This window comes from Streptomyces sp. NPDC046759 (genome assembly GCF_040645475.1).
GTDB lineage: Bacteria > Actinomycetota > Actinomycetes > Streptomycetales > Streptomycetaceae > Streptomyces.
Genome location: NZ_JBEYYJ010000001.1, coordinates 114,165 through 227,782 on the forward strand (window position 1 = coordinate 114,165; position 113,618 = coordinate 227,782).

Consider the following 113,618-nt stretch of genomic DNA (forward strand, 5'->3'; position numbering starts at 1 on the left):
CGAGCCCACCACGGCTCCGGTCGCGTCCTCGGCGACGTAGACGCGTTTGGCCGGGCCCATCCACAGTGCGCGGGCGTCCTGCTCCGAGGTCTGCGGGTCCCAGGCGTAGGTTTCGGCGGCGGCCACGATGCGGTGCCAGAAGGGCCAGATCCGCGGCCAGTCCTCGGCCACGGCTTCTCTGATCAGCATGGGCGCGAGTCTGTCAGGTCGCGCCCATGCGTGCGTGCGGCGATCGCGAACGGCCGACCCGGGAGTCAGTCCACGCTGGGCAGGATGTGAGGTTCGGCGAGGTCGTCCTCGTACCCCGCGAGGCGGATCGGGGCGGAGCGCGCCCACACGTCGAGGCTGCCGAGTTCTCCGGGCCGCCGGCTCCCGTGCTCCGTGCGTTCCTTGGGGCGCTGTTCGCGATTCGTCTTCTCCGGTGTCACCGCGCACTCCTTATGTGTCGGTCACCCTCGGGGGCCTGCCGGTCAGTCTGCGCTCCGGCACTCGACGCCCGCTCGGGTCTGGATGGAAGGCCAGTTCGGACGCGGTGGCGCCGGTCTTCGTGCGGAGCAGGTCGTTGTCGACCGGCTCGCCCCGGGACGGACGATGGGTGTGGGTGGCTCCCCTTGTTGCTGCCCGTCCCCTCCAGATTAACCAAATGAGCGGCTTGCCGCTCGATAGGGAGTGCAAACAAGGCGTAACTATCGTGCGTCGCTTCGCCCCTCAATAAGCCCCAATATGCCGCCATTTGAAACAAAGCGCATCACGCGCCCAGCGCGAGAATCACCCACTCGACCTACCAATGCGAACACAGTTTCGATCCATGTTCGCCGTCCGGTCCGCTCGCGGTGCAGTTCAAGTGCCGTTGGCCGCGGCGCAAGCTCGCCGTGATGTGCTGATGAGTGGCAACGGCTGTCTCGCGGAAGGACTGACGCATGGAGCTGCGCAGCGTCGAGGAGCTGATGGATCTGCTGTACGCCGGCCGGCACCAGCACGCGCTGAAAACCGCCGCTCTGCTGCGCCGCAGCCGCCCCGCCGACAAGGAGCTCCAGGTGGCGGGGCTGGTCCACGGCATCGGCCCGGTGCTGGGGCCGGGCGACGAGGCGGGCGGGGCACTCCGGGCGGCCGAGGCGGTCCGCTCGCTGCTCGGCGAGCGGGTGTTCCGGCTGGTGCGCGGGGACGCCGGTGCCGCCGACGACGATGTGCTGCGGCTGCGCCAGGCCGACGAGGAGAGCCGTACGGCGGGGTTGGACGCGGGGGTCCTGGAGGACTGGCGCACCGTGCTGGAGCTGGTGGCGGCCCGCAATTCCCGGCTCGGCGCCGTCGACTGACCCGCACCGGGCCCTCGGTGCGGCGCCCTCCCGTGACCAGCGGTGCCTGCGCGGAGTGCCCGAGAACACATCGGCTGCGCGCCGGCCAAGGGCCCGCGCTCTGGCGGGGTCAGCCGATGGATCACCACCACGAAGAACGCGTCACCTGCGCACCGGGCACCCCGACGCAACCGTCGCCCCGGCACGGGGACGGTCGCGCCGGCCACCGCGTTCCCAGCCGGTCACCACTTGCCGGGCGCGTAGTCCTTCAGGAAGACGCCGTACAGGTCCTCACCCGTCTCACCGCGGACGATCGGGTCGTAGACGCGGGCGGCGCCGTCGACCAGGTCGAGGGGCGCGTGGAAGCCCGCCTCGGCCAGGCGCAGCTTGTCGTAGTGCGGACGCTCGTCCGTGATCCAGCCGGTGTCGACGGAGGTCATCAGGATGCCGTCCGTGTCGAACATCTCCTGGGCGCTGGTCCGCGTGACCATGTTCATGGCCGCCTTCGCGGCGTTGGTGTTCGGGTGCCCGGCGCCCTTGTAGCCGCGACTGAAGACGCCTTCCATCGCGGAGACGTTGACGACGTACGCGCGGCCGCTGGAGGCCTTCTTCGCCGCGTCCGCCATCGCCGGGCGCAGGGCGCTGATCAGGATGAACGGGGAGGTGTAGTTGCACAGCTGGGTCTCCAGCAGCTCGACCGGCGAGATCTGGTCGATGGTCTGCACCCAGGTGTTGGTGTCGACGACGTCGGGGACGAGGCCGCCGGCGTCGATGGCGGTGCCTTCGAGGTGCCGGGCGACGCTGGCGTTGCCCGCTACCAGCGCGAGGTCGGCGACCTTCTGCGCGTCCAGGCCGCCGACGCCGACGGGGAGCGCTGCGATGCCGTCCACGGCGCCGGAATTGAAGGCGCCGATCACGTGGTGGGCGGGGAGTTCACCGGCGGGCAGCGGGGCGCTCTCGCCCTCGACCAGGGCGGCGTACGCGGAAGGCAGGCGGCGCACGGTCTGCGTCGCGTTGTTGATCAGGATGTCGAGCGGGCCCGCCTCGGTGACCTGCTCCGCGAGGGCCACGGCCTGCGCGGGGTCGCGCAGGTCGATGCCGACGACCTCCAGCCGGTGCAGCCAGTCCGCCGAGTCGTCCATCGCCTTGAACCGGCGGATGGCGTCCTTGGGGAAGCGCGTGGTGATCGTCGTGTGGGCACCGTCGCGCAGCAGCCGCAGCGCGATGTACATGCCGATCTTGGCGCGGCCGCCGGTGAGCAGGGCGCGCTTGCCCGTGAGGTCGGCGCGGGCGTCGCGCTTGGCCCGGTTCGTGCGGGCGCAGTCCGGGCAGAGCTGGTGGTAGAAGTAGTCGACCTCGACGTAGCGGCTCTTGCAGGTGTAGCAGGAGCGGGGGCGCTGGAGTATCCCCGCGATCCTGCCCTCCTCGACCTTGGACGAGGGCAGGAGGCCCTCGGTCTCGTCGTCGATGCGCTCGGCGGAGCCGGTGGCGGTGGCCTCGGTGACGGCGCGGTCGTGCGCAGTCTTCGCGGCTCGGCGCTCCTGGCGGCGGCGCTGCTTGACCGTGCGGTAGATGTGCGAGGTGGCCCGGCGGACCTTGATCGCGTCCGGGTGGTCGACCTCGATCCGCTCGAGCTCCTCGAGCACGCCGAGGCAGACGGCCAGCCGCTCGGGGTCGATGCCCGGCCCGTAGACCACCTCGTCCGTGGCCGTGAAACCGTCCTCTGTCACCGTCATCGCGCTGCCGCTTCCCTGATCACCCGCGCAGCGCTCCGACTCGCGCCCGCTTTCGAACGCGGAATTTTACGGAGCGCACGGGCCAGCCGCCAAACCCGATCGCCCGGCCCCCGGCCGCACTCGCCCACCCGGCCGCTCCCGCCCTGCGGCACCGGCCCCTCCCACAACCGAAAACGACGTCACCCGCCCACCAGGAGCCACCGGCACCCGACGCCGAAACTCGCGCGCAAGCGCGCCTGGTCGCCCCTTTCCCCTCCCCGGCACCCAACCGGCATCCGGCCCGCATCCGGGCCCGGCGGGGCCACCCGTAGGCACCTCTCTCCCGCTGTGGCGCCCACCCGCGTCGCCCTCCCGGGACCACCCGCACCACGGTGCAAGCCGCACCGTGGTGCGGGTGGGACCCACTCCGGCCGGAGGCCGGATCAGAGCTCGCAGGCCGACAGCAGTGTCTGGACCTCGGCCGAGACCGCGTGAGCGAACCGGTCCAGGTCCGGCACGGCCTGCGCGTCGGCGACCAGCCCGTAGTGCACACGCCCGCGGTACGTCGAGATCGCCACCGCCAGCGACTGTCCCGGCGCGAGCGGGGCCAGCGGGTACACCTCGCTCAGCTCGTGACCGCCGAGCCGCAGCCCCAGACCCGGCAGCGGCACGCTGGTGACCAGGATGTCGAACCACAGCCGGGCCGCCTGCCCGACGAGCGGCCCGCCGAGCCGGTGGCCGAGGGCCGGGACGTGGTCGGCGAGCAGCGCCACGGCCCCGGCGCCCCGGTTCGGCCCCGCGTCCTTGTTGCGGACCATCGCGGTGCGCACGGTGCCCAGACGGCCGAGCGGATCCGGTTCGTCGACCGGAAGCCGTATCAGATAGCCGGAGAGCCGGTTGCCCTGTGGGTGCGCGGTGCGCGGGCGGCGCCGGGAGACGGGGATGAGGGCGCGCGGCGCCACCCCCTTGCTGCCGTCGCCACGCTCGTCCAGCCAGCTGCGCAGGGCGCCGGCGACGACGGCGATGAGCACGTCGTTGACGGTGCCGCCGGCGGTCTTGCGCACCCGGTGCACGTCGTCGATGTCGAACACGACCCCGGCGGTGCGGCGGGTGCCGCTCGGAGCGGAGGTGAGCGCGGAGGTGGGCCGCATGCCGAGGGTGGAGCGGGCGAGGGAGGCCCCGATGTCGAGCGCCCGGCCCACGTCGGACAGGGCGCCCTTGACCAGGCCGGGGACCAGCCCGGGCAGCTTGCGCACATCGGGCAGCAGACCGCGCGGCGGCTCGACGGCACGGGGCGCCCGCTCGGGCAGGTCCACCGGGTCGAGCACGCCGGCGGCGAGTTTCAGCGCGCGCAGCCCGTCGGCGAGGGCGTGGTGGAACTTGAACAGCACGGCGAAGGACACCCCGTCCTCGCCGGGCAGCACGTGCGCCTCCCACGGCGGCCGGCCGCGCTCCAGCGGGCGTTCCATGAGCCGGCCGGCGTCCGCGTGGAAGTCGTCGGTCGGGGCGTGCAGCCGTACGTGGTTCAGCGGGTCGAACTCCGGGTCGGGCTCCCGGGCGGCGCCGCCGAAGGCGAACGGCTGCCACACGTCACGGATCCGCAGACGCAACCCCGGCACGGCGGCGGCCCGGGCGGCCAGCAGATCGGCGGCATGGGCACCGGCGGTGGGCGAGTGAGCGCCGAAGACGCCGAGCGCGCCGAGGTGCATCGGGTGCCGGTCGGACTCGATGTTCCAGAACGCCAGATCCAGGGGAGCGAGCAGGTCGGAAGTCAAGGGATGCCTCACGCGTCGACGACGGGTTGATCTGAAGTCACTCGCAGTCAATCTCTGTCAGCTGATTACGGTCAAGTACGATCAGGCTACGCTCAGTTAACAGCAGATTAAGTCCCGCCTCCTCCGAAAGAGGCGGGAGCCAAGTGATACGCGAGGTCACTTCAGGACCGGTTGTGCCGCCCCGGGTGACGTACCCCACTCGGACGGGCGCGGGCCGACCGTGAACGCGAGCGAGTGCAGGGAGCGCAGCGCACCGGTCGTCAGATACGTCTGCCCGTGCGGTGTTCCGTCGGTGCGGACGGTCTGGATGTAGCGGTCGCCGGCGGAGGTGCCGGGCGCGGTGATCGTCAGCCGGCCGCCGGGCCAGTACCGGCGGTCCAGGCCGAGCTCGACGCGGTCGAACACAGGGGTGGACAGGCCCCAGGTGCCGTAGCCCGGCTGGATCGGGAACAGGCCGATGGACGACAGCACGTTCCAGGCGGACATCGTGCCCAGGTCGTCGTTCCCGGTCATGCCGGTGGGTCCGTCGGTGAAGAGGGTCAGGGCGGCGTGCACCACGTCGGTGGTCTTCCACGGCTGACCGGTGGCCAGGTAGGTGTACGGCGCGATGAGGTCGGGCTCGTTCATCGGGTTGTACTTGTCGGCGTTGTAGTACGCGTAGGCGTCGCCGTGCACCCACACCTCGCGGGCGGTCCGCGCGGGGTCGGCCAGCAGCCGGTCGTAGGCGAAGAACGAGTCCAGCCGCTCGTTGGCCGCGCGCTCGCCGCCGATGAGCCGCACCATGCCGGGCACGTCCTGCGGCACGAGCCACTGGTACTGCCAGGCGGTGCCCTCGTGGAAGCCGGTGCCGCGCGCCGGGTCGGCCTCGCCGGTGAAGGCACCGGAGGCGTCGCGGGCCCGGAAGAAGCGGGTCGTGGGGTCGAAGATGGTCCGGTAGTTCTGCGCCCGGGCGGCATAGCGGGCGGCGTCGGCGTGGTGGCCGAGCCCGCGCGCCATCTGGGCCAGCATGGCATCGGCGAGGGCGTACTCCAGGGTGACGGAGGCGCCGTGGTGGTAGTCCGAGTCGCCCATCTTGGCGTACGGCCGGTTCTGGTCGTAGGGGGCGAAGCCGTGCGCGAGGTACTCGGCGTTGGCCTCCCGGCCGATGCCGGGGTAGACGGCGGGAGGGACGCCGTCGGCGTTCTTCTTCAGCGCGCGGTAGGCCCGGTCCTCGAAGCCCTTCAGCAGACCCATCTGGTAGGCCGTGGTCAGGAACGGGGTGACCGGGTCGCCGCTCATGATGTTCGTCTCGACCGGGCCGTAACCCCACTTGGGCAGCCAGCCGCCGTCCTCGTCGATCGCCACGACCGACCGGGCCATGTCCCGTGCCTCGCGCGGCGCGAGCAGCGCGAGGAGCTGGGCCTGGGTACGGTAGGTGTCCCAGAGCGACCAGTTCTGGTAGTACGTGAAGCCCTTGGCGTGGTGAACGTTGCGGTCCCAGCCGAAGTACCGGCCGTCGGCGTCACTGCCGACGTTCGGCGCGAGGAACGACCGGTACAGCGAGGAGTAGAAGGTCCGGTGCAGCGTGCCGGTGCCGCCCCGGACGCGAACGGCGGCGAGCCGCCTCTCCCACTCCTCGCGGGCCCGCTCGCGCACCGCGTCGAAGGACCGCCCGCCCTCGGCGGCCAGATTGCCGGCCGCGCCGCGCGCGTCGACGTACGACAGGGCGGTGGTCGCCTCGACCGTACGGTCGCCAGTGGTGTCGAAGCGGACGTAGGCGCCGCCGGATCCCCTGCGGGAGCCCGGGGTGACCGTCTGGCCGTCCCAGGTGCCGTACGCACTGAAGGGCCGGCTGAACCGGGTGATCGTGTAGACGGTGTAGGGGCCGGTGTCCCGGCAGAAGCCGTGGCCGGTGATCTCGGTGCGCACGGTGTGGTCGTCGAGGATCTCGACGGTGCTGGAGACCGGCTTGTGCAGCGACTGGGCCGCGTTCAGCAGGACGTCGGCCTTGTCGGTGGCGGGGAAGGTGTACCGCTGGACGCCGGTGCGCTCGGTCGCGGTCAGCTCGGCGCGGATGCCGGAGGACAGGCCGACCCGGTAGTAGCCGGGGCTCGCCGTCTCGTCCTGGTGCGAGAACCCGGCCGCGTAGCGGGTGTAGTCCGTCTGCGTGACGTCCCCGGTGGTGGGCAGCACCGGCAGGTCGCCGCCGATGCGGCAGCCGACGCCCGAGAGATGGACCAGCGAGAAGCCCCGGACACGGCTCTGGGTGTAGTCGTAGCCCGTGCTGTGCCCGGTGTCCGGGGAGAGCTGCACCATGCCGAAGGGCACGGCCGCGCCGGGGAAGGTGTTGCCCTCGTCCTGGCTCCCGATGAACGGGTTGACCAGATCGGTGAGGTGGCCGTCGGTCCGCTCGGCGGCCCGTGCGGCGGGGGTGGCGATCAGCGTGGACGCTGCCAGCACCCCGGCCAGGCACAGCCGCGTGCGCCGGGTCCCTCTCATGTCGGATGACCTCCGCAGGTTCGACATCGTTCCCTGCATCCTGAGGGGCGAACGATGCGAACCCGGGCATTCCACCGGGTTGCGCAGGACGCGTCGCACAAGGTCATACGTGCGAAGGCGTCCTGACGGGCGGTCAGCGGGCCCGCCTGAATCCCTCGTGGCTGCCGGCGAAACCGAGCGACGTGCAGAAACGGTGTGCGTCCGCCCGGCTCTTGTCGCTGGTCAGCTGAACCGGTGCGCAGCCGCGCGCGTGCCCGCTCGACGGCCCGCTGCATCAGGGTCCGGCCGACTCCGCCGCCGCGCCGGTCCGGCCGGTTCGGCACCGCCTCGGTCAACGCCCGCTCGGCACCGCCCTTGCCGAGTCCCGGGATGTACGTCGCCTGCAGACAGCCCACGACCCTGCCGGTGCGCGCGTCGCCGAGGACCGCGTCTCCTTCCGCGGGTCCTCCTCGATCGCCGCGGCGGCGCGTTCGTACGCCTCGGTCACCTCCACGGCCGCCGGGTCCACCACCACCTCCTCGTCGGCGAGCGGGGCGAGGACGGCGGGCAGGTCGGCGCGGGTGGCTGGCCGGAACACCGGTGCGGCCGCAGCGGACATGCGCCGGCCCTGACCGGCGGGCGGTCCCAGGGGGGGTGGCGCCGGGCCGGCCCTCCTCGACCTCGATGAGCTCATCGGCCACCGCGTCCAGTTCCCGCCGGCCGTACTCGGTGAGGAAGGGGACAAGGGCCCCGCCGTCGCGGCACGCACGCGCGCGCGAGGCCTCGGCCCCCGGCCGGGGCGTGAAGAGTCCCGGACGCCGGAACCTCAGCCGCAGCCGCTCGAGCGACCGCTCCCCCGAGGTGAGCTCACCGACCGGGCTCAGGCGGGCGGAACCGCACATCGCACAGTGCATGCGCGGGACCCTGTCTCCGGGGACGTCGCGCCCCGCCCCCCGGGTCCCTAGGGCACCCGCTGTCCCTTCCCCAGCGCGATCACCCCGCCCTTGGAGACGGTGTACAGCTCGGCGTCCCGCTCCGGGTTGACGCCGATCGTCGCGCCGGGCGGGACCTCCACGTTCTTGTCCAGGACGGCGCCGCGCACCACCGAGCCCCGCCCTACGTGGACGTTGTCGTGCAGCACCGAGCCCTGGACCACCGCGCCCGGGTCCACGCGTACGCCCGGCGAGAGGACCGACCGGGTGACCTGACCGCGGATCAGGCAGCCCGCGCTGACGATGGACTCGCTCGCGATGCCGCCCGCGCTGAAGCGGGCCGGGGAGAGCTGGCCCGAGTGGGTGTAGATGGGCCACTGCCGGTTGTAGAGGTTGAACGCGGGGCGCTCGGCGATGAGGTCCATGTGTGCCTCGTAGTAGGCGTCCAGGGTGCCCACGTCCCGCCAGTAGCCCTGGTCGCGGGTGGTCTCGCCGGGCACGTGGTTGTCGCCGAAGTCGTACAGCTGGGCCTCGCCGCGCGCGGTGAGCTGGGGCAGGATCGAGCCGCCCATGTCGTGCACGGACTGCGCGTCCTCGGCGTCCCGGTGCAGCGCCTCGACCAAGGCCTTGGTGGTGAAGACGTAGTTGCCCATGGAGGCGAGGACGGTCTCCGGGTCGTCGGGCAGCCCGGGCGGGTCCACGGGCTTCTCCAGGAAGCGTTCCACCGTGCGGCCGTCCGAGCCGGGCGTGATCACACCGAACGACGAGGACTCCCCGCGCGGCACCCGGATGCCCGCGACCGTCACACTGGCGCCGCCCTCGATGTGCTGCGCGACCATCTGCCGCGGATCCATGCGGTAGACGTGATCGGCGCCGAACACGGCCACGTACTCGGGCTGTTCGTCGTGGACCAGGTTCAGGCTCTGCAGGATCGCGTCGGCGCTGCCCAGGTACCAGCGCGGGCCGAGCCGCTGCTGCGCCGGGACCGGCGTGACGTAGTTGCCGAGCAGGCTGGACATCCGCCAGGTGGTGGTGATGTGCCGGTCCAGCGAGTGCGACTTGTACTGGGTCAGCACGCAGATGCGCAGTACGTCGGCGTTGACGAGGTTGGACAGGACGAAGTCGACGAGACGGTAGGTGCCGCCGAAGGTGACGGCAGGCTTGGCACGGTCGGCGGTCAGCGGCATCAGGCGTTTGCCCTCCCCGCCCGCCAGTACGATCCCGAGAACGGAAGGCCCTCCACGACGCATGGCCGCTCCCCTCACCCTGGTTGCACCATGACTGCCCCGAGCGGACGGGACTAAGCCTGCTTGAGGATCTGCTCGTACAGCGCGGCCGTGCGCCGGGCCACCGCGTCCCAGCCGAACTCCCCGACCGCGCGCTCCCGTCCGGCCTCCCCCATCCGCCGCGCCGCCTCCGGGTCGCCGAGGACGCTGTCCAGCGCGCGGGCGAGCCCCGCCTCGAAGTCGTCGTCCACCGCGACGAGGAGACCCGTCCGGCCGTCGTCCACGACCTCCGGGATGCCGCCGACCCGGGAGCCCACGACCGGGGTGCCGCACGCCATCGCCTCCAGGTTCACGATGCCGAGGGGCTCGTACACCGAGGGGCAGACGAACACCGCGGCGCGCGTGAGGAGCTGGATCACTTCCTGGCGCGGCAGCATCTGCGGGATCCAGAACACGCCCGCCCGGACCCGGCTCAGCTCCTCGAACAGGTCACGGAACTCGCGGTCGATCTCCGGGGTGTCGGGGGCGCCCGCGCACAGCACGACCTGGGCACCGGGGTCGATGTCCCTAACGGCGCGCAGCAGACGGGGCACGCCCTTCTGGCGGGTGATCCGGCCGACGAACAGCACGTACGGGCGGCCGGGGTCGATGCCGTGCCGGACGAGGGCGTCGGTGCCGTGGGCGGGCCGGTACAGGCGGGTGTCGATGCCGTTGTGCACCACGTGCACGGCGGCCGGGTCGAGTGCCGGGTAGCAGGCGAGGATGTCCTCGCGCATGGCGCCGGACACGGCGATCACCGCGTCGGCGGCCTCGACGGCGGCGCGTTCGGCCCAGCTCGACAGTGCGTATCCGCCGCCCAGTTGCTCGGCCTTCCAGGGCCGCAGCGGCTCCAGCGAGTGGGCGGTGACCACGTGCGGGATGCCGTACAGCAGCTTGGCCACGTGGCCGGCCAGGTTCGCGTACCAGGTGTGGGAGTGGACGAGTTCACGGCCTTCGAGCGCGGCGGCGACGGACAGGTCCACGGAGAAGGTGCGCAGCGCGTCGTTGGCGCCGTCGAGCGCGGGCCAGGGCCGGTGTCGTACGACCCCCACCCCGCGTCCCTCGCCCCAGCAGTGCACCTCGAGGTCCACCAGGGAGGCCAACTCCCGTGCCAGGAACTCGACATGGACGCCGGCACCACCGTACACGTCCGGGGGGTACTCCCGGGTCAGCAGTCCCACTCGCACCCGACAACCCCCTGGTTTCGGCGGCAGGTCCCCTTCATGGTCACCCAGATGCGGCGCGTGGGGAAGAGCGCGGCGGCCGGGTGAAGCAGCAGTCGCCGCAGACACCGCCGCCGGGCACCCGGTAGTACAGGCAGCAGCTGCGGCGGCGGAAGGCGGCGCCGGTGCGGGTGCCGGTGGTGCGCAGCAGGGGGTGGGCGAAGATCTGGTCCGTCAGCGTGCGGGCCAGGGCCGCCAGGTCGGTACGGCCGTGCGCGCGGGCCCAGCGGTCGAGTTCCCGGGCCGCCCCGGCGAGCGCGGAACCCGCGTTGCCCCGCAGCAGGCCGGGCGCGATGCCGTACCGGGTCCTCAGGGCCTCCCCGAGGGGTTCCAGATGCCCGTCCAGCACCGCGCCGGCGAGCGCGGCCGCATCCGCCGGGCCCGGGCGCACCTCGGTGAGCCACAGGTCGTCGGGGGCGGACGCGGCGGCGTCCCACCGCAAAAGGCGCGCATCGAGGCCGGGCAGCCGGCCGTACAGGACGGCGCAGCCGAGGGCCGCCGCCCACAGCCGGGCGGCCAGCCCCTGCTGGGCGAGGGACGCCGCGACGCGCGGCTCGGCGGTGCCGAGGCGGTCTGCGACCAGGGTCACCCGTGCCGTCAGGGCATCGGGGTGAGCGTTCCGGCTCTCCGCTGCGTAGGTCTCGGCGAGGGTCGGCAGCCGCCCCGGGTCCGGTCCGCCGGCGGCTCCCGCTGCGCCCGGGGCCGTACGCAGGACGAAGAAGCCGCCGAGCGGGCGGAGGGCGGCGAGAGCGGGGTCGAGGTCCACGACCAGTACTGGTACCAGGTGCGTTGCCCGCCGCCGGCACGAGGTCCCGGCCGTGTGTCACCCGTCGCGAGGATGATCGCACGGCTGGTGTACTCCATCGGCAGTAGGAGGCATTGCGTGCTCAGGGACGACGACGGGAAGATCCCGGTCGGGCAGAGTGTTGGCCATGCAAGCCGACCGTCCGTCGCGCCGGCCCCAGGGCCCCCGTCGTTCGCAGAGGAGACGCCGATGAGCGCCCTCGCGCTGTCCGTGCTGCTGTCGTTCGTGTCCGCGCTCGCCTATGCGGCCGGTGCGATCGTGCAGGAGCAGGTGGCGGTGTCCTCCTCCGGCAGCGCGTACCTGCCGCTGCGCCGGCCGGGCTGGTGGGGGTCGCTGGCGCTCAACGGTCTCGGCGGCGTGCTGCACGCGGTGGCGCTCGCCTTCGGCCCGCTCAGCCTGGTTCAGCCGCTCGGCGCGCTGACCATCGTCTTCGCGCTGCCGATGGCGGCGCTGTTCGTCGGCCGCAGGGCCGGGGCGACCGCCTGGCGCGGCGCGGTGATGGCCACGGCGGGCCTTGCCGGTCTGCTGGCCCTGGTGGGTTCCTCCGACACGCACACCCTCGACGCGGCCCAGCGGGTCGCGGTCGGTCTGGTCACCGGCGGCGCGGTCGTGGCGCTGATGTGCGCGGGCCGGGCCGCGCGCCGTCACCCGGCGGTGCGCAGCGTGCTGCTCGCCACCGCCTCCGGCATGGCGTTCGGCATGTCGTCGGTGTTCACGAAGACCGTCGCCGTCGACTGGACGCACGGCATCGGCCCGGGCGACCTGGTCTCCCTCGCGGTGATCGGCCTGTTCGCCGTCGCCGGCGTCCTGCTGTCCCAGGCCTCCTACCGGGGCGGTGGCCTCGCCGCCCCGCTGGCCACGCTGACCGTGGTCAATCCGGTGCTGGCGGCCGCCGTCGGCATCCTGATGTTCGGCGAGACGTTCCGCCACGGCGGCGCCGGCACCGCGCTCGCCGTGAGCTGCGGGGCGGTGGCGGCGGGCGGGCTGATCATGCTGACGACCGAGCGGATCGAGCGCACGGGGCGGACCGCCCTGCCGGACGGCGGCCCGGAACCGGTTCCCGCCGCCGTTTCGATCACCGTCTCCGCGACCGCCGCCACCGACGCGGAAGGTTTCCCCGGCGTGCCGCAGCAGCGAGGGTCGGCGCAGGCGGAGCGGGCCGGGCGGGACGTGTCCGCCGAGGCCGGCGGCGCGCTCGACGAGCCGGCGATGCGGGACCTGCTCGTGCCGGGACCGGGACGCGGTCCCCTTCCGGGGCCGGCCGGGAGTTCCGTTGCGGGGCCGGCCGGCGGCGAGGAGGGCGGCCACGCCGGCGACGCGCCGGACGAACGGGCGCTCCCCGCCTCCTTCATCACGCTGCCGGCGGGCGTCGGGCTGCCGCTGCCGGTCCTGGAGGGGCCCGGTACGCGCGTCAGATCGTGAGGCCGCCGGCCCGCAGATAGGCGAGCGGGTCGATGTCCGTGCCGAAGCCGGGTCCGGTCCGCACCTCGAAGTGCAGATGCGGGCCGGTGACGTTGCCGGTGGCTCCCGACCGGCCGATGCGCTGGCCCGTGCCGACGTCCTGCCCGATCCGCACCGAGATCGCCGAGAGGTGGCCGTACTGGGTGTAGCGGCCGTCCGCGTGCCGGATCACCACCTGGTAGCCGTACGCGTCACCCCACCCCGCCGCCACCACGTGCCCGGCCTCCGCCGCTTTGACGGAGGTGCCGGTCGGAACGAGGAAGTCGACGCCGGTGTGGTATCCCTTCGACCAGTGCGAGCCGGCCACCCGGTAGCCGGTGCCGATGGGCGCGTCGACCGGGGCGACGAGCGTGCGGCCGGTGCTTCTGGTGCTCCTGGTGTGGTGGGGCGCGATCCGGTGTTCCGCGGGAGCCTTCCTCTTCGGGGACCTGGTGGGGGCGTTCGCCGTGCCGTGCAGGTCGAGCCGCTGGCCGGGAAGGATGAGGTCCGGATCGGCGCCGATCGTCCCGCGGTTGTCGGTGTAGAGCTCGCGCCAGCCGCCGCGGACGTGGTGCTGGTCGGCGATCCCGGAAAGCGTGTCGCCGTGCACCACCGTGTACATCTCGGCCCGGCCCGCACGCGACTGCGGGGTGGTCTGCGGCCGTACGTCCCGTACGGAACTCTTCTTCCCGGTCTGCACGGGACGGGTCGCGGCGCCGTCCGCGTGCACGCCGGGGTCGGCGTCCCCGCGGGTCAGCCCGGCCCGCACCGAGCAGACCGGCCAGGCACCCGGCCCCTGCCCGTCGAGGACCCTCTCCGCCACGGCGATCTGCTGGTCCCTGGTCGCCCCGTCGGCACGCGGGGCGTACCGGGCGCCGCCGTACGCCTCCCACGTGGACTGGGTGAACTGCAGCCCGCCGTAGTAGCCGTTGCCCGTGTTGATGCTCCAGTTTCCGCTGGACTCGCAGGCGGCGACCTTGTTCCAGGTTGCCGCGTCGGCCGCGTCGGCGGTGCCGGCGGCGACCAGCGGGATCGCGAGGCCGGCGCCGCCCGCCGTGACGGTGAGTGAGGCGCGGTTGATCCTGTTCGGCTGGTACCGGCGGTGCCGGCCGCGTACGGCCATGTCCGAATTCCCCTCGGCATGCGTCAGGAGGGGCAAAAGTAAGCGCCCCGAACAGGCCATGACAAGACGGAAAACCGGCCTCTCGCGCAGCCCAAGTGGCCGGGAAACGGCGCCGCTTGGCATGTATCGCCGGAGACTGAGGCCGAAGGCGCCTTTGCCGCGTACACAAGCGTGGCGGGTCGGATGTGCGCCCGCCGTAGCGGCACGTCAGGATGGGCGAGGACCCGTACTGACGGAGCCGTAGTCACGAGGCAACCAGGGAGCAGGCGGTATGAGCACTTCAGCGCAGATCGGCGTCACGGGCCTCGCGGTCATGGGCCGCAACCTCGCCAGGAACTTCGCGCGCAACGGCTACACGGTTGCCGTGCACAACCGTACGTCGTCGCGGACGAAGGCGCTGGTGGAGGAGTTCGGACAGGAGGGCGACTTCATCGGCACCGAGACCGCCGAGGAGTTCGTGGCGGCCCTGGAACGCCCGCGGCGCCTGGTGATCATGGTGAAGGCGGGCGAGCCGACGGATGCGGTGATCCAGGAGTTCGCGCCGCTCCTCGAACCGGGTGACATGATCATCGACGGGGGCAACGCACACTTCGCGGACACCCGGCGCCGGGAGCGGGAGCTGCGCGAGCGGGGCATCCACTTCGTCGGCACGGGCATCTCCGGCGGCGAGGAGGGCGCCCTGCACGGACCGAGCATCATGCCGGGCGGCTCGACGGAGTCGTACGCCTCCCTGGGCCCGATGCTGGAGAAGATCTCCGCGAAGGCGAAGGACGGCGCGCCGTGCGTGACGCACTGCGGCCCCGACGGCGCCGGTCACTTCGTGAAGATGGTCCACAACGGCATCGAGTACGCCGACATGCAGTTGATCGGTGAGGCCTACCAGCTGCTGCGCGACGTCGCCGGATACTCCCCCGCCGAGATCGCGGAGATCTTCCGCACCTGGAACTCGGGCCGTCTGGACTCGTACCTGATCGAGATCACCGCCGAAGTGCTGTCGCACGTGGACGCGGCGACCGGCAAGCCGTTCGTGGACGTCGTCGTGGACCAGGCCGAGCAGAAGGGCACCGGCCGCTGGACGGTGCAGATCGCACTGGATCTGGGCGTGCCGGTGTCCGGGATCGCCGAGGCCGTGTTCGCCCGTTCGCTGTCCGGACACGCGGAGCTCCGTGAGGCCTCGCGGGGACTGGCGGGCCCGACGGCCGCGCCGCTGGGCAAGGAGGAGGCGGCGGCCTTCGCGGACCGGGTGGAGCAGGCGCTGTACGCGTCCAAGATCGTGTCGTACACGCAGGGGTTCCACGAGATCGCGGCGGGCAGCGAGGAGTACGGCTGGGACATCGACCTCGGCAAGGTCGCCTCGATCTGGCGGGGCGGCTGCATCATCCGGGCCGCGTTCCTGGACCGGATCCGCGCCGCGTACGACGCCCGGCCCGATCTGCCGAGCCTGCTGTCGGACGAGACCTTCGCGCGGGAGATCGCCGAGGCGCAGGACGACTGGCGCGAGGTGCTGATCGCCGCGACGCGCCAGGGTGTTCCCGCGCCGGGCTTCGCGGCGGCGCTGGCGTACTACGACGCGCTGCGGGCACCGCGGTTGCCTGCGGCGCTCACGCAGGGCCAGCGGGACTTCTTCGGAGCGCACACGTACCGGCGGGTGGGCCAGGAGGGATCCTTCCACACGCTGTGGGGTGGGGACCGGTCGGAGGTCTCCGCGTAGTTCGTGCGCCTGGCGCAGTTCGTGCGCCTGCGCCTGCGGGAGCGATTCGTGCGCCTGGGGGGCGCGGTACGGACGCGTGAGCGGCGTCGCACGGACGCATGAGCGGCGTCGCACGGACGCCTGAGAGGCGGGACACGGGCACCTGAGGGGGCGGGGATGCGCGGCCGGCGTGTGCAGCTGCGTCGCGGCCGGTCGCGCCGTTCCCCGCGCCCTGTCGGGGGCGCCGTCCCTCTCGGCGTCCCTCAGGTGAGAGGTGGGCCCGGCTCGGGGTTCGGTACGGGTTCCGGGCCCGGCGGGATCGGAGACGGGGAGGGTTCCGGTGGCCCCGGGGCCGGGGGTGCCGGCGGTGGAGTCGGGTCGGGACCCGGCGGGGGCGGGGTGGGCTGGGGGCCGGGCTCCGGCGGCGGGACGGGACTCGGGTACGGATCCGGCGGGGTGGGACCCGGCGGCTGCGGCGCCGGGCCCGGCGGTACGGGGTCGGGATGCGGACTGGTCATGAGTGTCCTCCGGGCAGTCGCTGGACGTCGCCTCTGGACTACTCCCCCGCCTACCCGACCCCCGCGCGGCCACTCACCCGACAGGGCGAGCCCCGTTCGCTCAGAACCGCCCGGGGTGTGCCCTGAGCCAGTCCTTCGCCGCCGCCAGCAGCTCGGGGTCGGCCGGCGGGGCGGCCTCCGGGTGACGTTCGGCCCACTTGACGACGTACGGGCACAGCGGCGCCACGGGGACGGCCTCACGTTCGGCCAGGGCGTACAGCTCGCGGGCGAGGGATCCGGCGATCCCCCGGCCCTCGTGCGCGGGATCGACGATCGTGTGGACCGGGACCAGGGCACGCGCGGGCGACTCCAGGACGAAGTACTCGACACGGCCGACGACTTCACCCTCGGCGACGGCCTCCAGGCGGCCCGTCGCCCGGTCGTCGCGGATCTCGATCTCGCTCATGGGCTCGGCACACTCCTGGTCCGGTCCGGTGCAGCCCCTCGGTCAGGCCCGGACGGCCTGCGGGCTGCGCTGCTGGTCCGAGCCGGGCACCGGCTCGGACGGATCGGCCCCGAGGGAGACGATCCGGTTACTGCCGTCGACATGGACGACCCGCGGCTTCAGCTCCCGCGCCTCGGCGTCGGTCACCTGAGCGTAGCTGATGATGATCACCAGGTCACCGGGGTGCACGAGATGGGCGGCGGCCCCGTTGATCCCGATCACCCCGGAACCGCGCTCACCCTCGATGACGTACGTCTCCAGCCGGGCGCCGTTGGTGATGTCGACGATGTGCACGAGCTCACCCGGCAGCAGGTCGGCGGCGTCGAGGAGGTCGGCGTCGATGGTCACCGATCCCACGTAGTGCAGGTCGGCCTGGGTGACGGTGGCCCGGTGGATCTTGGACTTGAACATGGTACGAAGCACTTTGGACTCCTGGAAGACGGCTCCCTGCCTGCTTTCTGCAGGTCAGGGGCAGTTCTCACTGTACATCGACATGCCTTTGACTCGAAGACCTTGAGGAAAATCGCGCGTTACTGTGACCAGCCTTCTCACCTGCGCGTTTCCGCGCCAGCGCACTGTCGTGAAGCCGCCGACCAGGCGCACGCGCGAGGAACCGTACGGCCCTGATGCCGAGTAGAAACTGACTTACCTGGCAGGTCATCAGGAATGTCTGGGATCCGTGGCATCCGAGCGGCTCTGAGGCAATTCGATCCCTCCACCGGGAGATCGACCAGAGCGTGCGGGACAAGAACAGAGGAGTGGTGTGCCCCAACTCCTGGAAGCCATACGACAACAAGGTGGCGGTCGGGACCAGTTTTCTGCTCCGGACCGCCTCAGTGCTTCATGCCCACATCACGTGTGCATCATGACCTGCGCCGCTCACGCTTGGCGTCTGTGGCTCGGCATAGTCGGCAAGCCGCATGGGAGCTTCCTCCGTGAGAGCTCCCAGAAGCTGCTGGAACATCTGATGAAGACTGTCCCAAACCTTCACCGGCGCGTCCGTGTCACCGGTCTGCAGGCCGTGTAGCACGTTCCCGAACCCGTTTCCGGCACGGTGATCAACGATGAGCTTCCCGCCCGTGAGATCAGAGGCGATCGGAACCCACCGTACGTGGAACGAGAACCCATACACACCGTCGTAAATGTCACGTAGGTCAGGGTCTTCCGACTCGTTCGCATCGATCCACTCAGCGATGCCTTCCTCCATCCACCGCTGACCGTCACGCATTCCAGCCGAGGTGAGCAGGATGAAACCCCCAGGAAGGATGACCCCTGAGCCCGCATGGCTGGTGGCGGACGACCCGTCATGACGCCGCAACCACGTCACGAGATCGGGATGCAGGTCGAACCGTCGGTCAGTAATGGCGTCGATATCATCCTGCGTGGCCGGAGGATTCAACGCAGCATAATCCGCCGGCACGTTAGCCCCCAGCCATGCATCGAGGTGGCCCAGTACGTCATCGAGTGAATCAGGCATGCGATGACCCTAACAACTGCCAATCCATCACACTCCATTTCCGGCAGGCGCCCGAGCAAGCGACCGCGCTGCTCAGCAAGGGCATCCCGGAACCGAATTGTGTATAGGTGAGGGCAACACGTCAGCCTGGAGCAACCGCACGCCTTGAAGAACGGACCTATCCCACGGGCGAGCTGTCGAGCCACGCATCAAGCCTTTTGAGCAGGGCGATGGGCGGGGCAGGAGGCCCCTGCCGCGGGTGCAGGTCAGCAAGCCGGACACCGTCCGGGCTGATACTGACCTTCTGCTGACCCGGACGCGGCGATCACGGCTCTGACCTGCAGAAACATCCAAACGCTAGATCTTGGACTTGAACAGAGTACGCAGCGCTTTGGACTCCTGGAAGACGGCTCCCCGCCAGCTTTCTGCAGGTCAGGGGCGTCGTTCACGGTACATCGGCATACCTTCGCCCCGAAGACTTTTCCGGACATCGTGCGCCGCGCCGAACAGGCTTCTCATCTGCGCGATCTGCGCGAAGCGAGCTGCCGCGAAGTCGTCGCCCCTTGGTCTGGGCACACGCCCTCCCGCTGAGCACCGCCCGGGCCGCGTTCTGGGTGTCGAGCGGGTCCGAATCACAGTTCTCAAGGGTGGGCCTACCGATTCTCCCCACGCTCAGATATTTCAGCGGCTGTGAGCGCATGTATGGGTCGTCGGTTTCGCCCCGCTCCTACTGTGTGATCGCGCGCGGGGTGCTCACCGCTCGCGCGACCCGCGAAGCCACCCCGGCATCCGCGGCGGTCGCTGCGGTTGCCGCCGCCCTCTGTCTTGGGGCCGGGGCAGCGGGCAGATGAGACGGATGCCGGCCTGAGCGCCAGTATGTCGTCGGCCGCGGGGGGTGCGCTCGTCGGATCCACAGGCAATGGATCACTCTGTCCCGCTCTCCGGGTACCGTCAGGGTATGAGTCATCCGCACCCCGAACTGAAAGCCGCCCCGCCCCTTCCCGAAGGAGGGCTGCGGGTCATCGCCCTGGGCGGCCTGGGTGAGATCGGCCGCAACATGACCGTCTTCGAGCACGCGGGCAAGCTGCTCATCGTCGACTGCGGCGTGCTGTTCCCCGAGGAGACCCAGCCCGGCGTGGACGTGATCCTGCCGGACTTCACCTCGATCCGGGACCGGCTGGACGACATCGTGGCCGTCGTCCTCACCCACGGCCACGAGGACCACATCGGCGGCGTGCCGTACCTGCTGCGCGAGCGGTCCGACATTCCCGTCGTCGGCTCCAAGCTGACGCTGGCGTTCCTGGAGGCCAAGCTCAAGGAACACGGCATCCGGCCGCGCACGGTGCGGGTGCGGGAGGGCGACCGGCGTGGCTTCGGGCCCTTCGACTGCGAGTTCGTAGCGGTCAACCACTCCATCCCCGACAGCCTCGCGGTCGCGATCCGCACCCGGGCCGGGATGGTGCTGCACACCGGCGACTTCAAGATGGACCAGTTCCCCCTCGACGACCGCATCACCGATCTGCGTGCCTTCGCCCGCCTCGGCGAGGAGGGCGTGGACCTGTTCCTCACCGACTCCACCAACGCCGAAGTACCCGGTTTCACCACCTCCGAGCGAGAGCTGAACCCGGCGATCGAGCAGGTGATGCGCACCGCGCCGCGCCGGGTCATCGTCTCCAGCTTCGCCAGCCATGTGCACCGCATCCAGCAGGTCCTGGACGCCGCCCACCAGCACGGCCGCAAGGTCGCCTTCGTCGGCCGGTCGATGGTCCGCAACATGGGCATCGCCCGTGACCTGGGCTATCTGAAGGTCCCCTCCGGTCTGGTCGTGAGCACGAAGGAGCTGGAGAAGCTCCCGGACCACAAGATCACTCTGGTGTGCACCGGCTCCCAGGGCGAACCGATGGCCGCACTGTCACGGATGGCCAACCGCGACCACATGATCCGCATCGGCAAGGACGACACCGTCCTGCTCGCCAGCTCCCTCATCCCCGGCAACGAGAACGCCATCTACCGGGTGATCAACGGACTCACCCGGTGGGGCGCCCACGTGGTCCACAAGGGCAACGCCAAGGTGCACGTCTCCGGGCACGCCAGCGCCGGCGAACTCGTCTACTGCTACAACATCGTCAAGCCTCGCAACGTCATGCCCGTGCACGGCGAATGGCGCCACCTGCGGGCCAACGCCGACCTCGCCATCCGTACCGGGGTCGACCCCGACCGGGTCGTCATCGCCGAGGACGGCGTCGTCGTCGACCTGGTCGACGGACGCGCGTCCATCACCGGCAAGGTCCCCGCCGGCAACGTCTACGTCGACGGCATGGAAGTCGGCGGCGCCACCGAAGCGTCCCTCAAGGACCGCCTCACCCTCGCCGCCGAAGGCGTGGTCACGGTGGTGGCGATCGTCGACGCGGACACCGGTGCCCTCGCCGAGGCCCCCGACTTCCTGGCCCGCGGCTTCGTCCACGACGACACCACCTTCGAGCCGGTCATCCCCGTCATCGAGAAGACCCTGGCCACCGCAGCCGAGGAAGGCGTCGGGGACGCCCGTCAACTCGAACAACTGCTCGCCCGCGCCGTGGCGAACTGGGCGTTCCGCACCCACCGCCGCAAGCCCCTCATCATCCCCGTCATCGTCGATGCCTGAGCCACAGCCCGGCAGCACGGTCCCGGTTCCGGCACCGACGGGCTGATCGAGCGCCGTCGCGAGGACCTCGCCATGGGGATGGAACGGCTGACCGAGCTCGCCCGCTCCACCAGCGGCCTGGACATCGCCGGGCTCTGCGACCGGTTCCTGCTCCATCAGCCCGAGCGGCATTCCCAGACGACCGGGCCCTGCTCGCAGTCCGCTCCCGCCCCCACCGGCCTGACCGGCTCTCCGCTCAGCACAGCAGGCCGCACAGGCACCGAGAACGGCGGCGGGCCCTTGCCCTCGACAGGCCGGACGCCTGGCAGGACAAGGGCGCTGCGCCTACGGCGGCACAGGGGTACCAGCCGCTGCGGCGGATGAATCGGGATGCCGTTCGCCAGTGCCGTCGAGGATCCGGCTGCGAGCTGGGCCTGGGAGCGTACGTCCGTTGCGTCCGCCCAGTGCGTTGACGCCTTCTGCGACCGCGGCGCCCTGTCCGCCGGGAGCCAGGGCGGAACCGGCCCACATGCAGTGAAGGCCCGGTGGACACCGGGCCTTCACATTTGAGTAGCGGGGACAGGATTTGAACCTGCGACCTCTGGGTTATGAGCCCAGCGAGCTACCGAGCTGCTCCACCCCGCGTCGGTACGGTGAACTGTACGGCACCGAGCGGGATCGGCCCAATCGACTTTCGAACCGGTCCGGATTCTGGATTCCCGCAGGCCCCACTGGGCACGGAATTCGGGACCTTCCACCTCGGGGGTAGCCCGCTGATCTCCCGCAAGAAGTTCAGCCCCGGCTCATGCCGTCCCTTCGAGGGTGACCGATATGGTGCCCTGTCCGTCATGCCCCGGGCAGAGCGTGCAGCATCCTCTGCGGGAACTGGACGTCGGTGCCCGTCAGCTCCATGACGCGCCGAACCGGCGGCTGTATGCCGCGTGCTTCCACCGTGCCGCCGCCCGCGAGGACCTTCTGGCGCACGCTTTGCACCAGGTTCAGACCGCCGGCGTCCATGAAGGTCACTCGCACAGCAGTACCCCTGCACCAGGGTGCCGCAGGGAGCGGGCGGTGGCAGCCGGCACCGCCGTGAAGGTGAACGCGGCGAGCCTGCGGTAGCCGCCTAGGGTTTGTGGCGGGTGCCGGCCGGGCCGGAGGCGAGGGCGATGCGGGCGGTGACGCGTTTGCCGACCGACTCGCGCCGGGCTTCCACGCCCTGAGCGACGGCCATCACGATCTCCAGACCGTGCTGCCCGATGCGGTCGGCGTCCGAGGCACGCGCCACCGGCAGTACCGGGTCGGAGTCCCAGACGACGACCTCCACCACGTCGCACATGATCCGCAGTTCCATCAGTACGGGTCCGGGCGCGTACTTGCAGGCGTTGGTGACCAGTTCGCTGACCACCAACTGGGTCAGGTCCACGGCACGCTGAGAGACCGTCACACCGTGCGCGCTCTGAGCTCGGGTGAGGAATCCTGCGGCCAGTTGGCGGGCCTGGGCGATGCAGGTCCCATCCCCCTCCAGCGCTACAACGGTCTGCAGAATTTGGGCGGCAGGCGCAGTGTCGTCCTCCCCTTCCGGGTCTGACCCCATCACAGCCCGCCATTCATTCCCCGTTCACGATGCCCGGCGCGTACCCCCGCAGCCGGGGTTCACGCCTTGCCCGCCTTGTTGGCTGTGCCACGCAGTGCCGCCCGTACCGTGCCGGGCGGCACTGCGTGCGAGGGTGTGGCTATGCGAGGATCACCAGCATGGCCGAGGCGGCTATGACCACTCCATGACCCGCTGAGCAGCCAGACCCGCTGTCGGTCGTGTCCACGACCGTCGACGGCATCCGCGTTGATCACCGCCCCCTCGGCGAAGCCGGCGGCTGGCTGCGCCGGGCGCACGCCGCTGCCCGAGCGACCGGAGTACCACCCGGACCACCTCCCGTTCGGGGCGGGTTCAACGCTGCCCGGGGTCCTCCGGTTACCTTGGGTGCGCGGCCGGCCGGGGCGGCGAGAGGGGGACCAGGCGGTGCGAGGGGTGAGTCAGGCTCGTAGGCTGCCGCCCCTGACGACCCAGACCCAGCCTTTGACGCCCCGTGAAGCCTTCGAGCTGCTGCTTGCCGGGAACCAGCGCTTCACCGCGGGCGCCCCTGAGCACCCGAACCAGGACGCCGCCCTTCGCGCTGAGACCGCGCTCGTCCAGCACCCCTTCGCCGTGCTGTTCGGGTGCTCGGATTCGCGGCTGGCCGCCGAGATCATCTTCGACCGGGGCCTGGGCGACCTGTTCGTGGTCCGCACCGCCGGGCACGTCATGGGTGCCGAGACGCTGGGCAGTATCGAGTACGGGGTGGATCTGCTGGACTGCCCGCTGGTGGTGGTCCTGGGCCACGACTCGTGTGGCACGGTCGCCGCCGCATGCGCCACGCTGGAGCACGGCAAGGCGCCCGCCGGGTACATCCGGGACGTCGTCGAACGCGTCGCCTCCAGCGTGCTCGCGGCCAGGGCCGCGGGCCGCTTCGACGCGGACGAGGTCCTCGCCGAGCACATAAGGACCACCGTCGACCTGCTGCTGGACCGCTCCCGTGAGCTGGCCGAGCGGGTCGCCGAGGGCCGGGTCGTCGTGGTCGGCCTGCGCTACCGGCTCACCGACGGCAGCGCCCAGCTCGTCGCCGCCCGGGGCCTGACCGCCGAGGTGTCCACCGCGGTCTGACCGGCCCCGGCTCACTCCATGGCGGTTCCTCAGCGGGTGGGACCGGGCCATTGCGCCAGGCCGTCGAGAGCCGGCGACTGGCAGGTGGCCTCCTGCGGCGAGTCGTAGAACTCGTAGGCGTCGGCCAGGCCGCCGTGCGCGAAGACGGTGCGCATCCGAGCCGAGGGGCACGTGATCCGCAGCGAGCCCTCGCGTTCCCGGATGCGTTTGGTGAGCGTCACGACAGTGCCCAGGAACATCGAGTCCAGGAAGGGCACGAAGCACAGGTCGAGGACGAAGTGGCGGTGCCCCTCATCCAGCAGCCGGATGACTGCCTGGCGGATCAAGGCGTGGGTGTGGATGTCCACCTCGCCGTCGACCTCGACAACGGTCCAGCCGTTGACGACGTCGCAAGCGACGGTGATCTCCTCGGTGCGGACGATGCTCCAGCGCATGGCCCGTCCCTTCTCGCGGCTCTGCACGAAACGCCAGGCCCCCTGCGACGCGTTGCACGCCTGGTCAGCGAGAGTCAGCGAGGGTTTGCGTGCAGATGCCGCCTGACTCCATCCAAGGCGTTTCCCGGTTGATCGCAAGCCGGGCAAGGCGCCGGCGCCACGGTGAAGGACGAGGGCCCTGAGACGGACCCCGTCACGGCACACGACGCAGCTGGTGTGCTGGTCCGATGCGGGCTCAAGCGGAAGCGGGTACGGGCCCTCCGTACGCCCCCTGCACGGCCCGCCTCACGTCCGCTTCCGCCTGCCGCGTGACCGACACAGCCGGTGGTCGTTGGTTACGGCATCGCGCCGTGAACATCCGCCCCCGGCGGATGCGCGAGCCTCGTGCGGGCCCGGACCCGTCGGCGCCCCGCCTGGTCCGGACCCGCACCCCGCTCCCCTTGTGCATGAGCATCCCGGCTCGGGTTCCCCGCGCGGGAGCGGGAGGTTCGGAACCAAGCCCCCGCGTGCGTCCTCCGGGCTGTGGTCCGGGGGCGCGTTTTTGCTGTGTCTGGTGCGGCGAAGTGGGTGCCGAAGACGATGTTCGGGCAGGCGACAAGGGTGACCGCGACCCGTTGCTTCCCTGGATGAACACAGGGCTTCCCCCACCCGCCCCGCTGCGACACCCGCCACCACGGACCGCGGCTGCGCGCCGAGGTGGAGCGGTTGCGCCGTCGGCCACGTGACCGTACGCGGCCGTGGGGAGCGAGCTGTGGTGCTTGATCAGCGCACTGGACCCTACCCGTCTTCGCGCCGCGGACCGTGCCAGTCCAGGATGAGGACAGTGGCGTCGTCCCTGAGGTTTCCCCGACAGGCATCCAGTACCGCGGTGGTCAGGCTGCGCACGGCTTCCCTCGGATGTGAGGTGCGGGTGTGCCACACGAGGGATGCCAGATCGACGGCTCCGGCGCCGCGTTCCTGCATGCCGTCAGTGAGCAGGATCAGACGGTCGCCGGGGAGAAGATGGAGTTCCTGGACATGGTAGGAGGTAGGGGCTGCCACGCCGAAGGGGAGGTTGACTGCGAGCTGGACCTCTTCGACCTCGGTGGCGCCTTTGCGTAGGCGCAGGGGCCGGGGATGCCCTGCGTTGACCAGCTCGCAGGTCCCCGTTGTGAGGTCGATGCACAGCAATTGGCCAGTGGCCAGGCCGCGGCTGTGGGTCAGCAGGGCGTCGTGGGCGTGTTGCGCCTGCTGGAGTGCGTCACAGCCGCTGCGGCGGGCGCCGCGCATGGCGCCGACCAGGAGTGTGGCGAGCAGCGCGGAGTTGGTGTCGTGGCCCATGGCGTCGGTGATGGACAGGTGCAGTGTGTCGCGATCGAGTGTGTAGTCATAGGTGTCGCCGCCGATGTCGTCGGCCGGCACCAGCCCTGCCGCGAGGGTGAACTGGGGAGCCTCGCAGCAGGAGGCCGAGGGAAGCAGTTGGTGCTGGATCTCGGCGGCCAGGCTGGTCCGGGTGGTGCGCCGGCCCGCGTGGTACAGGTCGGTGAAGCGGCGGTCCGTGACGATGATGTAGGCCAGCGCGTGCGCCGCGTCTTCGATCTGCGCGAGCACGGTGTCGTCGGCGTTCTGCAGCGTAGCCTCCAGCAGACCGATGCAGTCGCCGCGGTTGGTGACCGGCGAGATCACGCGCCGCCCGCCCTGGCCGTCCGGTTCCACGCGCTGGCACTGGGTGCGCAGGACTGCGTCGTAGACGCTGCCCTCCAGGTCGATCCGCTCGGCAGCGCCCCCCATGTCATCCTCGGCCTGTGTGGTCAGGCGCAGCAGCCGCCGACCCACGAGGTCGACGAACAGGAACGACACACGTTCCGCCCCGAAGCGCTTGCGCAGGTCGTTCGCAAGTACCTCGACGGACTCCCCGGGCGGCGCCGCCTCAGCGGCGGCCAGAAGCTGCCCCAGTTCCAGATCCCCGCCGTCCATGGCAACCTCCTATCGGTTGCCGGTCCTTCTTCCCCGGGTTCGCCCCTCGTCACCCACTACATGCATCGCGCCGACTCGCGGTTCTCTCTTCCGGCGGAGTTCGGTTGACGCGTCGAGCCCGTCTGAGCTGCCGAACGGCGGTGCGGTCCCTCAGCGGCCTCGTCCGCCGGCAGTGCAGCGGTCCCCTCAGGTTCCGGCGTTCTGATCAGGCTGATGTCTTCGGCTGAGGCTTGCCGCCCTCGGCGCGCAGTTGCTCATTGATGCGCTGTGCCTCTTCAAGCTGGTCTTCGAGGATGACGATGCGGCAGGCGGCCTCTATGGCGGTGCCCTGGTCGACGAGTTCGCGGGCTCGGGCGGCGATGCGCAGCTGGTACCGGGAGTAGCGGCGATGGCCGCCGTCGGAGCGCAGCGGGGTGATCAGGCGGTGTTCACCGAGGGCACGGAGGAAGGCAGGGGTGGTGCCGAGCATCTCGGCGGCCCGGCCCATGGTGTATGCGGGGTAGTCGTCATCGTCGAGAGGGCCGAGGGGACGGGAACCGGCAGGCGGCATAGACCTCTTCTTTCGGGGACGCGTCGGGGGGCCCGGGTGCCAGTACGGCACCCGGGCCCCGAGCTTTCAACACCATCTACCGGCGCTCCGCGCCGGCCTACTTTTTCCGCAGGTACCGCCTGGGAGGGCGGGGTTGCGGGGATCGCGAATGCGTGACCGGGGACCACCTTCCAATCCGGGGCCTTGCGTCGTACCCGGGCGGACTGCTTCGTCGCCCGGGCGATCCTGATGGCGTTCGCTCCTTACCTTTCGATTGCGCGGATACCGCGGGTCCTGCTCACAGCCCCGCTGGGGCCGTGTCCTTCTGGTCTACCTGCACAGCAGTTCGTGCCTGCTGTGCCTACTTCGGACTTCTGGGTACGGAGACAACGCTAACCCCCCAGCGGCGGAATGTCTACTGTCTCCATGGCAGTTTTTCTCCATGGAGGGTGCGTACGCTTCTAGCGCAGGTCCACCAGAAAAAGTGGGCACTCGAATGGCGGTCCCCCTTCCTGCGCAGCAGTCCTGGGTGAGACCGGCCCGGTGCTCGGCCACGCTGAACGGCCTCCCATGCTCTGAACGTGGCTCAGGCCGCTCTCCGACGGGCCCGGTCCCGTACTTGCGAGCATCGGTGACCAGCTCGCTGATCACCAGCCGGGTCAGGCGCACGATCCGCTCAGAGACCCCAACCCGGGGGCCGGCCGCACCCTGAAGGAAAGCGGCGCGGCTCGGTGGCGGGCTTCGGCGATGCTCACTCCGTCATCGGCCAAGGCGATCGTCATCCCCATCGCGGCGCCCGGGGCACTGCAACGCTCGCCTTCGGTGCCCTCCGCCCGGTCCGCCACCTTTCCGTTCCGGTGCACCGTCGCGCCGGGGCAGGTACCAGGCCTCGGGGCCGTGGCGCCAGACAACACCTGATGCCCGCCACGGTCGTGGCGGGCATCAGGCGGGGTGCGGACGGCCGGCTGTCAGCCGGTGGTGAGCAGGCCCTCGCGCAGGCGAGCGAGGCAGCGGGACAGGAGCCGGGAGACGTGCATCTGGGAGACGCCCAGGCGCTCGCCGATCTGGGCCTGGGTGAGTTCTTCCACGAAGCGCATGTGGATGATCTGCCGGTCGCGCTCATCCAGGTCAGCGATCAGCGGGGCCAGGGAGTGGAAGTCCTCCACCAACTCCAGGTCGGTGTCTTCGACGCCGATGAAGTCCTGGAGGACGCTCTCGCCGTCCTCGCTGCCGCCGATGGCGGCGTCCAGGGAGGAGGAGTTGTAGCCGTTCGCGGCCAGACGGGCCTCCATCACCTCGTCCTCGGGCAGGCTCATCAGCTCCGACAGTTCCTTGACCGTCGGCGTGCGGCCCAACCGGCTTCGCAGTTCTTCCGTGGCCCGGGCGAGCTGGACGCGGGCCTCCTGCAGCCGCCGGGGCACGTGCACGGCCCAGGTGGTGTCGCGGAAGAACCGCTTGATCTCCCCGACGACGTAGGGGATCGCGAAGGAGGTGAACTCCACCTCGCGGGACAGCTCGAACCGGTCGATCGCCTTGATCAGGCCGATCATGCCGACCTGGACGATGTCCTCCATCTCCTCCGGCCCCCGGCTGCGGAACCGGCCGGCCGCGTAGCGCACCAAGGACATATTCATCTCGATCAGCGTGTTGCGCGCGTAGCTGTACTCGGGCGTGCCCTCTTCCAGCACCGCCAGCTGCTCGAAGAACAACCGGGAGAGTTCGCGGGCATCCTTGGGCGCCACCCGGGTGGGGTCGGCGACTTCGGGCAGCTCGGTGGTCTGCGTGTCCAGCGTGCTCATGAGCGCCATGTAGGTCCCCTCCCGGATGCGAACTCGTGCCGCGGCCTGCTGTGAAACGGCCGACGACGCTTCGGCTACCCCTTCATTCTCCACCCATGCCTGCCACCAAGCGATCGAGGGGCAGGGCTGTGAGCTGGCACGTCTCCCCGCTGAGAGGCCACCCGCCCGGTTCGGCCAGGAATCCGCCTGTGTTCCGGATATGGCCTGGCGGCCCTCGTGCTGCGGTGGAGCAGGGGTTGCGGCCGGAACCGGGGTGGCGCCGTGTCGGCACAGGCCAGTAAGCGGGTCACGGGCGCAGTGGCGTCGGGGTCCTCGGATTGGGCCCCGGCAGGGGGCGTCAGGGGGCGTACCGGTAGTCGCTCGTCGGCGGCCGACGACCGACTCAGGAATGTCAGAGAGATGCCGTCACACGAACGCCAGGGCCCGCCTCGCGCTGATGGCTTCCTCCGGCTGTCGGCCGTCGAGCCTGGCGGTCGCTCACCTGCTGGTCCAGGCGCTGACGCCGAGCGGATCGTCCGTCAAGGCCAAGCGGGCGGTGATGCGCTTGCCCACCGGCTCCCGCGTGGCTTCAAAGGCCTGGCAGACTGCCATGACGATCTCCAGACCATGCTGCCCCACCCGGCCCACATCGGCGGCCCGAGCCACCGGCAGCACTGGGTCGGAGTCCCACACCTGGACCTCCACCAGATCACCGGCGATCCGCAGATCCAGCAGGATCGGGCCGACGGCATACTTCTGCGCGTTGGTGACCAGTTCGCTCACCACCAACTGCGTCACCTCCACAGCTCGCTGGGAGACCGCGATACCGTGCTCGGCGCGCATCCGCGTCAGGAAACCGGCAGCCGTGCGGCGGGCCTCGGCGATGCAGGGGCCCTGCCCCTCCAGAGCCACCGCGACGCTCAGGAGAGCGCCATCTGAGTGGGGCTTCATCCTGTCCTCGCCTGCCAAGGCCCGTTTCATCCGCACCGCCTCCACTACCTCATATCTCCAGGCGCAGGTACCCGTGATCAGGCCGGACAACCCAGGGCGATTGGACTGTTGGTTAGGCCACACAGCGGCGTCGCCTCATACGATGCCGGGCATCGCTCAGGACACAATGCACCCGTAACCGAGATCGAGGATGCTGAGTAGACCGTGGTGGAAGCCGAGAACGGGCACCGGCCCGAACCGCTGGAAGTCGTGTCCACCGCCACCGACGGCGTCACCGTCGTGACCGTGGCCGGCGAGATCGACCACACCAGCACCGGCCCTCTCATCCAGGCTCTGGACCTCGGCGCTCTCGGCGCCAGGCCCCACGCCGTCGTCGACATGCGGCACGTGACCTTTATGGACTCCAGCGGTATCAACGTCCTGCTCGCCGCCCGCCTCGACCTCGCCTCGGCAGGCGGCTGGCTGCGGTTGGCCGGCGCACAGGACTCCGTGATGCGCACACTGGAGATCGTCGGCGTCAACACCGTCATCCCCTGCTACCCCAGCCTCCGCGAGGCCCTCGCCGCCTGACCGAACCGGCCGCACGCTGCCCCAGCGGGATGCGCCACGGAATCACGGAGTGCGGCAAGCTCGAGTGCCTCCTGACACCGTCGCCGAGGCCGTCATCACCTGGGCCCACCGCCACCAACCCCTGCCGGCACCGGTCATGCAAGCACTGGATGCCCTACGCCTGCATCCACGCCCGAGCCACCCGGAAAGCTGATCCCTCTGGGACAGCGGCGGCTGGCTGGTGGTGTCCGTGCTCCTCATGCGACACACGCGGCGGCGCGGTCGTCGCTGCCGTACGCCGCGGGACCAGCAATACACCGGCGCCGCGCGTACCCCCCGACTGCCGATCAACCCGCCTTGTCCAGGCAGGGCCCTGACTCGGCAGGAAGGGTCGGGGAATTCCGCCCACAGCATGTGAAGTGGCGCCGGGAGCGGCAGCGCGTCGCGGGCGCTGAGGTCGCCCTCCTCCATCCGGAGGCGTGGCAGTTGCCCCAGCAATGCCACGCAGATGACGGCAGCGTCGGGGGCGCGGGGTGCTCCTGGTCGACGCCCTCTCCGACGGCTGGCAGGTCCGCCGTTGCCCCCGCGGCAAAGACGTCACCGCCCGCTTCCAACCGCCCACAGCACAGGCGACGTAAGCGGAGGCAGGAATAGCCAGGGGCCGCGCAAGTTTCTTCAGCGCGTACCCATCCTGTCTCCACCGCACCACATTCTCCATTACCCCTTCAGACTCTTCTGGCGCTCTTTCATTGTGGGCAATCGTCAGCTAAGCCCGTAGGGCCTGGCCGGTATCGGCCAGGCCCTACGAGGGGTGAGTACCGGTCAGGTCACCATCGGTACCAGCGGCCGCGGCCACCCCCGGCGCTCGTGGAGCGCATGACGAAGCCGAGCAGCCACAGCACCAGGACGGCGAGGGCCACCCACCAAAGGATCTTGACGGCGAAACCGGCACCGAAAAGGACGAGTGCGAGAAGCAGAACGAGCAGCAAGGGAACCATGGTTATCGACCTCCTGAGCCGTCGTGTGCCCCGCGACTGCTCCTTCATTCCGCAGCTCTGCCTCGTTTGTGCAAGGAGAGCCGGGGCACGGGTGAGCTGCAGCGAAAACAGCACCGAAGCAATGAGGAGGCGCATTCCATGACTGCCGGCGAAAAGGCCAAGGCGAAGACCGAGCAGGCCGAGGGCAAGGCCAAGGAGGCCGTGGGAAGCGCCATCGGGAATGACCGCATGGCCGCCGAAGGACAGGCAGAAAAGAGCACGGGCGATGCCCGTGGGGCCAAGGAGAAGGCCAAGGACGCCTTCGGGCACTGACGACATCTCTTTTCTCCGAAGGGCCTTCCCGTACACGTCTCGTAAGGCCCTTCCGGGTACTTCGGCGCGTTTGCAACCGCTGTCACTCGGCCCACCTGGGCTGCGCTGCCGCGTGGTGGGCGAGAGCCCCAGCGGTCCGGGCGCGCTGACCCACGGCGACACCTGTGAAGGGCCATGCACGGCCCGCCAGGACCCCATGCCCGCCTAGATGGTCGATTCCAAGGGGTGTCGGTGACTGTCTGCTGATGTTCCCGCGGTTCGAGTTGGTCAGGCTGGTCCGTAGATGGCACTGTCAGCCTTGCTGATCAGTGCCCAGTACCGGTCGCCGTAAGACCAGTGCCACCACTCGGTGGGGTAGTTGACGAAGCCAGCGTCGCCCATGGCTCGGGCCAGGATGTCGCGATTGCGACGTGCTTGGTCTGATAGCCCCGAGGCGTCCAGCGGACAGTACTTCTCGTCTCCGGTGCGGTGGCCGTTCACAGCACCGCCCATGTCCAGCTCGACGCCATCGGCATCAACGAGCGTCAGATCGAGGGCTGCGCCGGCACAGTGTGGCGCCACCTCGACCGGGGAGACGAATGCGCTGGCCTGGCGCCGCAGGTCGACGGGGTCGGTGATGCCGGAGCGGCGTAGGCGGTCCTCGTAGAGGGCAAACCGCCGCGCCTGATCGGTGCTGCTGCGATGCCCTTCTATGACGAGGAACTTGACGCCGTCGGGCAGCATCTCCGATGCCGAGCACAAACGCTCAAGCACGCCTATCCGGACCCGCCCGTATGCCCCTGCCTCGTCTCGCTCGCGGGGGTCCAGCACAATCACCGGGACCGAGGCGATCTCTGCAAGAGGTTCGCCGCACTCCTGCACCGGGATATCGATCACCTTGGGATCACTCAGCAAGATCATGGATCCTGAGCCTAAACGTCGCGGGCCCGCGACGTATCCCGCCCCACGTGCTGAACCCACCAGCCTCCGACCGTCGGGCCGACAGTTCCGGCCGTCGGGCCTACAGGCCAGGACCTGCCGTCGATCACGGAAAGCGACCGTGAACCGACAACCGTCTGCGGCTCCCCACGCAGAGGCCATGAAGTCCAGCAGCGGTGGGTGAAGACGGAGTTGGAGTCCCTCGCGACCGCACTCTATGTGAAGACCGACGACCTGTTGAGGGCATCACCGCATCTGGCGCCCTGGCGTCCGATGGTCGGGATCGCTCCGCAACTGACCGATGCCGAGCTGGTCACGCTCGCGATGATGCAGGCCGTGCTGGGCTTCACCTCCGAGGCCAAGTGGCTTCGCTACGCCCGCTCCCACCTGCGGCGTCTCTTCCCGTACCTGCCGAAGCAGCCCGGATACAACAAGCGGCTGCGCAAGGCTGCCGACCTGCTGCGGCGGGTGACCCGGCTGCTGGCCACCGACACCTCTGTATGGAGCGACGACGTGTGGATCGTGGACTCCACGCCGGTGGAGTGCGGACGCTCCCGCGAGACCGTCAACCGCTCCGACCTGGCCGGATGGGCCGAGTACGGGTACTGCGCCAGCCACAGTCGCTTCTTCTGGGGCCTGCGCCTGCACCTGGTGTGCACCCTGCAGGGCCTGCCGATCGCCTTCGCCCTGACCGGGGCCAAGGCCGACGAACGCGAGACCCTGCTGGACCTGCTCGCCGCCGAACCGCACCTCGTCGCCGCCCGGCCCGGACAGACGCTGATCGGCGATAAGAACTACTTCGGCCGCGACTTCGAGCACCAGATGGCCGAGCAGAACATCCGGCTGCTGCGGCCAGCCCGCAGGGGTGAGTCGGAACGGCCCGGCGCCCCGCTCTTCAAACCGTTGCGGCAGGTCATCGAGTCGGTCAACGAGACCTACAAGGGCCAGCTCAACCTCGAACAGCACCGAGGCCGCACACCGGCCGGCGTGATCGCCCGCGTCATGCAGCGCATCCTCGCGCTGACCGCCGCGATCTGGCGCAACGACCACACCGGCCAGCCCGTCCTCCGCTCACTGACCGCCTACGACCACTAACCCCTTGGAATAGATCATCTAGGATTCCGAAGACCATAGGCGCACGAGGTGAGCGCCGGCGTACAGGCGGCCCAGGGGCATCCCCACGTCGTGGACGGGGTCAAGAGGCTCAGCGAGAAGTACCACTTCAGGTCATCGACTGCCTAGGGCCAGGTCGAAGCCCATTTCCCGAGCGTCGTCAGTTCTCCCTCGGCTCTCCGTGGCTGCGCACGACTTCCTTCACCTTGGCCACCGCGAACCCCCAGCCCTGCTCTACCGTCGGCTTGGCCGGGACGGCGACCTCGTCGGGGTTGGTGAGGACGTCGAGCAGGACCGGGCCCGGACTGCCGAAGGCGCGTCGCACGGCGCTCTCCACCTCTGCCGGGTCCGTCACGCGGATGCCGGTGATGCCCATGGCCTCGGCAACGGCGGCGAAGTCGGGATTGTCGAGCACGGTGCCGAACTCGGGCAGGCCGGCCTGCTCCTGTTCGAGTTTCACCATGCCCAGCCGCCGGTTGTCGAAGACGACCAGCTTGACGGGCAGGCAGTACGTCTTGAGGGTCATGAGGTCGCCCAGGAGCATGCTCAGGCCGCCGTCGCCGCAGAAGGCGACGACCTGCCGCTCGCGGTCCAGGCTCTGGGCGCCCAGGGCCTGGGGCATGGCGTTGGCCATCGAGCCGAGGTTGTAGGAGCCGATGAGACGCCGTTCGCCGCGCATCTCGACGAAGCGCGAGAGCCACACCGTGGCCATGCCCGTGTCGGAGGTGAAGACGGCGTCCTCGGCCGCGACACGGTCGACGGCCGCGGCCAGCGCCTCCGGGCGTATGTCATGGGAGCGGTTGTCCAACGCGGAGCGGATGCGGCCCACGAGGCCCTTGTCGTGCGCGGGGTCGGCGAGCCGGGCCTGTCCGGCGCGCCACTGGTCGAAGTGCTCGCGCGCCTTCTCCAGGTGCGAGCGGTCGCGTGCGCCCTCGGTACCCGCGGGGGCGGCGCTGAGGTGGTCCAGCAGGTCGCGGACAGTGGCGCCGGCGTCCCCCACGAGTCCGACGTCGACCGGCACCCGGCGTCCGATGTGGGTGGCCTCGGTGTCGACCTGGATCACGGTCCGTCCCTCGGGATACCAGTCCCGGTAGGGGAAGTCCGTGCCGAGCAGCAGAAGAGTGTCCGCGTCCTGGAGGGCCGCCGCGGCGGCGGGGTTGCCGATCAGGCCCGTCTGGCCGACCTGGAAGGGGTTGGTGTCCCCCTCGAAGCCCGCCTTGGCCTTGAGTGTGAGCACCATCGGTGCGGCCAGGCGGTCGGCGAGGGTGAGCACGTCGTCGCGGGCGGCGCGGGCGCCCTCGCCGACGAGCAGCGTGGCCCGTTCGGACCGGTCGAGGAGTTCCGCGGCGCGGCGGAGGGCGGCCCCGTCCGGCCGGCTCACCGGAGGGTTCAGGGAGAACCGGGCGGGAAGGTCGGCGGTCAGCTCCCGGTCGCCCAGGTCGCCCGGCACGGTGAGGACGGCGACGCCCTTGCGGCCCAGTGCGTGGCGCACCGCCGTCTCCAGCATCTGCGGCAGCTGGTCGGGCGAGGTGATGGTCGCGCGGAAGACGGCCACGTCGCTGAAGAGGGCGTCGTTGTCGACCTCCTGGAAGTAGTCGCTGCCGATTTCGGCGAGGGGTACCTGGCCGGCGATGGCCAGGACGGGGGCGTGGCTCTTGGCCGCGTCGTACAGTCCGTTCAGGAGGTGGACGGAACCGGGCCCGACGGTGCCCATGCACACGCCGAGGGTTCCGGTGAGCTGCGACTGGGCGCTCGCGGCGAACGCGGCCGCCTCCTCGTGCCGGCAGCCCACCCACTCAAGGTTCTCGGTGGTGCGGATGGCGTCGGTCAGGGGATTGAGGGCGTCTCCCACGACGCCGAACACCTGGCGCACGCCGAGCTCGCTCAGCGCGTCCACGATGACGCGGGCAACAGTACGGGCCACGTGAGTCCTCCGGTTCAGACGGTGAAGTGGTCGGGGTCGGCGGCGTTCCAGTCGGCCGCCCAAGAGGCCGGTGGTTCGGCGAGCAACTGCCCGGGCTGGAGCCACTCGTACAGCTCCTCGTAGGAGCGCTCGGTGAAGGGGTCGACGCGCCGGCGGAGCATGTGCGGACGCAGCTGCGCGGGGTCGGTGACGCCCATGGACGCCATGATCTGCAACGCGCTGGCCACGGTCGCCTCCTGGAAGCGCTGGACGCGCGCGGTCTTGTCCGGGACGTGGAGGGCGCGGGCGCGGCGGGGGTCCTGGGTGGTGACGCCGGTGGGGCAGGTGTTCGTGTGGCACCGCTGCGCCTGGATACAGCCGACAGCGAACATCATCGCCCGCGCGGCGTTGCCGTAGTCGGCACCCTGCACCATGCGCTTGACCAGGTCGGTCCCGGTGGCGATCTTGCCGCTCGCGCCGATCCTGATCCGGTCGCGCAGGCCGGTTCCCACGAGGGCGTTGTGCACGGTGAGAAGACCCTCGGTGAGCGGGGTACCCACGTGGTCCGCGAACTCCAGCGGCGCCGCACCGGTCCCGCCCTCGGCGCCGTCCACGACGATGAAGTCGGGCGCCGTGCCCTCCTCCAGCATGGCCTTGCACACGGCCAGGAACTGCCGCCGCGAGCCCACGCACAGCTTGAACCCGGCAGGCTTGCCACCGGACAACTCACGCATGCGGGCGATGAAGCGGACGAGTTCCCGCGGGGTGGAGAAGACCCGGTGGTACGGCGGCGAGACGACCGTCCGCCCCTCGGGCACGTCGCGGACCCGGGCGATCTCGGCGTTCACCTTGGCACCCGGCAGGACACCTCCGATGCCGGGCTTGGCGCCCTGCGACAGCTTCAGGGACACGCACTTGACGTGATCGTGTGCGGCCTTGTCGGAGAACTCGGCGGGGTCGAAGTCGCCGTCGGGCGTGCGGCAGCCGAAGTACCCGGTGCCGATCTCCCAGACGAGGTCACCACCCGGGCGGAGGTGATACTCGGACAGTCCGCCCTCACCGGTGTCCTGGGCGAACCCCCCTGCCGCCGCGCCCCCGTTGAGGGCGAGGACGGCGTTGGCGGAGAGCGATCCGAAGCTCATCGCGGAGACGTTCAGCAATGCCATGTCGTAGGGCCGGCCGCAGTCCGGACCGCCGATCCGCACGCGCGGCCGTTCCTTCGGCACCGGTCGCGGGGCCATCGAGGGGACCAGGAACTCGTAGCCGGGCTGGTACACGTCGCGTTCGGTGCCGTAGGGCTCCTCCGCGTCCGTGCCCTTGGCGCGCTCGTAGACGATGCTGCGCACGTCCCGGTCGAAGGGACGTCCGTCGTAGTTCCGCTCGATGAAGTACTGCTGCAACTCCGGACGTATCCGCTCCATGAGGAAGCGGGCATGGCCGAGCACCGGATAGTTGCGCAGCACCGAATGCCGGCGTTGCAGCAGATCCCACGCGCCCAGCAGAGCCGGCAGCATCACCGGTACGGCGACGAGCAACCACCAGGGGGAGAACAAGGCCGCCGCCAGGGACGCCAGTACACCTGCGACGAGAGTCAGTACGACGATTGCGATGCGTGTCACCCCTTGCTCATTGCCGGGCGATCGCTCTCCAGTCCTGGGAGACGTGCTCAGCTCGATCAGCGTCGGCGCGGGAGGCGTCCACCGGTGAGAGCGGCTCATGTTGCCGCCGGCTGCGAATCCTGCTTCGGCGTTCGACTCCGGGCAGCTGTCCGCGCCGAGCGGTGACCATCTCCGCCCCATGTCTTCCCCGGTCAACCATCCTTCGAGCCGACCGGGGCTTCCGCGGATGGGCGGGTCTGTGGGTGAATGCCGCGCCTGCGACCGCTCAGCTAGTTCTCCGGCTGCTGGGCGGGTGCGTCGCCAACGTGCTCCGCTGCAGCGCCGAGGCGGCTACCAAAACGGCAGCCGCCTCGTCCTGCCATGTTCGCCCGGTCAGACGTCGGGCCCTCCGCCGTCCTGCGAGATCGGGCAGGGGCCGAAGGTCCGACCGCGCGATGTCTTCCGTCACGGCGTATGACGCCACGTCCTCGGAGCGGCATCCCTGGGGTCGGGGAGCCCCGGAGGATCACCATCCGGCAGCAACAGCTCAGGCGGTCGTCGTGCGTAGCGCTTCCTCGGCCTGGCGGGCGCGCCACTCCTCGATCGTTTCCTGCTGCTGTCGAGCTCGTTCGAGCAGTGTGTCGAGCTGGGCAGGGTCCAAGCCCTGGTCCGTCGCACTGAGCCGACGCAGGGTCTGCCATCCGGCCGTCTTGCCCTCGACCCCCAGCCGCAGCCCTTCCAGATCCCACACGATGCCCAGCGGGGAGCGCCGTACCAGGCGGCCGTTGCGCTTCAGCCGTCCCAGCTTCTCGCCCGTCCAGCCTGCGCACACCTTGTAGCGGCGAACGGGAACGCCGAGATCCCGCATGATGCCGATCAGCGCTGTCCGGTCCTGGGCGATCTCCGCGGCAACAGGCTCAAGCGCGCGTCCGAGCGCGGAACCCCGGGCGGTGCGCACCAGACGGGCAGCGCGTTCCGTCCCGGCCATCGCACCCGCGAGGTGGTCGTTGAGATAGATGCCGAGGAGCTTCATGTCGACACCTCGTCCGGTGGAGCCGCGCTGGATCGCACCGGGATTCGCAGGGGCGTTCATCTGCAGACTCCCTTGGTTGCGGTGGTTGCGAAGTGCGAGCGGCGGATTTATGGGTGCAGGGGAGAGCAGTCCCCGCTGCCGTAGCCGGTGCGCTCGGCCGCGCCTCACGGGCCCGAACGCGATCCGCTGCCGCTGGGGCACTGCGGCCTTCAGGCCGTTCACCCGCAGACGCGTCACGGTCCGCTCCGGACAGCTGAGCGCGGACTGCACCAGCAGCACCCCTGCCGCCCGCAGCAGGTGGGGCGCCTCCTCGCAGATCCGGTCCAGGTCCATGCGTCCGTCGCGGCCAACATTCCCACGCCCGGACGGCACCACGCGGAGGACGGGGACCACCCGGTGCCGGCACGTACGGCGGATTGGCCAGGATCAGGTCGTAGGACTCACCGCGCACCGGATCGAAGAGATGGCCGCGCCCTGCTCGGACCCGCAGCCCGCCCCGCGCGGCGTTGAGCCGGGCGGTCCACACTGCGTGCCGAGACACATCCACGCCGGTCACCCGGCTGCCCCGACACGCCGCCGCAAGGGCCGGAGCGCCCGTACCAGTGCCCACGTCGAGAACGGCCGCGCCCGGCGGGAGCGGCTCCTCGGACAGAGCTCCAGCCGGCAGGGCCGTGTCCTCCTGGGGGGCGTAGACCCCCGGGGGCACCACGTGATCCACGGACCCCGCGTACCCCAGCTGTCACGATCTATGAAAACGGAAAGCGCCAGGCGCGGTGATGGACTGCCGACTGGCACTCGGCTCCATGAGCCCGTGGGGTCGGCGTGGCAGAAGCGAGCACCGGGCTCGATCACTCGCCGCGCGATGGTCCGAGTCCCGCGTGTCCTGTCAGCCTGGCGAGCCGTGTGTTGCCGCCGGGGAGGGGGTGCCGGAGGTGAGGGAGTCGCCGGGAGAGATCGCCGGCGCAGGCCCCCCGCCAGGGCAGAGGCGACGGCACACACGGAGCGCGCGGCGTCCAGCGGTTCCTGCGTGCCGGTCATCGTGCAGGCGAAGCCGGCGCCCTGCGAACCGGCACACCGCGTCATTCCGAAGGAATGTGAAACTCGAATTCGGGACGGTCCCACGGCACGGCGGGCGGGTTCGCGAGCGCGGTCCCGATCCGCACTGCGCCGGCGCGGTGGTAGAACTCCTCGGCGGGAAGATGCGACACGACCTTGACGCGGTCGAGCCCGGCGGCACGGGCCTCGGACTGCATGTGCGCGACGAGCAGTCGTCCAATGCCCCGTCCTTGCGCTTCGTCAGCGACGAACAGCAAGTCGAGCTCCGGTGGAGCGAGGACGAGCGAGTAGAACCCGAGGACCCGGCCTTGGGGCTCGTCGGTGCCGACGGCCACGAAGGTGCGGTGGGCCTCGATGTAATCGGGACCGACGCGGTAGCCCGCGACTGCGGCTGCGTACTTACCCTCGTAGGCGCGTGAGCCACGCACGAGCCGCGTGAGCCGTTTGGCATCCCGCGCGACGGCCCTCCGTATCGTGATCGGCCGGCTCATCGGGGAAGTGCGTGCATTCATCGGAGGAGTATGTCGCACCGGAGAGTGCCGTCGTGCGGCGGGTCGGCTGGTCGGGCAGGCGATCCTGCACCGCTCCCGGGGACGACTCGCCCAGGTCCCGATCGACCGCGGCACTGGAGCGGGCCGGGTTCGTGGCAGGCCCGGAGGAATGATCGAGAAGCCCGGCTTCGCCGTGTGCGCGCCGGCGGGCATACCACTTGGCCAGGCGAACGGCGGGACATCCCCGCCTCCGCCGCGACCTGCGCGTCCGGACACCCGGCATCCACGCGCTCGCACAACCGGCGACGCCCTTCCGGCGTCAGCGGGGCGTTGGGATGTCCCGCCATATCAGCCCGTCGAGGTATCGGCTCCGAGCGTCCGTCAGAGGCGTCATGAGGTGTGCTGTGACGCGGTGTGTACGGCGAGCGTGCACAGTCTCTTGGTTGCACGCGTGAGGGCGACATACAGGTCGCGCTCGCCGCCGGGGCGGGCTGCGGCGATCTCCTCCGGGGCGACGACGACGATCGCGTCGAACTCCAGGCCGCGGGCTTCGGAAGCCGGCACGAGACGGGCCCACCGCGCTACATCCGGACGCCAACTCCTCGACCCGGGCGTCCGCGCAGATAACGGCCAGCAGGTCGTCCGGGTGCGATGCCGCCTGCGCCCGAAGCTCCTCGGCCACGGTGGTGGCGACGGAGTGCGGGCAGGCGGTGAGGCGGCGGGGGTGATCGCCGTTGCGGATCGACCGGCTCGGCGTCTGACCGGGGGCGATCCGCGCCAGCAGGCCGTGGGTGGTCGCAAGGATCTCCTGCGTGGTGCGGTAGCTCACGGTCAACGTGTGCAGGAAGAACCGGTTGCCGAGATGCGGACCCAGCGCCTGGGACCAGTCGCTCGCCGCCGTCGCAGGGCCCGCCTGGGCGAAGTCACCCACCAGCGTCATCGACCTGGCCGGACACCGGCGCATCACCATCCGCCACTGCATCGCGGTCAGTTCCTGGGCCTCATCGACCACGACGTGCCCGAACGACCGCTCCGGCAGCCCGTCCACCAGGGCCGTCGCCTCATCCAGCAGTGGTACATCGGCATCCGTCCACGGGGCATCGGGCGAACGCACCAGCCGGGACCGTTCGTCGTCGGCGAGCGAGGGCAGGTGCCTCTCCAACGTGCGAGCGTCTGCCAGCAGGGCCCGTACGACCGCTTCGGGCGTCAGCCGCGGCCAGAGGGACTCCACCGCACGGTCGACGTGGGTGTCGCCCGAGAGCTCCGCACGGACGGCGTCCGCGTCGAACACCTCAGCCGGATCCGCGGCCGGCGCGTCGTCGAAGCCGAGAGCCCGCAGATCGGCCTCGGCCGCGGCATCGAGATCCATGCCCGTGCTCTCGGCGATCTCGGCGTCGATATGTTCGAGGGCCTCGACGGCGCCGCGCTCCAGGGCATCCGTGACCGCGGCGATCAGGTGCTCCTTGAACACCTCCCGCGCACGGTTGTGCGCCAGACCGCTCGCCACCGCGGCCTCCCGCGCCGCCGCGACATCCACGCTCTCCAGCCGGACCGACTGCTGCCCCACCCGGACCACGAAGCTGCCGGCAGGTGCCTGCAGGGAGTGCACCAGGTCCGCGAGCGCCTCGGCCAGCGCGGAACTCCCCTTGAGGCGCGCGACATCGAACGACTCCACAGCTGCGGGCTCCGCCCCGGCCAGCTCCGCGCACGTCGCCAGGAGCACATCGTTCTCCCCCAGCGAGGGGAGCACCTGGGAAACGTAGTCGAGGAACCGCGCGTTCGGCCCGAGCACCAGCACACCGCGCGCGGCCGCTCCAGGGAACGCGTACAGCACGTACGCCGCCCGATGCAGCGCAACCACGGTCTTGCCTGTACCGGGGCCGCCCTGCACCACGGTCACCCCCCGATGCGGGGACCGGACGATCGCGTCCTGCTCCACCTGGAGTGTCGCCACCGCCGCACGCATCCGCCCCGTGCGCTGCGCCTCCAGCGCTTCCGTCAGCGGACCGTCGCCGACGATGTCGCCGACTGCGGCCGACGACCCGTCCAGTAGCTCGTCGCTCACCGCACGTACCGCACGGCCCTCGACCCGTAGATGACGCCGGCGCCGCAGCCCCATGGGGTGGACGGTCGTCGCCTCGTAGAAAGGCCGCGCCGCGTCCGCTCGCCAGTCGACGAGCAGTGGCAGGTCCCGGTCACCCACGTGCAGGCCGAGCCGTCCGATGTGCAGGACGGTTCCGTCCGCGCCATCGACCCGGCCGAACGCCAACCCCTCCTCGGCCCCCTCCAGCCCATGAATCCGACGTGCCAGACGCTCTGCGGCGACATCGCGCGCGTACACCTCGCCCGCGCTGTCGGCCGACGACCTCAGCACATCCTCCAGCTGGGCCCGTGCTTCCGCCAATCGCTCATCGAGCAGCCGGTACATAGCGGCCACATGGGCCTGCTCCACCTCGACCTGCTCTGCGACATCCCTATTGAACTGCGGCAACAGCAGCCCTCCTCTCGACTCGGCCTCCCACTATGCAGCCAAATTTCTATGAAAGTAAGGCTTGACTTACTTGTCCGAGTCAGCCGCCGCGGCCGGTCCGCCGTGACGGTTCAGGTCTGGGCGGCCTTCATCGGCGCGTCGTTAGGGCCTCGATGCAGTTGAGCCAGGAACTGTTGGTCGGGGTGCAGGCGAATTCGACGTCGTTGGCCTCGGCCCAGTCGCCGACTTGGGTGGCCTTCTGCGTGGTCAGGTGGGCGCCTGACCCCGTGCGGGCGGGAGTGGGTCGCCCGCCTGCGGGGGCGGGGTTGGCGGTCGGGGTCCTTGTGCCGTCCGCTGTGCTCGGTCCATTGCCGCCCGAGGTGGGCCGGAGGTCGAGCGGGCCGAACTCGCTCAGGCACAAGACGACTTGGGGTTCGCCGTCCTCCGGTATGACCTCGCCGTCGGCGATCGCGTAGGGGTGCTCGACGCGGGCCTTCTTGGCGGCGTAGTCGGGGTCGCGGGAGGTCTTCCAGGTCTCCATGCGTTGAAAGGACACACCCTCCTCTCGGAGCAGGATCCGTAGGCCCTCGTGTCTGATGTCGTCGACCACCCCCTCAGCGACCAGAAAGCCGGCCGGCGTGGCCAGGCTCCAGGTCAGGGAGGGCAGGCCGTGCTCGGCCGGCTTGGATTTGGCGATCTTCTTGATTTCGGCTCAGGCAGGGTGAACGTTCTGGGCCGGCCCCCTGGTACTTCGGGTAGAGGGCCGCGAAGCCATCGGCGCTGAAGTTGTGGGTTACATCCCGCATGCGGTCCGCGCTGGTGAACGTGACTTCGGCGATCTTCCCCACGGGCATGCCCTGAACGGACAGCAGCACCATCTGGGCTCGCCGCCAGGTCACCACCGATCCTGTGCCCCCGCGGATGATCCGCAGCGGGCGCCTGCCTTCGTCGTCCTCGATCTCGCGGAGGCGTACTCGTTCTGATACCCGAGCAGCCTGGCGACACCGCGCCGTCCGGGCCGGCATGCAAGCGGCGCGTCATGTCACAACAGGGGTATCAGCGCTTGCATGACTATGTGTTGGCCTCACGGAGGCCGACTGCGTCATGCCGCCAGAACGGCTCTGCGTAGACCAGCGTCCCCGTCATCCATGGCTCATACTCTGGGAGCCTGAGGGCCTGGAAGGCGCAATCCGGGATACGCAGGGATGGCTTTCGGAAGCCCAGGCCACCACCGGGCGAGAAGCCGAAACGCGAGTAATAGCCCGGATCGCCCTCCAGAAAGACGAGGGGAACAGCTCGCTCGGTGAGGATCCCAAGTCCGTGTCGCACCAGGGCCGAGCCGACGCCCCGCTTATGGAGCTCAGGCATCACGGCCAACGGACTGAGGACTTGCACTTCAACCAGCTGCCGAGGGGCATCGAGCAGACTGCGGGTGAACATGACATGGCCAATGACCTGCCTGTCGCGCTCGGCGACCAACGAGAGACCGTTCTCGGGCGTGATGGTGTCCCGCAGGGTATCGACCAGGTCGGCCACGACAGGGCCATGGTCGCCGAACGCCTGCAGGTGAACATCCCGCACGGCCTGTCTGTCGCTCGGATGTTCTTCACGAAGGTCCATGCCCGGAGAGTAGAGACCCCTTCGGGTGGCTCGCACACAGTTTTCGAACCGGAAGGAAAATCCGCCGCCGATGCCGGAGCGGGACGTGCTGGGCCCCCTCCCCTGCCGGCAGTCGCCCCGCTGCCCCGCCTGCCGGAGTCATCAGATCCACGTTGTGCGGCGATGGCGGATCCGCCCGCCGGGCTGGTGCTGCCACGGAAATGTTCACCGGTTCGCGACGCCCGGCACGGCACTAGCCGATCGCGTCAGCCGCAATGACCTGCTCCGTCCAGATGATCTTGCCGGTCTTCGTGTACCGAGTGCCCCACCGGCGGGCCATCTGGGCAACGATCAGCAGGCCCCGTCCTCCCTCGTCGGTGGTCCGCGCGTGACGCAGCCGTGGCGCGGTGCTGCTGGCGTCGGAGACCTCGCAGATCAGGCCGCGATCCCGGATCAAGCGCAGGCAGACCGGTCCGGCCGCATGGCGGATCGCGTTGGTCACCAGTTCACTGACGATGAGTTCCGTGGTGAAGATGAGACCGGGGATGCCCCACTCCGTCAGCTTCTGAGCCGCGAGGTCGCGGGCGTGCGCGACGGCAGCCGGGTCGGTGGGCAGGTCCCAGGAGGCGACGCGGTCCGGGGCCAGGACACGGGTCCGGGCGAGGAGCAGGGCCGCGTCGTCGGCAGGCGGACCCGTCAGCAGGCTGTCGATCACTCGTCGGCCGGTCTCCGCCAGGGTCGGCAGCGGCGTCGCGAGGGCATCGCCCAGCCGGGAGAGCCCGACGTCGATGTCCCGGTCGACGGACTCGATGAGGCCGTCGGTGTAGAGGGCGATGAGGCTGCCGTCTTCCAGCTCGGTCTCGATGGACTCGAAGGGGAGGTAGCCGAGGCCGAGTGGTGGTCCGGCGGGCAGGTCCAGAATGTCGGCGGCGCCGTCGGGAGCGACGATCATCGGTGGGAGGTGACCTGCTCGGGCCATGGTGCACCGCCTGCTGACCGGGTCGTAGATGGCGTACAGGCAGGTGGCGCCCAGGAACGCGGTGCCCGTCGCCTCGCCCTCGGCCGCCAGCGGTGTATCGATGTCGTGCGCCCCCATGAGGCCGATGACCAGGTCGTCCAGATGGGCCAGCAGTTCGTCCGGGGAGAGGTCGAGGTTGGCGAGCGTGCGTACGGCGACGCGCAGGCGCCCCATGGTCGCCGCCGCGTTGATGCCGTGTCCGGCCACGTCTCCGACGACCAGGGCGACGCGTGCTCCAGAGAGCGGGATCACGTCGAACCAGTCGCCGCCCACACCGCTGGGGGCATCCGCCGGGAGGTACCACGAGGCCACGGCGAGAGCGGACCCTCCCGTCAGGTCCTGCGGCAGCAGGTAGCGCTGCATGGATCGGGCAGCGGTGCGTTCGCGGGTGAAACGGCGTGCGTTGTCGATGCACACCGCCGCACGGGAGACGAGTTCCTCGGCGAGGCGGACGTCGTCGTCCTCGAAGGGGCCCAGCCGCCGGGACCGGGCGAACGTCGCCACGCCCAGGGTGACACCGCGCGCCCGCACGGGGACCACCATCATCGAGCGGGCGTCGTAGTGGAGGAGCGAGGCGCCGAGCGCCTCGTCCACGGTCACCCACGGGCTGTCGGTACGGTTCAGGACCCGTTCGACCAGGGTCCTGCTCTCCAGCAGACAGCGGGTCACGGGGGACGAGGGGGCACGCTGGACTGTCTCCCCCACGGCCAGTGACGCCTCGGGACAGCCCTCACGGACCGACTGCTGGGCCGCTCGGCGGATGACGGGCGACATCCCGACCGGCCCGGGTGCCGGCTCCTCGCCCCTCATCACCGAGTCCAGCAGATCGACGGCGACGAAGTCGGCGACGGCCGGTACCGCGTCGTCGGCGAGTTCCTGCGCGGTCCGGGTCACGTCCAGGGTGCTGCCGATGCGGGCAGCGGCGTCGTTGAGGAGGGCCAGGCGTTCCTGCGCCCGCCATCGCTCGGTGACGTCGATGATCATGTACCACACGCCCACGGTCCGCCCGTGGCGGTCCTTCATCGCGAAGAAGGAGGCGGAGATCGCGCGGCTTCGGTCGTGCACCGTGTAGCCGGCGCCGCGGTACTCGAAGTCCATCACCGGCGCGCCGGTTCGAAGAACCTCGCGCATCTTCTCCTCGAAGGCGTCGGCCTCGGCTTGCGGCAGGATCTCCGCCATCCGCCGCCCCAGCCGCCGCTTCAGCGAGATCTGGCAGTCCAGCGGCTCGTTCACCCAGACGTACCGCAGATCCGTGTCGAGAACGGCGATGCCGACCGGAGCGTGGCTGAGGAAGGGGGTGAGCATCAGCTGGCTCACGCCGCCGCCGGGCATCCGCCAGAAGGCCCGTTTCGGAGGCCGGCCGACGAACCTGCCGAAGATCAGTGCCGCGAGCGTGGCGACCAGGACGCCCGGAATCATCTCGTAGATGCCCGACCAGAAGGGGCCGTGCAGCGGCTTGACCACACGCCACAGGAGCACCGTGACTGCGCCGGACACGATCCCGGCCATGGCCCCCGCCCAGGTCATGCGCGGCCAGTACAGCGAGAGCAGGACCACTGGGCCGAAAGCGGCCCCGAAGCCCGCCCAGGCGTAGCCCACGATCCCCAGTAGCCCGCCGCCCCTCAGCGCGATCACGGAGGCCACGAGGGTCACGGCGACGACGGCGGCGCGGCCCACCCACACCAGTGCCTGGTCCGAGGCGCGCCGCTTGAGGAACGCGTGGTAGAAGTCCTCCGTGAGTGCGACGGACGACACGAGGAGCTGGCTGTCCGCGGTCGAGATGATCGCGGCGAGCACCGCGATCAGCATCACGCCGGCCCCCCACGGACTGAACAGGGTCCGGCTCAGAGCGATGTAGACCGTCTGCGGGTCATGGAGCGGTGTGCCGAACTGCGCGATGCCCAGCAGGCCGACCACTGTGGCACCGGCCAGCACCACGACCACCCACCCGGTCTCGATACGGCGGGCAGCGGGTACGGCACTGGTGCTGCGGATGCCCATGAAGCGGGCCAGGATGTGCGGCTGCCCGAAATAGCCGAGGCCCCAGGAGAGCAACGAGATGATCGAGACGGCGCCGAGCGACCCGCCGCCTCCCAGCCACCGTCCGTTCAGGAAGTCGACCTTGGCACCCATGTCCAGCAGGCTGGGCGTCTTGCTGTTGAGAGAGTCACTGAGCGCACCGAAGCCGCCGAGCGTCGCGATACCTACCACGGGCAGGACGAGCAGGGCGAGGAACATCAGCGTGGCCTGCATGACGTGGGTCAGGCTCACGGCCAGGAAGCCGCCCAGGCATGAGTAGACGACGATCACCAGGGCGGTCAGGGCCACCCCGAGCCGGAAACCGGCGCCGAAGATGTGCCCGAAAAGCAGCCCGCCGGCCACCAGTCCACTGGCGACGTACACGGTGAAGAACACGAGGGTCACCGCCGCCGAGACCATCCGGAGCATCCGTGTGCGGTCCTCGAACCGCTCCTCCAGGTAGGCCGACAGGCTCACCGCGTTCCCGGCGCGCTCCGTGTAGGTGCGCAGCCTCGGCGCCACGAACAACCAGTTGAGGTACGTACCGAGCACCAGGCCGACCGCGATCCAGCTGGCGCCGACACCGGCCGCGTACACCGCTCCGGGGAAGGCGAGGAACAGCCAGCCGGACATGTCGCTGGCCCCTGCGGAAAGGGCGGCGACGAACGCGGGGAGCCTGCGGCCGCCCAGGGCGAAGTCGGCGAAGGTGTGCGTACGGCGGTAGGCCCATACACCTGTTCCGATCATGACGGCCACGTACACGAGGAACGTGGCAACGATCGGCGCACTCAAGTCGGACATACTGCCTCGCCTGCGAGGTTCATGAGCACGGGCCTACAACCGCACGACTGACAGTCGTGATCCCTACTACACAAATGTACAGATTCCGGTCGCCCTCGGCGGCCGGTGCCGCCCGCGCCGGTCCCGGCACGGGTTGGTACACCTTTCGGCGCCAAGTCGGGCGGGCCCGTCGGGGGCGGGGCGATGACCGGGAGGTGTCCCGCCACGGATGGCGCCGTTGTCCTCTTCTCCGCTTCTCCGCGTAGATCTGCACGAGGCGCTCGATCGCGTGGTCCTGCGTGTCGTAGCCGGCCTCTTCTCGCTGCTTGCCGAGAGCCCCCGGAGCCGAATCGCTGCGCCGGGCGGCGCAGCGGCGCCCTGCCACGGGTGCAGGTCAGCAAGCCGGACACCGTCCGGCCCGATGCTGACCGTTTGCTGACCTGGAAGCGGCGATCCCGCGGGTCCACCGTAAGACTGTCAGAAGGGCTCCAGAACTGGCCTACGGACTGTTCGAAAACCCTTTTGGGGAGGTGAGACGGAAGCGATTTCAAGGAGGATCGTCAGCCGGAACGCCTTCGGTCGGCGTGTGCAGAACGGTTCAAGAGATGTCCGATTCCCGACCGTCCTCAGCCGCTCGCGTCGTGGTGGGAGTGAGCGGCTCGCTGGGTCTCACCACCCTGAGCCGGGCAGTGGAGGAGGCCCCGCGTCGAGAGGCCGAGCTTTGACCTCCTGGTGATCGGCGCCGGTGGGCGCGGCCGGCTGCACCGCACGCTCGCGCCGTCGGCCGGCCGCTACTGCCTCGCCCACGCCCGCTGCCCCGTTCCCGCGGTGCCGCCGCCCCCCTCTGCAGGCTGCCCTGGCAGCCGTGCACCGCCGGAACATCTGGCGGCTACGGCTGGACACCGGTGACCTGCGCAAGGAGTTCGAGACCGTGCCGTTCGACGCCTGAGGTGTCCTCAGGACGTGGCAGCCGCGGACAGATCCGCCTGCTCCGGCCGCCTGCTCCCCGGTGCCGTCGGTACGGCGAGCACCATGGTGAGCCCCCCGCCGGGGGTGTCCTCGGCGTGCAGGGTGCCACCGATGGCCTCGGCGAAGCTGCGCGCGACCGCGAGGCCGAGCCCGACGCCGACCCCGCGGGGCGAGTCGCCGTACCGCTGGAAGGGTTCGAAGATGCGGTCCTTGGCCTCGTCCGGAACACCCGGGCCCCGGTCCACGACACGCACCTCGACACGGTCGGCGAGAGCGCTCGCGCAGACCAGGACCCGCTCCCCCGGCGGGCTGTATTTCACGGCGTTCTCCACGACGTTCGCGACCGCCCGCTCCAGCAGCCCCCCGTCGACGTACACCATGGGCAGGGTCTCGGGGATGTCCAGCCCCACGCTGTCCTCGGGCACCCCGCCGAGCGCCATGGGCACCACTTCATCCAGGTCGCTCTCGCGGATGATGGGCGTGACGGTGCCGGTCTGCAGGCGGGACATGTCCAGCAGGTTGCCGACCAGGTGGTCGAGGCGGTCGGCGCCCTGCTCGATGGCCTCCAGCAGGTCCGCCTGGTCCTGTTCGGACCACGCGACGTCGTCCGACCTGAGCGAGGTGACGGCGGCCTTGATGCCGGCGAGCGGGGTGCGCAGGTCGTGGCTGACGGCGGCGAGCAGCGCGGTCCGTATGCGGTTGCCCTCGGCGAGTTCCTTCGCGCGGTCGGCCTGGCTCTGCAGGCGCTGGCGGTCCAGGACGACGGCGGCCTGCGCGGCGAAGGCGGCCAGCACGCGGCGGTCGGCGGCGGGCAGCACCCGGCCGCGCAGGGACAGCGCCATGTGGTCGCCGACGGGGACGTCGACGTCCGCGTCCTCCGGGATCTCGGCCGGCCTCGGCCCCACGCTGCCGGCACAGGTCCAGGGAGCCGTCTCACCGGCTCGCTCCCGCAGGGCCACCGACTCCATGCCGAAGGTCTCGCGGACCCGTTCGAGGAGCGCCTCCAGGCTCGTCTCGCCGCGCAGCACGTTCCCGGCGAGAAACGACAGGATCTCCGACTCGGAACGCAGCCGGGCGGCCTGATGGGTGCGCCGGGCCGCCAGGTCCACCACCGACGCCACGGACACGGCGACCCCGACGAAGATCGCGATGGCGACGATGTTCTTCGGGTCGGCGATCGTCAGGGTGTGGATCGGTGGGGTGAAGTACCAGTTGAGCAGCAGGGATCCGACCACGGCCGACGCCAGCGCCGGGAAGAGGCCGCCCAGCAGGGCCGCCGCCACCGTCAGGGTGAGGTACAGCAGCATGTCGTTGGCCAGGCCGACGTCCGGGGTGGCGCTGGTGAGGAACCAGGTGAGGAGGGCCGGGCCGATGACTCCCACGGCCCAGCCCCAGATGACCCGGGAGCGTCCGAGGCGGGCGCCGCGAGCCACGGGCAGTCCGCGGCCCTTGCCCGCCTCGTCGTGCGTGATGAGGTGCACGTCGAGGTCGGGCCCGGACTCCACGGCCACCGTGGCGCCGACGCCGGGCCCGAAGACGTACTGCCAGCTGCGGCGGCGGGAGACACCGAGCACGATCTGGGTGGCATTGACGCCCCGCGCGAAGTCCAGCAGGGAGGCCGGTATGTCGTCGCCGACCACGTGGTGGAAGGTGCCGCCCAGGTCTTCCACGAGCGTGCGCTGGACGGCCAGTTCCTTCGGGGAGGCGGCGGTCAGCCCGTCGCTGCGGGCTATGTAGACGGCCAGCACCTCGCCGCCGGCGCCCTTCTCCGCCAAGCGCGCCGCCCGCCGTATCAGGGTGCGCCCCTCGGGACCGCCGGTCAGGCCGACGACGATCCGTTCGCGGGAGCCCCAGATCGCCGACACCCGGTGCTCACGGCGGTACTCGTTCAGGTACTCGTCGACCCGGTCGGCCACCCACAGCAGCGCCAGCTCGCGCAGAGCGGTGAGGTTGCCCGGGCGGAAGTAGTTGGACAGGGCCGCGTCGACCTTGTCCGGCTTGTAGATGTTGCCGTGCGCCATCCGGCGGCGCAGCGCCTGCGGGGACATGTCGACCAGCTCGATCTGGTCGGCCCGCCGTACCACCTCGTCGGGGACGGTCTCCTGCTGTCTGACACCGGTGATCGACTCGACGACGTCGCCGAGTGATTCCAGGTGCTGGATGTTGACGGTCGAGATCACGTCGATCCCGGCCGCGAGCAGTTCCTCGATGTCCTGCCAGCGCTTGGCGTTGCGCGAGCCGGGGATGTTGGTGTGCGGGAGTTCGTCCACGAGCGCCACCTGGGGGCGGCGCGCGAGGACGGCGTCCACGTCCATCTCGGTGAAGACGCCGCCCCGGTATGCGAGTTCCTTGCGCGGCACCTGTTCCAGCCCGTGCAGCATCACCTCGGTACGGGGCCGGTGATGGTGCTCGACGAAGGCGACCACGCAGTCGGTGCCCCGCTCGATCCGGCGGTGCGCCTCGGACAGCATCGCGTAGGTCTTGCCGACGCCGGGTGCCGCACCGAGGTAGATCCGTAGCTTGCCGCGTGCCATGTCATTCCTCGAAGCGGTAGCCCATGCCGGGCTCGGTGATCAGATAGCGGGGGTGGGACGGGTCGGTTTCCAGTTTGCGGCGGAGTTGGGCCATGTAGACCCGCAGGTAGTTGGTCTTGTTGCTCTGCGTGACCCCCCACACCTCCTGGAGCAGTTGCCGCTGTGTGATCAGCCGGCCGGGGTTGGTCACCAGGACCTCCAGCAGGTGCCACTCGGTCGGAGTCAGCCTTACGTCCTTGCCGCCACGGGCGACCTTCTTGGCGAGCAGGTCGATGCTGAAGTGCTCCGTCTCGACCAGGGTCAGTTCCGGGAGGAGCGGGGTGTCCTCGGTGCGGCGCACGGCGGCCCGCAGCCGGGCCAGGAGCTCGTCCATGCTGAACGGCTTGGTGACGTAGTCGTCCGCGCCGGCGTCGAGCGCGGCGACCTTCTCGTCGGAGGCCTGCCGGGCGGACAGGACCAGGATCGGCACGCGGCTCCAGCCCCTCAGGCCCTTGATGACCTCGACGCCGTCCATGTCGGGCAGACCGAGGTCGAGCAGCACGACGTCGGGCTGGCGAGAAGCCGCCAGGCGCAGCGCGGTGGCGCCGTCGGGGGCGGCGTCCACGCCGTAGTGACGTGCCTGCAAGTTGATGACGAGGGCCCGTACGAGCTGCGGGTCGTCCTCCACCACGAGCACCCGGGTCATGGGGGTGTGCCTCTCCTGTCATGTGTCGGGCCGTGGCCGGTGGTCGTCGCAAGCGCGGCGGCCGGCTTCACGGCTGCGGGAGCCGGCGGTCCGGGATGCCACCCGGACCGCCGGCTCCTGTGCGGGTCGCGCAAGGCCATCACTGCTTCGCTGCGAGGTCCTTGAGCGCGATGTTGAGTTCCAGGACGTTCACCTGCGGCTCGCCGATGAAGCCGAGGGTGCGGCCGGTGGTGTGGTCCTCGACCAGCTTTTCGACCTGGGCGACGGACAAGCCGTTCTTCGCGGCGACCCGGTGGACCTGGAGTTCGGCGTACTGCGGGGAGATGGCCGGGTCCAGGCCGGAACCGGAGGAGGTCACCGCGTCGGCGGGGACGTCGGACGGCTTGACGGTGTAGCCGGGGACGGAGTCGTCCTTGACCACGGCGTCCTTGGCGGCGAGGACCTGGGCGCAGAGCGTCTTGTCCGCGGGCCTGTCCGGGCACTTGCCGTTGACCGCGCCGCTGTCCGCGGAGAGGTTGGTGGCGCCGGACAGGATCAGGGTGTAGCGGGTATTGACGCTGTTGGTGCCGAGGCCGTTGGCCGGGCGGCCCTGGAACCACTTCAGGTCCGGGTCCGGGCTGGTCTGGCCCTTCTTCAGCGGCAGGTTGTACGACTGCCCGATCAGGGACGAGCCGACGACCTTGCCGTCCGCCTTGATCTCGGAGCCGTTCGCCTTGTTGCTGAACAGTCCCTGGGCGATGCCGGTGACGACCAGCGGGTAGATGACGCCCGTCACCAGGGTCAGTACGAGCAGGGCCCGCAGGCCCGCCCCGAGCAACCGGACGGTGTTGGTCACGGAGTTGTTCATGGCGATCAGCCGATTCCGGGGATGAGGGAGATGAGCATGTCGATGATCTTGATGCCGATGAAGGGGGCGATCAGGCCGCCGATGCCGTAGATCCCGAGGTTCCTGCGGAGCATCTTGTCCGCGCTCATCGGCCGGTAGCGCACGCCCTTCAGGGACAGCGGCACCAACGCGATGATGATCAGCGCGTTGAAGATCACCGCCGACAGGATCGCGGAGTCGGGCGAGGCCAGACGCATGATGTTCAGCTTGTCCAGGCCCGGGTAGACCGCCGCGAACAGCGCCGGGATGATCGCGAAGTACTTCGCGACGTCGTTGGCGATGGAGAACGTGGTCAGCGCGCCACGCGTGATCAGCAGCTGCTTGCCGATCTCGACGATCTCGATCAGCTTGGTCGGGTTGGAGTCGAGGTCGACCATGTTGCCGGCCTCCTTGGCGGCCGACGTACCGGTGTTCATCGCCACGCCGACGTCCGCCTGCGCGAGCGCGGGGGCGTCGTTGGTGCCGTCACCGGTCATCGCGACCAGCTTGCCGCCGGCCTGCTCCCGCTTGATGAGGGCCATCTTGTCCTCGGGAGTGGCCTCCGCGAGGAAGTCGTCGACGCCCGCCTCCTCGGCGATCGCCTTCGCGGTCAGCGGGTTGTCACCCGTGATCATGACCGTCTTGATGCCCATGCGGCGCAGCTCCTCGAACCGCTCCCGCATGCCCTCCTTGACGACGTCCTTCAGATGGATCACGCCCAGCACGCGGGCGCCCCTGTCGTCGTGGACGGCGACGAGCAGCGGGGTGCCACCGGCCTCGGAGATCCGGCTCGCGACGGTGTCCGCGTCCTTGGCGACCGCGCCGCCCTGCGCCTCGACCCAGGCGATGACCGAGGCGGTCGCGCCCTTGCGGATCCTGCGGCCGTCGACGTCCACACCCGACATGCGGGTCTGGGCGGTGAACTCGATCCACTCCGCGCCCACCAGCTCGCCCTGGTGCCGCTCGCGCAGCCCGTACTTCTCCTTGGCGAGGACGACGATCGAGCGGCCCTCGGGGGTCTCGTCCGCGAGGGAGGACAGCTGGGCCGCGTCCGCGACCTCCGCCTCCGTCGTACCGCTCACCGGCAGGAACTCCGCCGCCTGGCGGTTGCCGAGGGTGATGGTGCCGGTCTTGTCCAGCAGCAGGGTGGAGACGTCACCGGCGGCCTCGACCGCACGCCCGGACATGGCGAGCACGTTGCGCTGCACGAGGCGGTCCATGCCCGCGATACCGATCGCGGACAGCAGGGCACCGATGGTGGTCGGGATCAGACAGACCAGCAACGCCACCAGCACGACCATGGTCAGGTGCGTGCCCGCGAAGGTGGCGAACGGCGGCAGGGTGGCACACGCGAGCAGGAAGACGATGGTCAGGGAGGCGAGCAGGATGTTCAGCGCGATCTCGTTGGGCGTCTTCTGCCGGGCGGCACCCTCGACCAGACTGATCATCCGGTCGATGAAGGTCTCGCCGGGCTTCGTCGTGATCTTGATGACGATCCGGTCGGACAGCACCTTCGTACCGCCCGTCACCGCGGAGCGGTCGCCGCCGGACTCGCGGATGACCGGGGCGGACTCGCCGGTGATCGCCGACTCGTCCACCGACGCGACGCCCTCGACGACGTCCCCGTCACCGGGGATGATGTCGCCGGCCTCGCAGACCACCAGGTCACCGATGGTCAGTGCGGTGCCCGGCACCTGCTCCTCCAAGGTGCCGTCCGCGAGGAGCCGGCGGGCGACGGTGTCGGTCTTGGCCTTGCGCAGGGTGTCGGCCTGGGCCTTGCCCCGGCCCTCGGCGACCGCCTCCGCGAGGTTGGCGAAGATCACCGTCAGCCACAGCCAGGCGCTGATCGTCCAGCCGAACCAGTCGCCCGGGTGCTGGAAGGAGAAGACGGTGGTCAGCACCGAGCCGATCCACACCACGAACATCACGGGGGACTTGACCATCACCCGCGGGTCGAGCTTGCGGAACGCGTCCGGCAGCGACTTGACCAGTGCCTTGGCATCGAAGAGGCCCGCTCCTACACGGCCCTCGGCGGGCTTGTGCCCGGTCGGCGCGTCCTGGTGGGGCGCAAGGGTGGGAGTGGACATCGCGTCCTCGTGGTTTTCCGTTCGGGTGGTCATGACGCCAGCCCCTCGGCCAGCGGACCCAGCGCGAGCGCCGGGAAGTACGTCAGACCGGTGATGATCAGGATCGCGCCCACCAGCAGGCCGGTGAACAGCGGCTTCTCGGTGCGCAGGGTGCCCGCGGTGACCGGGACCGGCTTCTGCTCGGCGAGCGAGCCGGCCAGCGCCAGCACGAAGATCATCGGCAGGAAGCGGCCCAGCAGCATCGCCAGCCCGGTCATGGTGTTGTACCAGTCGGTGTTCGCGTTCAGGCCGGCGAAGGCCGAGCCGTTGTTGTTCGCCGCCGACGTGAAGGCGTAGAGGACCTCGGAGAAGCCGTGCGCGCCGGAGTTGAGCATCGAGTGCGGCGGGGTCGGCAGTGCCATCGAGGCCGCCGTGAACACCAGCACCAGGGCGGGGGTGATCAGGATGTAGGCCGCGGCGAGCTTCATCTCGCGGCCACCGATCTTCTTGCCCAGGTACTCCGGCGTACGGCCCACCATCAGGCCGGCGATGAACACCGCGATGACCGCCATGATCAGGATGCCGTACAGGCCGGAACCGGTACCGCCGGGCGCGATCTCGCCCAGCATCATGCTCAGCATCGTGATGCCGCCGCCCAGGCCCGTGAAGGAGGAGTGGAAGGAGTCCACCGCACCGGTCGAGGTCAGCGTGGTCGCCACCGCGAAGATCGACGAGCCGCCGACGCCGAAACGGACTTCCTTGCCCTCCATCGCCCCACCGGCGGCCTGCAGCGCCGGGCCGTGGTGGGCGAACTCGGTCCACATCATCAGCGCGGTGAAGCCCAGCCAGATGGTGAACATCGTCGCGAGGATCGCGTAACCCTGCTTCACGCTGCCGACCATCACACCGAACGTGCGGGTCAGCGCGAACGGGATCACCAGGAGCAGGAAGATCTCGAAGAGGTTGGTGATCGGGGTGGGGTTCTCGAAGGGGTGGGCGGAGTTGGCGTTGAAGTAGCCGCCGCCGTTGGTGCCGAACTCCTTGATGGCCTCCTGCGAGGCGACCGCGCCGCCGTTCCACTCTTGCGAGCCGCCCATGAACTGGCCGACCTCGTGGATGCCGGAGAAGTTCTGGATCGCACCGCAGGCCACCAGGACGATCGCGGCGATTGCCGCGCCCGGCACCAGGATGCGCAGCGTGCCGCGCACCAGGTCGGCCCAGAAGTTGCCCAGTTCACCGGTGCGCGAGCGGGCGAAGCCGCGCACGAGCGCCACCGCGACCGCGATGCCCACCGCGGCGGAGACGAAGTTCTGCACGGTCAGACCGACGGTCTGCACGACGTGACCCATGGTCTGCTCGCCGTAGTACGACTGCCAGTTGGTGTTCGTCACGAACGAGACAGCCGTGTTGAACGACTGCGCCGGGTTGACCGAGGAGAAGTGCATCGAGCCGGGCAGGACGCCCTGCAGCCGCTGCAACAGGTAGAGGAACAGGACGCTGACCGCCGAGAAGGCCAGCACACCGCGCAGGTACGCGGGCCAGGTCATCTCGGTGTCAGGGTTGGCACCGATGGCCTTGTAGATCCACTTCTCCACCCGCAGGTGCTTGCGCGAGGAGTAGACCTTGGCCATGTAGTTGCCGAGGGGGACGTAGGCGAGCGCCAGGGCGCCTATCAGGGCGAGCAACTGGAGCACGCCTGCGAGTACGGGACCCATGTCGTGTCTCAGAACCTCTCCGGGAAGATCAAGGCGAGGACGAGATAGCCGAGCAGGGCGACGGCCACGACCAGGCCGACGATGTTCTCGACGGTCACAGCTTCGTCACCCCCTTGGCGACGAGAGCCACCAGCGCGAAACCCGCGAGCACGGTGACGACGAAGGCCAGATCGGCCATCGCAAACTCCTGGAGTGAGGTTCGGTTGAAATGGACGCTTACGAGGAAAGCGCCTCTCTGGCCGGATCCGGTCACCCGTTGACGGCTCCCATACGACCGTGCTCACGGCTTTGACGGGACTCTTACGACCCCTGGGCCGTACCGGTGAGGAGGCCGTCGTGACCCTCGGTGACCCAGCTCACAGCCGGAACCGCAGCCGGCAGATCACCGCGTCCGTCTCCCGCCGTACGGCGTGTGCGACGACCGCGCCCCGCTGGTTCTGCAGCAGCCGCTGCCACAGCCGCTCCGGCTCCGCCTCCGGGATCAGCACGGTGACCCGCGTGGCCGGCTCGGCGGCGGCCACCTCACGCACGTAGGCGGCGATGGGACGCCCGAGGCTGCGCCGCTCGCAGGACAGACGCACCAGCTCCACCCCCGGGTCCCATTCCGCCCAGGACCGCTCCAGGGCGTGCAGCTGGGCCCGGTCCTCGGGGTCCGGGTAGCACACGGTCACCGCCCGGACCTCGTCGCCCAGGGAGGCGGCCGCCGTCAGCGCCTCGGAGGTCAGCCGGGACAGGGACGAGACGGGGACGACCACCAGCGAGCGGTCGCGGTGCGGGGCCGCCGGGATACGCCCCAGACCCAGCCGCTCACCGATCCGTCCATAAGCGCGGCGCACGGCCCCGAAAACGACAACCGACAGCGGCAGGGCGATCACGATCAGCCAGGCGCCCTCGGTGAACTTGCTTGCCGTGACCACGACGGTCGCGACGCCGGTGAGAACCGCGCCGAAGCCGTTCAGCAGCGCCTTCCCGCGCCAGCCGGGGCTCCGCTCCAGCCGCCAGTGCCGGACCATCCCCACCTGGGCGATCGTGAAGCCGACGAACACCCCGACGGCGAACATCGGCACCAGCGTGTCGGTGTCTCCCCCGGAGAACACCAGCAGCCCGGCCGAGACCACGGCGAGCGCGAGAACGCCGTGCCGGTGCACCTGACGGTCGGCTCTCAGGGCGAAGACGTGCGGCGCGTAGTTGTCCCGGGCGAGCAGCTTCAGCAGCACCGGCAGCCCGCCGAAGGAGGTGTTCGCCGACAGCGCCAGAAGGATCATCGTCGCGAACTGGATGACGTAGAAGGCCCAGTTGTGGCCGAGCGACGCGTCCGCGAGCTGGGCGAGGACCGTGACGCCCGCGACCGGCTGGAGGTGGAAGCGGCCGATCAGCACCGACAGGCCGATCAGCATCAGTGCGAGCACGGCGCCGAGGGCGGCCTCCGCCCGCTGGGCCCGCCTTACGCGCGGCACCCGGAAGGAGGGAACGGCGTTGGCGATGGCCTCCACGCCGGTCAGCGCGGCACACCCCGAAGCGAATGCCTTCAGCAGAAGCAGCGCCCCTACGGTCGAGGCGTTGTCGGCGACGACCGAGGCATGCCCGGCCGCCGTCACCGTACTCGCCGGGTGGGACCTGAACAGGCCTACGACGATCAGTGTGAAGATCGAGCCGACGAAGACGGCCGTCGGCACGATGAACGCCTTCGCCGACTCCACGATCCCGCGCAGATTGACGCCGGTGATCAGCGCGACAACCGCCAGGCACAGCCACAGCCGGTCGCCGTAGAGGGCGGGGAAGGCGGAGGTCAGGGCCGCCACGCCCGCCGTGACGGCGACCGCGACGTTGAGCACGTAGTCCAGCACCAGCGAGGCGGCGGCCACCAGGCTCGTGCGCGCTCCCAGATGCCTCTTCGCCACCGCGTAGGAGCCGCCGCCGTCCGGGAAGGCCGCGATCACCTGCCGGTAGGAGGCCACCAGCACCGCCAGCAGGGCCGCGATGGCCAAGGTCACCGGCAGCGTGAAACCCAGGCCGTGCGCGCCCGCGGCGGCGAGCACCAGGACGATGGCCTCGGGCCCGTACGCCACCGACGCCATCGCATCCAACGACAGCGCCGCGAGCCCCGTGACCGCGGTCAGCCGGTGCCGTTCCTCGGTATCGGGCGGCTCCTCGCCGGCGGGGACGGCATCCGGCTCGGTGGTCAGGACGGACATGGGCGCTGCTCCTTCTTCCCTCGGCCGCGCACCAAGTCGAAGTGCACGCGGTGCACCCAGGTTCTGGCCGTCCGCCGCCGCATCCGGTCCTTCCTTGCGGCATCTTCGCGCCCGATCGGCAGACCTTGACGCGATCTTGACGGCCGTCTCCGTCAGAGTCGTATCAAGGTGGCCCGTCCCGATTCTCCAGGTCACTACCGTCTTCATCCATGGGACGCCCTGATGGATCAGGTGAGGCGGCGAACAACCTGGAGTGGGCGCGGGAATTGCGGAGCGCCGTGCGCTGCGCCGGCGTGCCGCTCGCCCTGCTCCTCCTGGTCGACTGTGCCACCGGCCGGCTCACCCTGTGGCGCACCGCGCTGTGGTTCGCGCTCGCCGGGCTGCTCTTCCTCGTGCTGTTTCCCGCCCGCGTGTCCGCCGGAGGGAACTGGCTGGCCTGCCGCCGGGTGGTGCACGAACAGCGGGTGCGGACGGACCTGCTGGTGTCGGTCCGCTGCCTGGACGGCATCTCCCAACGGCTCCTGCTGCGGGACGCGTTGGGCGGTCGCGTCGGGATCGACCCCGAGGTCCTGGTACGCAACCCGCGGTTGTGGTCCTGCCTGAACGAGGGCGCACAGAAGGCGGCGGACGACGGACTGCTGCTGTGCGGCCAGACCGCGCTGCGTCGCCTCTCGGCACGCATGGACCGCGAGACGGCACGGGCCGTGTTCACGGCATCCGGTCTGGACTAGGGCGACTCAGTGCCTGCGCTTTGCCGGATGCGGCCGTACGCCCGTCATGAGAGTTCGGCCGTGCGGTGGACGCGTGCCAGGTGAGCCGCGTCCGTCACCGTGATGACCCTCAGGCGCCGTGCCCGGGCAGCGAGTTGGGAGACGCGCACACCGACGGCCGGGAGCGGCACCGCCGTCTCGATGTGCGCCGAGGCGGTGATGTCGAAGGTCTCGTACGGCCGGGCCAGGAAGAAGTCGTACCAGGCCGCCGCCGACAGGGCCGCGACCACGCCCGCCGTCGGGTCCGCCGAGCGAACCTGCGGCTGCCCAGCGCGGCCACGGCGACGACCACCACGGCGAGGACGAGCGCGGCGTTCGTGTGCGGCACGTTCGGAACGGTACGAGCGCGAGAGCCACCAGGAACGGGACGGCCAGGGCCGCCACCAGCGCCAACCTGTCCCGCAGCGGCCAGGGTCGTGCGGTGCGGGCTTCTCCCCTACGGTGCAGCTCCCAGGTGGCACTGCGCTCATCACGCACCTCCTGCGCTCTGTTCGGTCGGTGCGGCGGCACCAGCTGTCGTGTGTGCCGCGCACGGCAGCGACACCACCATCGTGAGGCCGCCGCCGGGGGTGTCCTCGGGGCTGAGGGTTCCGTCCATTGCCTCGGTCAGCCCCCGTGCGAGGGCGAGACCGAGGCCGAGTCCCGTGGTGTTGTCGGTGTCGCCGAGCCGCTGGAAGGGCTCGAAGAGCCGGTCCCTGCCTTCGGCGGGCAGCCCGGGCCCCCGGTCCACCACCCGCAGCTCCACCCGCCCGGCCAGGGCGCTGGCGGTGACCAGCACGTTCCGGCCGGGAGGCGAGTGCCGAGCGGCGTTTCCGGCGAGGTTGGCGATCACCCGCTCCAGCAGCGGCGGGTCGGCCAGCACCGCCGGGATCGCCTCGACGTCCGCCACTTCGACGTCCGGCACGTCGGCCAGGGCCATGGGCAGCACCTCATCCAGGGTGGTGGCCCGCAGGTTCAGGGGGAGGGCGCCCGCCTCCAGGCGGCTGAGGTCGAGGAGGTTCTCCACCAGGCGGTTGAGCTTCGCCATGGACTCGTCGGCGGTGGCGAGGAGCTCGTCGCGGTCCTCCTCGGAGAAGGCCACGTCCCTGCTGCGCAGGGAGGCGACGGCCGCCCAGCCGGCGGCGAGCGGGGTGCGCAGGTCGTGGCCGACGGCCCGCAGCAGCGCGGTGCGCAGCCGGTCGGCGGCCTTCACCGGCTCCACCTCGGCCACCGCCTCGGCCAGCCGGGCCCGCTCCACCGCGGAGCCCACGTGCGCGGCGAACGCGGCCAGGACGCGCCGTTCGGACGAGGACAACGTGCGGCCGCTCAGCGCGAGGTAGGCGCCGGGCCCGGCGGGGACGGCGGTCACATCGGGCGCGTCCGGCGGTTCGTCCACCAGGTCCGCCGACTCCATCCCGAAGGTCTCCCGGGTCCGCTCGAGCAGCGCCGGAATGGTCGCTTCCCCGCGCACGATGCTGCCGGCCAGGGACGACATGGTCTCCGCCTCGGCCGTCGTCCGGGCCGAGCGGCGCGACAGCCGCAGCGACCGGTCCACGACCGCGGCCACGACGGCCGCCACGACGACGAACACCCCCAAGGCCACCAGCGCGTTCGGGTCGTCCAGCGTGAAGGCTCCGATGGGCGGGATGAACCAGTAGTTCAACAACAGTGACGCCGTCACCGACGCGATCACCGCCGAGACCACCCCGCCTATGCAGGCCACACCCACGACGGCCAGCAGGAACAGCAGGGCCTCGCTGGTCAGGTTCAGCGTGCCGCGCAGCTGGGCGAGGACGGCGGTGAGCAGGACGGGCAGCACCAGTCCGGCCACCGGCCCGGCGATCAGCCGGGCCGTCGAGAGCGTGCGCCGCCTGGACGGCAGGAGCGTGCCGAGTCCGGCCCGCTCGTGCGTGACCCGGTGGACGTCGATGTCCCCGGACAACTCGGTCACCGTCTCCCCCGTGCCCGGCCCGGTCAGGAACCGTGCCAGTCGGCCGCGGCGGCTCGTACCCAGTACGAGCTGGGTGGCGTTCTCGGCGCGGGCGAACTCCACCAGGGCGGTCGCGACGTCGTCGCCGACGACCGAGTGGTAGCTGCCGCCGAGATCCTCCACGAGCCGCCGCTGCCGGGCCAGTGAGGCGTGCGAGACCCCCGCGGCGAGCCCGTCGCTGCGGGCCACGTGCACGGCCAGCAGATCGCCACCGGCGGACCGGTCGGCGATGCGGGCGGCCCGCCGTACCAGCGTGTCGCCCTCCGGGCCGCCGGTCAGCGCGACCACCACCCGCTCCCGGGTCTCCCACACCCGCCCGATCCCGTGCTGCGAGCGGTACTCCTGCAGCGCCTCGTCCACCCGGTCGGCCGTCCACAGCAGCGCCAGCTGCCGCAGGGCTGTCAGGTTGCCGGGCCGGAAGTAGTTGGCCAGCGCGGCGTCGATCTTCTCCGGGGCGTAGACGTTCCCGTGCGCCATGCGCCGGCGCAGCCCCTCGGGCGGCATGTCCACCAGCTCGATCTGCCAGGCCCGCCGTACCACCTCGTCCGGCACCGTCTCGTGCTGCGGCACGCCGGTGATCTTCTCGACCACGTCGTTGAGGGACTCCAGGTGCTGGATGTTCAGCGCGGTGATCACGTCGATACCGGCGTCCAGCAGGGTCTCGATGTCCTGCCAGCGCTTGGGGTTGCGGCCGTCGCCGGGGACGTTGGTGTGGGCGAACTCGTCCACGATCGCCACGTGCGGCCGACGGGCGAGGACCGCGCCCAGGTCCATCTCCTCGAAGCGTCCGCCCCGGTAGAGGCAGGCTGCGCGCGCAACGGTCTCCAGGCCGTCGAGCATCGCCTCCGTGCGCGGGCGTCCGTGGCACTCCGCGAACCCGATCACCACATCCGCCCCGCGCGCGGCACGGCGCCGCCCCTCGTCGAGCATCCGGTAGGTCTTGCCCACTCCCGGGGCCGCACCCAGGTAGACCTTCAGCCGTCCAGGCCGTACGTCACTCATCGCCGCCGACGCGCTCCGCTCACTGATCGGACTCCCTCGATGGAGAAGGGTTTCTGCTCTCAAGGAAGCCGCTTCGTGAGGCGATCGGTGTGGTCGTTAGCGATTCCTTGGCGGCGCTCCCGGAGACATTGACACTGTCTTGATGGGGGCCTGGACCGATAGGGTGACCGCAGGTGTGCCGGGAAGTCTGGTCGGCCGGGAGCCGGAGCGGCTTCCGCAGTCCCTTCGACATTTCCGGGGAACGGCATGCGCAGCGTCGGCACGGTTCTCGCCCTCGTGATCCTCGCCACGGTGGTCGCCACCTTCGCACGCCGCTGGCGCATCCCCGCCCCCTCCCTCCTCGTGGTCGCCGGTCTCGCGGTGGCGCTGCTGCCGGGGACTCCCCAGATCGAGATCAGTCCCGAGATCATCGGCCTCGTCGTCCTCCCGCCGCTGCTGTACGCGAGCGCCGAGGACATGCCCTGGCGGGAGCTGCGCGCGGTCTGGAAACCGGTCGGGATCCTCGCCATAGGGCTGGTGCTGGCCTCCGCCGCCGCGGTGGCGGCGGTGGCCGCCTGGCTCACCCCGCTGTCCTGGCAGATGGCGTTCGTGCTGGGCGCGGTGCTGGCCAGCACCGACCCGGTGGCGGTCACCGCGCTCGGCCGCCGGCTCGCCCTGCCCCCACGCGTGCAGGTCCTCGTCCAAGCGGAGAGCCTGTTCAACGACGCGACCTCCCTGGTGCTGGTCCGGGTGGCGGCCGGCATCGCCATCGCCTCGACCGCCGCTGACTGGGGGTCCGCGGGCGGTGAGTTCCTTCTGCTGGCCGGCGGTGGCACGGTGATCGGGGCGGCGGTGGCCGGCGTGGTCGCGCTGATCCGGCGCCGCACCGAGGAACCGGTGCTGGAGACGGTGATCGCCCTGGTCACCCCGTACGCCGCCTATCTGCTCGCCGAAGCGGCGCACACCTCCGGAGTGACGTCCTGCGTGGTCGCCGGAATCGTCCTGGGCGGCCGCGGCGACCGCCTCACCAACGCCCGCATACGACTCCAGCTGCACGCCGTGTACGGCACGGTCGTGTTCCTGCTGGAGAGCGTGGTCTTCAGCCTGATCGGGCTGGCCCTCCCCGGCGAGGTGCGGGCGCTGGCCGACGGCGACCGGTCCTGGCCGCTGTATGCCCTCGCCATCGCCGCCACCCTCGTCGCCGTACGCCTGCTGTGGCTGGCCCCCCTGTCGGCGGTCGTACAGCGCAAGGGCGGGATCGGCCGGCCGAACTGGCGGATTCCAGTGGTGCTGACCTGGGCCGGCACGCGCGGGGTGATGCCGCTGGCCGCCGCGCTGTCCATACCCGAGGTCGCGAAGAACGGCACACTGCTCGCCGACCGCCCGCTGGTACTCGTCCTCACCACCTCGGTCGTGGTCGTCACCCTCGTCGTGCAGGGCTTCACCCTCGCCCCCATCGTCCGCGCGTCCGGCATCGCCCTGGAGCCCGCCCACACCGCCCGCGAGGAGGCCGAGGCCCGCTCCCGCCTCGCCCACGCCGGCCTGGCCCGCCTGGAGGAGCTCGCGGAACTGGAGGTCGTGCCCGACGTCGTCCTGGACCGCCTCCGCCGCGGCGTGACGGCGCGCCTGGAGGACGCCCGCGACCGCCTCGCCGAGAACGACGGGAGCGACAGCGCGGCCACCGAGTCCGCCGACCTCGTCTACCGCCAGCTGCGCCGCGACCTGATCACGGTGGAGACGGAGGAACTGCACCGTCTCTACGACACACACCGCATCAGCGACACCACCCGCCGGCGCCTCCAACGCTCCCTGGACCTGGAAGAGGCCCGGCTCGCTGACGTCTGACGGATGCCCGGCCGTCCCATGCATTGGACGTGGCGGGCATCCGCATGACCGCCGGCATCCCTTCGGCTCCTCAGTGTCTCCCGGCAGCCGGAGGACCGCACGGTCCGGCGCCTGAGAAAGCTGGCGGACCTGCTGGTCGGCCGCACCGCTCGAAGAAGCACGCCCTCGGCCCCGACGCGTCCTGGCTCTCCGCGAGCAGGGGCGGCCCGCCGGGCCTCGCCGCCTCCGGCGTGCCTGGGCCGCACCGGCCGCATCCTGGCGCTGGCCTGCACCCTGGAACTGCTCGGTCCACGGCCGCGCCAGACGCCTCCTGGCCTGGAACCGCAGACAAACACGGGCTGAGGCGGGAACGCGTAAGGATCCCGTCAGGATCGGTCGTGGCGCGTTAGGGCTCCGTCAGCGGCGGTCGCCGGACCGCGCAGAGGCGCTTAGCGTCAGCCACATGCGACGGAGCAGACCACCGGGCTCGGCCGGCGATCGCCACTGGCGAGGCAGCGCTCGGCTCGCGGTGAGCTGCGCCCTGGTCTTCTGCACCATGAGCCTCCTGGTCGACTGGGACGCGGGAAGCCTGACGCCGCTCCGCGCCCTGCTCTGGTCCACCTTGTCGACCGCCGTGTGCGCCGTGCTGCTGCCACAGCGGGTGAGTGCGGGTCCCGGATGGCTCGCGGCACGGACCTTCTTGCGCCGGCGCATCGTCCGCACGGACGCGCTGGCGACCGTACGGCAGTACGACGGCGTCTCTTCCCACCTGGTCCTGCGGGACGTCCACGGCCACCGCCTGGAACTCGACCCCCGTGTCCTTGCCGCCAACCCATTGATCTGGCACGAACTCGACACGGGCGTACGCCGTTCCGCCGAGCGCGGCACTCTGCGCCACGGAACGGACGTCCTGGTACGGCTCGGTCATCGGATCGACGACGAGACCACGCAGGCCGTCCTCAGGGCGTCCGGGCTGTCCTGATCGGGAACAGCGGCGGCTATCAAGTGATCTCAAGGGGCTGGCCGCCGAAGGGCTGTTGAGACCACCGCGGCGGGCGGAACACATGACCGAGGAAGTCGTCGACGCCCGCCTCGTTGGCGGATCGCCTTCGCGGTGACCGGGTGTCACCGGTGACCATGACCGTGCGGACACCCATCCGGCGCAGCACGGCGCAGCGTTCGCGCAAGCCGGCTTGACGACGTCCTTGAGATGGACGACGCGAACGGCACCCACTCGGCGTCCTCGGGCACCTCCCGCTCCAGGGCGAACTGCTCGTGCGCGCAGGTGACGATCGAGCGGCCCTCGGGCGTCTCGTCCTCGAGGCTCGACAGCAGTGCCGCGTCCGCGAGTTGCCGCCCTGTCACCGAGCCGAGCGGCGCCAGTTCGCTCGCGCGCCTGTTGCCGTAGGTGATGGTGCCGGTCTTGTCGAGCAGGAGGGTGCCGACGTCACCGGCCGCCTCGACCACCCGGCCCGACAAGGCGAGCACGTTGCGCTGCACCAGCCGGTCCATGGAAGACCTCCGGGCGAGGGCCGGGCCAGGGCTCGCCCGGAGGTGGGACCGGGAGACGGCGTGGGGCTAGAGGCCCACGTCGCGGTTGCGGATGTCGTCCAGGTTTTCCCGGCGCACGAGGAGCCGGGCGTGGCCGTCGCGGACTGCGGAGACGGGCGGGCGGCCGACCAGGTTGTATCCGGAGGCCATGGACAGGTGGTAGGCGCCGGCGACGGGGACCGCGAGCAGGTCTCCGGCATGGACGTCGTCGGGGAGGTCCACATCCGTGGCCAGCACGTCACCGGCCTCGCAGTGCCGCCCCACTACGGTCACCGGGACCCTGACCGCACTGCCGCGCCGCCTCACCAGGCGGGGCGAGTAGCGGACGCCGTACAGAGCCGGGCGCGGGTTGTCGCTCATGCCACCGTCGACGGCCACGAACGTGTGCCCGCCGGTGCGCTTGACGGACAGCACCCGGTACAGCGCGACGCCGGCCGGTCCGGCGATGGCCCGGCCCGGCTCGATGACCAGGCGCGGGACGGTGAGCCCGGCCGTCGCACACGCCTCGACCAGTTCGGCACGGACCTTGCGGGCCAGCGTGGTCAGGTCCAGGGCCGGCTCGCCGGGGCGGTAGGCGATGCCGTGCCCGCCACCCAGGTCGAGCTCGGGCAGGACGAGACCGTGCTGCTCGTACAGGCGGGCCATCAGGCCGACCATGCGGCGCACGGCGGCCAGGTACGGCTTGACCGTAGTGATCTGCGAGCCCAAGTGGCAGTGCAGGCCGGTGAGTTCGAGCTGCGGCTGGTCCAGGATCCGGGCGATGGCGTGCTGGGCGTAGCCGTCGGAGATGCTGAGACCGAACTTCTGGTCCTCGGTACCGGTGCGGATCTTGTCGTGGCCGCCGGCGCTGATCCCGGGCACGACGCGGACCATGACCTTCTGGTGCCCGTCGGGCCCGACGGCGGCGGCCAGCCGGGCGATCTCCGACGGACTGTCGATGACGATACGCCCCACGCCCAGCCGCAGGGCGGTCTCCAGGTCGTGCGGGGACTTGGCGTTGCCGTGCAGCACGATCCGCTCGGCGGGGAACCCGGTGGTGACCGCGAGCTCCAGCTCGCCGGCCGAGCACACGTCGAGCCCCAGGCCCTCCTCGTCCATCCAGTGGACCATCGCTCGGCACAGGAACGCCTTGGCCGCGTACAGGATCTCGGCGTCGGGGAACGTGTCCCGGTAGGTACGGCAGCGGTCGCGGACCTCGGCCTCGTCCAGGACGTAGACGGGGGTGCCGAACCGGTCGGCGACCTCCGCGAGGGACACCCCACCCACGGCGAGATCGCCGTGGCGGAGCTCGGTGGTGGACGCGGGCCACACCGACAGGTCACTGGTGATCGTGGTGACCGCGGGGTCGTGAACGGTGGTCATCGTGGTCTTCCCCTCTCAGCCGACACGCAGGGCGAACGCGGGAACGACGGGGTTCACCGGCCGGGGTGACCGGGCCGTGAACTGGGGATCCACCGTGACGGTGGTGAAGCCGAGCGGTTCGGCCAGCGCGCGCAGCGCGGGCTCGGCGAGCCTGATCCACGCCTGCCCGGCGCCGAGCGTCGCGATCAGCCTGTCCTCGGAGGTGAAGCCGACGGCCGTGCGCTCGCCGAGGGGTGTGCGGAAGACACGCGTCACACACCCTGATGGGCCCGGCCGGACGGGGACGAACAGCGGTCCGGCCGGGAACCGATCAGAAAGTTCCGGGTCTTCGTTGCACGGGTTTTCTGCCATGGGATGCCTCCGAGGGACCCGAGTGGGCTCGGGTGATGGGCTTGACGGCCCCGGACGCGGGAGGCGGAACGGGGCTCGCCACTGACGCTATGCCCGCCTACCCAGGTCCTTCGCCGACTCATGACGCGATGCTGACGGGCATGGGGCGAACGCTGACGTGACGCTGACACCAGCGGTCATCGGCCACCGCGAACGACGTCGGGAGAGCACCGAGAACGGCGTCCGGAGTCCGGGAGCGTGGTCGTGTTGCGCGGCCTGAGCACCGTCACAGCCGGATCAAGCTGCGTCCCACGGACCGGCGTCCAGGATGCGGGCCGCCGTGGTGATGGGCAGCGGCGGTCAGACCGGGACTCGACTGGGCGAGGAGAACCACACGGATCAGACGGGCGGCACGCGTGACTCAGGATCACCGACCGCCCACGTCGACCGAACCCCTGCCGACGCCCGGAGGCGGATGTGGACGCGGATGCGATGCGGATGCGTATACGGATGCGCTGAGCCTGCTCAGGTCGTGAGCTGGAGGGCGTCCAGTACGGCGGTGACGTCCCGGCGCGCGGCCTCGTCCAGGCCGCGCAGGGGACGCGGCAGATTCGGCTCCGACGTCAGGCCGAGGTGCGACGCCGCGGCGGATAGGACGCGCAGACCACCGTGCTGACGGAGCAGGGCCCACAACGGTTCGAGCGCGTCGGACGCCTCCGCGGCCCGGCCCGCGTCACCGGCCAGGGCTGCGCGGGCGAGGGCGAGCGCGGTCCGGGGGAACAGGCCGCCCACGGCCGAGTACCAGACGTCGCACCCGGCATTCAGACCGCGCACGCCGGCCCAGTCGCCGCTCACACCGATGGTGACCGTCTCCGGGATCGCCGCTCGCAGCGCGTCGATCCGCGCCTTGGCCTGACCGAAGTCGTCCGGAACAGCGGGGATCTTGATCGAGCGGACGTTCGGCAGCCGGGAGATGCGGCCGTGCAGTTCGTCGGTGAAGTGCACCTGGGTGGTGCGGGGGTTGTCGTACACGCACAGCGGCACGGACAGCTCGCGGGTGACGTCCTCGTACAGGCCGAACACCTCGTCGTCCGTGAGCGGTTGGTACGTCACCGGTGCGAGCAACACCGCCCGCGCGCCGGCTTTCTGGGCGTCCTCGGCCAGAGCCAGGACGTGAGAGGTGCGTGGCGCGCCGATGGAGACCATGACGGGAACGCCGTCGGCGGCCTCGACGGCGACTTTCGCGGTGCGGGCGCGCTGTTCGCGGGTGAGGTAGGCGTAACCGCCGGTGGAGCCGAGCACTCCGACGGAGTCCACTCCGGCAGCGGCGAGGCGGGCCACGAGCGATGCGTACGCGGTGTAGTCGATGCCCTGCTCGTCGGTGGGCGTCAGGGGGAAGGCGCTGAGGCCGTGGAACATGACGGTGCTCTCGGCAATCGATCGAAGTGATCCAGGACAGGTGCACCAAGCAACTGGTGTCGCTGACATCGGTGACTGGTGGTCGCTGCTCATCGTCCGGGACCCGCTGGCCGGCATGACCCGCTTCAGTGAGCTCCAGTGCAGCCTCGGCTGCGCCAAGAACATCCTCAGCGCACGTCTGGCCCTGCGGGTCCCGCTCGTAGCACTGCGACAGTGGGGCGAAGCGTTCCTGTACGAACCCGACGAGGAGCGGCTCGGTCTCGTCGACAAGCGCGACGGCCTGCCGGTGGCCGCCCTCGCACTGCGCGCCCAGGACGGGCGGCCCCTGGGACCCGACGACGCCGCCACCCTCGCGGGCACCGTGCGCGCGGTGGTCCGCGACGGCTACAGGTCGGCGCGTCCCCCGCCTGAGGCCGGCACGCGTCCCGACCCCGCTGGTCCGGAGCCCCGGCCGGTCCGGAAGCCGGACTGCTGTGCGGCCGGGGACGCCGCGACCCGCGAGCTGATCTGCACGCCGATCCCGGAACTGATCGACTCAGCCGCCGCTCTTGCGCCGGAACGACCGCTGGCTCGCAGCCGGGCCGTGCGCCGCACGCACTTTGGAGGCATTGGGGTTGGCGGCGGCATCGGCGGCGTCCGACTGCGCACCGCGCTTGCGCGCCAGGGCTTCGCGGAACTTGCGCTTGAGGTCGTAGTCGCCGTCGCTGTCCGGCGCCAGAGAGGACGTCTCCGGGTCAGTCGGCTCCGAACCTTCCGTGGATACGTGCTCTGCGGTCATGGTGACCTCCTGGGTCCGGGGGTGGGCAAGCACAGCTTGTCATGCCGGGCGCGGTGCGGGGCGCCGGCAACATCATCCACGAAGGACTCGCCGGCCCCTGGTACGCGCTGTTCGCCGTCGCCGTCCCGGTGGTCGTTCACCTCGCCTTCGGCCGCCATACCATCTTCAGCGTCGGCCTTCAGCGTCGGCGCCCGTACCGCGCTCCACATCGTCCTTTTGTCCGGGCCCGCGCCTGGTTCCTGGCCCATCTCGACACGACCGCGGTCCAGGGCGGTCCAGACGCCCGCCTCACCCCGCCCGAGGCGCTCACCCCGTGGCCGATGTCCGGCCTCTGGCCGGGCGGCTACATCGCCTCCCTGGACGTCCGCACGCTCACCCCGTCAGCCGGTCGTCGGCGACCACGTCTCGTGCCTTCACGCCACTGCCGATCAGCACGACCTCGGCTTCGGTCACGAACTCCATCGGGCGCTGCCCGCTCACCTCCACACCGTTCATCGATGGCTCGCCATTCAGCGGCGAGGGCCAGGCCAAGGCTGACTCGGGTGGGGCAATCTCACCATGCGGCCGTGGTTCACCATCGCGGGGCCCCGTCGGCGAGCTGGAGTTCGCCCCGGCCGAAGGAGAAGTTCTCGTTCGGGACCGGGATCAACGCGATGAAGATGTCGTCGGGCGAGACACCGAGTGCCTCGACCACCAGTTTGTTGATGGCCGCAGCCACCGCCCGCTTGTCCTCCAGAGGTCGGTGGGCCCCGAGCTGAAGCGTGATGATCATGGCGTCGCCGCTGCGCTGCATGCCCATGAACGTCGGGTCCAGGAAAAGTTCGTTCTCGCCGTGCTCACTGATCATGATGAACCGGTCACCCTCGGGAATTCCGAGCGCCTGGACCAGTGACTGGTTCAGCGCATCGGCGAGAAGGCGCTCCTGTTCCGAGGAGAAGCGATTGGCGGGGACGTGGGCGTTGAAGACGGGCATGAGCTGCTCCTCGGGGGCCGCGGTGTCGGCTTGTGCAGTCGGGGGATTGATCGGCTGCGGCTGCGGTTGGGGGCTGGACACGGGGCGGAGAGGCTGTTCGCGCTCCCGGCAACGCCGACGCGGAGCCGATCAGGCTTGCGGCCACCGCTCGAAGGAGATCCATGGATCAGCGTCGGCCATCTAAGTCTCCATCTGGAACCCAGGAGGCGTCAAGGCTGAGTTCCAATGCGGAACTCAAGAGGTACGCTGTCGTCATGGAGTGGCGAGAACTCGATCTGGGCAACTGCAGCGTCGCCGCAACACTGGGCCTGGTCGGCGAGCGATGGACCCTGCTCATCCTGCGTGAGGTCTTCGCGGGGCTGCATCGGTTCGACGAGATGGCCGAGCACCTCGGGATCTCCCGCAGGGCCCTCACCGAGCGCCTTCGGCAACTGGTCGACGCCGGCTTGCTGGAACGCCGGAGCTACCAGGAGGCCGGGCAGCGCTCGCGCCATGAGTACCACCTCACCGCGCGCGCCCACGACCTGCAATGGGTCCTGGCCGCGCTGCTCCAGTACGGCGACACCCACCTCGGCGACCCTGCAGCCGCCCCGGTGGTGCTGCGCCACTCCGGCTGCGGCGGCCACGTCCACGTCGAGCTGCGCTGTTCTGGCGGTCACGAGGTTGCCGGTGCCGACGTCGAGCCGGTCCTGGGCCCCGGCGCCGTCCGGCTGTCCACCTGACGCGGCCAACCCCCGTCCCGGCCTGCCCCGGCACTGCGCGGCGTCATGGAGGCTGATCGTTCCACCAGGCCGATTGCTGCTACCACTTGGAAGTTTTTCATGATCGAGCGCAGGGATGTCGAGTTCGAAGCCGACGGCGGGGTCACTCTTCGCGGGTGGCTGTTCGTGCCGGACGGGCCGGGCCCGCACCCGGCGATCACCATGGCCCACGGCTATGCGGGGGTCAAGGAGCACGGTCTGGAGCCCTTCGCGCGAGCCTTCGCCGAGGACGGGTTCGTCGTCCTGGTGCACGACCACCGCACCTTCGGGGCCAGCGACGGCGAGCCCCGGCAGGACGTCGACCCCTGGCAGCAGATCGCCGACTGGCGGCGGGCCATCTCGTACCTGGAGAGCCGGCCGGAGGCCGACGCCGACCGGATCGGTCTGTGGGGAAGCAGCTATGCCGGCGGGCACGCGATCGTCCTGGGTGCGACCGACCGCCGGCTGCGCGCCGTGGTCTCCCAGGTGCCGACCATCAGCGGGTACGAGCAGGGCCTGCGCCGCGTTGCACCGGACGCGGTGGCGGGCCTCGAGGAGTCCTTCGCGCAGGACGAGCGGGCCCGGTTCCGGGGAGAGGCTCCGCACACCGTGGCCATCGTCAGCAGCGATCCGGCGGTGCCCGCCTCCTACCGATCACAGGAGGCCATCGATTTCTATCTGCAGCCCACGCCCGACGGCGCGTGGCAGAACAGCGTCACGGTCCGTTCGACCCGCGCGGCGCGCATGTACGAGCCCGGGATCTGGATCACGCGGGTCTCGCCCACACCACTGCTCATGGTGGTCGCCCTGGGCGACGCGGTCACCGTGACCGACCTGGCGCTCGCCGCCTACGAACGTGCCCTGGAACCCAAGCGGCTGCAGCTGATCCCAGGCGGCCACTTCGACCCTTACACCAGCCAGTTCGACCAGGCGAGCGGCGCCGCCCGCGCCTGGTTCCGTGAGCACCTCGCCTGACAGGCGAACGCACCCTTTCGCCCCGGAGTACGTAGCCGCAGGCCAACCTGCCGCTCCAGGGGAAAGCTGGAAGGCATAGCCATACCCCGCGCAGTCCGAGACATGCCCCGCACGGCCTTGAGGTGGTTCTGGCGGGGCCTGCGCACTTTCCCAGCTGCTTTCCGCACCCCCATGCAAAGGAAAGATCATGAGCTTCGCCTACTCGTCGGTTCGGACCCGAGAGGAGGCCGGCGTCCTGTTCGCCACCCTCGACGCCGGCCCCCTCAACCTCATCGGTGTCGACCTCGCCCGTGATCTGGTCTCGCTCGTCGGCACGCTGTACACCGACCCCGGTGACGTGCGGGTCGTGGTGATCGACAGCGCCTCACCCGAATTCTTCTCGGCGCACGTGGACCTCACGGCGATCCCGCAGTACACCGCAGAAGCCGCCAAGGCCGGCGGCCCTGGTGACGCCTCGCTCGGCATGTTCCTGCACAAGCTGGCACACGTCCCGGTGATCACCATCGCCAAGGTGCGCGGCAGGGCCCGCGGCGGCGGCAACGAACTCGCCCTGGCCTGCGACATGATCTTCGCCGCTCGCGAGAACGCGGTCTTCGGACAGTTCGAGTCCGGCACCGGCGCCGTGCCCGGCGCCGGCGGAATCCAGCACCTCACCCGGCGGCTCGGCAGAACCCGTGCCATCGAGGCCATCACCGGCGGCGACGACTTCGACGCCGACCTCGCGGAGCGCTACGGCTGGATCAACCGCGCCCTGCCCGACGCCGAACTGGACGGCTTCGTCGAGCGACTGGCCAAGCGCATCGCCGGATTCCCACCCACGGGAGTCAAGGCGGCGAAGCGCGCCATCAACGACCTCACGCTGCCGCAGCCGGCGAACGTCCGCCCCGACTCGGCCACGTTCCTCGGCCTGGTCGCACTGCCCGAAAGCCGTGAGCGCCTGGACCACCTCGCGGACCGGGGCCTTCAGACACCTGGTGACCTCGAACGGGGTCTCGGCAAGGCCGTGGCGGAGTTCCCCGGCTGACGGCGCCGGCGGCTGCCGCTGCCGGAGCCGCTGCCGCTGCCGGAGCGCGAAGTAGCGCATGGGACAATTGAAGCGGCACACCACACCGACTCCGATGAAGGGAGGAGGGGGATGGCCAAGACAGCGGAGACACCGCAACAGCGAACCCATGAGGGCGACGGCGCGGGTCTGCACCTGCACATGCGCACGCTGCATCCTCCGGTGCCGATTCCGTACGTCACCAGGGAAGAGATGACGAGCACGGCCCGGGCGGCGACGGCACGACTGCCCGGTACGCCCGCCGCCAAGGATCTCGCGTTCTACGGCGGCCTCGGAGCACTGACCGTTGCAGGGGCTCTGGAATGGCCCGTGGCCCTCGCCGTCGGCGGCGCCACCTGGCTGCTACGCAGCGGGCGGAAGGAGAAGAAGGAGAAGAAGGAGAGGCAGGCGGCAGACGCCCGGACGTAGACGTAATCGTCCAGGCGTGGGGGGCAGTCCGACGCCCGGCCGGTCGATCGACAGGCAGTGGCGCCGGACAAGAACCAGTGGCGCGCGGTGGCGTGAGCGCTGCCGGGCGCCGGGGGTGTTACGCGGCCCGTGCGAAGGCCCTGCGCAGAGAAGGTGCGTAAGCAGACCACATCTGCCACACGAGGCGCAGGACGAGCGCCTCAACGAGCGCAACGACGATCTTCGTTGCCACGGCTGCCAGCATCTCGGCCATTTTGGCTGACTTTCTGTTCTCGGATACGGATGTCCGAAATCAGACAATGCCTCCTTTTCCCGATCCATGGGTGCTTCCCGGGCATATTTTCGATTGATCTCAGGTGAACATGTGGTTACACGCATCATCGATGGGAAACACGGGGGGCCTACCGGACCTGGACATCCCGGCACCTACGTCACCGGTCTCCTCCGGCGGCTTCATGGCCACCCAGCTCCAGGTCGCCTACTCCGGCACCTTCGACGGAGCCGGAATCGTCGCCGCCGGCCCGTACGACTGCGGCCGGGGCAAGGTCATCCACTTCGGCGCGGACGTCACCTACCACGACTGGGATCCGGGCTCCGTCCGGTAGCCGCTCGGGCCGCGCAGCAGGTACTCCTCCTGCGCGGCCGCGCGGCACCCGCCGGCGTGCTGCCGAGGCCCTCCACCGCGCGCGGTGGGCGCCCCTCCCGGCCTGCTGCTCAGGGGCCGGTGGCGTTCTGCTCGCGCTACCGGGCCCGGGCCATGAGCAGCGCCACATCGTCCTCACCACCGGGCGAGCGCAACATCTCCAGGAGGCGGTCGCAGGTGCCTTCCAGATCGTGGCCGCGTGTCGCGGTGAGGGAGTCGAGGAGAGTCTCGAGACGGGCGTCGATGGGTTCGCTTCGGGTTTCGACCAGACCGTCGGTGTAGAGCACCAGCACGTCGCCGGGGCGGAAGGTGATCGTGGCGGACTCGAAGGGCACCCCTCCGACGCCCAGCGGCGCGCCCGTGGGAAGGTCGAGCAGCGTGGCCTTGTGGTCGAGTCGCATCAGGGCCGGGGGCAGGTGGCCGGCGAGGCAGACCTCGCACTCGCCCCGCTGAGGGTCGTAGACGCAGTAGATGCACGTGGTGATGGTCTGCTCGACACCCTCGGTCAGGTGGTCCAGGTGATGAAGGGCTTCGGCGGGGGCGAGGGAGAGCTCGGCGAACGCGCGGGCCGCACTGCGGAGTTGCCCCATGGTGGCGGCGGCTTTGATGCCGCTGCCCATGACGTCCCCGACGACCAGGGCGCTTCTGTCACCCTGGAGGGGTATGGCGTCGTACCAGTCGCCGCCGATCTCGCTCGTGGCGCCGGCAGGCTGATAGCGGCAGGCAACCTCCAAGCCGGGCAGGTGCGTCGGGGGCTCGGGAAGCAGACTGCGCTGGAGGGTGAGGGCCGCTTCGCGCTGGGCCTGGTACCCGCGGGCGTTGTCGATACAGACCGCGGCTCGCGCGGCCAGCTCCGCGGCGAGGAGCGCATCGTCGTCGTCGAAAGGCGCGGGGTTCTCGATGCGTATGAGGTCGAGGGCGCCCAGGACTTCGCCCCGGGCCAGGAGCGGTACGGCCAAGTAGGAGTGCACGCCGGCCGCCGCGAGGAGGGAGGCGGCCTCGCCATGGGGGGCGATGCGCTCCAGATCCTGACGCGTGGTGTGGGCCACCAGTACCGGTTGGCGGGTGCGCACGCACTGGGTGATCAGGCGGTCGCTGTCGTAGGCGGCGAGTCCCCTGGGCGGGTCTGCCGCCTGGGCGGCCTCGGTGGAGTGGGCCGCGCTGACGGCGAGGGCGCGGAAGAGGGTCGGGCCCTCGGGCAGCGCGGTCCGGCCGTCGAGTGCGCTGTCGAGTACGTCCACGGCGGCCACATCTGCCAGGACCGGTACGACCATGTCGGCAAGCTCGCACGCTGTCGTCTCCACGTCGAGGGTGGTACCGACGCTGGCGGAAGCAGTGGCGATCAATGTCAGCCGCTGCCGGGCCTGTGCCGCTTCGGTAGCAGCCTGGTGACGCTCGGTGACGTCGATGACGGAATAGGCCAGGCCCAGTACCCGCCCGCCGGAGTCCTCCAGCCGGTAGTACGAGACCGACCAGGCGTGCTCGTGGTCGGGGTCGGCGGGGGGACGACAGACGATCTCCCGGTCCACGACCGACTCGCCTGTCTCCAGGACACGGCGCAGACGTGCCTCGGGGTCCGTCTTCAGGTACGTCAGGATCTCGCCGACGGGCCGGCCCAGACGCTCGCCGGCGCACTGACCGGTGATGCGTTCGAGGGCGGGATTCATCGCCAGGTACCGCAGGTCCGGGTCCAGAATGGCCAGCCCGACCGGCGACTGGGACACCAGACGCATGGCCAGGGCGGCGTCTCGCTCGATCCGCTCCACAGCGGCCTGGTCCGCGGCAAGGCCCAGGGCGTAGACGTCGCCGAGGTCGTCCAGCAGCCGCATGTTGCGGAACTCCACGAGACGGGTGCTGCCGTCCTTGTGCCGGATCGGGAACACCCCTGCCCAGTCGGTGCCGGATTCCATGATCTCGGCGAACAGCTTGGTCACCGCGTCCCGGTGCTCCTCGTGGACCGTCAGCCGAGCCGCGTGCTGGCCCAGGGCTTCCGCAGCGGTGTAGCCGAACAGTTCCTCGGCCTTCGGGCTCCAGAAGACCACGCGCCCCTGCGGGTTCAGCACCACCGCGGCCACGCTGAGCAGATCGAGCAGGCCACTGGGCGGCGCGGCGGGACCCCCCACGGACCGGCCGTGGCCTGCTCGGGAGTCCGTCGTACCCATGCCTCGTGTTCCTTCACGCTCGGCGCTCCGGCGCGTGCCGTGCCGGAGGGCATCCGCCTGCATCCATCCTCGGCCCAGACCCGGGTGACACACACCTGGACCGACTGCCGGCACACCGGCCAGGCATACCGGCGACTGAACCCGCACCTGCAGGGGGCCGTGCCGGCGGTCGCCTCGTGACGCTTCGGCGGTGTCCGACCGGCCGATGCGCGCGAGGACCGGCTGCTCCTGGAGGCGGCCGGCACCGCTGCCGCCGAAGGCTCCGGGCACCGTGCGCGTCACACCGCCGGCGCCGCCCAGCGGTCGGGCGGGACGATGCCGACGGAGCGGCCGTGGGGGTCCGGGAGGCGTCCGAGCAGCTTGTCCTGGCGCAGGGTGATGACGCGCTCGACGATGTCGAGGCTCGGATGGGCGGAGGCCAGCTGGGTTTCCAGGCGCAGTACGTCGCTGACGGAGTGCAGGCTGGCCCGGAGAACGAGGTTGTGGGGGCCACTGACGGCGGCGCAGTTGCAGGTCTCGGGCAGGCGGATGAGTGCGTGGCCGATCTCGGGGAGGTCGGTGGGCGGGACTCTGGCCCACAGGGTGACCGAGACGGGCCAGCCGCCGAGGGGTCGGGCGAAGTGGCAGCGGAACCGCAGCAGGCCGCGTCGGGTGAGCTGTGCTTCTTCCAGCTCTCCACACCCACCGACCGGGAGCTGGCCGAGAGCCTCGTCCACCGCGCCGAGAAGGCCGGGGTCAAGGGCATCGTGGTCACTCTGGACACCTGGATCACCGGCTGGCGCCCCCGCGACCTCGCCGTCAGCAACTTCCCCCAGCTGCGCGGGCACTGCCTTGGCCAACTACACCGGCGACCCGGTCTTCCGCGCCCGACTCGCCCGGAGACCGGAGGACGACTGGGCGGCCGCGGTCGCCGAGTGGGCGCGGATCTTCGGCAACCCGCTGACCTGGGACGACCTGTCCTGGTTGCGTTCGATCACCGATCTGCCGCTGATCCTGAAGGGCATCTGCCACCCCGACGGCGTCCGCCGCGTCAAGGACGGCGGTGTGGACGGGATCTACTGCTCCAACCACGGCGGACGCCAGGCGAATGGCGGCCTGCCCGCTCTCGAGGCCCTGCCCGGCGTGGTCGAGGCCGCCGACGGCACCCCCGTCCTGTTCGACTCCGGTGTCCGCACGGGAGCCGACATCGTCAAGGCCATCGCGCTGGGCGCCACCGCCGTCGGCGTCGGCCGCCCGTACGCGTACGGCCTCGCCCACGGCGGCGAGGCCGGCGTCGTCCACGTCCTGCGGTCCCTGCTCGCCGAAGCAGACCTGGTCATGGCCGTCGACGGCTACCCCACCCTCACCGACCTCGCCCCCGAAGCCCTCCGCCGCCTCGCCTGACAGCCACCGGCCAAGAAGAGCGGCCCGTACGGCGACGACGAGCGGCGGTATGTCACCCGTCCGCCCCGGGTGCCCAGCCGGGCGGCCCGAACAGATACCCGACACGGTCGCGCCAGCGCCGCGCCGCGCGGACGTCGCGCCAGGCGGCCGCGAACTCGTGGAAGGCGACCCGCACCGGATTGTAGGTGCCGATGTTCTTCGTCAGGCCGTACACCACCCGCTCGCCCTCCGGTTCGAAGGTGCCGAAGACCCGGTCCCAGAGGATGAGGATCCCGCCGTAGTTGCGGTCCAGGTAGACGTTGTTCGAACCGTGGTGGACGCGGTGGTGGGAGGGCGTGTTGAAGAACCACTCCACGGGCCGCCACAGCTTGTCCACCCGCTCGGTGTGCAGGAAGAACTGGTAGACGAGGCTGAAGGCCTGCTGGAGCAGGATCATCCACGGCGGAACGCCGAGCAGGGCGAGCGGCAGCCAGAAGGGCAAGCCCGTCATCGGTGTCCAGCTCTGGCGCAGGGCTGTCGAGAGGTTGAACCGGAGACTGGAGTGGTGGACCACATGGCTCGCCCACAGCACCCGCACGCGGTGGTGGGCGCGGTGGAAGGCGTAGTACGCCAAGTCGTCGCCGAAGAACAGAAGCACCCACGTCCAGGCGGAGGACGGCGACAGATGCCAGGGGGCGACGGTGAAGAGAGCCGCGTACACCACGATGGTCACCGCCTTCCAGGGCATCGCCACGACCTGGCTCCCGGCGCCCATGGACATGCTGGTGACGGTGTCGCGCAACTCGTAGCCGCGCTCGTCGTCGTCCGGGAGGAAGCGGTAGGACAGCGCCTCGACGACGACCAGCAGCACGAACGCGGGTATCGCGTAGACCACGGCCGGGATCATGTCAGCGCACCGCCTTCCGCGGCGTCGCGGGCACGCTGCGGGACAGCAGCTCGTGCGCCAGTCGTTCGGCCGCTTCGGCCTCGCGTGCCGCGATGTGCGCCGCCAGCCGCCGATGCGCTTCGACGTCGAGGAGTTCCGCGGTCCGCAGGTCGTCCGGTACGTCGGCGACCGGGAGCGTGCCGCCCACCAGGCTGTTGAAGGCCAGCAGGTAGGCGACGTTCCCGGAACCCTCCACGATCAGCCGCCACCAGGCGACGTCCGCGTCGCACAACTCGGTCAGGTCGGGCCCGGTGCACGCGTACCGGCCCGCGGCCTCGGTGATCTTTCCGGCGGTGTCCTCGGAGCACCGGATCGCGCACAGCCGGGCCGCGTCGGCGCCGATGCACGCCCGCATCTCCAGGGCGTCGCGGGCGAGGTCCTCCACCGAGGGCCCGGTGTCGGCCGCCGCGATGCCCATGGCGAGATCGAGGCCGGCGGTGTGCCGCCAGTCCAGGACGAGCGTGCGGCCGCCGTGGCTGACCTCGACCAGCCGGGCCTGCTGGAGCCGCTTGACGGCCTCACGGACGGCGTGCCGGTTCACCCCGAACTCGGCTGCCAGGTCCCGTTCCGCGGTGAGCGCGGCACCGGGCGGCAGTTCCCCTCCGAGGATCCTGTCGCGCAGCAGGGCGAAGAGCTGATCGGAAACCGCCTCGCGGCGGATGAGCCCCTGATTCATGGCGATCAGGGTGAACCCGGCCGACTCATTGGTCAACTGGTTGGACCAGTCTTTCTACGGCCTCCCGCGCGCCCCGGTCACTTCGGCGCCAGGGCCCCCGTCCATGCCGCAGCGCGATGTCAGGGCAGTGGCGTTCGGGGCACGGGAGGCCGGCCGTGGGCCGCCAGTTCGGCGGGGGCCAGCGGTCCGGCAGAGGCGCCTCGAGATCTGGTGGCGTGAACACGGCGCCGTCCGGCACACGGCGGATGAACTCGACCAGGTCGGCGGGGTGCCGCCCGGCGAAACCGCCGCCGACCGCGACGTAGTTGAGGACCAGGGGCCCGGCGTAGACGCCCGATCGGATCAGCCGCTCCACGGTCTCCAGCTGCGCCAGGTGCGCGAGCTGGCAGTGCGGCTGGATGCCGTTCGCGTGCAGGCGCTTGAGGTGCTCCAGGTAGAACTCCGGACCGGCCTCGACGACCATGTCGCGGTAGGCCCGGTAGTAGTCCGGCTTCGCGAGCACGGTGTTTCTCCTTGGCGTTAGGGGTCATCGCGTCACGGAGCGGGCGACAAAGGCCACGAAAGGGCCTGCGCGCAGCGGACGTCCGGGCCGGTGGCACACCCGGCCGGGTGCTTGCGGGCCGGTCCGGAGGGAGTGCCCTCAGGGGAGTCGAAGAGCCTTCCCTCCGGAGGCCGGCCGCCTGCGCGGTGATGCCACGGTAGGGCGGGCGGCACGCACCCGCTTTGCCCGTGGTGACAGGTGACTTGCCCATGGGGGACACGTGTGCAGCCGAGCGGTCCTACCAGCGGGAGAAAGCACTCAGCGGCGAGAACCCCAGCAGCGTGGATACCTCGGTCAGGGAACGGCTGGGATGGGCGACGAACTGCTCCGCGAGCACCGCGCGAGTCGAATGGAGCAGGGAGGAAAACGTCTCCCTGGAGCGCGCCAGGTGTCGGTGCACCGTGCGCCGGTCGACGCCGAGGCTGCGCGCGATCTGCTCGATGGAGCGGCGCCCGGTCGGCAGCAGCGCCTCGATGAGCTCGCGCACCCGGTCCGCCTCGGAAGGCTCCGTGGAGGGCGCAACGGGCTCGAAGTACTGCCGGGTGCAGCTGCGCAGCTGAGATCGACCTTGAGCGTGGCCACCCCGTTGCCTTCCGAGAGCCGGGCGTGCAGGACCTCGTTGTACGTGTGCTGATGGCGGATCAGCAGTGCCAAGGCACTGCGCACATCGGGTTCTTCGCGAACGAGCAGGCTGATGGGTCCGAGGTTGGACAAGCGCCGCAGTTCCGCGAGGAGCAGTCCGAAGTCCTCGCGCCCGGAGGCGGCGGCCGACAGCTCCAGCAGCCTGACCACGGCCGTGCCGGAGATCCACCGGTCGTGCACGGCGAGGTCCGCGGTGCCCAGGCCGACGCTCTTCATCAGCGCACGGGGATCGAGGCCGAGGGAACGGCTCAGCTCGACGTAGCCGTTCAGCGCGGCGGTGCGGGCAAGGGGCCTCATGGGCACGCACCAGGGGCGGCGGGTCCCCAGAATTTGAGTTTCCCGTCCCCACACGTCAGGCATTCGGGTCCGTACCACCGGGTGGGGCCGGTGAACGGCCCGGTCGGCAGTCGTATCCGGGGTTTCGGCCATGGTCGCCTCCGGTGATGCTGCTCACCCGACATCCGGGCCGACTCCTCCCGAGCCGGCGCGACACCGGCCGCTCAGCGCGGTGTACTGCCTGGTGTGCACACTTGGAGGAGAGCGCCCGGTGATGGCCGCGGCAGGGCCCTGAGCTGGTCCCGGCTGGGCCACGCCTGGCAGGCGGCGGGCAGGCGCTTCGAGGCGAGTGCGGCGGGACGTTTGTGGGGACGCCTCAGCGCGGCGGACTTCTTCGGTCATTCGTTCCAGCTGGCGTCGCTCGCGTTCCTCTGCTTCTTCCCGTTCCTGATCCTGGTCACCGCTGCGTTCGGCCAGGGCGCGGCGGAGGTCATGGCGGGTTGGCTCGGGCTGAACGAGCAGGCGGCCCAGGCCGTGGCCGGTCTTTTCAAACCCAACCCCGGTTCGGTCACCCTCACGTTGACGAGTGCCGTGTTGTTGATCGCGGGGGCGGTCGCCGTGGCCGGCACCCTGCAAGGCTGGTACCAGTTCCTTTTCGGAGTGCCACCGCGGTGGTGGCGGGATCTGGGGGCTCAGCTCGCGTGGCTGGCGACGCTGGTCGCCTACGGCGCGGCCCGCGCCGGGATCGGCGCTGCACTCGGACCGCAGCTGCGCAGCCTGTCGGACTTCGCCCTGGCGCTGTTCTTCTGGTGGGGGACCATGAGACTGCTGCTGACCGGGGCGGTCACCTGGCGCTTCGTCCTGCCTGCGGCTGTGGCCACGGGTGTCGCCTGGACCGGCCTCGGGTGGTTCTCCTCGCACTTCTTCTCCGAGACGATCGTGGCCAACAACCAGAAGTACGGCCCTGTGGGCGTCGTCATGGTCATTCTGTCCTGGCTGGTGGCGGTGGGAGTGGTCATCCACCTCGGTGCCGTCGTCGGACACGAGTACGCCGGACGATGCGCCGTTCGCTCACCGCACTGACATCGCATCATGAACACGTGAACCGGCCTGGCGTGCCGCAGCCGTCCGTGCGGCCCATACTTGTGGTGACCCGGCTGGACCGGGAGGTGGGTGCGGAATGTGCCGCTGGATCGTCTACTCGGGCACGCCTGTTCTTCTCAGCCAGGTTCTGTTCCAGCCGGAACACAACCTGATCGATCAGAGCCTGCACTCCCGTCTGGGAGTGGAGACCACCAACGGCGACGGCTTCGGGGTCGGCTGGTACAGCCAGGGCCTCGCCACGCCGGCGGTTCTGCGCGACGTCGGCCCGGCGTGGAACAACCGGAACCTCCAGGAGGTCGCCCACCACGTCCGCTCGGGCCTGTTCTTCGCCCACATCCGGGCCACGACCGGAACAGCCGTGCAACAGACCAACTGCCATCCCTTCCGCAAGGACCGCTGGCTGTGGATGCACAATGGCGTGATCCACGAGTTCCACCGCCTCAGGCGTGACCTCGCGCTGGCCGTCGACCCCGCCCTGTACGCCGACATGGAGGGGTCCACGGACTCCGAGCTCATGTTCTTCCTCGCCCAGACCTTCGGCCTCGCGGACGATCCGCCGGGTGCCGTCGCCCGCATGGCCGGTCTGGTCGAGAGCACGGGTCACCGGCACGGCGTGGAACACCCCCTGCAGATGACGGTCGCCGTGTCCGACGGTGAGAGTCTGTGGGCCTTCCGTTACTCCAGCGAGGGCGCCTCGCGGTCTTTGTACTACAGCACCAGGGTGGACGCCCTGCGCGCGCTCCACCCGGACGCCTCGTACCTGCAGGAGATCTCGGACGAGACGCGCCTCGTCGTCTCCGAGCCGCTGAGCGACCTCCCCGGAGCGTGGAACGAAGTTCCGGAGAGCAGCTACGGCATGGTCCAGCCGGGCCGGGACACGCTCCACACCTTCGAGCCCCGTCGTTGAGGGGGCGGCGTCGCGGCTCCTGGTCGCCTTCGAGGATCCTGGTCCTGGGGGTAGCCGCGACCGCCGTCGCAGTCACACGCGTCGGTCGTCGCCGCCCGTTCGGGACAGGAGGTCCGCGGCAACCGGGAGATGGCGGGGATCGGTGTCCCCGACCTGGCGGCTGGGCTGTTCCAGGGCTTTCCCGTCATGTTGACGGCCGATGGGTAGGCAGCCGGCGCACGCGCCCTGCCCCCGACGTCAGGCGGCCGCCGAGATGCGCTGCCGACCCGGACGGGCCAGCGCCAGGCGGAGCACTCTGCGCCAGTGGGCCACAGGCCTGTTCGGCGGCGTTCCCGGACGGTGCCGTGGGACACGCACCCGCAGGACCCCGGGGGCCACCCGGCAGACGGCCGGAGCGGGCAGCACGACGGACTCGCCGTCGATGCCGGCCGGCACGGTGTCCGCGTCGGCCTCGACGACCACTTCGCAGGACGACAGCCGGGTCACGCCCGGTGACCGCGGGCCACCCAGGAGGCGGGTCGACAACCGGGCCGCCCGGCCCGGGGTGTCGATGCGCACGCACAGCACCCCCAGTCGTCCGGAGTCCAGGCTCTCCCGGAGTCCGGGACGCGCCGAGTCGACGACGGCGGGGCGGTAGGGGTTGTTGCTGACGAGCAGGGCCTGCAGTCCCTCGATCCGCGTGTGCCCGGTACGCATGCACAGCCGTGGTGCCTCGGGGCCGGTGAGCAGAACGGGCAGCGCCTCCAGCGCCGTGCGCAGCTTGGCCTCCCGGTAGGTGGGTTCGCGCACCACGGCCGCGTACGTTCCGAAGGACGCGTTGTTGACGAACACCCGGTCGGCGGCGAAACCCAGGTCGACGCGGAACTCGACGGCGTCGGTGAACGCCTCCAGGGCGGCGGCCGGGTCGTCTCGGTCGAGACCGAGATCGAGGGCGAAGTGGTTGCGCGTTCCGGCCGGGATCACCATGAAGGGCACGTCGTGCCGGGCCGCGACCTCGGCGACCAGAGCCTGGGTGCCGTCCCCGCCGGCCACGGCCAGCAGATCGGCTCCCTCGGCCACCGCACGCCGGGCAAGGTCCGCCACGTCCTGGTGTCGCACCGGATCCAGCACCACGATGCTCGCGCCCGCGGCCCTCGCCTTCTCCACCAGGTGGAAGCGCTCCACCTTGCCCTCGCCGGAGCGCGGGTTCATCACCACCCACGGATGCAGCGCCGCCGGCACCGGCCTGGGTTCGCGGCCGGGTCCGGGGGAAGGTCCTGTCGGGGTGAGCGCGATCCGGGCGGCTGCAAGTGCCAGAATCCACAGGCCCAAGGACAGGCAGGCGGGCCAGAGCATTCCGTGCAGGGCGAACAGGACGAGCGTCGCGACGGGAGCCAGCACGGCGACGAGGGCTCCTGCGGCCCGGACGACTCCGGAGTGGGCGAGGACCCACCACAGGCCGATGGCTGTGAGGGCCGCACCCACCACGGCTATGAGCACCCAGAGCAGGCCTTTCAGGCCGGCGTTGACGAGCAGCACGAGCACGCTGGCCATGAGGGCGAGGAGGGCCAGCCGGGCCCACGCCACGGGCGTTCCGCGGTCGGCTGCCGATTCGACGCCGCGTGAGTCCCGGCGCCGTAGCTGTCGCACGTCGAGTGCCTCCCCGTCCTTTCACGCTGCGCACAAGGTGCCGTGCAACGGGCAGCGCCTATCGGAAACCGGCCGAGGGCCGGTCGGTCCGCACGACGCACAACGCCCAGATCACGAATCCGGAGATCGCGATCGCCACGATCGACCACAACGGGTAGTACGGCAGGGAGAGGAAGTTGGCGAGGATGAGGAATCCGGCGATGATCACGCCGGCGACCCGAGCCCACGTCGCCGACTGGAACAGGCCCAGGCTGACGACGACGGCGACCGCTCCGAGAACGACGTGGATCCAGCCCCAGCCGGTGAGGTCGTACTCGAAGACGTAGCCGTTCGTGGTGATGAAGACGTTGTCCTGCGCGATGCCCATGATGCCGCGGAAGATGTCGATCACTCCGCAGATCATCAGCATGACGGCGCCGAACACCATCAGGCCGCCGGCCCATTGCTGCTTCCCCGATTCCGGGCGGGCTGCATGTGTCGCAGTCATGACCTACCTCCTGGTGTGCTCCGCCGGATCAGCGGGATCCGACGGTGTCGAAAGGCCCGCGACGCGGTCAGGAGCCGCCTCGGCCACCGCTCAGGACCACCTCTTTCGCGCGGACGAACTCCTCCTCCGTGATGTCGCCGTGTTCCCTCATCCGGGACAGCTTCGCCAGTTCGTCGGCGCTGCTCGGCCGAGCGCCGCCCGCCGTCTCACGGACGTAGGTGTGGAACTCCTTCTGCCGCGCCTGCGCGTATGCCACCTCGCGTCGCCCCATCGCCTTGCCACGAGCGATGAGGTAGACGAGGACGCCCAGGAACGGCAGCACGACGACGACAGCGAGCCAGCCCGCCTTTCCCCAGCCGCCCAGATCGTCGTCGCGGAAAATGTCGAAGACGACTCTGAACAGCAGGAAGAACCACAGGACCCACAGGCCGATCCAGAGGACGGTCCAGAAGGCGCTCAGCAGCGGGTAGTCGTACGCCAGGTACGTGTGCGAACTCATGGTCGTTTCTCCTACGGTCCGCGGGCATCGGATCCGCCACGTTCAGTCTGCGCACGTCAACGGGCCACGCCGCCTCACCCGGAACGGGTGAGGCGGCGTGGCGTCGTCGGGCCTGCGCCCGTTCCCCGCGGGAGGAGCGCCGCTGCGGCCAGGCCGCCGAGCCCTATGACGGCCAGTGTGATCATCGCCGTGGCGTAGGCACCCTGGGTGAGCCCGGAGACCAGGATGGTGCCGGCGATGGCCGTCCCGAAGGAGGAGCCGAGGTTCGACACGCTGCGGGACAGGCCCGAGATCTCCCCTTGCTGCTCCTCGGGGAAGCTCGACTGCACGACGTTGACCGACGGGGTCAGCATGACGCCCAGTCCGAGTCCGATCAGCAGGAGTCCGGGGACGAAGGCCCAGGCGGTCGAGAAGCTGCCGGCCAGGCCCACCAGGACGGCCACGCCGACGATGCACACAACGAAGCCGGTCATGATGAGGGTGCGCTGCGAGCGGCGTTCGGCCAGCTGCTGGGCGCACAGCGACGTGACCAGGAGCCCCAGTGTCGCCGCGGTGAAGATGACACCGGTCTGTATGGCGTCGTAGTGGCGTACGACCTGCAGGTACGCCGCCACCGTGAAGGATGAGCCCAGGAGCATGAGCCACTGGACGTTCTGGGTGACGAGCCCGAGGTTGGACGTGCGATTGCGGAAGAGGGCGAGCGAGAGCAGTGGTTCTCTCCCGGAGGCTTCCTTGGCGCGCACGGAGCGGAAGAACCACCACAGGACGAGTGCGCCGAGGACCAGCAGGACGATCATGAGCCAGACGTTGTTGTCCGCGGCCAGGATGCCCATGACGACGAGGACGAGACCGGCGGCGGAGAGGACCGCTCCCGCGGTGTCGAACGAGCGGGTCGGATCGGGTGGGAGCGGATCGTCGATGCGGCGGCTGAGGATGACGATCACTGCGATGACCAGGGCCTGGAACACGAAGGCCGCGCGCCAGCTGATCCCTGTGGTGATGAGTCCGCCGATCAGCGGTCCGGCGGCAGCGCCGATGCCCCCCAGCGCCATGATGACCCCGAAGGCGCGGGCACGGGAGGTCACGTCCGGGTACAGAAGGGTGGTGAGGATGTAGACGGGTGGGATGAGCAGGGCGGTGCCGACGCCTTCCAGGATCGAATTGCCGAGGATCAGCACGCCGAGCCCCGGGGCTGCCGCGCTCAGCAGGGCGCCGGCCGCGTAGACGACGAGGCCGGTCAGGAAACAGCGCTTGCGGCCGTAGCGGTCGGTCAGTTTCCCACCGGGGATCATCAGCGCTGCCATCACCAGCAGGAAGACGGTGATCGCCACCTGTACGCCCTGGACGGTGGTGTCCAGGTCCCTGCTGATGTCGTTGATCATCACGTTCATGTTGGAACCGGCGAAGCTGCAGATGAACTGCGCGAGGGCCAGGGCGGCCAGGACCCGCCCCTGTCCTGCCGGCTTCTTCCGCGCGGCGGCCTCAGACACTGGTGTCCCCGGTCATGTCCTCGGGGGGCGTGGTGACGCCATGGGTCGCCGGATGCCTGTGATCGCCGGTCGGGGGCCCGGTCTCCGCCCTGCCCAGTTCCTCGTCGAGCGCCATGGCCGCGGTGACCAGGGCGAGGTGGGTGAACGCCTGGGGAAAGTTGCCGAGTTGCTCACCCGAGGGACCGATCTCCTCGGCGAACAAGCCGACGTGGTTGGCGTAGGTCAGCATCTTGTCGAAGGCGTGCCGGGCCTCGTTGAGCCTGCCGCTGCGGGCGAGCGCCTCGACGTAGAGGAAACTGCACAGGTTGAAGGTGCCCTCCGAACCGCGCAGGCCGTCGGGGGACGCCATGGGGTCGTATCGGTAGACGAGGCTGTCGCTGACCAGTTCCTCGTCCATGGCGTCGAGCGTGCTGAGCCAGTCCGGATCCCCTGGGGTGAGGAAGCCGACCTTCGGCATGAGCAGGAGCGAGGCGTCCAGGACGTCGGTGTCGTAGTGCTGTACGAAGGCCCCCCGTTTGTCGTGCCAGCCGTGCTCCAGGATCTGCTCGAACACCGCGTCCCGGGCGCCGGTCCAGCGGGCGACGTCGGCGGGGCGGGAGAAGCGGGTGGCCGCGTGGATGCCGCGGTCGAAGGCCACCCATGTCATCAGCCGGCTGAAGGTGAAGTTCTCGCGCCCCCCACGGGTTTCCCAGATGCCCTCGTCCGGCCGGTCCCAGTGGTCGGCGAGCCAGTCCAGGACGCCGCTGAGCGCCTTCCACCCGCGCAGCGCACCGATGTCGCCACCGACGACCAGGGCATCCGAGACCTCGCCGTAGATGTCGAGCTGCAACTGATCGGCGGCGGCGTTGCCGGCCCGCACCGGACGCGACCCCTGATAGCCCTCCCAGTGGTCGAGGGTCTCCTCGGTCAGCTGGGGGTCGCCGTCGACTCGGTACATGATCTGCAGGGGTTCGCCGGAGGGGGTGGGCCCGGCCTCGATACGGTGGCGCAGCCAGCGGCGGAAAGCCTGCGCTTCCTCCTGGAATCCCAAGTCGATCAGTGCCCTGACGGAGAGCGCGGCGTCACGGATCCACGTGTAGCGGTAGTCCCAGTTGCGCTCACCGCCGATCTGCTCCGGAAGTCCCATCGTCGCGGCGGCGATGGGTGCACCGGTGGGGCGGTAGGTGAGGAGCTTGAGCGTGATCGCCGATCGGTTGACGACGTCCTGCCATCTGCCGCGGTACGTGCAGGCGCGCAGCCACGACAGCCAGTACGTGCGACAGGTCTCGAATGCGTCGGCGACCTCTTCGAGGGAAGGGCTGCGAGGGGCTGGAACACCGCTTGCCGTGCTGGTCAGCACAGCCGCGGCGGCCTGGCCGGCCGACAGGGTGAAGCGGGCGGTCACGTCGTCGCCGTCGGCTCCGAGCGAGAATCCGGGGGTGGACTGGATGTGCAGGTCGGTGCCCGGTCCGCGGAAGACCGCGGAGTGCTCGTCGGCCTGTTCGAGTGTGTGGGGGGCCCTGCCGTAGTCGAAGCGTGGGCGGCAGGTGAAGGTGAAGGCCATGCTGCCCCGCACGACACGGGCGACCCTGACCACACGGTGTGTGGTCTCGGGCGCCGACGAGTTGACGGGCGTCATGAAGTCGGCGACCTCACCGACGCCGCCGGGGCCCATGAACCGCGTGACCAGGATGGCCGTGTCGGACAGATACAGCTGCCGGGTGGTCATGCCGTTTCCTCCCGGAAGCTCGGCGGCCAGACAGCACAGTCCTCCGCGCTCGCTGTCCAGGAGCGAGGCGAACACGCTGGGCGAGTCGAAGCGGGGCGTGCACCACCAGTCGAGGGTTCCGTCCGAGGACACGAGCGCGGCTGTCTGAAGATCGCCGATCATGCCGTGCTCGGAGATGGGGGGATAGCGCCGCATGGGACCTCCCGCAACTGCGCGCCTGCGCGCCCGGCAAGCCCGTTCTCCGGACCCGCCAGGGCCCAGGTTCCGGCAGTGCGGTGGATGGCGCCTCACCCCTCGGGGGTGAAGGCGGTGTCCCGGCGGAGCCGACACAGACCCGGGTCCGCCACCGGCTCGCCGTGGCGGGCAGCGCCGTCGCCCAGCGTGAAGTAGCGCCGTTCACCAGCTGGTTCAGGTACGGCCTGCGTCGGTACGGCCTCGTCGTCCGGGCGGGCAGGACGGCTCTGCTCTGTGTCCGTGTCGACCGGGAGCGGAGTGTCGATCGGGAGCGAAGGGTCGTTTCGAAGCGAAGCGTCAATCGGGAGCGAAGGAGAAGCTGCGCCACAGACCGGAGGCCGTGGTGACCTGGTCCGACGCCCCGATGTCCAGATAGACGCTCTGCCCGCCCGGTGGCACGGTGCAGTCCGGTGTCGTGTACAGGAGCAGGCTGTTCTGTGTCTGGTTGTCGACGTGGGTCACGCCTGCGGAGAAACGGTGACATCCGTTGATCGGCGGGTTCGAGATGGTCTCCACGACCCTGACACCGCTGCGCGCCACGATCTGACCGGACGCCCTGTCCTGGCAGGCGGTGAGCGCGACACCGAGAAGCGTGACGCCGACGAGCGCGGCCAACGTCCGTGAAGGGGGCATCGAGCCTCCTGAGGTACGGGGTGCTGCCCGGAACGTCATCCTCTCCTCACTATCCGCCAGATCCGGCCGACCCGCACGACGACCGGCGCACGCGGGCGCGTCCGGCCCGACGAGCCGGCGCATGCCCCGCGGCTTAGGCTGATCAGGGGACATCCGGGTGAATCGCACTCCGAAAGGGGCACCCTGATGGACGACTACCCGCTGATCGAGAACCACGGTCTCATCGGCGATCTGCAGACCGCGGCACTGGTGACCACTGAAGGGGTGGTCGACTGGTTCTGCTCGCCGCGGTTCGACTCGCCCAGTGTGTTCGGAGCGCTTCTGGACAGGGAGAAGGGCGGGCACTGCACGGTCCGGCCGGCCCACCGGATGCATGCGACCAAGCAGTTGTACCTGCCCGACACGGCGATCCTGGTGACGCGGTTCATGACCGAGGCGGGCGCCGGAGAGGTGCTCGACTTCATGCCCGTGACCGGCACGACGGCCACCTCCCGCCACCGCCTGGTCCGCCTGGTCCGCTGTGTGCGCGGCAGCATGACGTTCCAGGTGGACATCGCCCCGCGGTTCGGCTACGGGCGCAAGAAGCACCAGTTGCACATCACCCCGCACGGAGCGGTCTTCGCCGCGGAGGACGGCACGGAACTCACTGTCCACCCCATCCGGGAGCCGGACGACCAGCGGCTCGTGGACGTCCTCACGGACCGGGATGCCGACCTGCACCTTTCGCTGGTCCTGGAGGCCGGCCAGCAGCGCGGCCTGATTCTCGAGTGGGGCGCCGAGGGACCGCCCGTGGAGGTACGCCTCGACGCATACCAGCGGCTCTTCGACGAGACCGCGGCGTTCTGGCGCACCTGGCTGGCGCAGTCGCGCTACACCGGGCGCTGGCGTGAGGTGGTGGAGCGTTCCGCGATCACGCTGAAGCTGATGACCTTCGCGCCCAGCGGCGCCGTGGTGGCCGCACCGACGACCGCTCTCCCGGAGCAACTGGGCGGCGAACGCAACTGGGACTACCGGTTCACCTGGATCCGTGACGCCTCCTTCTCCGTGTACGCCCTGCTGGGACTGGGCTTCACGGAGGAGGCCCGGGCGTTCATCCTCTGGCTGAGCGACCGGGTCAAGGAGCGGGTCGGCAGCGGCGGGAACACGGGCCCGCTCAACATCATGTACGCGGTCGACGGCTCCTCCGAACTGAACGAGCAGCTCCTCGACCACTGGGAGGGCTACGCGGGTTCCGCACCGGTGCGGATCGGCAACGGCGCCGCGACACAGCTGCAGCTGGACATCTACGGCGAGGCGCTGGACAGCATCTACTTCGCGCACCGGCACGGCTTCCACGTGGGGTACGGGGGGTGGACCTCGATGCGGGCGGACCTGGACTGGCTGGCCGACCACTGGGACCAGGCGGACGAGGGCATCTGGGAGACCCGCGGCGGCCGCCAGGACTTCACCTACGGCCGTGTCATGTCATGGGTGGCGTTCGACCGCGCCGTGCGGCTCGCGGAGTCGAAGGGGTGGCCGGCGGCGTCCGGGCGCTGGCGCGCCGAGCGGGACGCCGTCTACGAGCAGGTCATGTCCAAGGGATGGAGCGAGGAACGGCAGGCGTTCGTGCAGCACTACGGCAGTGACGTACTGGACTCCTCACTGCTGCGCATGGCCACGGTCGGGTTCCTCACCCCCAACGATCCCATGTGGGCGTCGACCCTGGACGCCATGGAGCGGGAGCTGGTCAGCGACAGCCTGGTCTACCGCTACAACCCCGACGCCTCGCCGGACGGCCTGCGCGGCTCGGAGGGCACCTTCTCGCTGTGCACGTTCATGTACGTCGACGCACTCGCCCGTGCCGGGCGGACGACCCGGGCACGGCTGGTGTTCGAGAAGATGATGGGGTATGCCAACCATCTCGGGCTGTTCTCCGAGGAGATCGACCCGACGGGCCGTCAACTTGGCAACTTTCCGCAGGCGTTCACCCACCTCGCCCTCATCGACTCGGCCCTCACCCTGAACGAGGCGCTCGACAGGCGATGACACCTGCGGAGCAGGCGCGTGGGAGGCCGCGAGCCACGAGGTCAGCCCTGGTCACCGGCGCCGCCGCGCCGCAGGTCGGCGTCGGTGAGGCCGTCCAGCTCGCCATGGGTGTGCAGCCGGTGGAGCGGGGCGACCGCGGGGACGACGAGCACGACGGCGACGAGGATGACGAACGCCGGCGCAGCGTGGGGTGGGCGCCGGCGCCTTCGGCGATCGTCAGCGAGGTCGGGACGAGACAGGGGCGCTGTGCCATGCCCCGGGCGATGATCGCCGACGCGACGACGCCGGCCGCCGACACCCGGGACCAGGCGCCTGAGGGACGTGTCAGCAGCCATGCGGTGGCGAGCGTGGCCAGCGCCGCCACGACGACGAAGACGAGACCCGCCCCATGGGTGGGCCCGTGCCACGCGTGCGGCGCGTCCCAGTGGGTGACGAACAGGGTGACGACGGCGAGCAGGGCGACCGCGGCGAGGGCGCCCAGGGCCCGCCGGCGGAAGTAGCGGTCCAGGTCCGGCACGGCGAAGCGGCGGGCGTCCGCGGCGAGGAAGACGGCACCGAGCGTCGCCGTGGCCGCGATGGCGAGCAGGCCGAACAGCAGGGACGTCGGATTGGCCCAGGCGTCGGTGGACGCCGTCGTGGTGGCGGTCACCCGTCCCGAGGCCACTTCCCCGGCCGCGGCGCCGAGGGCGAACGGCGTCAGCAGCGAGGCGACGGCGAAGACCGCTCCGTACAGGCGCCGCCCGGCCAGCCGCCGGACGGGCCTGCGCAGGGCGAAGCCGGCGCCGCGCAGCACGATGCCGACGGCGGCCAGCGCCAGGGGCAGCCACATCGTGGTGGACACCCGCTGGAAGAGGACGGGGAAGCCCGTCCACGAGTTGGCGGCCAGGGATGCCGAAGGCGCCGAGCAGGGCCACGAAGGGCAGCGGCAGTCCGAGCAGGCAGTGGGTACGGGAGGGGAGCCTGCGCCAGCCGTAGAGGTAGATGGCGATGAGGACGGCTTCCAGGAAGAACGCCCAGGCCTCGACGCCGAAACCGATCCCGAAGACATCGCCCCAACGGCCCATCATGCCCGCCCACAGCAGACCGAACTCGAAGGACAGCACGGTGCGGGTGACGACGCCGATCGCGAACCGGACCGCCATGACGGCCGACCATCGCCGGGCCGGCAGCAGGGCGATGGCATCGTCACGGCGCAGTCCGTAGCCGTGCATGAGGAGCGTGATCAGCGGCAGCGCGACCCCGAGCGGCACCAGGCTGATGTGGCATGGGGGTGCCTTTGGTGGCCGACGTGAGTGGAGCGGGTCAGCCGCCGGTGGCGAAGCCGGGGAAGAGCGTCATCCCGCCGTCGACGTACAAGGTGGTGCCCACGACGTAGTCCATGAGGTCGGAGGCGAGGGCGACGACGGCGTGGGCGATGTCCTCGGGGTCACCGATCCGCTTGTACGGGATGAGCCGCATGAGATCCTGCTGCGCTTCCGCCGTCTCCCAGGCACTGCGGTTGATGGGCGTCTTGATGGCACCGGGGGCGACCGCGTTCACACGGATGCGCTTGGGGGCGAGCTCCTGGGCGAGGGTCGCCATCATCATCTGGACGCCGCCCTTGGACGAGGCGTAGTTGACGTGACCGGCCCAGGGGATGACCTGGTGGACCGAGCTCATACAGATGATCTTGCCGGCGGCGCACGACACCTCGGGGACGATCCCGCGGCGCAGGAACTCCTTGGTGGCCTCACGGGCGCAGAGGAACTGCCCGGTGAGGTTGACGTCCAGGACCTTCTGCCACTGGGCGAGGGTCATGTCCGTGACCGCGGCGTCCCGCTGCAGTCCCGCGTTCGCGACGAGGATGTCGATCGTGCCGAACTCCTCGACCATCCGCTCCATCATGGCGACGACCTGCTGCTCGTCTGAGACGTCCGCCTCGTAGGCGGCCGCCCGGACCCCTGATCCGGTGATCTCCTCGACCACCTTCTCGGCGTCGTCGCGGCCGGCCACGTAGTTCACCACGACGTCGGCCCCGGCCCGGCCCAGGGCGACGGCCGTCGCCCTGCCGATTCCGGAGTTCGCGCCGGTCACGAGTGCCTTCTGCCCCCGCAGCAGGTGGGACGGGATCACGCCCTGGGGTGCGCCCTCGGTGGAACTCACGATGTGCTGCTCCTCCACTGCGTGCCCGCTTTCGCCGGGCCCGTCGCCCGGCGGTCCGGGCAATCAGACAAGCACCGCGGAGGGGCGGCGGCATGCCGGAGCGGACCGCGTTGCGCTGCCCGGCTGAGGATCTTCGCCCGGTCGGAGTCGGGGGCGCCGGCGCAGGGTCAGCTCAGCCGTTCCAGCAGGTGGTCGCCCACGCGGAGGGCGTTGGCGATGGCCGTCAGGGACGGGTTGACCGCGCCGATGCTCAGGAAGAAGCTCGTGCCGACGACGGAGAGGTTGTCGAGGTCGTGGGCCCTGCAGTTGACGTCCAGGGCCGAGGACGCCGGGTCGGTGCCGAAGCGCACGGTTCCGGTCTGGTGGGCGGCGGCACCGATCGGCATGCCCTTGTGCAGGTAGATGCTCCGGGACAGCAGACGGGGCTCGTGCATGCCCCGATGACCGAGCATGTGCTGCTGTTTGCCGCAGGCGTCCGAGACCGGCGATGTTGTTGCCCTCGTCGAGGGTGAGCCGGATCCCTGCTGGGCGGCTACTGAGGGGACGCTCGGCGGGGCTGCCGGGCAGTCAGGGCGACCGGGCCTGCGTGACGAGGTGTTAGGTTCGCGGCGGTGCGGCAGGAGTCCCGCACCCGCCGACCGCGCCAGCAGCAGGAGCGACCTCGTGACCAGCCGTGTGCTTCTCGTCTCCCCCGCCATGAGCGCGTCGTCCCGGCAGGCCCGATTCGACGACGGCGGCCCGATCGAGGACGGCGGCGCGGCGAGGGCCCGGTCGGCGGCCGGGTCGTTGCCCGCCGCGGCCCGCGTCCTCTCCTCGCCCGGGGTGCGCTGCCGGGAGACGGCCGCCGCGCTGGGCCTCGACGACGTGCCGGTGCCGGAGTTGGCGGGTCTCGACGTGGGCCGCTGGCGCGGACGCACCCTGGAGGAGGTGGGGACCGCCGAGCCGGAGGCAGTGGGACGGTGGCTCGGGGACCCCGGTTCCGCACCGCATGGAGGCGAGTCCGTGCAGGACCTGTGCGGGCGGGTGGCGCGCTGGCTGAGCGACGCGCAGACCCTGCCGGGCCGTACGCTCGCCGTGGTCGAGCCGGAGGTGGTGCGGGCGGCGGTCGTCCACGCGCTGGGCCTGCCCGCCTCGGTCTTCTGGCGCCTCGACGTGCCGCCGCTGACCGTGACGGAACTCAGTGGCCGGGCCGGGCGCTGGAACCTGCGTCTGGGGCGTCCGCTCGCCGTGCCGGAGTCCTACTAGAGACTGCCGACCGGTGGACCGGGCTGCCGGGTTCCGTGCGCTTCGGTGTCCGGAGAACGCCGGAGAGCCCTCGGACGGTTCCGAAGGCCCTCTGGGTCCCGGAGGAGTCAGCGCGCGGCCGGAACCGTCCGCGCGGCCGCTGCCTTCGCCGGTCCGGGGTTCAGCAGCCGTTCCGCCAGCTCGCCGAAGAGCAGGCCGAAGCCTGTCCAGAGGCTCAGCTGAATGGCCAGGGTGGAGAGCCGGAACCGCCACAGCAGGGTGGCCGGGAAGTTCTTCGGCACTTCGTTGACGACCGGCAGGAACTGGTAGGCCAGGCCGATGACGACGACGAACGCGACGATCGCGACCACGGCCGCCCACCAGGTGCCCGTTCTGGGCGCCAGACTCTTGCCCAGGATGGTGGCGGCGACCGCCAGCAGCACACTGAGCAGCATCATCAGGAAGTACAGTGTGGTCCGTTTGCCGATGGTGTCGGCGCTGCCCACCGACGGCGGGTTGGCCGGGTACTTCAGGAACGGCACGACGTACACGGCGAGCAAGGCGCAGCCCGACAGCAGCAGCGCCGTGGCGCGCGGGCTGAAACGGCCCACGCGGCCCAGCGCGAAACAGAAGGCGAGCGCGGCGATTCCGCCGAAGGCGGCCCCGTAGACCAGCACGCCGGTCGCGAGGCCGGCGGTGGACTGCAGGGACCGCGAGACGACCTCCATCTCGTGCTCGTGGGAGTGGGCTTCCTCGAAGCTGATCGCCTTGCCGACGCTCGGCTCACCGAGCACATACGCCACGATCAGGGCGAGCACGCCGGCGGCCAGGCCGGCGAGCATGCCCCGCACGAGAAGGTTCCGTACGGTTGCGGAGTTCATGCCTGTGCGGTGCCCTCGCGTCAGTGGCAGGGGAAGCCGAGCAGGTGGCGGGCGTCGTGCACCCACTCGTGGACGTCCGCGCCGTTGAACACGGAGGTGGCGCCCTGTTCGGCGCCGACGAAGTACAGCAGGATCAGCATGAGGATGCCGAAGAAGACGGCCCACGGAGCAATCGCCTTCAGCGGCAGCTTGGCGGGGACGGCGGGGGTAGTGGCTGTCGGCTGGGCGACGGTCTGCGCCATGGCAGGACCTCCTCTGGGAGTTCGCGTCCCATCTCGGTGGTGCACAGGACGACGGCCACGGGTCTGACTCACGAGTCCCCTCCGAGGGTCCCGCATACAGTGGCGCGACCGTGCCGGATTCCCACCGGCTTCCGTCTCGCCGTCGTCGATATCGGACAGACCGTACCGCGTGACGCGCACACGGCCAAGACCGCCTCCCGTGACGTGATCTTCCTCTCCCCCTGACGGTCCGTGCGGCGCCGGGCAAGTCCCAGGTGGCTCCGGCTCGTTCTCACCGGTGACGCGCAACCCGACGGCCTGCAAGCCGAGTTCCGGACCGGCCCGGTGGTCCGCGGCGGCCCGGCCGGCTCCGTCACCGGGCATCCGCACGGCGCCCCGGCGGTGTGAAGGCGTACAGATCGAGGATGTCCGGCAGGGGAGCCACACCGGGTCCGCCGGCGCGCACCCAGGTGACGATGTCCTCGGTCGCGTCCGGATCGTTGACCAGCCCGAGCCATACCGGCCGCGCACCGGCGGCACGCCCCGCGGAGGACGGCTGTACGACGACGACGTTGGCCTGATCGCAGGCGTCGAGGCACTCGGAGACGCGCACCGGCAATTCCGCCTGAAGACGCGCGGTCTGCGCCACGTGATCCACCCCGGTCACCTTGGGACTGCCGCAGCAGCAGTCCCGGCACACGACGACCCGGCACGGCACCGCCCCGCTGTCCGTCTCAGTGTCGTACGACGCCTGATCCACCGGATTCTCGGGCATTCCGCCCACTCCCCTCCCGGGGAGATCCGCCCCGGAGTCCGTCGAGGAGGCGACCGCGTGAGTCTCCTGGCTCCCGGGTCGTCGCGGGCCCCCTGCCCACCCCCGTCGCGGTGGTGGCCTGCCGGAACTCGCTCACCGGTCACAGTGGCGGGACCGCGCCGGATTCGCACCGGCTTCCTCGGACCGCCGTCGCCCTGTATCGCCGGTCATCATCCCATCACCGGGCAGAAGCCCCGCACGGCGCCGCCCCGGCTACCGCTGCCCGGTGCCGGCATGCTGGGCGCCGGTCCGGGCGGGACGTATGCGGGGTATCAGCGCCGGGACTTCGGCGCGGTAGGCGTCGTACGCGGGGCCGAACTGCCGGGCCATCAGGCCGTCCTCGATCCGGACCCGCCGCAGCAGCCAGGGGACGGTGACCGCCGGGAAAGCCGTCCAGACCCCGAAGCCGCAGGCCAGCATGGAGCCGGTGACCAGGCCGAGCAGACCGGTGTAGATGGGGTGACGGACCAGCCGGTAAGGACCACTCGTGCGCAGCTCGTGGTGTTCCTGGACGGTCGGGACGCTGGCCCACATGGTGCCCAGGACCCAGCGGGCCCACAACAGCAGGGCGGTCGAGGCGACGGCGAGGGCGGCTCCCGCGAGCGCCGGCGCGGGCTGCCAGTACTGCAGGTGACGCCAGAAGCCCCGGGAGTGTCCGACCAGCGCGAAGAACGCAGAGACGCCCGCGATCAGCAGCAGCCGGCGCGGCAGGGTGCGGCGCAGTCCGTGCGCCCAGGCGCGCGGACCGGCCGGGCTCCTCACGCCGAAGTAGACGGCGCCCACGACCCACGCCGCGACGAAGACCAGGATGCAGATGCTGGTGGTCAGGACCAGTGCCGAGTGCAGATTCCCCATGCCTCAAGACTGCTCCGCGCACCCGGCGGACCACCACCACCCATGGGTCGATGGAGAGCTCTCCGCCGCCCTCCATCCACGGATGGAGAACCCACCGGCCGTGTGGGGCGCTCCCGCGCACACCCACGCGACCGGCAGTGTCAAGAGCCGCGCGGACCATGGCAGTTCGGCAAGGCAGGTATGGGGGGCACGAAGGCCGGTCACGACGGCGGGGCCTGCGCCTGGGGCTGGACACCCGGGTGGAACTTCGGGACGCGGAGGGTGATCTTCGTGCCCGCTCCGACGCCCGTCTCGATGACGAGGCCGTGGTCGTCGCCGTAGACCTGGCGCAGCCGGCGGTCGACGTTGCTCAGGCCGATGCCGGTGGCCGGACCGGCGGTGCCGCGCAGGATCGCGCGCAGGCGTTCCGGTTCCATGCCGATGCCGTTGTCCTCGATGACGACCCGGGCCTCGGTGCCCTCGTCCTCGGCGATGATCGTGACGGTACTGCGCTCCACGGACTCCTCCAGGCCGTGTTTGAGGGCGTTCTCCACGAGCGGCTGCAGGCAGAGGAAGGGCAGCGCCACGGGGAGCACTTCGGGAGCGATCCGCAGGGTGACGCGGAGGCGGCGGCCGAAGCGGGCGCGGGCGAGTTCGAGGTACTGCTCGATGGAGCGCAGCTCCTCGGCAAGGGTGGTGAAGTCACCCTCGCGGCGGAAGGAGTAGCGGGTGAAGTCGGCGAATTCCAGCAGGAGTTCACGGGCGCGCCCGGGGTCGGTGCGGACGAAGGAGGCGATGCTCGCGAGGGAGTTGTAGATGAAGTGCGGGGAGATCTGGGCGCGCAGGGCCCGGACCTCGGCCTCGTGGGCGCCGGCGCGGGCCCGGTCGAGGTCGGCCAGGGCGAGCTCCACGGACAGCCGACGGGCCGCTTCCTCGGTGGCCCGCAGGAGAGCGGTGGACTCGGCGGCGGCGAACACGGCCAGGGCGCCGGGGGCGGCGCCGTCGGCGGCGAGCGGAACCAGGGCGCACCAGCGGACCGGGCAGCCGGCGTCGTCGCAGGACGGCGTGAAGGTCCGGGTGCGAAGCGGGTCGGCGAGGCACGCGATCAGTTCCGCGCGGTGATGGTCGGCGGCGCCGTCCCAGGCGAGCACGGAGGCGTCGTCGGTGACGGCGAGGGCCGGCGTGCCCAGCAGGGGGCGCAGCCTGCGGGCCGCCTTGCGGGCGGTGTCCGGGGAGAGCCCGGCGCGCAGGGGTGCCGCGGCGTACGCGGCGGTGCGCAGGGCACTGGCCAGGGCGTGCGCCCCGTCGCCGTCCACCGAGTGCTCCCGCTGCCGAGCCGCCGCACCGTGCCCCAAAGCGGCCCCCAGCACGAACAACGCCAACCCGGCCAGAGCCAGGGCCACCACACCGAGGACGGTCACGGGCGCCCCCACCCCGGCCAGCCACGACGCGCCGCGACAGGTGGCGTGGGTTCGGGGAGGTGCAGACGGGCCATCGTGGCGGCGGTGGCCGGTGGGACGCGGTCCCGGGTGGCCAGGGAGGTCAGGATCATCGCGGCGAAGCCCACGGGGACGGACCACACCGCGGGCCAGGCCAGCAGGGTGTGCATCCAGCCCGAGCGGGCGCCGCCGGCGATGGTGGCCGTCACCGCGGCGAGCGCCGAGCCGCCGCCGAGGAGGAGTCCGGCGATGGCACCGGGCGGAGTCAGTCCGCGCCACCAGATGCCGAGGACGAGCAGCGGACAGAAGGAGGATGCCGAGACGGCGAAGGCCAGGCCGACCGCGTCGGCCACCGGCAGATCGCTGACCACGGCAGCTGCGGCGGCCGGCACCGCGATCGCGGGCAGCGTGGCGAGCCGGAAGTGGCGGACGCCGAGGGTGGGCAGGACGTCCTGGGCGAGGACGCCCGCGACGGACATGGTGAGGCCGGAGGCCGTGGAGAGGAACGCCGCGCACGCGCCGCCGGCGACGAGCGCGCCGAGCAGGTCCCCGACGACCCCGCCGATCAGCCGCCCCGGCAGGACGAGGACCGCGGCGTCCGTGTCGCCGGTGAGCAGCAGGTCGGGCGCGTACAGCCGGCCGAGCGTGCCGTACAGGGGTATGAGGAGGTAGAACGCGCCGAGCAGGCCGAGCACGCTCACGGTGGTGCGGCGGGCGGCGCGGCCGTCGGGGCTGGTGTAGAAACGGACGACGACGTGCGGCAGGCCCATGGTGCCGAGGAAGGTGGCGAGGATCAGTCCGTAGGTGGAGTACAGGCCGTGCTGTTCGCGGTCCGCGGACAGCGGCCTGGCCCAACTGGAGGGCGCGGTGCGCTCGGGCGTCCGGTCCGGCAGGGGGACGCGGGCGCCGGCCGGGAAGCGCAGGGTGGTGTCCGTGCCGATCCGGTGGCGGCCCTGGCCGAGCCGCAGTGGGGCCGCGTGCACCGGTCGGCCGTCGACGGCGCCGGTGGCGGTCACACGGACCGGCTCGTGCACGGTGAGGGTGAGCGGCCGGTCGACGCGCACCTCGGTGGCGCGGTGGAAGACGGGCCGGTCGTCCCAGACGGGGGCCGGGGCGTGGCCGGCGCGCCAGGCGAGCAGCAGGAACACCGCGGGCACCAGCAGGGCGGTGAGTTTCACCCAGTACTGGAAGGCCTGGACGAAGGTGATGCTGCGCATCCCGCCGGCGGCGACGGCAGCGGTCACCACGGCGGCCACGAGGAGGCCGCCGAGCCACCCGGGTGCGCCGGTGAGCAGCCGCAGGGTGAGGCCGGCGCCGCGCAGCTGGGGCAGCAGATACAGCCAGCCGATGCCGACGACCAGCACGGCGGCGACCCGGCGCACCGCCCGGGACTGCAGCCTGGCCTCGGCGAAGTCGGGCAGGGTGTAGGCGCCGGAGCGGCGCAGCGGGGCGGCGACGAAGGCCAGCAGCACCAGGAATCCGGCGGTATAGCCGATGGGGAACCACAGCATGTCGACGCCCTGGGCGAGGACCAGTCCGGCGACGCCGAGGAAGGACGCGGCGGACAGGTACTCGCCGCTGACCGCGCAGGCGTTGAGGCGGGGGGCGACGGTGCGCGAGGCGACGTAGAAGTCGGAGGTCGTGCGGGAGATGCGCAGGCCGAGCGCGCCGACGAGGACGGTTGCGAGGATCACGGCCGTCACACCCGCGATGCCGTACGTCCGGTTCACCGGCCGGTCCCGGCGGGAAGTCGGCGCATGGTCAGGGGCGTTCCGCGGGGGCGCCGGCGGCGGCCGTGCCGGTCTCGTTGCGCTCGGCGCGGCGGACGTACCAGGCGCCGACGGCCGGCAGGGCGACGTACGGGGCCACGCCCAGGACGAACCACACGGTGAGGGGCACGCGGGGCGCAGCGCCGGTGTGCGGCAGGGCCCGCAGGAGTACGGGGAGGAGGCCGAGCGGGAGGGCGAGGAACGTCGTGGCGGTGAGCGCGGCCCGCAGCTGACGGCGCATCAACCGGCGTACCTGGACGTCCGGCCGGGGCTGCGGCGAGGCGGCGGGGCCCGGCGCGGCCGTACCGCTCGCGGGGCGCGGCCGTCCGGTGACCACCTCTCTGCGAGGGACGGAATCCGCACCCATGACGCACTCCCGACGCCGCGGTGATCACCTTGTGTTGCGGCGAGTGTACGCAGCGGGCCCGCGCCGAGACAGTCGGCGGACGTAAATCGCCACAGGTCCGTCACCCGGGGACGGCTCCGGCCGCTCAGCGGGCCCTGCGTGCCGCATGTCCGGCCAGCAGGTCCCGGAGTTCCCGGGCGTTGCGCCGGCTCACGGCGAGGATGCGGTCGCCGATCCGCACGGTCACGTTGCCGCCGTCCAGGCGGAGTTCCTCGACGCGGTCGAGTGCGACGAGCCGGCTGCGGTGGATGCGCACGAACCCGCGTGCGCGCCACTGCTCCTCCAGCGTGGACAGTGCGACGCGCACCAGATGGCTGCCGTGCCGGGTGTGCAGCCGCGCGTAGTCGCCCTGGGCCTCGACGTGGGTGATGTCGGCGATGGGCACGAACCGGGTCACGCCGCCCAGTTCCACCGGGACGTGATCACCGAGGGAGGGTGCCGGTTCGGGCGCGGCAGCGGGTACGGCGGCCGGCCGGGGGCCCTGCCCGGCCCGGACCAGCTCGGCGACCCTGCGGACGGCCTCGGCGAAGCGTTCCCTGCGCAGGGGCTTGAGCAGGTAGTCGACGGCCTTCAGGTCGAAGGCGCGGACCGCGAAGTCGTCGTGCGCGGTGACGAAGACGATCAGCGGTGGGGCGGCGAACCGCCCGAGCAGGCGGGCCAGTTCGAGACCGTCGAGACCTGGCATGTTGATGTCGAGGAAGACGACGTCGACGGCACGGGCGCCGCCCGGCCCGCCCTCGACGGCACGGCCGAGACGGCGCAGCGCCTCGGTGGGTCCCGCCGCGGCCGTCACGGTGCCGATCCGCGGATCCTGCCCCAGGAGGTACAGCAGTTCCTCGAGCGCGGGCTCCTCGTCGTCCACCGCCAGCACACGCAACGGCACGTCGCTCGCGCTCATCCGTCCAGCCCTTCTTCCCCCTGCGATCCCTCGGCCCTTCACCGGTGCATGGTGGTCGCCCCGGCCGTCCGCGTCGAGTGCCGACGAGGGCGGAACGGCCCTAATCCGGTACCACCAGTTGTGCCCGCTCCCCCGGCCCCACCGGAACCACCCGATCGCGCAGGCAGACGTCGATGGGGGCGCGGTCGGAGTCCGGTACGGCGATGCCCAGCAGGCCGCTGCGCAGGTGCAGCCGGACGCCCCAGTGGCCGCGGTAGCGGATGACGAAGCCGTAGGAGGAGAGTTCGGGCAGCGGGACCGGGTCGAGGCACAGGGCGCCGCTGCGGGTCTCCAGGCCGGTCAGACCGCGCTGGACGAGGTCGAGGGTGCCGGCCATGGCGCCCAGGTGGATGCCCTCGCCGGTGGTGCCGCCCTGCAGGTCGGCGATGTCGCCGCGCAGCGCCTCCTGGACGAAGGCCCAGGCGTCGGCGCGGCGGGCGCGGGTGAGGATCCAGCCGTGGACCAGACCGCTGAGGGTGGAGCCGTGGCTGGTGCGGTGCAGGTAGTGGTCGACGGTCGCGGTCCAGGTCGGCTCGTCGAGCCGGTAACCCAGCCGGCGGAAGAGGGTGCGCAGTTCGGCCGCCGAGAACAGGTAGCCGAGCATCAGCACGTCGGCCTGCTTCGACGCCTTGTACCGGTTGACCGTGTCGCCCTCCGCCTCCAGGATCCGGTCGAGGCGCCGGATGTCTTCGTAGCGCTTGCGGTAGCCGTCCCAGTCCAGCTCGTCGAGGTCGCCGTAGCCCTCGAACTGGCTGACCACCCCGTCGTGGAAGGGCACGTGGAGGGTGCGGGAGACCTCCTCCCAGCGGTTCGGCTCGTCCTCCTCCAGGCCGGCGCTCTCGGCCAGTTCACGGCGGCGCGGCTCGGGCAGGGTGCTCAGCAGCTCCAGGGCGCGGGCGAGCACCCAGGCCGCGGTGACGTTGGTGTACGCGTTGTCGTCCAGACCCGGTGCGCCGGCGCCGGGGTAGGCGTCGTGGTATTCGTCGGGACCCATCACGCCCCGGATGCGGTGCCGGCCGAGGTGCGGGTCGTAGCGCGCCGAGTCCGCCCAGAAGCGGGCGATGTGCAGCAGCATCTCGGCGCCCTCGCCGTGCAGGAAGTCGGTGTCTCCGGTGGCCTCGCAGTACTGCCAGATGTTGTAGGCGACGGCCGAGCCGACGTGGTGCTGGAGCCGGGAGTGGTCCGGGACCCAGCGGCCGGAGCGGGGGTTGAGGTGGACCTGCTGGGCCTCCTCGCGGCCGTCGCTGCCGCTCTGCCACGGGTAGAGCGCCCCGCGCCGGCCGAGTTCCCGGGCCTCGCGGCAGGCGGCGTCCAGCCTCCGGTGCCGGTAGCGGAGCAGGGCGCGGGAGACCTCCGGGAGGTGCAGGTTGAGGTACGGCAGGACGAAGAGCTCGTCCCAGAACACATGGCCCCGGTAGGCCTCGCCGTGCAGACCGCGCGCGGGCACGCCGACGTCGAGGTCGGCCGTGTGCGGTGAGAGGGTCTGCAGCACGTGGAACAGGTGCAGGCGCAGGATGCTGCCCGCCTCGCCGGGCACGTCGAGCGCGGTGCGCCGCCACAACTGCTCCCACGCCGTGGCGTGCGTCTCCAGCAGCGTGTCGAAGCCGGGGGCGGCGCCGGCGCGGTCGACGGCCGCGTCCAGCGGGTCGCCGATGGCGGGGTCGCGCGAGGTGTGCAGCGCGACGGTCTTGTCGACGGTGCGGGTACGGCCGGGTGCCAGGCGCAGCCGCACGTGCTGGACGGCTCGCAGGGCTTCGTGCCCCGTGGCCACCGGTGCGTCGACGGTCAGCCGGGCGGCCAGGGCGCATTCGATGCGGGAGGTGCGGGTGTGGCAGCGCAGCCACATCGCGCCGTGTGCGGCGAGCCCGGTCCGTACCTGGGTGAGGTGCCTTCCGTCCAGTTCCCGGTAGCGGGTCACGCCCGCGTTGGTGACGCGTCCGTCGAGGGCGGCTTCGACCTCCAGGTCGAGGGCGGCACCGTCCACGGTGAACTCCGTGCGCAGCGCGGCGAGATGGGGGTCGGCCAGGTGGACGAGGCGCAGCTGGCGGACATGGAGCGTGGTGTCGCCGTCGAGACGGTAGCGGGTACGGCGTTCCAGCAGGCCGGGCTCGAGATGGAGCGTGAGATAGTGCTCGGGGACGGGATCGGCGTCCGGGGTGAGCCAGGCGCCGCCCGCCGGACGGAAGCGCAGCGGCAGCCAGTTGGGCAGGTTGACCATGTCCTCGTTCTCGACCCGGCGTCCGGCGACCTCGGAGGTGAGCCGGTCGTAGCAGCCGGCCGCGTAGCTGCCCGGGTAGTGGACGTCGTCGGCGGTGCACTCGGGCAGCGCGCCGCGTGTGGCGAAGTATCCGTTGCCGAGCGTGCACAGCGACTCCCGCAGGCGTTCCTCCTCGGGCCGGTAGCCCTCGTACTCCCAGGTGGGTCCCGTCACGGTCCCCCCTCGGACAGCAGGCCGGCGAGGATCCGGTCGGGTGTCAGGGGCAGTTCACGGAAGCGGATGCCGGTGGCGTGGTGGACGGCGTTGCCGATGGCGGCGGCGGTGCCGACGATGCCGATCTCGCCTATGCCCTTGCTGCCCATGGGGTTGAGGTGCGGGTCGTCCTCGTCGATCCAGTCGGCCTCGATGTCGGGTACGTCGGCGTGTGCGGGCACGTGGTAGGAGGCGAGGTCGGCCTCGGTGAAGTCGCCGAACGCGGGGTCCAGCGTGCTGTGTTCGGTGAGCGCCATGCCCAGGCCCATGGTCATGCCGCCGGTGAACTGGGAGCGCGCGGTGCGGGCGTTGAGGATCCGTCCGGCGGCGTAGATGCCGAGCAGCCGGCGCACCCGGGTCTCTCCGGTGACGGTGTCGACGGCGACCTCGGCGAAGTGGGCGCCGAAGGCGTGCCGGGCGTAGGGGCTGTCGGCGTCGGCGCGCCCGGCGGTGTCGGCGTGGGTCTCGATGCCGTCGGCGGGCAGCGGGCCGGTGTGCGCGGCGAGCCGGGAGGCCAGCTCGGCGCACGCGTCGTGCACGGCCCAGCCCCAGGAGGCGGTGCCCATGGAGCCGCCGGCCAGCCAGGCCGACGGCAGGTCGCTGTGGCCGATCTCGGTGCGGACCCGGTCGAGGGGCGCGCCCAGGGCGTCGGCGGCGATCTGGGCGAGGACGGTGCGGGCCCCGGTGCCGATGTCGGTGGCGTTGATCCGGACGGTGCAGGTGCCGTCGGGCAGGGCGCGGGCGGTCGCGGTGGCCGGGACGGCCGAGGCGGGGTAGGTGGCCGCGGCGACGCCGGTGCCGATGAGCAGCGGGCCCTCGCGGCGGATGCCCGGACGCCGGTCGCGCTCGGCCCAGCCGAAGCGGCGGGCGCCCTCGCGCAGGCACTCCACGAGGTGCCGGCTGCTGAACGGTTTGCCGCTGTCGGGTTCCCGCTCGGGTTCGTTGCGGACGCGCAACTGGACCGGGTCCGTGCCGAGCGCGTCGGCGAGTTCGTCCAGGGCGGACTCCAGGGCGTACATGCCGGGCGCCTCGCCGGGGGCGCGCATCCAGGACGGGGTGGGCACGTCGAGCGGGACCACCCGGTGGGAGCTGAGCAGGGCGGGGGTGGCGTACATGATGCGTGAGGGCACCGCGGCCTGCTCGACGAACTCCTTCACCCGGGAGGTGTGGGTGGTCGCCTCGTGCAGCACTGCGGTGAGCGCTCCGTCGGCGTTCGCGCCGAGGCGCAGGCGCTGCTCGGTGGGGGCCCGGTGGCCGACGGTGGTGGGCAGGTACCGGCGGGGGTAGGCGAGGGTGACGGGCCGGCCGGTGTGCCGGGCGGCCATGGCGGCGAGGACGACGTCGGGGCGGGGGGTGCCCTTGGAGCCGAAGCCGCCGCCGACGTGCTCGGTGACGACGGTGATGCGGTCCTCGGGAAGCTCGAACATCTGGGCGAGGACGGTGCGCACGGTGGTACCGCCCTGACTGGAGGTGTACACGGTGAGCCGGTCCCCGTCCCAGTGGGCCGTGCTGGCGTGCGGCTCCATGGGGTGATTGTGCAGGGGCGGCACCCGGTACGTGACGTCGACGCGGACCTCGGCGGTGGCGAATGCGGCCTCCGGGTCGCCGTGCTCGACCCGGCCCGGGTAGCCGGCGTTGGCCTCTTCCGGCTCGTAGGCGTGCGGGTGGGCGGGATCGAGAGCGACGTCGTGGGGTTCCGCCGTGTAGGTGACGCGGACCGCCCGGGCGGCGGCTCGGGCCGCCTCCAGGGTGTCGGCGACGGCCAGCGCCACGCACCAGCCCCGGTGCGGCACACCCGGCCCCTGGAGGACGGCGAGGGTGGCGTCGTCCGGCGGGGCGAGACGGGGAGCGTCGTCCGGGGTGAGGACGGCGAGGACGCCGGGCACGGCGAGGGCGGCCGAGGTGTCGACGGCGGTGACCCGGCCGCGCGCGACCGTGGCGGGCACGGGCCAGGCGTGGGCACGGCCGGGCAGGGGGTATTCGGCGGCGTAGCGGGCGCTGCCGGTGACCTTCTGCCGTCCTTCCCGGCGTTCGGCGGGCGCGCCCAGGCTGGTGGCGGTCATGGGGTCCTCCTGCTCCTCCCGTGCGGGCTCAGGCCGGCGCGGGTGCCGGGGCCAGACGGTTCAGGACGTCCAGGGCGAGATTGCGGGCGAGGGGCACCTTGTAGGCGTTGTCGCGCAGCGGTTCGGCGTGCGCGAGCTCCAGCGCCACGGCTCCCTCGAAGGCGGCGGGGGTCGCCGGGGCACCGAGCAGGGCCAGCTCGGTGTGCCGGGCCCGCCAGGGCTTGTGGGCGAGCCCGCCGAAGGCGACCGCGACCTGGTCGACGACGCCGTCCGTGACCCGCAGCACGACGGCCACGGAGGCGAGCGCGAAGGCGTACGAGGCCCGGTCGCGGGCCTTGCGGTAGGCGGAGGGGACACCGGCGGTGGCCGCCGGCAGCACCACGCCGGTGATCAGCTCGCCGGGGCGGATCCAGGTGTCCCGCTCGGGGTGCTCGCCGGGCAGCCGGTGGAACTCGGCCACCGGAACGCGCCGGGTGCCCTCGCCGCCGTACAGCTCGACCTGGGCGTCGAGGGCGGCCAGCGCGACGGCCATGTCGGAGGGGTGGGTGGCGATGCAGTGCTCCGAGTGGCCTAGGACCGCATGGTCGCGGTGCACGCCGTCCCGGGCGCCGCAGCCGCTGCCGGGCTCGCGTTTGTTGCAGGGTTTGCCCAGGTCCTGGAAGTACGGGCAACGGGTGCGCTGGAGCAGGTTGCCGCCGGTGGTGGCGGCGTTGCGCAGCTGCCCCGAGGCGCCGGCGAGCAGCGCCTGGGACAGGACCGGGTAGCGGTCGCGGACGCGGGGGTCGGCGGCCAGGTCGCTGTTGCGGACGGTGGCGCCGGCCCGCAGGGAGCCGTCGGGCAGCTCCTCGATGGTGCCGAGGGGCAGCCGGCCGACGTCGACGAGGACGGCGGGGCGCTCCACGCCGAGTTTCATCAGGTCGACCAGGTTGGTGCCGCCGGCCAGATAGCGGGCGCCGGGGTGGGCGGCGTACGCCTCGACGGCCTCCTGCACAGTGCCGGGCCTGAGGTATCCGAAACCGTTCACGGGATCACGTCCTCCACCGCCTCGACGATGCGCGGGTAGGCGCCGCAACGGCACAGGTTGCCGCTGAGGCGCTCACGGATCTCGTCCCGGTCCAGTGGGACGGGCCGCCCGGAGGGGGCGGCGGGGTCGGTGACGTGGGAGGGGTGGCCGGCCGCGGCCTCGGCGAGCATCCCGACGGCGGAGCAGATCTGCCCCGGTGTGCAGTAGCCGCACTGGAAGGCGTCGCGGTCGAGGAAGGCGCGTTGCAGCGGGTGCGGCTCCTCGCCGTCCCCGCCGAGTCCCTCGACGGTGGTGATCTCGCTGCCGTCGAGGGCGACCGCCAGCAACAGGCAGCTGTTGACGCGGCGCCCGTCGGCCAGCACGGTGCAGGCACCGCACTGGCCGTGGTCGCAGCCCTTCTTCGACCCGGTGAGGCCGAGGTCCTCCCGGAGCAGGTCCAGTAGGACACGTCGGTGGTCGACGTGCAGGGTGTGGGGTTTGCCGTTGACCCGGAGAGTGATCTCCGACGCGGCAGGGAGCTGATCTTTTCTGGTCATGGCAGGGGGGACCTTCCGGACGGGCCCTGGTGTCCGTCCAGACCGCGTATCCACGCGACGGCACCTCACACGTCCGAAAGGCCACACCCTTCACTCAGGGTGGCGGACCAGGTCCGCCACGCTGGGCGAGGAGTTCGACGCTCGGGTCGGCGTTCAGCCGGTGTAGGCGGCGAAGACGCGGGTGTAGTCCCAGTCGGACTGGGCGACGCCGGAGCAGCTGTCGGCCGGGCCGCCGGTGCAGGGCCGGTCGCGGTTGGCGGACCAGAAGGTGAGCCGGGCGAGGTGGTGCGCCTGCGCGTAGCCGAGGATGGTCCGGAAGTCGTTCACCGTGACCGTCTCGTTGTTGTCGGTGATCCCGTTCATCGACGAGATGCCCATGTCCCGGTAGGCCTGGTCGTCGCTGTAGTGGTAGGCGTTCTTCAGCGCGTTCTTCAGGCCCTCGGCGGCCTGCGTGGTGAGGTTGCCCATGTTCTGCCCGGCGCCGCCGAAGTCGAACGGCATGATGGCCCAGGCGTCCACGGTCAGCCCGGAGGAGGCGGCCCGGTCGATCAAACTGGTGTCGGGGCCGGACTGCCCGGTGCCCTGGGTGATGTACACCTTCAGACCGGGGTTGTTCCCCTTCACGGTCTTCAGCGCGTCCACGGTCCGCTGCTGGACGGTGCCGTTGCTGTAGGCGTCGGCCTCGATGTCGATGTCGATCGCCTTGAGCCCGTAGGCGTTGATCACCTTCTGGTAGGCCGCCGCCAGCTCGCCCGCGCTGGAGCAGGAGCTCTCCAGTTTGTTGCCGCTGTAGCCACCGAAGGACGGGATCACGTCACCGCCGCCCGCCCGCACGGTGTTGATCGTCTGCTGGTCGACGCCGCCGGTCAGCGGACGGCTGCCGTCCCACTGCGGGTTGCAGTAGCCGTTGCTGAGCACGAAGGCGAGGGTGAACCACTTCACGCCGGTCGCCTGGGTGATGGTGGAGGGGTTGGGCGGGCTGCCCCAGCCGTCGTAGAGGTACGGGGCCACGGCCATCGGCACGGAGGGGGTGCCGCCGCCGGCCGCTGGCGCGTTCCACTTCTGGTTGGCGCCGCCGCTGCAGCTCCAGATCTGGGTCCGGGTGCCGTTGGCGGAGTTGTTGTCGGTGACGTCAAGGCACTTGTCCGCCTGCGGGTTGACGATGTCGTGGGCGGCGGTGACGGTCCACTTCTGGTTGGCGCCGCCGGTGCAGGACCACAGCTGCACCTTGGCGCCGTCGGCGGTCGAATTGCCGGTGACGTCCAGGCACTTGCCGAGCGCGCGGATGGTGCCGTCGCTGCCGACGGTCCACTGCTGGGCGTTGGTGCCGTTGCAGTCGTAGAGCTGCACGGGCGTGCCGTCGGCCGAGTTGGCCCCGGCGACGTCGAGGCACTTGCCGGCGAGCCCGGTGATGGCACCGGTGGCGGCCTGGGCGGGGGACGCGGTGAGCAGTCCGGCGGAGAGCGCGAGGACGGCGAACGAGACTGCGGTGGGCAGAGGTCTGGCCATGTGCGGGGCGGCCTTTCGCGTGGGGGGGGGACCCAACGTCGCTGAACAAAGGGGGCGTTGGGGTGTCCGTAGGCTTTGTTTAAGGCGTGAAGCTAAAGGTCCGTACCAGTGGAGTCAAGGGGTACGGCACCAACTCACCCCGCGTGCGCGGACATCCGGACATGATGGACGGGTGATCGCCTACGTCGAAGAGGCGCGGCGGTACGACGCCTCCCGGGGCGGCGAGCCCCGGGCGCGGGCGGCGGCGCAGGCGCTGGAGAGGCTGCTGCCGCAGGACACCGGCACCCTCCTGGACCTCGCATGCGGGACCGGCATCGTGACCCGGAGGCTCCCGCGGCTCAGGCCCCGAGGGGTGCTCGTCACCACGGTCGACAGGAACGGCGCCTACTTCGTGCCGGGCAGCGATGTCGCCCGGGTCACGGCCCGGTTGCGGGACCAGTACCGGCTCCGGGTTCCCGACGGCCGCAGCCGGATGCTGGGCCGGGCGGCCCGCAACGGTATGCGGCCCGCCCACGAGACCGTCTTCCCCGGCACCGGCCAGGGCCGGAGCCCACGCCGGTGGCGGGAGGTCATCACGGCAGGCCGCATACCGTGGTGCCGGCATGCCGAGCCGTCACGGGTGGCCGAGGTGCTCGACGGCCTCGCGGCCCTGCGAGCAGGACACCCCCGCCCGGACCTGCTGTACCGGCTGGTGGCACTGCGCAAGGAGGGAACGCCCTGACGGCCTACGCCGGCGTCACCCCGGCCGGCGCCGCCGGCTCGCCTTCCCGCTGGGCGAACTGCGTCCGGTACAGCTCGGCGTAGCGTCCGCCGGTCGCCAACAGCTCCTCGTGCGTGCCGCGTTCGACGATCCGGCCGGACTCCACGACCAGGATCTGGTCGGCGGCCCGGACCGTGGACAGGCGGTGGGCGATCACCACGGCCGTGCGCCCCTCCAGGGCCTCGGTGAGGGCCTCCTGCACGGCCGCCTCGGAGGTGTTGTCCAGGTGGGCGGTGGCCTCGTCCAGGATGACCACGCGCTGGCGGGCCAGCAGCAGCCGGGCGATGGTCATCCGCTGGCGTTCGCCTCCGGAGAGACGGTAGCCGCGCTCGCCGACGACCGTGTCCAGACCGTCGGGCAGGGACCGTACGACGTCGGCCAGGCGGGCGCGGCCGAGGGCGTCCCAGAGCTCCTCGTCCGTGGCCTCGGGCCGGGCCAGGAGGAGGTTGGCGCGGACCGTGTCGTGGAAGAGGTGACCGTCCTGCGTGACCATGCCGAGGGTGCCGCGCAGCGAGGCGGCGGTCAGGTCGCGCACGTCGACGCCGCCGAGGCGGACGGCGCCCGCATCGACGTCGTACAGGCGCGGCAGCAGCTGGGCGATGGTGGACTTGCCGGCGCCGGAGGAGCCGACGAGGGCGACGGTCTGTCCGGGTTCGGCACGGAACGAGACGCCGTGCAGGACCTCGGTGCCGCCGCGGGTGTCGAGGGCGGCCACTTCCTCCAGGGAGGCCAGGGAGACCTGGTCGGCGGAGGGATAGGCGAAGCGTACGTCGTCGAACTCGACCGCCACCGGACCTTGCGGCACCTCCCGGGCGTCCGGCTTCTCCTCGATCAGCGGTTCGAGGTCCAGCACCTCGAAGACCCGCTCGAAGCTGACGAGCGCGCTCATCACCTCGACCCGGGCTCCGGCCAGCGCGGTGAGCGGGGCGTAGAGACGGGTGAGCAGCAGGGCGAGGGAGACGACCGCGCCGGCCTGCAGGGTGCCGTGCAGCGCGAACCAGCCGCCGAGGCCGTAGACGAGGGCCAGCGCGAGGGAGGAGACCAGGGTGAGGGAGGTGATGAACACCGACTGGGCGGTCGCGGTGCGCACCCCGATGTCCCGGACGCGCGCGGCGCGCGCCGTGAACTCCGCGGACTCCTCCTCGGGACGGCCGAACAGCTTGACGAGGGTGGCGCCGGGGGCGGAGAAGCGCTCGGTCATCCGGGTGCCCATGGCCGCGTTCAGCGTCGCAGCCTCCCGCTGCATCCGGGCCATCCGGGTGCCCATGCGGCGGGCCGGCAGCACGAACACCGGCAGCAGCACCAGCGCGAGCAGGGTGATCTGCCAGGACAGGGTCAGCATCACCGCGAGGGTGAGCAGCAGGGTGACCAGGTTGCTCACCACGCCGGACAGCGTGTTGGCGAAGGCTCGCTGCGCGCCGATCACGTCGTTGTTGAGACGGCTGACCAGCGCGCCCGTACGAGTCCGTGTGAAGAACGCGACGGGCATGCGCTGCACATGATCGAACACAGCCGTTCTGAGGTCGAGGATGAGTCCCTCCCCGAGCGTCGCCGACAGCCGCCGGCCGAGGATGCCCAGGCCCGCCTCCCCGAGGGCGACGAGCGCGATGAGCAGGGAGAGCCGGATCACCGTGGCGGAGTCGTGCCCCGCCACGATCGCGTCGACGACGCGACCGGCGAGCATCGGGGTGGCCACGGCGAGCAGGGCCGTCACCACCCCGAGCAGGACGAACCGGACGATGCCCGCGCGGTGCGGGCGGGCGAAGGCGGCGATACGGCGCAGCGTGGCGCGGGCGAACGGACGGCGCTCGTCCTGTGCGTTCATCACGCTGTGCAGCTGCATCCAGGCGGTGGTCTCCATACTCATGGGACAGAACGTAGGACCTCAAGCTTCATTGAGGTCAAGGTCCGCGTCTTTTCACCCTCACCGACGCCCGCCGCGCCTGCGTCCCCCTCGCCCGAGGACCCCGAGGCCCCGATGACCACAGCCTGTAAACCGCCGGCCCCGCGTCCGCCATCCGCCGTTGGGCCGGCACGGAAAACCTCTCCGGATGTGACTGCCGTCCTGCTTCCCCCACCACCCCGGGGACGACTCCCCCGTCGCGTCCCCGTCCGCCAGGTGCTGTGCCTGGTCCCGCTCCTGCTCGTCGCCGTGGTCGCCGTACGCAACCGCTCCCTGCTCGCCGAGGGCTTCGGCCAGCTGCGCACCGCCTCCTGGCCGTGGCTGCTCGCGGCGGTCGGCGCCACGTGCCTGACGTGGGTGGCCGCCGCGTTCACCCGGCAGGGCGCGGTGATACAGCCGCTGCCGAAGGGGCGCCTGCTGGCCACCCAGTTCGCGGCGGCCTCGGCCAACCATCTGCTGCCCACCGGGCTGGGCGCGGGCGCGGTGAACCTGCGCTTCATGACCGTGTGCGGGGTGCCGCTCGCCCGCTGCTCGGCCGCGCTCGCCCTGTATCTGCTGGCCGAGGCGGTGGGCCGGCTCGGTCTGCTCGTCGCGCTGCTGCTCGCCTTCCCCGACGCGCTGCGGCTCGGCCCGCTGCTGCCGGACGGTTCGCCCCTGCCGCTGCTGCTCGGTGCGGCGGGGGTGCTGGCGGTGGTCGCGGCCGTCGTGGCCCTGGTACGGCCGCTGCGCACGCATGTGTCGGGGTTCGTGCGGGACGCCCTCGGCGAGGCGCGCTCGGTGCACACCCGGCCGGCCCGCGCCCTGGCCCTGTGGGGCGGTTCGCTGGCCTTCCCGGCCCTGCAGGCCGCCGGGCTGGCCGCGGTCGGCCAGGCGCTCCGGCTGCCGGTGCCGGTGACGCACATGGCGCTGGCCTACCTCGCGGCGACCGTCGCGGTGGCGCTGGTGCCCACACCGGGCGGCCTCGGATCCGTGGAGGCGGCGCTGATCGTGGCGCTGGTCGCGGTGGGCGCCCCGGCCGCGGTGGCCACGGCGGTGGTCCTGGCCTACCGCATCATCACCGTGTGGGTCCCGCTGCTGCCCGGCGCGCTGACGCTGGGGGCGCTGGTCCGGCTCAAGGTCATCTGAGGCAGAGTGGCCCTCCCGACCAGAACGAGGAGGGCCACCCATGCCGGTCCGCGTGGAACGCACGGAGTACGTCACCACTGTCGTCCTCTCCCGGCCTCGGGCCCGCAACGCGGTGGACGGGCCGACGGCCGCCGAACTCGCCGCCGCATTCCGGGACTTCGAGTCGGACGAGCGTGCCCGGGTGGCGGTGCTGTGGGGCGAGGGCGGCACGTTCTGCGCGGGCGCGGACCTGAAGGCGATCGGCACCGGGCACGGCAACCGGGTGGCCGAGGACGGTGACGGACCGATGGGACCGACCCGGATGCGGCTCTCGAAGCCGGTGATCGCTGCCGTCGCCGGGCATGCGGTCGCGGGCGGTCTGGAGCTGGCCCTGTGGTGCGATCTGCGGGTCGCGGAGGAGGACGCCGTGTTCGGGGTGTTC

97 protein-coding genes, 1 tRNA gene, 12 pseudogenes and 2 riboswitches (2 of these 112 cut by a window edge) are annotated in these 113,618 nt (G+C 71.0%); of the genes and pseudogenes, 29 read left to right on the forward strand and 81 right to left on the reverse strand.

The window, feature by feature from the left end; all coding sequences use genetic code 11:
* Positions 1–189 carry the beginning of a GNAT family N-acetyltransferase gene (locus ABZ919_RS00480; RefSeq protein ID WP_361240567.1) on the reverse strand. It extends 297 nt beyond the left edge of the window, so the window shows 189 of its 486 coding nt (coding positions 1–189); the start codon lies at positions 187–189; the stop codon falls past the left edge of the window.
* Between the two features lie 65 nt (positions 190–254).
* On the reverse strand, positions 255–428 hold the full coding sequence (locus ABZ919_RS00485; protein ID WP_361240570.1) for a hypothetical protein: 174 nt from the start codon (positions 426–428) through the stop codon (positions 255–257).
* A 492-nt stretch (positions 429–920) separates the two neighbouring features.
* On the opposite strand from ABZ919_RS00485, the gene ABZ919_RS00490 reads away from it, so the two are divergent.
* Entirely contained in the window at positions 921–1,316 is a 396-nt protein-coding gene (locus ABZ919_RS00490; protein ID WP_361240573.1) for a hypothetical protein, read from the forward strand.
* 221 nt (positions 1,317–1,537) lie between these two features.
* Here the strand turns inward: ABZ919_RS00490 and ABZ919_RS00495 are convergent, their stop codons facing one another.
* The 8 genes from ABZ919_RS00495 to ABZ919_RS00530 all read right to left on the reverse strand — a co-directional run bounded on the left by ABZ919_RS00495 (position 1,538) and on the right by ABZ919_RS00530 (position 11,428).
* A complete protein-coding gene (locus ABZ919_RS00495; protein WP_361240576.1) occupies positions 1,538–3,031 on the reverse strand; it encodes an SDR family NAD(P)-dependent oxidoreductase in 1,494 nt (497 codons plus the stop codon).
* 422 nt (positions 3,032–3,453) lie between these two features.
* Positions 3,454–4,785: a wax ester/triacylglycerol synthase family O-acyltransferase gene (locus ABZ919_RS00500; RefSeq protein WP_361240579.1), complete on the reverse strand. Its 1,332-nt coding sequence runs from the start codon at positions 4,783–4,785 to the stop codon at positions 3,454–3,456.
* A gap of 156 nt (positions 4,786–4,941) precedes the next feature.
* Positions 4,942–7,263: a GH92 family glycosyl hydrolase gene (locus tag ABZ919_RS00505; protein ID WP_361240582.1), complete on the reverse strand. Its 2,322-nt coding sequence runs from the start codon at positions 7,261–7,263 to the stop codon at positions 4,942–4,944.
* Positions 7,260–7,658, reverse strand: a complete 399-nt coding sequence (locus ABZ919_RS00510; RefSeq protein WP_361240585.1) for a hypothetical protein — start codon at positions 7,656–7,658, stop codon at positions 7,260–7,262. Before ABZ919_RS00510 ends, ABZ919_RS00505 begins: the two co-directional genes overlap by 4 nt.
* Entirely contained in the window at positions 7,595–7,861 is a 267-nt protein-coding gene (locus ABZ919_RS00515) for a hypothetical protein (protein WP_361240588.1), read from the reverse strand. The genes ABZ919_RS00510 and ABZ919_RS00515 overlap by 64 nt, the downstream gene beginning before the upstream one ends.
* A gap of 342 nt (positions 7,862–8,203) precedes the next feature.
* On the reverse strand, positions 8,204–9,424 hold the full coding sequence (glgC, locus tag ABZ919_RS00520) for a glucose-1-phosphate adenylyltransferase (protein WP_361240591.1): 1,221 nt from the start codon (positions 9,422–9,424) through the stop codon (positions 8,204–8,206).
* Positions 9,425–9,474: 50 nt separating this feature from the next.
* Positions 9,475–10,626: a glycogen synthase gene (glgA, locus tag ABZ919_RS00525; protein ID WP_361240594.1), complete on the reverse strand. Its 1,152-nt coding sequence runs from the start codon at positions 10,624–10,626 to the stop codon at positions 9,475–9,477.
* A 40-nt stretch (positions 10,627–10,666) separates the two neighbouring features.
* Positions 10,667–11,428, reverse strand: a complete 762-nt coding sequence (locus ABZ919_RS00530; RefSeq protein WP_361240597.1) for a (2Fe-2S)-binding protein — start codon at positions 11,426–11,428, stop codon at positions 10,667–10,669.
* Between the two features lie 228 nt (positions 11,429–11,656).
* Between ABZ919_RS00530 and ABZ919_RS00535 the strand changes: the two genes are divergently transcribed.
* Positions 11,657–12,889 carry a DMT family transporter gene (locus tag ABZ919_RS00535; RefSeq protein ID WP_361240600.1) on the forward strand — a complete coding sequence of 411 codons (1,233 nt, stop codon included), beginning with the start codon at positions 11,657–11,659 and terminating at the stop codon, positions 12,887–12,889.
* Here the strand turns inward: ABZ919_RS00535 and ABZ919_RS00540 are convergent.
* A complete protein-coding gene (locus ABZ919_RS00540) occupies positions 12,879–14,030 on the reverse strand; it encodes a transglycosylase family protein (protein ID WP_361240603.1) in 1,152 nt (383 codons plus the stop codon). The genes ABZ919_RS00535 and ABZ919_RS00540 overlap by 11 nt on opposite strands.
* Positions 14,031–14,301: 271 nt before the next feature.
* On the opposite strand from ABZ919_RS00540, the gene gndA reads away from it, so the two are divergent.
* Complete coding sequence (gndA, locus tag ABZ919_RS00545) at positions 14,302–15,741, forward strand: NADP-dependent phosphogluconate dehydrogenase (RefSeq protein ID WP_361240605.1); 1,440 nt, start codon at positions 14,302–14,304, stop codon at positions 15,739–15,741.
* Positions 15,742–16,338: 597 nt separating this feature from the next.
* Here gndA and ABZ919_RS00550 read toward each other — a convergent pair.
* From ABZ919_RS00550 to ABZ919_RS00560, 3 genes are all read right to left on the reverse strand, one after another.
* Entirely contained in the window at positions 16,339–16,683 is a 345-nt protein-coding gene (locus ABZ919_RS00550; protein WP_361240608.1) for a GNAT family N-acetyltransferase, read from the reverse strand.
* Between the two features lie 42 nt (positions 16,684–16,725).
* Entirely contained in the window at positions 16,726–17,145 is a 420-nt protein-coding gene (gene panD / locus ABZ919_RS00555) for an aspartate 1-decarboxylase (protein ID WP_361240611.1), read from the reverse strand.
* Positions 17,146–17,563: 418 nt separating this feature from the next.
* Positions 17,564–18,199: an SMI1/KNR4 family protein gene (locus tag ABZ919_RS00560; protein WP_361240614.1), complete on the reverse strand. Its 636-nt coding sequence runs from the start codon at positions 18,197–18,199 to the stop codon at positions 17,564–17,566.
* 937 nt (positions 18,200–19,136) lie between these two features.
* Between ABZ919_RS00560 and ABZ919_RS00565 the strand changes: the two genes are divergently transcribed.
* Positions 19,137–20,822 carry a ribonuclease J gene (locus ABZ919_RS00565; RefSeq protein ID WP_361240617.1) on the forward strand — a complete coding sequence of 562 codons (1,686 nt, stop codon included), beginning with the start codon at positions 19,137–19,139 and terminating at the stop codon, positions 20,820–20,822.
* A gap of 550 nt (positions 20,823–21,372) precedes the next feature.
* On the opposite strand, the gene ABZ919_RS00570 is transcribed toward ABZ919_RS00565, so the two are convergent.
* The 3 genes from ABZ919_RS00570 to ABZ919_RS00580 form a co-directional block, all read right to left on the reverse strand.
* A tRNA-Met gene (locus tag ABZ919_RS00570) sits at positions 21,373–21,446 on the reverse strand.
* A gap of 201 nt (positions 21,447–21,647) precedes the next feature.
* The gene (locus ABZ919_RS00575) at positions 21,648–21,827 is read right to left on the reverse strand and encodes a hypothetical protein (protein WP_361240620.1); all 180 of its coding nucleotides are present in this window, start codon (positions 21,825–21,827) and stop codon (positions 21,648–21,650) included.
* Positions 21,828–21,924: 97 nt separating this feature from the next.
* Positions 21,925–22,395: an ATP-binding protein gene (locus ABZ919_RS00580; protein ID WP_361240623.1), complete on the reverse strand. Its 471-nt coding sequence runs from the start codon at positions 22,393–22,395 to the stop codon at positions 21,925–21,927.
* A 480-nt stretch (positions 22,396–22,875) separates the two neighbouring features.
* Here ABZ919_RS00580 and ABZ919_RS00585 point away from each other — a divergent pair, with 480 nt between their 5' ends.
* Entirely contained in the window at positions 22,876–23,499 is a 624-nt protein-coding gene (locus tag ABZ919_RS00585; protein WP_361240626.1) for a carbonic anhydrase, read from the forward strand.
* A gap of 29 nt (positions 23,500–23,528) precedes the next feature.
* Here the strand turns inward: ABZ919_RS00585 and ABZ919_RS00590 are convergent, their stop codons facing one another.
* The 5 genes from ABZ919_RS00590 to ABZ919_RS00610 all read right to left on the reverse strand — a co-directional run bounded on the left by ABZ919_RS00590 (position 23,529) and on the right by ABZ919_RS00610 (position 29,147).
* Complete coding sequence (locus ABZ919_RS00590; RefSeq protein ID WP_361240629.1) at positions 23,529–23,933, reverse strand: STAS domain-containing protein; 405 nt, start codon at positions 23,931–23,933, stop codon at positions 23,529–23,531.
* A 777-nt stretch (positions 23,934–24,710) separates the two neighbouring features.
* On the reverse strand, positions 24,711–25,889 hold the full coding sequence (locus ABZ919_RS00595; RefSeq protein ID WP_361240632.1) for a PP2C family protein-serine/threonine phosphatase: 1,179 nt from the start codon (positions 25,887–25,889) through the stop codon (positions 24,711–24,713).
* A gap of 205 nt (positions 25,890–26,094) precedes the next feature.
* Complete coding sequence (locus ABZ919_RS00600) at positions 26,095–26,439, reverse strand: MerR family transcriptional regulator (RefSeq protein WP_361240635.1); 345 nt, start codon at positions 26,437–26,439, stop codon at positions 26,095–26,097.
* A gap of 947 nt (positions 26,440–27,386) precedes the next feature.
* On the reverse strand, positions 27,387–28,217 hold the full coding sequence (locus ABZ919_RS00605; protein ID WP_361240637.1) for an RNA polymerase sigma factor SigF: 831 nt from the start codon (positions 28,215–28,217) through the stop codon (positions 27,387–27,389).
* A 477-nt stretch (positions 28,218–28,694) separates the two neighbouring features.
* Complete coding sequence (locus tag ABZ919_RS00610) at positions 28,695–29,147, reverse strand: ATP-binding protein (protein ID WP_361241753.1); 453 nt, start codon at positions 29,145–29,147, stop codon at positions 28,695–28,697.
* Between the two features lie 204 nt (positions 29,148–29,351).
* Here ABZ919_RS00610 and ABZ919_RS00615 point away from each other — a divergent pair, with 204 nt between their 5' ends.
* Positions 29,352–29,717: an STAS domain-containing protein gene (locus tag ABZ919_RS00615; RefSeq protein WP_361240640.1), complete on the forward strand. Its 366-nt coding sequence runs from the start codon at positions 29,352–29,354 to the stop codon at positions 29,715–29,717.
* Positions 29,718–30,220: 503 nt separating this feature from the next.
* Positions 30,221–30,334: pseudogene (locus ABZ919_RS00620) on the forward strand (ATP-binding protein); the annotation flags it as partial.
* A gap of 189 nt (positions 30,335–30,523) precedes the next feature.
* Here ABZ919_RS00620 and ABZ919_RS00625 read toward each other — a convergent pair.
* The gene (locus tag ABZ919_RS00625; RefSeq protein WP_184966629.1) at positions 30,524–30,694 is read right to left on the reverse strand and encodes a hydrophobic protein; all 171 of its coding nucleotides are present in this window, start codon (positions 30,692–30,694) and stop codon (positions 30,524–30,526) included.
* A gap of 138 nt (positions 30,695–30,832) precedes the next feature.
* Here ABZ919_RS00625 and ABZ919_RS00630 point away from each other — a divergent pair, with 138 nt between their 5' ends.
* On the forward strand, positions 30,833–31,006 hold the full coding sequence (locus ABZ919_RS00630) for a CsbD family protein (protein ID WP_361240644.1): 174 nt from the start codon (positions 30,833–30,835) through the stop codon (positions 31,004–31,006).
* Between the two features lie 267 nt (positions 31,007–31,273).
* Here the strand turns inward: ABZ919_RS00630 and ABZ919_RS00635 are convergent, their stop codons facing one another.
* On the reverse strand, positions 31,274–31,906 hold the full coding sequence (locus tag ABZ919_RS00635) for a M15 family metallopeptidase (protein ID WP_361240647.1): 633 nt from the start codon (positions 31,904–31,906) through the stop codon (positions 31,274–31,276).
* A gap of 198 nt (positions 31,907–32,104) precedes the next feature.
* Between ABZ919_RS00635 and ABZ919_RS00640 the strand changes: the two genes are divergently transcribed.
* The gene (locus ABZ919_RS00640; RefSeq protein WP_361240650.1) at positions 32,105–33,019 is read left to right on the forward strand and encodes an IS982 family transposase; all 915 of its coding nucleotides are present in this window, start codon (positions 32,105–32,107) and stop codon (positions 33,017–33,019) included.
* Positions 33,020–33,197: 178 nt separating this feature from the next.
* On the opposite strand, the gene ABZ919_RS00645 is transcribed toward ABZ919_RS00640, so the two are convergent.
* The 9 genes and pseudogenes from ABZ919_RS00645 to putP all read right to left on the reverse strand — a co-directional run bounded on the left by ABZ919_RS00645 (position 33,198) and on the right by putP (position 47,025).
* A complete protein-coding gene (locus tag ABZ919_RS00645; protein WP_361240653.1) occupies positions 33,198–34,961 on the reverse strand; it encodes a thiamine pyrophosphate-dependent enzyme in 1,764 nt (587 codons plus the stop codon).
* Positions 34,962–34,975: 14 nt separating this feature from the next.
* Positions 34,976–36,559, reverse strand: coding sequence for an FMN-binding glutamate synthase family protein (locus tag ABZ919_RS00650; RefSeq protein ID WP_361240656.1), 1,584 nt, complete (start codon positions 36,557–36,559; stop codon positions 34,976–34,978).
* Between the two features lie 526 nt (positions 36,560–37,085).
* Positions 37,086–37,631, reverse strand: coding sequence for a hypothetical protein (locus ABZ919_RS00655; protein ID WP_361241756.1), 546 nt, complete (start codon positions 37,629–37,631; stop codon positions 37,086–37,088).
* Positions 37,632–37,685: 54 nt separating this feature from the next.
* Positions 37,686–38,289 (reverse strand): annotated as a pseudogene (locus ABZ919_RS00660) (HemK2/MTQ2 family protein methyltransferase); the annotation flags it as partial.
* Between the two features lie 361 nt (positions 38,290–38,650).
* The gene (locus ABZ919_RS00665) at positions 38,651–39,139 is read right to left on the reverse strand and encodes a GNAT family N-acetyltransferase (RefSeq protein WP_361240659.1); all 489 of its coding nucleotides are present in this window, start codon (positions 39,137–39,139) and stop codon (positions 38,651–38,653) included.
* A 369-nt stretch (positions 39,140–39,508) separates the two neighbouring features.
* Positions 39,509–41,546: pseudogene (locus tag ABZ919_RS00670) on the reverse strand (ATP-dependent DNA helicase).
* A 208-nt stretch (positions 41,547–41,754) separates the two neighbouring features.
* Positions 41,755–42,613, reverse strand: a pseudogene (locus tag ABZ919_RS00675) (IS630 family transposase); the annotation flags it as partial.
* A gap of 46 nt (positions 42,614–42,659) precedes the next feature.
* Complete coding sequence (locus ABZ919_RS00680; RefSeq protein WP_361240662.1) at positions 42,660–43,208, reverse strand: N-acetyltransferase; 549 nt, start codon at positions 43,206–43,208, stop codon at positions 42,660–42,662.
* Positions 43,209–43,440: 232 nt separating this feature from the next.
* Positions 43,441–47,025, reverse strand: a complete 3,585-nt coding sequence (gene putP / locus ABZ919_RS00685) for a sodium/proline symporter PutP (RefSeq protein WP_361240664.1) — start codon at positions 47,023–47,025, stop codon at positions 43,441–43,443.
* 711 nt (positions 47,026–47,736) lie between these two features.
* Between putP and ABZ919_RS00690 the strand changes: the two genes are divergently transcribed.
* A complete protein-coding gene (locus ABZ919_RS00690) occupies positions 47,737–47,913 on the forward strand; it encodes a hypothetical protein (RefSeq protein ID WP_361240667.1) in 177 nt (58 codons plus the stop codon).
* Between the two features lie 47 nt (positions 47,914–47,960).
* Here the strand turns inward: ABZ919_RS00690 and ABZ919_RS00695 are convergent, their stop codons facing one another.
* From ABZ919_RS00695 to ABZ919_RS00730, 8 genes are all read right to left on the reverse strand, one after another.
* Positions 47,961–50,507 (reverse strand): sensor histidine kinase KdpD, encoded by a 2,547-nt coding sequence (locus ABZ919_RS00695; protein WP_361240670.1) that lies wholly within the window; start codon positions 50,505–50,507, stop codon positions 47,961–47,963.
* A gap of 1 nt (position 50,508) precedes the next feature.
* On the reverse strand, positions 50,509–51,192 hold the full coding sequence (locus ABZ919_RS00700) for a response regulator (RefSeq protein WP_361240673.1): 684 nt from the start codon (positions 51,190–51,192) through the stop codon (positions 50,509–50,511).
* 139 nt (positions 51,193–51,331) lie between these two features.
* The gene (locus ABZ919_RS00705) at positions 51,332–52,039 is read right to left on the reverse strand and encodes a potassium-transporting ATPase subunit C (protein ID WP_361240676.1); all 708 of its coding nucleotides are present in this window, start codon (positions 52,037–52,039) and stop codon (positions 51,332–51,334) included.
* Between the two features lie 5 nt (positions 52,040–52,044).
* Positions 52,045–54,177: a potassium-transporting ATPase subunit KdpB gene (gene kdpB / locus ABZ919_RS00710; RefSeq protein WP_361240679.1), complete on the reverse strand. Its 2,133-nt coding sequence runs from the start codon at positions 54,175–54,177 to the stop codon at positions 52,045–52,047.
* Entirely contained in the window at positions 54,174–55,838 is a 1,665-nt protein-coding gene (gene kdpA / locus ABZ919_RS00715) for a potassium-transporting ATPase subunit KdpA (RefSeq protein ID WP_361240682.1), read from the reverse strand. The genes kdpB and kdpA overlap by 4 nt, the downstream gene beginning before the upstream one ends.
* A gap of 8 nt (positions 55,839–55,846) precedes the next feature.
* Positions 55,847–55,936, reverse strand: a complete 90-nt coding sequence (kdpF, locus tag ABZ919_RS00720; protein ID WP_067057375.1) for a K(+)-transporting ATPase subunit F — start codon at positions 55,934–55,936, stop codon at positions 55,847–55,849.
* The gene (locus ABZ919_RS00725; protein WP_361240684.1) at positions 55,933–56,091 is read right to left on the reverse strand and encodes a hypothetical protein; all 159 of its coding nucleotides are present in this window, start codon (positions 56,089–56,091) and stop codon (positions 55,933–55,935) included. Before ABZ919_RS00725 ends, kdpF begins: the two co-directional genes overlap by 4 nt.
* Before the next feature lie 103 nt (positions 56,092–56,194).
* Complete coding sequence (locus ABZ919_RS00730) at positions 56,195–58,033, reverse strand: APC family permease (RefSeq protein WP_361240687.1); 1,839 nt, start codon at positions 58,031–58,033, stop codon at positions 56,195–56,197.
* A 209-nt stretch (positions 58,034–58,242) separates the two neighbouring features.
* Between ABZ919_RS00730 and ABZ919_RS00735 the strand changes: the two genes are divergently transcribed.
* Positions 58,243–58,764, forward strand: a complete 522-nt coding sequence (locus tag ABZ919_RS00735; RefSeq protein ID WP_361240690.1) for a hypothetical protein — start codon at positions 58,243–58,245, stop codon at positions 58,762–58,764.
* Between the two features lie 44 nt (positions 58,765–58,808).
* Here ABZ919_RS00735 and ABZ919_RS00740 read toward each other — a convergent pair whose 3' ends face one another.
* Complete coding sequence (locus ABZ919_RS00740) at positions 58,809–59,033, reverse strand: DUF4118 domain-containing protein (RefSeq protein ID WP_361240693.1); 225 nt, start codon at positions 59,031–59,033, stop codon at positions 58,809–58,811.
* A gap of 239 nt (positions 59,034–59,272) precedes the next feature.
* Entirely contained in the window at positions 59,273–61,774 is a 2,502-nt protein-coding gene (locus ABZ919_RS00745) for an ATP-binding protein (protein ID WP_361240696.1), read from the reverse strand.
* Positions 61,775–62,020: 246 nt separating this feature from the next.
* Between ABZ919_RS00745 and ABZ919_RS00750 the strand changes: the two genes are divergently transcribed.
* Positions 62,021–63,598 carry a Na+/H+ antiporter gene (locus ABZ919_RS00750; RefSeq protein ID WP_361240699.1) on the forward strand — a complete coding sequence of 526 codons (1,578 nt, stop codon included), beginning with the start codon at positions 62,021–62,023 and terminating at the stop codon, positions 63,596–63,598.
* A gap of 442 nt (positions 63,599–64,040) precedes the next feature.
* On the forward strand, positions 64,041–64,559 hold the full coding sequence (locus ABZ919_RS00755) for a hypothetical protein (protein ID WP_361240702.1): 519 nt from the start codon (positions 64,041–64,043) through the stop codon (positions 64,557–64,559).
* A gap of 88 nt (positions 64,560–64,647) precedes the next feature.
* Here ABZ919_RS00755 and ABZ919_RS00760 read toward each other — a convergent pair.
* From ABZ919_RS00760 to ABZ919_RS00775, 4 genes and pseudogenes are all read right to left on the reverse strand, one after another.
* Positions 64,648–65,089, reverse strand: a pseudogene (locus tag ABZ919_RS00760) (HAD family hydrolase); the annotation flags it as partial.
* Positions 65,090–65,155: 66 nt separating this feature from the next.
* A complete protein-coding gene (lysA, locus tag ABZ919_RS00765) occupies positions 65,156–66,490 on the reverse strand; it encodes a diaminopimelate decarboxylase (RefSeq protein WP_361240705.1) in 1,335 nt (444 codons plus the stop codon).
* 15 nt (positions 66,491–66,505) lie between these two features.
* Complete coding sequence (locus tag ABZ919_RS00770) at positions 66,506–66,841, reverse strand: SAV_915 family protein (protein WP_361240708.1); 336 nt, start codon at positions 66,839–66,841, stop codon at positions 66,506–66,508.
* Positions 66,842–67,345: 504 nt separating this feature from the next.
* Positions 67,346–68,239: a dihydrodipicolinate synthase family protein gene (locus ABZ919_RS00775; RefSeq protein WP_361240711.1), complete on the reverse strand. Its 894-nt coding sequence runs from the start codon at positions 68,237–68,239 to the stop codon at positions 67,346–67,348.
* Here ABZ919_RS00775 and ABZ919_RS00780 point away from each other — a divergent pair.
* Positions 68,238–68,579 (forward strand): annotated as a pseudogene (locus tag ABZ919_RS00780) (transcriptional regulator); the annotation flags it as partial. The gene ABZ919_RS00775 and the pseudogene ABZ919_RS00780 sit on opposite strands and share 2 nt — an antisense overlap.
* 195 nt (positions 68,580–68,774) lie before the next feature.
* On the opposite strand, the gene ABZ919_RS00785 reads toward ABZ919_RS00780, so the two are convergent.
* Positions 68,775–69,017 (reverse strand): DUF5302 domain-containing protein, encoded by a 243-nt coding sequence (locus tag ABZ919_RS00785; protein WP_361240714.1) that lies wholly within the window; start codon positions 69,015–69,017, stop codon positions 68,775–68,777.
* Positions 69,018–69,226: 209 nt separating this feature from the next.
* On the opposite strand from ABZ919_RS00785, the pseudogene ABZ919_RS00790 reads away from it, so the two are divergent.
* Positions 69,227–69,397 (forward strand): annotated as a pseudogene (locus ABZ919_RS00790) (thioesterase family protein); the annotation flags it as partial.
* Position 69,398: 1 nt separating this feature from the next.
* Here ABZ919_RS00790 and ABZ919_RS00795 read toward each other — a convergent pair.
* Both ABZ919_RS00795 and ABZ919_RS00800 read right to left on the reverse strand, forming a co-directional pair.
* A pseudogene (locus tag ABZ919_RS00795) lies at positions 69,399–69,557 on the reverse strand (AraC family transcriptional regulator); the annotation flags it as partial.
* Positions 69,558–69,588: 31 nt separating this feature from the next.
* Positions 69,589–69,990 (reverse strand): tautomerase family protein, encoded by a 402-nt coding sequence (locus tag ABZ919_RS00800; protein ID WP_361241758.1) that lies wholly within the window; start codon positions 69,988–69,990, stop codon positions 69,589–69,591.
* A 254-nt stretch (positions 69,991–70,244) separates the two neighbouring features.
* Between ABZ919_RS00800 and ABZ919_RS00805 the strand changes: the two genes are divergently transcribed.
* From ABZ919_RS00805 to ABZ919_RS00825, 5 genes are all read left to right on the forward strand, one after another.
* Complete coding sequence (locus ABZ919_RS00805) at positions 70,245–70,712, forward strand: helix-turn-helix domain-containing protein (protein ID WP_361240717.1); 468 nt, start codon at positions 70,245–70,247, stop codon at positions 70,710–70,712.
* 99 nt (positions 70,713–70,811) lie between these two features.
* Positions 70,812–71,705 (forward strand): alpha/beta fold hydrolase, encoded by an 894-nt coding sequence (locus ABZ919_RS00810; protein WP_361240719.1) that lies wholly within the window; start codon positions 70,812–70,814, stop codon positions 71,703–71,705.
* 187 nt (positions 71,706–71,892) lie between these two features.
* The gene (locus tag ABZ919_RS00815) at positions 71,893–72,729 is read left to right on the forward strand and encodes an enoyl-CoA hydratase/isomerase family protein (RefSeq protein ID WP_361240722.1); all 837 of its coding nucleotides are present in this window, start codon (positions 71,893–71,895) and stop codon (positions 72,727–72,729) included.
* Between the two features lie 111 nt (positions 72,730–72,840).
* Complete coding sequence (locus ABZ919_RS00820; protein ID WP_361240725.1) at positions 72,841–73,176, forward strand: hypothetical protein; 336 nt, start codon at positions 72,841–72,843, stop codon at positions 73,174–73,176.
* Between the two features lie 383 nt (positions 73,177–73,559).
* The gene (locus ABZ919_RS00825; RefSeq protein WP_361240727.1) at positions 73,560–73,781 is read left to right on the forward strand and encodes a hypothetical protein; all 222 of its coding nucleotides are present in this window, start codon (positions 73,560–73,562) and stop codon (positions 73,779–73,781) included.
* Between the two features lie 136 nt (positions 73,782–73,917).
* Here ABZ919_RS00825 and ABZ919_RS00830 read toward each other — a convergent pair whose 3' ends face one another.
* Positions 73,918–75,981 carry a SpoIIE family protein phosphatase gene (locus ABZ919_RS00830; RefSeq protein ID WP_361240730.1) on the reverse strand — a complete coding sequence of 688 codons (2,064 nt, stop codon included), beginning with the start codon at positions 75,979–75,981 and terminating at the stop codon, positions 73,918–73,920.
* Between the two features lie 278 nt (positions 75,982–76,259).
* Positions 76,260–76,697: a hypothetical protein gene (locus ABZ919_RS00835; protein ID WP_361241833.1), complete on the reverse strand. Its 438-nt coding sequence runs from the start codon at positions 76,695–76,697 to the stop codon at positions 76,260–76,262.
* Between ABZ919_RS00835 and ABZ919_RS00840 the strand changes: the two are divergent.
* Positions 76,644–77,364, forward strand: a pseudogene (locus ABZ919_RS00840) (alpha-hydroxy-acid oxidizing protein); the annotation flags it as partial. The gene ABZ919_RS00835 and the pseudogene ABZ919_RS00840 sit on opposite strands and share 54 nt — an antisense overlap.
* A 52-nt stretch (positions 77,365–77,416) precedes the next feature.
* Here ABZ919_RS00840 and ABZ919_RS00845 read toward each other — a convergent pair.
* From ABZ919_RS00845 to ABZ919_RS00865, 5 genes and pseudogenes are all read right to left on the reverse strand, one after another.
* Complete coding sequence (locus tag ABZ919_RS00845; RefSeq protein WP_361240733.1) at positions 77,417–78,250, reverse strand: sterol desaturase family protein; 834 nt, start codon at positions 78,248–78,250, stop codon at positions 77,417–77,419.
* A 1-nt stretch (position 78,251) separates the two neighbouring features.
* Positions 78,252–78,965, reverse strand: coding sequence for a GntR family transcriptional regulator (locus tag ABZ919_RS00850; protein ID WP_361240736.1), 714 nt, complete (start codon positions 78,963–78,965; stop codon positions 78,252–78,254).
* Positions 78,966–78,990: 25 nt separating this feature from the next.
* Positions 78,991–79,467, reverse strand: coding sequence for a 3-keto-5-aminohexanoate cleavage protein (locus tag ABZ919_RS00855; RefSeq protein WP_361240739.1), 477 nt, complete (start codon positions 79,465–79,467; stop codon positions 78,991–78,993).
* 277 nt (positions 79,468–79,744) lie between these two features.
* Complete coding sequence (locus ABZ919_RS00860; RefSeq protein WP_361241835.1) at positions 79,745–79,993, reverse strand: helix-turn-helix domain-containing protein; 249 nt, start codon at positions 79,991–79,993, stop codon at positions 79,745–79,747.
* A gap of 128 nt (positions 79,994–80,121) precedes the next feature.
* Positions 80,122–80,577: pseudogene (locus ABZ919_RS00865) on the reverse strand (AraC family transcriptional regulator ligand-binding domain-containing protein); the annotation flags it as partial.
* Between the two features lie 93 nt (positions 80,578–80,670).
* On the opposite strand from ABZ919_RS00865, the gene ABZ919_RS00870 reads away from it, so the two are divergent.
* The 3 genes from ABZ919_RS00870 (at position 80,671) to ABZ919_RS00880 (ending at position 82,642) form a co-directional block, all read left to right on the forward strand.
* The gene (locus tag ABZ919_RS00870) at positions 80,671–81,507 is read left to right on the forward strand and encodes a ribonuclease BN (protein ID WP_361240742.1); all 837 of its coding nucleotides are present in this window, start codon (positions 80,671–80,673) and stop codon (positions 81,505–81,507) included.
* 97 nt (positions 81,508–81,604) lie between these two features.
* Positions 81,605–82,435: a class II glutamine amidotransferase gene (locus ABZ919_RS00875; RefSeq protein WP_361240745.1), complete on the forward strand. Its 831-nt coding sequence runs from the start codon at positions 81,605–81,607 to the stop codon at positions 82,433–82,435.
* A gap of 129 nt (positions 82,436–82,564) precedes the next feature.
* Positions 82,565–82,642, forward strand: a complete 78-nt coding sequence (locus ABZ919_RS00880) for a hypothetical protein (protein WP_361241761.1) — start codon at positions 82,565–82,567, stop codon at positions 82,640–82,642.
* Between the two features lie 30 nt (positions 82,643–82,672).
* Here the strand turns inward: ABZ919_RS00880 and ABZ919_RS00885 are convergent, their stop codons facing one another.
* The 6 genes from ABZ919_RS00885 to ABZ919_RS00910 form a co-directional block, all read right to left on the reverse strand.
* On the reverse strand, positions 82,673–84,001 hold the full coding sequence (locus ABZ919_RS00885; protein WP_361240748.1) for a diacylglycerol kinase family protein: 1,329 nt from the start codon (positions 83,999–84,001) through the stop codon (positions 82,673–82,675).
* 121 nt (positions 84,002–84,122) lie between these two features.
* The gene (locus ABZ919_RS00890) at positions 84,123–84,551 is read right to left on the reverse strand and encodes a hypothetical protein (protein ID WP_361240751.1); all 429 of its coding nucleotides are present in this window, start codon (positions 84,549–84,551) and stop codon (positions 84,123–84,125) included.
* A 67-nt stretch (positions 84,552–84,618) separates the two neighbouring features.
* The gene (locus ABZ919_RS00895; protein ID WP_361240754.1) at positions 84,619–85,050 is read right to left on the reverse strand and encodes an SHOCT domain-containing protein; all 432 of its coding nucleotides are present in this window, start codon (positions 85,048–85,050) and stop codon (positions 84,619–84,621) included.
* 74 nt (positions 85,051–85,124) lie between these two features.
* A complete protein-coding gene (locus ABZ919_RS00900; RefSeq protein WP_361240757.1) occupies positions 85,125–86,540 on the reverse strand; it encodes an MFS transporter in 1,416 nt (471 codons plus the stop codon).
* Complete coding sequence (locus tag ABZ919_RS00905; RefSeq protein ID WP_361240760.1) at positions 86,533–88,443, reverse strand: glycoside hydrolase family 15 protein; 1,911 nt, start codon at positions 88,441–88,443, stop codon at positions 86,533–86,535. The genes ABZ919_RS00900 and ABZ919_RS00905 overlap by 8 nt, the downstream gene beginning before the upstream one ends.
* A gap of 336 nt (positions 88,444–88,779) precedes the next feature.
* Positions 88,780–89,115 carry a hypothetical protein gene (locus tag ABZ919_RS00910; RefSeq protein WP_361240763.1) on the reverse strand — a complete coding sequence of 112 codons (336 nt, stop codon included), beginning with the start codon at positions 89,113–89,115 and terminating at the stop codon, positions 88,780–88,782.
* A 186-nt stretch (positions 89,116–89,301) separates the two neighbouring features.
* On the opposite strand from ABZ919_RS00910, the gene ABZ919_RS00915 reads away from it, so the two are divergent.
* Positions 89,302–91,140: a glycoside hydrolase family 15 protein gene (locus ABZ919_RS00915; protein WP_361240766.1), complete on the forward strand. Its 1,839-nt coding sequence runs from the start codon at positions 89,302–89,304 to the stop codon at positions 91,138–91,140.
* Here ABZ919_RS00915 and ABZ919_RS00920 read toward each other — a convergent pair.
* The 4 genes and pseudogenes from ABZ919_RS00920 to ABZ919_RS00935 all read right to left on the reverse strand — a co-directional run.
* Entirely contained in the window at positions 91,109–91,981 is an 873-nt protein-coding gene (locus tag ABZ919_RS00920; protein ID WP_361241764.1) for a cytochrome d ubiquinol oxidase subunit II, read from the reverse strand. The two genes, ABZ919_RS00915 and ABZ919_RS00920, sit on opposite strands and share 32 nt — an antisense overlap.
* Before the next feature lie 27 nt (positions 91,982–92,008).
* Positions 92,009–92,399, reverse strand: a pseudogene (locus tag ABZ919_RS00925) (cytochrome ubiquinol oxidase subunit I); the annotation flags it as partial.
* A gap of 43 nt (positions 92,400–92,442) precedes the next feature.
* Complete coding sequence (locus ABZ919_RS00930; protein ID WP_361240769.1) at positions 92,443–93,282, reverse strand: SDR family oxidoreductase; 840 nt, start codon at positions 93,280–93,282, stop codon at positions 92,443–92,445.
* A gap of 167 nt (positions 93,283–93,449) precedes the next feature.
* A pseudogene (locus tag ABZ919_RS00935) lies at positions 93,450–93,804 on the reverse strand (GMC family oxidoreductase); the annotation flags it as partial.
* 141 nt (positions 93,805–93,945) lie between these two features.
* Here ABZ919_RS00935 and ABZ919_RS00940 point away from each other — a divergent pair.
* On the forward strand, positions 93,946–94,527 hold the full coding sequence (locus ABZ919_RS00940; protein ID WP_361240771.1) for a histidine phosphatase family protein: 582 nt from the start codon (positions 93,946–93,948) through the stop codon (positions 94,525–94,527).
* Positions 94,528–94,634: 107 nt separating this feature from the next.
* Here ABZ919_RS00940 and ABZ919_RS00945 read toward each other — a convergent pair whose 3' ends face one another.
* The 13 genes from ABZ919_RS00945 to ABZ919_RS01005 form a co-directional block, all read right to left on the reverse strand.
* Entirely contained in the window at positions 94,635–95,387 is a 753-nt protein-coding gene (locus tag ABZ919_RS00945; RefSeq protein WP_361240774.1) for a CbtA family protein, read from the reverse strand.
* A gap of 20 nt (positions 95,388–95,407) precedes the next feature.
* Positions 95,408–95,629, reverse strand: coding sequence for a CbtB-domain containing protein (locus tag ABZ919_RS00950; RefSeq protein WP_361240777.1), 222 nt, complete (start codon positions 95,627–95,629; stop codon positions 95,408–95,410).
* A 36-nt stretch (positions 95,630–95,665) separates the two neighbouring features.
* Positions 95,666–95,808: riboswitch (cobalamin riboswitch) on the reverse strand.
* 173 nt (positions 95,809–95,981) lie between these two features.
* Entirely contained in the window at positions 95,982–96,383 is a 402-nt protein-coding gene (locus ABZ919_RS00955; protein WP_361240780.1) for a (2Fe-2S) ferredoxin domain-containing protein, read from the reverse strand.
* A gap of 59 nt (positions 96,384–96,442) precedes the next feature.
* A riboswitch (cobalamin riboswitch) is annotated at positions 96,443–96,563 on the reverse strand.
* Between the two features lie 72 nt (positions 96,564–96,635).
* Positions 96,636–97,277, reverse strand: coding sequence for an isoprenylcysteine carboxylmethyltransferase family protein (locus ABZ919_RS00960; protein WP_361240783.1), 642 nt, complete (start codon positions 97,275–97,277; stop codon positions 96,636–96,638).
* 200 nt (positions 97,278–97,477) lie between these two features.
* On the reverse strand, positions 97,478–98,677 hold the full coding sequence (locus ABZ919_RS00965; protein ID WP_361240786.1) for a histidine kinase: 1,200 nt from the start codon (positions 98,675–98,677) through the stop codon (positions 97,478–97,480).
* Positions 98,674–100,425 (reverse strand): cation acetate symporter, encoded by a 1,752-nt coding sequence (locus ABZ919_RS00970; RefSeq protein ID WP_361240789.1) that lies wholly within the window; start codon positions 100,423–100,425, stop codon positions 98,674–98,676. The genes ABZ919_RS00965 and ABZ919_RS00970 overlap by 4 nt, the downstream gene beginning before the upstream one ends.
* Before the next feature lie 31 nt (positions 100,426–100,456).
* Entirely contained in the window at positions 100,457–100,831 is a 375-nt protein-coding gene (locus ABZ919_RS00975; protein ID WP_361240791.1) for a hypothetical protein, read from the reverse strand.
* A gap of 124 nt (positions 100,832–100,955) precedes the next feature.
* Positions 100,956–101,768 (reverse strand): LytTR family DNA-binding domain-containing protein, encoded by an 813-nt coding sequence (locus ABZ919_RS00980; protein WP_361240794.1) that lies wholly within the window; start codon positions 101,766–101,768, stop codon positions 100,956–100,958.
* Between the two features lie 100 nt (positions 101,769–101,868).
* Positions 101,869–104,238, reverse strand: a complete 2,370-nt coding sequence (locus ABZ919_RS00985) for a glycosyl hydrolase family 65 protein (RefSeq protein ID WP_361240797.1) — start codon at positions 104,236–104,238, stop codon at positions 101,869–101,871.
* A complete protein-coding gene (locus ABZ919_RS00990) occupies positions 104,235–106,340 on the reverse strand; it encodes a xanthine dehydrogenase family protein molybdopterin-binding subunit (protein ID WP_361240800.1) in 2,106 nt (701 codons plus the stop codon). Before ABZ919_RS00990 ends, ABZ919_RS00985 begins: the two co-directional genes overlap by 4 nt.
* 28 nt (positions 106,341–106,368) lie before the next feature.
* Positions 106,369–107,364, reverse strand: coding sequence for a xanthine dehydrogenase family protein subunit M (locus tag ABZ919_RS00995; RefSeq protein WP_361240803.1), 996 nt, complete (start codon positions 107,362–107,364; stop codon positions 106,369–106,371).
* Complete coding sequence (locus ABZ919_RS01000; RefSeq protein ID WP_361240806.1) at positions 107,361–107,900, reverse strand: 2Fe-2S iron-sulfur cluster-binding protein; 540 nt, start codon at positions 107,898–107,900, stop codon at positions 107,361–107,363. The genes ABZ919_RS00995 and ABZ919_RS01000 overlap by 4 nt, the downstream gene beginning before the upstream one ends.
* Before the next feature lie 153 nt (positions 107,901–108,053).
* Positions 108,054–109,409, reverse strand: coding sequence for a lectin (locus ABZ919_RS01005; RefSeq protein ID WP_361240809.1), 1,356 nt, complete (start codon positions 109,407–109,409; stop codon positions 108,054–108,056).
* A gap of 172 nt (positions 109,410–109,581) precedes the next feature.
* On the opposite strand from ABZ919_RS01005, the gene ABZ919_RS01010 reads away from it, so the two are divergent.
* Positions 109,582–110,130, forward strand: a complete 549-nt coding sequence (locus ABZ919_RS01010; RefSeq protein WP_361240812.1) for an SAM-dependent methyltransferase — start codon at positions 109,582–109,584, stop codon at positions 110,128–110,130.
* A 4-nt stretch (positions 110,131–110,134) separates the two neighbouring features.
* Here ABZ919_RS01010 and ABZ919_RS01015 read toward each other — a convergent pair whose 3' ends face one another.
* Positions 110,135–112,030: an ABC transporter ATP-binding protein gene (locus tag ABZ919_RS01015; RefSeq protein ID WP_361241767.1), complete on the reverse strand. Its 1,896-nt coding sequence runs from the start codon at positions 112,028–112,030 to the stop codon at positions 110,135–110,137.
* A 192-nt stretch (positions 112,031–112,222) separates the two neighbouring features.
* Between ABZ919_RS01015 and ABZ919_RS01020 the strand changes: the two genes are divergently transcribed.
* Together ABZ919_RS01020 and ABZ919_RS01025 are read left to right on the forward strand one after the other, a co-directional pair.
* On the forward strand, positions 112,223–113,197 hold the full coding sequence (locus ABZ919_RS01020) for a YbhN family protein (RefSeq protein WP_361240815.1): 975 nt from the start codon (positions 112,223–112,225) through the stop codon (positions 113,195–113,197).
* Between the two features lie 40 nt (positions 113,198–113,237).
* Positions 113,238–113,618 carry the 5' end (the start) of a crotonase/enoyl-CoA hydratase family protein gene (locus ABZ919_RS01025; protein WP_361240818.1) on the forward strand. 384 nt of this gene lie beyond the right edge of the window, so the window shows 381 of its 765 coding nt (coding positions 1–381); it begins with the start codon at positions 113,238–113,240; its stop codon lies beyond the right edge, outside the window.

Bases quoted from the DNA above. Each gene is read 5' to 3' on its own strand.
- ABZ919_RS00490 (WP_361240573.1), top strand. From the start codon at position 921: ATGGAGCTGCGCAGCGTCGAGGAGCTGATGGATCTGCTGTACGCCGGC.
- ABZ919_RS00495 (WP_361240576.1), bottom strand. From the start codon at position 3,031: ATGACGGTGACAGAGGACGGTTTCACGGCCACGGACGAGGTGGTCTAC.
- ABZ919_RS00505 (WP_361240582.1), bottom strand. From the start codon at position 7,263: ATGAGAGGGACCCGGCGCACGCGGCTGTGCCTGGCCGGGGTGCTGGCA.
- ABZ919_RS00515 (WP_361240588.1), bottom strand. From the start codon at position 7,861: ATGTCCGCTGCGGCCGCACCGGTGTTCCGGCCAGCCACCCGCGCCGAC.
- glgC (WP_361240591.1), bottom strand. From the start codon at position 9,424: ATGCGTCGTGGAGGGCCTTCCGTTCTCGGGATCGTACTGGCGGGCGGG.
- ABZ919_RS00535 (WP_361240600.1), top strand. From the start codon at position 11,657: ATGAGCGCCCTCGCGCTGTCCGTGCTGCTGTCGTTCGTGTCCGCGCTC.
- ABZ919_RS00540 (WP_361240603.1), bottom strand. From the start codon at position 14,030: ATGGCCGTACGCGGCCGGCACCGCCGGTACCAGCCGAACAGGATCAAC.
- gndA (WP_361240605.1), top strand. From the start codon at position 14,302: ATGAGCACTTCAGCGCAGATCGGCGTCACGGGCCTCGCGGTCATGGGC.
- ABZ919_RS00550 (WP_361240608.1), bottom strand. From the start codon at position 16,683: ATGAGCGAGATCGAGATCCGCGACGACCGGGCGACGGGCCGCCTGGAG.
- ABZ919_RS00560 (WP_361240614.1), bottom strand. From the start codon at position 18,199: ATGCCTGATTCACTCGATGACGTACTGGGCCACCTCGATGCATGGCTG.
- ABZ919_RS00565 (WP_361240617.1), top strand. From the start codon at position 19,137: ATGAGTCATCCGCACCCCGAACTGAAAGCCGCCCCGCCCCTTCCCGAA.
- ABZ919_RS00580 (WP_361240623.1), bottom strand. From the start codon at position 22,395: ATGGGGTCAGACCCGGAAGGGGAGGACGACACTGCGCCTGCCGCCCAA.
- ABZ919_RS00590 (WP_361240629.1), bottom strand. From the start codon at position 23,933: ATGCGCTGGAGCATCGTCCGCACCGAGGAGATCACCGTCGCTTGCGAC.
- ABZ919_RS00595 (WP_361240632.1), bottom strand. From the start codon at position 25,889: ATGGACGGCGGGGATCTGGAACTGGGGCAGCTTCTGGCCGCCGCTGAG.
- ABZ919_RS00600 (WP_361240635.1), bottom strand. From the start codon at position 26,439: ATGCCGCCTGCCGGTTCCCGTCCCCTCGGCCCTCTCGACGATGACGAC.
- ABZ919_RS00605 (WP_361240637.1), bottom strand. From the start codon at position 28,217: ATGAGCACGCTGGACACGCAGACCACCGAGCTGCCCGAAGTCGCCGAC.
- ABZ919_RS00610 (WP_361241753.1), bottom strand. From the start codon at position 29,147: ATGAAGCCCCACTCAGATGGCGCTCTCCTGAGCGTCGCGGTGGCTCTG.
- ABZ919_RS00625 (WP_184966629.1), bottom strand. From the start codon at position 30,694: ATGGTTCCCTTGCTGCTCGTTCTGCTTCTCGCACTCGTCCTTTTCGGT.
- ABZ919_RS00630 (WP_361240644.1), top strand. From the start codon at position 30,833: ATGACTGCCGGCGAAAAGGCCAAGGCGAAGACCGAGCAGGCCGAGGGC.
- ABZ919_RS00635 (WP_361240647.1), bottom strand. From the start codon at position 31,906: ATGATCTTGCTGAGTGATCCCAAGGTGATCGATATCCCGGTGCAGGAG.
- ABZ919_RS00655 (WP_361241756.1), bottom strand. From the start codon at position 37,631: ATGAACGCCCCTGCGAATCCCGGTGCGATCCAGCGCGGCTCCACCGGA.
- ABZ919_RS00665 (WP_361240659.1), bottom strand. From the start codon at position 39,139: ATGAATGCACGCACTTCCCCGATGAGCCGGCCGATCACGATACGGAGG.
- ABZ919_RS00680 (WP_361240662.1), bottom strand. From the start codon at position 43,208: ATGGACCTTCGTGAAGAACATCCGAGCGACAGACAGGCCGTGCGGGAT.
- putP (WP_361240664.1), bottom strand. From the start codon at position 47,025: ATGTCCGACTTGAGTGCGCCGATCGTTGCCACGTTCCTCGTGTACGTG.
- ABZ919_RS00695 (WP_361240670.1), bottom strand. From the start codon at position 50,507: ATGGCACGCGGCAAGCTACGGATCTACCTCGGTGCGGCACCCGGCGTC.
- ABZ919_RS00700 (WP_361240673.1), bottom strand. From the start codon at position 51,192: ATGACCCGGGTGCTCGTGGTGGAGGACGACCCGCAGCTCGTACGGGCC.
- ABZ919_RS00705 (WP_361240676.1), bottom strand. From the start codon at position 52,039: ATGAACAACTCCGTGACCAACACCGTCCGGTTGCTCGGGGCGGGCCTG.
- kdpB (WP_361240679.1), bottom strand. From the start codon at position 54,177: ATGACCACCCGAACGGAAAACCACGAGGACGCGATGTCCACTCCCACC.
- kdpA (WP_361240682.1), bottom strand. From the start codon at position 55,838: ATGGGTCCCGTACTCGCAGGCGTGCTCCAGTTGCTCGCCCTGATAGGC.
- ABZ919_RS00730 (WP_361240687.1), bottom strand. From the start codon at position 58,033: ATGTCCGTCCTGACCACCGAGCCGGATGCCGTCCCCGCCGGCGAGGAG.
- ABZ919_RS00735 (WP_361240690.1), top strand. From the start codon at position 58,243: ATGGGACGCCCTGATGGATCAGGTGAGGCGGCGAACAACCTGGAGTGG.
- ABZ919_RS00745 (WP_361240696.1), bottom strand. From the start codon at position 61,774: ATGAGTGACGTACGGCCTGGACGGCTGAAGGTCTACCTGGGTGCGGCC.
- ABZ919_RS00750 (WP_361240699.1), top strand. From the start codon at position 62,021: ATGCGCAGCGTCGGCACGGTTCTCGCCCTCGTGATCCTCGCCACGGTG.
- ABZ919_RS00755 (WP_361240702.1), top strand. From the start codon at position 64,041: ATGCGACGGAGCAGACCACCGGGCTCGGCCGGCGATCGCCACTGGCGA.
- lysA (WP_361240705.1), bottom strand. From the start codon at position 66,490: ATGACCACCGTTCACGACCCCGCGGTCACCACGATCACCAGTGACCTG.
- ABZ919_RS00770 (WP_361240708.1), bottom strand. From the start codon at position 66,841: ATGGCAGAAAACCCGTGCAACGAAGACCCGGAACTTTCTGATCGGTTC.
- ABZ919_RS00775 (WP_361240711.1), bottom strand. From the start codon at position 68,239: ATGTTCCACGGCCTCAGCGCCTTCCCCCTGACGCCCACCGACGAGCAG.
- ABZ919_RS00785 (WP_361240714.1), bottom strand. From the start codon at position 69,017: ATGACCGCAGAGCACGTATCCACGGAAGGTTCGGAGCCGACTGACCCG.
- ABZ919_RS00800 (WP_361241758.1), bottom strand. From the start codon at position 69,990: ATGCCCGTCTTCAACGCCCACGTCCCCGCCAATCGCTTCTCCTCGGAA.
- ABZ919_RS00805 (WP_361240717.1), top strand. From the start codon at position 70,245: ATGGAGTGGCGAGAACTCGATCTGGGCAACTGCAGCGTCGCCGCAACA.
- ABZ919_RS00810 (WP_361240719.1), top strand. From the start codon at position 70,812: ATGATCGAGCGCAGGGATGTCGAGTTCGAAGCCGACGGCGGGGTCACT.
- ABZ919_RS00815 (WP_361240722.1), top strand. From the start codon at position 71,893: ATGAGCTTCGCCTACTCGTCGGTTCGGACCCGAGAGGAGGCCGGCGTC.
- ABZ919_RS00820 (WP_361240725.1), top strand. From the start codon at position 72,841: ATGGCCAAGACAGCGGAGACACCGCAACAGCGAACCCATGAGGGCGAC.
- ABZ919_RS00825 (WP_361240727.1), top strand. From the start codon at position 73,560: ATGGGAAACACGGGGGGCCTACCGGACCTGGACATCCCGGCACCTACG.
- ABZ919_RS00830 (WP_361240730.1), bottom strand. From the start codon at position 75,981: ATGGGTACGACGGACTCCCGAGCAGGCCACGGCCGGTCCGTGGGGGGT.
- ABZ919_RS00845 (WP_361240733.1), bottom strand. From the start codon at position 78,250: ATGATCCCGGCCGTGGTCTACGCGATACCCGCGTTCGTGCTGCTGGTC.
- ABZ919_RS00850 (WP_361240736.1), bottom strand. From the start codon at position 78,965: ATGAATCAGGGGCTCATCCGCCGCGAGGCGGTTTCCGATCAGCTCTTC.
- ABZ919_RS00875 (WP_361240745.1), top strand. From the start codon at position 81,605: ATGTGCCGCTGGATCGTCTACTCGGGCACGCCTGTTCTTCTCAGCCAG.
- ABZ919_RS00880 (WP_361241761.1), top strand. From the start codon at position 82,565: ATGGCGGGGATCGGTGTCCCCGACCTGGCGGCTGGGCTGTTCCAGGGC.
- ABZ919_RS00890 (WP_361240751.1), bottom strand. From the start codon at position 84,551: ATGACTGCGACACATGCAGCCCGCCCGGAATCGGGGAAGCAGCAATGG.
- ABZ919_RS00895 (WP_361240754.1), bottom strand. From the start codon at position 85,050: ATGAGTTCGCACACGTACCTGGCGTACGACTACCCGCTGCTGAGCGCC.
- ABZ919_RS00905 (WP_361240760.1), bottom strand. From the start codon at position 88,443: ATGCGGCGCTATCCCCCCATCTCCGAGCACGGCATGATCGGCGATCTT.
- ABZ919_RS00910 (WP_361240763.1), bottom strand. From the start codon at position 89,115: ATGCCCCCTTCACGGACGTTGGCCGCGCTCGTCGGCGTCACGCTTCTC.
- ABZ919_RS00915 (WP_361240766.1), top strand. From the start codon at position 89,302: ATGGACGACTACCCGCTGATCGAGAACCACGGTCTCATCGGCGATCTG.
- ABZ919_RS00945 (WP_361240774.1), bottom strand. From the start codon at position 95,387: ATGAACTCCGCAACCGTACGGAACCTTCTCGTGCGGGGCATGCTCGCC.
- ABZ919_RS00950 (WP_361240777.1), bottom strand. From the start codon at position 95,629: ATGGCGCAGACCGTCGCCCAGCCGACAGCCACTACCCCCGCCGTCCCC.
- ABZ919_RS00955 (WP_361240780.1), bottom strand. From the start codon at position 96,383: ATGCCCGAGAATCCGGTGGATCAGGCGTCGTACGACACTGAGACGGAC.
- ABZ919_RS00960 (WP_361240783.1), bottom strand. From the start codon at position 97,277: ATGGGGAATCTGCACTCGGCACTGGTCCTGACCACCAGCATCTGCATC.
- ABZ919_RS00975 (WP_361240791.1), bottom strand. From the start codon at position 100,831: ATGGGTGCGGATTCCGTCCCTCGCAGAGAGGTGGTCACCGGACGGCCG.
- ABZ919_RS00980 (WP_361240794.1), bottom strand. From the start codon at position 101,768: ATGAGCGCGAGCGACGTGCCGTTGCGTGTGCTGGCGGTGGACGACGAG.
- ABZ919_RS00990 (WP_361240800.1), bottom strand. From the start codon at position 106,340: ATGACCGCCACCAGCCTGGGCGCGCCCGCCGAACGCCGGGAAGGACGG.
- ABZ919_RS01000 (WP_361240806.1), bottom strand. From the start codon at position 107,900: ATGACCAGAAAAGATCAGCTCCCTGCCGCGTCGGAGATCACTCTCCGG.
- ABZ919_RS01005 (WP_361240809.1), bottom strand. From the start codon at position 109,409: ATGGCCAGACCTCTGCCCACCGCAGTCTCGTTCGCCGTCCTCGCGCTC.
- ABZ919_RS01015 (WP_361241767.1), bottom strand. From the start codon at position 112,030: ATGGAGACCACCGCCTGGATGCAGCTGCACAGCGTGATGAACGCACAG.